This window comes from Pseudomonas sp. LAMO17WK12:I1, from assembly GCF_900177315.1.
GTDB lineage: Bacteria > Pseudomonadota > Gammaproteobacteria > Pseudomonadales > Pseudomonadaceae > Aquipseudomonas > Aquipseudomonas marginalis.
Window position 1 is genome coordinate 110,208 of the sequence record NZ_FWZV01000007.1, and the last position, 113,905, is coordinate 224,112.

Annotated in this window: 106 protein-coding genes and 3 pseudogenes (1 of these 109 running past the window's edge); 54 read left to right on the top strand and 55 right to left on the bottom strand. The window is 62.0% G+C overall.

What is annotated here, in order from left to right; translation table 11 throughout:
* The coding region (locus B9N88_RS14940) for an AlgP family protein (RefSeq protein WP_218191467.1) at positions 1-593 on the bottom strand (593 nt) is incomplete at its 3' end.
* A gap of 192 nt (positions 594-785) precedes the next feature.
* Between B9N88_RS14940 and B9N88_RS14945 the strand changes: the two genes are divergently transcribed.
* Entirely contained in the window at positions 786-1,463 is a 678-nt protein-coding gene (locus B9N88_RS14945; protein ID WP_027608336.1) for an FKBP-type peptidyl-prolyl cis-trans isomerase, read from the top strand.
* Positions 1,464-1,515: 52 nt separating this feature from the next.
* Here the strand turns inward: B9N88_RS14945 and B9N88_RS14950 are convergent, their stop codons facing one another.
* From B9N88_RS14950 to B9N88_RS33285, 8 genes and pseudogenes are all read right to left on the bottom strand, one after another.
* Positions 1,516-1,974, bottom strand: a complete 459-nt coding sequence (locus B9N88_RS14950) for an Rsd/AlgQ family anti-sigma factor (protein WP_027608335.1) — start codon at positions 1,972-1,974, stop codon at positions 1,516-1,518.
* Positions 1,975-2,183: 209 nt separating this feature from the next.
* On the bottom strand, positions 2,184-2,705 hold the full coding sequence (locus tag B9N88_RS14955) for a disulfide bond formation protein B (protein WP_027608334.1): 522 nt from the start codon (positions 2,703-2,705) through the stop codon (positions 2,184-2,186).
* Between the two features lie 236 nt (positions 2,706-2,941).
* Positions 2,942-4,183 carry a heme biosynthesis protein HemY gene (locus B9N88_RS14960; protein WP_027608333.1) on the bottom strand — a complete coding sequence of 414 codons (1,242 nt, stop codon included), beginning with the start codon at positions 4,181-4,183 and terminating at the stop codon, positions 2,942-2,944.
* Between the two features lie 5 nt (positions 4,184-4,188).
* Positions 4,189-5,313: a uroporphyrinogen-III C-methyltransferase gene (locus B9N88_RS32910; RefSeq protein WP_027608332.1), complete on the bottom strand. Its 1,125-nt coding sequence runs from the start codon at positions 5,311-5,313 to the stop codon at positions 4,189-4,191.
* Between the two features lie 18 nt (positions 5,314-5,331).
* Positions 5,332-6,090, bottom strand: a complete 759-nt coding sequence (locus B9N88_RS32915; protein ID WP_027608331.1) for a uroporphyrinogen-III synthase — start codon at positions 6,088-6,090, stop codon at positions 5,332-5,334.
* Positions 6,087-7,028, bottom strand: a complete 942-nt coding sequence (hemC, locus tag B9N88_RS14970) for a hydroxymethylbilane synthase (protein WP_027608330.1) — start codon at positions 7,026-7,028, stop codon at positions 6,087-6,089. Before hemC ends, B9N88_RS32915 begins: the two co-directional genes overlap by 4 nt.
* Before the next feature lie 137 nt (positions 7,029-7,165).
* Positions 7,166-7,912 carry a LytR/AlgR family response regulator transcription factor gene (locus tag B9N88_RS14975; RefSeq protein WP_027608329.1) on the bottom strand — a complete coding sequence of 249 codons (747 nt, stop codon included), beginning with the start codon at positions 7,910-7,912 and terminating at the stop codon, positions 7,166-7,168.
* A pseudogene (locus B9N88_RS33285) lies at positions 7,909-8,025 on the bottom strand (sensor histidine kinase); the annotation flags it as partial. The pseudogene B9N88_RS33285 and the gene B9N88_RS14975, both read right to left, overlap by 4 nt.
* 389 nt (positions 8,026-8,414) lie before the next feature.
* Here B9N88_RS33285 and argH point away from each other — a divergent pair.
* Positions 8,415-9,809, top strand: coding sequence for an argininosuccinate lyase (gene argH, locus B9N88_RS14980; protein WP_027608328.1), 1,395 nt, complete (start codon positions 8,415-8,417; stop codon positions 9,807-9,809).
* A gap of 36 nt (positions 9,810-9,845) precedes the next feature.
* On the opposite strand, the gene B9N88_RS14985 is transcribed toward argH, so the two are convergent.
* Complete coding sequence (locus B9N88_RS14985; RefSeq protein WP_027608327.1) at positions 9,846-10,505, bottom strand: glutathione S-transferase family protein; 660 nt, start codon at positions 10,503-10,505, stop codon at positions 9,846-9,848.
* Between the two features lie 125 nt (positions 10,506-10,630).
* Here B9N88_RS14985 and B9N88_RS14990 point away from each other — a divergent pair, with 125 nt between their 5' ends.
* The 3 genes from B9N88_RS14990 to B9N88_RS15000 all read left to right on the top strand — a co-directional run bounded on the left by B9N88_RS14990 (position 10,631) and on the right by B9N88_RS15000 (position 14,274).
* A complete protein-coding gene (locus B9N88_RS14990) occupies positions 10,631-10,915 on the top strand; it encodes a hypothetical protein (protein WP_027608326.1) in 285 nt (94 codons plus the stop codon).
* Positions 10,916-11,010: 95 nt separating this feature from the next.
* Positions 11,011-11,265, top strand: coding sequence for a TIGR02647 family protein (locus tag B9N88_RS14995; RefSeq protein WP_027608325.1), 255 nt, complete (start codon positions 11,011-11,013; stop codon positions 11,263-11,265).
* A 168-nt stretch (positions 11,266-11,433) separates the two neighbouring features.
* Complete coding sequence (locus B9N88_RS15000; RefSeq protein ID WP_027608324.1) at positions 11,434-14,274, top strand: class I adenylate cyclase; 2,841 nt, start codon at positions 11,434-11,436, stop codon at positions 14,272-14,274.
* Here B9N88_RS15000 and rnk read toward each other — a convergent pair.
* From rnk to cyaY, 3 genes are all read right to left on the bottom strand, one after another.
* Positions 14,271-14,681: a nucleoside diphosphate kinase regulator gene (gene rnk / locus B9N88_RS15005; protein ID WP_043293860.1), complete on the bottom strand. Its 411-nt coding sequence runs from the start codon at positions 14,679-14,681 to the stop codon at positions 14,271-14,273. The genes B9N88_RS15000 and rnk overlap by 4 nt on opposite strands.
* A gap of 131 nt (positions 14,682-14,812) precedes the next feature.
* Positions 14,813-15,031 carry a DUF1289 domain-containing protein gene (locus tag B9N88_RS15010; protein ID WP_027608322.1) on the bottom strand — a complete coding sequence of 73 codons (219 nt, stop codon included), beginning with the start codon at positions 15,029-15,031 and terminating at the stop codon, positions 14,813-14,815.
* Between the two features lie 2 nt (positions 15,032-15,033).
* Positions 15,034-15,366, bottom strand: a complete 333-nt coding sequence (gene cyaY / locus B9N88_RS15015; RefSeq protein WP_027608321.1) for an iron donor protein CyaY — start codon at positions 15,364-15,366, stop codon at positions 15,034-15,036.
* A gap of 238 nt (positions 15,367-15,604) precedes the next feature.
* Between cyaY and B9N88_RS15025 the strand changes: the two genes are divergently transcribed.
* The 6 genes from B9N88_RS15025 to B9N88_RS15050 are packed head-to-tail and all read left to right on the top strand — an operon-like array spanning position 15,605 to position 20,193.
* Positions 15,605-15,775: an LPS translocon maturation chaperone LptM gene (locus B9N88_RS15025; RefSeq protein WP_010207449.1), complete on the top strand. Its 171-nt coding sequence runs from the start codon at positions 15,605-15,607 to the stop codon at positions 15,773-15,775.
* Positions 15,776-15,784: 9 nt separating this feature from the next.
* Positions 15,785-17,032: a diaminopimelate decarboxylase gene (gene lysA, locus B9N88_RS15030; RefSeq protein WP_027608320.1), complete on the top strand. Its 1,248-nt coding sequence runs from the start codon at positions 15,785-15,787 to the stop codon at positions 17,030-17,032.
* A gap of 3 nt (positions 17,033-17,035) precedes the next feature.
* The gene (gene dapF / locus B9N88_RS15035) at positions 17,036-17,866 is read left to right on the top strand and encodes a diaminopimelate epimerase (protein ID WP_027608319.1); all 831 of its coding nucleotides are present in this window, start codon (positions 17,036-17,038) and stop codon (positions 17,864-17,866) included.
* A gap of 13 nt (positions 17,867-17,879) precedes the next feature.
* Positions 17,880-18,599: a DUF484 family protein gene (locus B9N88_RS15040; protein ID WP_027608318.1), complete on the top strand. Its 720-nt coding sequence runs from the start codon at positions 17,880-17,882 to the stop codon at positions 18,597-18,599.
* A 2-nt stretch (positions 18,600-18,601) separates the two neighbouring features.
* A complete protein-coding gene (gene xerC, locus B9N88_RS15045) occupies positions 18,602-19,501 on the top strand; it encodes a tyrosine recombinase XerC (protein ID WP_027608317.1) in 900 nt (299 codons plus the stop codon).
* A complete protein-coding gene (locus tag B9N88_RS15050; RefSeq protein ID WP_027608316.1) occupies positions 19,498-20,193 on the top strand; it encodes an HAD family hydrolase in 696 nt (231 codons plus the stop codon). The genes xerC and B9N88_RS15050 overlap by 4 nt, the downstream gene beginning before the upstream one ends.
* A 195-nt stretch (positions 20,194-20,388) precedes the next feature.
* Here the strand turns inward: B9N88_RS15050 and sutA are convergent, their stop codons facing one another.
* The 4 genes from sutA to glnK all read right to left on the bottom strand — a co-directional run bounded on the left by sutA (position 20,389) and on the right by glnK (position 23,154).
* The gene (sutA, locus tag B9N88_RS15055) at positions 20,389-20,715 is read right to left on the bottom strand and encodes a transcriptional regulator SutA (RefSeq protein ID WP_027608315.1); all 327 of its coding nucleotides are present in this window, start codon (positions 20,713-20,715) and stop codon (positions 20,389-20,391) included.
* A 102-nt stretch (positions 20,716-20,817) separates the two neighbouring features.
* Positions 20,818-21,243 carry a secondary thiamine-phosphate synthase enzyme YjbQ gene (locus tag B9N88_RS15060; RefSeq protein WP_027608314.1) on the bottom strand — a complete coding sequence of 142 codons (426 nt, stop codon included), beginning with the start codon at positions 21,241-21,243 and terminating at the stop codon, positions 20,818-20,820.
* 199 nt (positions 21,244-21,442) lie between these two features.
* Positions 21,443-22,780, bottom strand: coding sequence for an ammonium transporter (locus B9N88_RS15065; protein ID WP_027608313.1), 1,338 nt, complete (start codon positions 22,778-22,780; stop codon positions 21,443-21,445).
* 35 nt (positions 22,781-22,815) lie between these two features.
* Entirely contained in the window at positions 22,816-23,154 is a 339-nt protein-coding gene (glnK, locus tag B9N88_RS15070) for a P-II family nitrogen regulator (RefSeq protein WP_002555808.1), read from the bottom strand.
* Positions 23,155-23,576: 422 nt separating this feature from the next.
* Here glnK and B9N88_RS15075 point away from each other — a divergent pair, with 422 nt between their 5' ends.
* Both B9N88_RS15075 and B9N88_RS15080 read left to right on the top strand, forming a co-directional pair.
* Positions 23,577-23,837 (top strand): accessory factor UbiK family protein, encoded by a 261-nt coding sequence (locus B9N88_RS15075; RefSeq protein ID WP_027608312.1) that lies wholly within the window; start codon positions 23,577-23,579, stop codon positions 23,835-23,837.
* Between the two features lie 214 nt (positions 23,838-24,051).
* Positions 24,052-25,548, top strand: a complete 1,497-nt coding sequence (locus tag B9N88_RS15080; protein WP_027608311.1) for a YifB family Mg chelatase-like AAA ATPase — start codon at positions 24,052-24,054, stop codon at positions 25,546-25,548.
* A gap of 59 nt (positions 25,549-25,607) precedes the next feature.
* Here the strand turns inward: B9N88_RS15080 and B9N88_RS33290 are convergent, their stop codons facing one another.
* From B9N88_RS33290 to B9N88_RS15090, 3 genes and pseudogenes are all read right to left on the bottom strand, one after another.
* A complete protein-coding gene (locus B9N88_RS33290; RefSeq protein WP_371914493.1) occupies positions 25,608-26,468 on the bottom strand; it encodes a methyl-accepting chemotaxis protein in 861 nt (286 codons plus the stop codon).
* Between the two features lie 42 nt (positions 26,469-26,510).
* Positions 26,511-27,584, bottom strand: a pseudogene (locus B9N88_RS33295) (Cache 3/Cache 2 fusion domain-containing protein); the annotation flags it as partial.
* 178 nt (positions 27,585-27,762) lie between these two features.
* Positions 27,763-28,683, bottom strand: coding sequence for a LysR substrate-binding domain-containing protein (locus B9N88_RS15090; RefSeq protein ID WP_027608309.1), 921 nt, complete (start codon positions 28,681-28,683; stop codon positions 27,763-27,765).
* Between the two features lie 152 nt (positions 28,684-28,835).
* Between B9N88_RS15090 and B9N88_RS15095 the strand changes: the two genes are divergently transcribed.
* On the top strand, positions 28,836-30,248 hold the full coding sequence (locus B9N88_RS15095) for a NorM family multidrug efflux MATE transporter (protein WP_027608308.1): 1,413 nt from the start codon (positions 28,836-28,838) through the stop codon (positions 30,246-30,248).
* Here B9N88_RS15095 and B9N88_RS15100 read toward each other — a convergent pair.
* Complete coding sequence (locus B9N88_RS15100) at positions 30,245-31,918, bottom strand: putative bifunctional diguanylate cyclase/phosphodiesterase (RefSeq protein WP_027608307.1); 1,674 nt, start codon at positions 31,916-31,918, stop codon at positions 30,245-30,247. The genes B9N88_RS15095 and B9N88_RS15100 overlap by 4 nt on opposite strands.
* Positions 31,919-32,172: 254 nt before the next feature.
* Between B9N88_RS15100 and rep the strand changes: the two genes are divergently transcribed.
* Positions 32,173-34,182 carry a DNA helicase Rep gene (gene rep / locus B9N88_RS15105; protein ID WP_027608306.1) on the top strand — a complete coding sequence of 670 codons (2,010 nt, stop codon included), beginning with the start codon at positions 32,173-32,175 and terminating at the stop codon, positions 34,180-34,182.
* Between the two features lie 58 nt (positions 34,183-34,240).
* The gene (locus tag B9N88_RS15110) at positions 34,241-34,813 is read left to right on the top strand and encodes a xanthine phosphoribosyltransferase (protein WP_025856334.1); all 573 of its coding nucleotides are present in this window, start codon (positions 34,241-34,243) and stop codon (positions 34,811-34,813) included.
* 70 nt (positions 34,814-34,883) lie between these two features.
* Here B9N88_RS15110 and B9N88_RS15115 read toward each other — a convergent pair whose 3' ends face one another.
* The 6 genes from B9N88_RS15115 to dadA form a co-directional block, all read right to left on the bottom strand.
* Positions 34,884-36,806: an acetyl-CoA hydrolase/transferase C-terminal domain-containing protein gene (locus B9N88_RS15115; RefSeq protein WP_027608305.1), complete on the bottom strand. Its 1,923-nt coding sequence runs from the start codon at positions 36,804-36,806 to the stop codon at positions 34,884-34,886.
* 136 nt (positions 36,807-36,942) lie between these two features.
* Positions 36,943-37,353, bottom strand: coding sequence for a c-type cytochrome (locus tag B9N88_RS15120; protein ID WP_043293857.1), 411 nt, complete (start codon positions 37,351-37,353; stop codon positions 36,943-36,945).
* Between the two features lie 182 nt (positions 37,354-37,535).
* Positions 37,536-38,084, bottom strand: coding sequence for a cupin domain-containing protein (locus B9N88_RS15125; RefSeq protein WP_003176893.1), 549 nt, complete (start codon positions 38,082-38,084; stop codon positions 37,536-37,538).
* A 116-nt stretch (positions 38,085-38,200) separates the two neighbouring features.
* The gene (gene alr / locus B9N88_RS15130; RefSeq protein WP_027608303.1) at positions 38,201-39,274 is read right to left on the bottom strand and encodes an alanine racemase; all 1,074 of its coding nucleotides are present in this window, start codon (positions 39,272-39,274) and stop codon (positions 38,201-38,203) included.
* 79 nt (positions 39,275-39,353) lie between these two features.
* The gene (locus tag B9N88_RS15135; protein ID WP_027608302.1) at positions 39,354-39,707 is read right to left on the bottom strand and encodes a RidA family protein; all 354 of its coding nucleotides are present in this window, start codon (positions 39,705-39,707) and stop codon (positions 39,354-39,356) included.
* Positions 39,679-40,980, bottom strand: a complete 1,302-nt coding sequence (gene dadA, locus B9N88_RS15140; protein WP_027608301.1) for a D-amino acid dehydrogenase — start codon at positions 40,978-40,980, stop codon at positions 39,679-39,681. Before dadA ends, B9N88_RS15135 begins: the two co-directional genes overlap by 29 nt.
* Positions 40,981-41,136: 156 nt before the next feature.
* On the opposite strand from dadA, the gene B9N88_RS15145 reads away from it, so the two are divergent.
* The gene (locus B9N88_RS15145) at positions 41,137-41,625 is read left to right on the top strand and encodes an Lrp/AsnC ligand binding domain-containing protein (RefSeq protein WP_003176896.1); all 489 of its coding nucleotides are present in this window, start codon (positions 41,137-41,139) and stop codon (positions 41,623-41,625) included.
* Here B9N88_RS15145 and B9N88_RS15150 read toward each other — a convergent pair.
* Positions 41,622-41,975, bottom strand: a complete 354-nt coding sequence (locus B9N88_RS15150) for a YkgJ family cysteine cluster protein (protein ID WP_003176897.1) — start codon at positions 41,973-41,975, stop codon at positions 41,622-41,624. The genes B9N88_RS15145 and B9N88_RS15150 overlap by 4 nt on opposite strands.
* Positions 41,976-42,090: 115 nt before the next feature.
* Here B9N88_RS15150 and B9N88_RS15155 point away from each other — a divergent pair, with 115 nt between their 5' ends.
* On the top strand, positions 42,091-43,383 hold the full coding sequence (locus B9N88_RS15155; protein WP_027608300.1) for an NAD(P)/FAD-dependent oxidoreductase: 1,293 nt from the start codon (positions 42,091-42,093) through the stop codon (positions 43,381-43,383).
* Here the strand turns inward: B9N88_RS15155 and B9N88_RS15160 are convergent, their stop codons facing one another.
* Positions 43,384-43,608 carry a DUF1127 domain-containing protein gene (locus B9N88_RS15160; protein ID WP_027608299.1) on the bottom strand — a complete coding sequence of 75 codons (225 nt, stop codon included), beginning with the start codon at positions 43,606-43,608 and terminating at the stop codon, positions 43,384-43,386. It abuts the gene before it with no gap.
* Positions 43,609-43,774: 166 nt separating this feature from the next.
* On the opposite strand from B9N88_RS15160, the gene B9N88_RS15165 reads away from it, so the two are divergent.
* A complete protein-coding gene (locus B9N88_RS15165; protein ID WP_027608298.1) occupies positions 43,775-45,199 on the top strand; it encodes an aminotransferase-like domain-containing protein in 1,425 nt (474 codons plus the stop codon).
* Positions 45,200-45,261: 62 nt separating this feature from the next.
* Positions 45,262-46,824: a phospholipase D family protein gene (locus tag B9N88_RS15170; RefSeq protein ID WP_027608297.1), complete on the top strand. Its 1,563-nt coding sequence runs from the start codon at positions 45,262-45,264 to the stop codon at positions 46,822-46,824.
* A 12-nt stretch (positions 46,825-46,836) separates the two neighbouring features.
* Here the strand turns inward: B9N88_RS15170 and B9N88_RS15175 are convergent, their stop codons facing one another.
* Together B9N88_RS15175 and B9N88_RS15180 are read right to left on the bottom strand one after the other, a co-directional pair.
* Positions 46,837-47,979 (bottom strand): MFS transporter, encoded by a 1,143-nt coding sequence (locus B9N88_RS15175; protein ID WP_027608296.1) that lies wholly within the window; start codon positions 47,977-47,979, stop codon positions 46,837-46,839.
* A gap of 148 nt (positions 47,980-48,127) precedes the next feature.
* Positions 48,128-49,621: an aldehyde dehydrogenase gene (locus B9N88_RS15180; protein ID WP_027608295.1), complete on the bottom strand. Its 1,494-nt coding sequence runs from the start codon at positions 49,619-49,621 to the stop codon at positions 48,128-48,130.
* Positions 49,622-49,851: 230 nt separating this feature from the next.
* Here B9N88_RS15180 and B9N88_RS15185 point away from each other — a divergent pair, with 230 nt between their 5' ends.
* Positions 49,852-50,214 (top strand): cupin domain-containing protein, encoded by a 363-nt coding sequence (locus B9N88_RS15185; RefSeq protein ID WP_027608294.1) that lies wholly within the window; start codon positions 49,852-49,854, stop codon positions 50,212-50,214.
* A gap of 69 nt (positions 50,215-50,283) precedes the next feature.
* Here B9N88_RS15185 and rpmG read toward each other — a convergent pair whose 3' ends face one another.
* Together rpmG and rpmB are read right to left on the bottom strand one after the other, a co-directional pair.
* A complete protein-coding gene (gene rpmG / locus B9N88_RS15190; protein WP_003176906.1) occupies positions 50,284-50,439 on the bottom strand; it encodes a 50S ribosomal protein L33 in 156 nt (51 codons plus the stop codon).
* A gap of 11 nt (positions 50,440-50,450) precedes the next feature.
* Complete coding sequence (gene rpmB / locus B9N88_RS15195; RefSeq protein ID WP_003176907.1) at positions 50,451-50,684, bottom strand: 50S ribosomal protein L28; 234 nt, start codon at positions 50,682-50,684, stop codon at positions 50,451-50,453.
* 458 nt (positions 50,685-51,142) lie between these two features.
* On the opposite strand from rpmB, the gene B9N88_RS15200 reads away from it, so the two are divergent.
* A complete protein-coding gene (locus tag B9N88_RS15200) occupies positions 51,143-52,735 on the top strand; it encodes an ABC transporter substrate-binding protein (protein ID WP_027608293.1) in 1,593 nt (530 codons plus the stop codon).
* Positions 52,736-52,763: 28 nt separating this feature from the next.
* Here B9N88_RS15200 and radC read toward each other — a convergent pair whose 3' ends face one another.
* On the bottom strand, positions 52,764-53,438 hold the full coding sequence (radC, locus tag B9N88_RS15205; protein WP_027608292.1) for a RadC family protein: 675 nt from the start codon (positions 53,436-53,438) through the stop codon (positions 52,764-52,766).
* Between the two features lie 143 nt (positions 53,439-53,581).
* Here radC and coaBC point away from each other — a divergent pair, with 143 nt between their 5' ends.
* The 4 genes and pseudogenes from coaBC to argB all read left to right on the top strand — a co-directional run bounded on the left by coaBC (position 53,582) and on the right by argB (position 57,837).
* Entirely contained in the window at positions 53,582-54,790 is a 1,209-nt protein-coding gene (coaBC, locus tag B9N88_RS15210; RefSeq protein WP_027608291.1) for a bifunctional phosphopantothenoylcysteine decarboxylase/phosphopantothenate--cysteine ligase CoaBC, read from the top strand.
* Between the two features lie 5 nt (positions 54,791-54,795).
* Positions 54,796-55,251, top strand: coding sequence for a dUTP diphosphatase (gene dut / locus B9N88_RS15215; RefSeq protein ID WP_027608290.1), 456 nt, complete (start codon positions 54,796-54,798; stop codon positions 55,249-55,251).
* Between the two features lie 240 nt (positions 55,252-55,491).
* Positions 55,492-56,913, top strand: a pseudogene (locus B9N88_RS15225) (phosphomannomutase/phosphoglucomutase); the annotation flags it as partial.
* An 18-nt stretch (positions 56,914-56,931) separates the two neighbouring features.
* Entirely contained in the window at positions 56,932-57,837 is a 906-nt protein-coding gene (gene argB / locus B9N88_RS15230; RefSeq protein WP_015886532.1) for an acetylglutamate kinase, read from the top strand.
* Positions 57,838-57,899: 62 nt separating this feature from the next.
* Here the strand turns inward: argB and pyrE are convergent, their stop codons facing one another.
* Complete coding sequence (gene pyrE, locus B9N88_RS15235) at positions 57,900-58,547, bottom strand: orotate phosphoribosyltransferase (protein ID WP_027608288.1); 648 nt, start codon at positions 58,545-58,547, stop codon at positions 57,900-57,902.
* An 82-nt stretch (positions 58,548-58,629) separates the two neighbouring features.
* On the opposite strand from pyrE, the gene B9N88_RS15240 reads away from it, so the two are divergent.
* A complete protein-coding gene (locus tag B9N88_RS15240; RefSeq protein ID WP_003195493.1) occupies positions 58,630-59,409 on the top strand; it encodes an exodeoxyribonuclease III in 780 nt (259 codons plus the stop codon).
* 58 nt (positions 59,410-59,467) lie between these two features.
* On the opposite strand, the gene B9N88_RS15245 is transcribed toward B9N88_RS15240, so the two are convergent.
* Together B9N88_RS15245 and rph are read right to left on the bottom strand one after the other, a co-directional pair.
* Positions 59,468-59,836 (bottom strand): DUF4870 domain-containing protein, encoded by a 369-nt coding sequence (locus tag B9N88_RS15245; protein WP_027608287.1) that lies wholly within the window; start codon positions 59,834-59,836, stop codon positions 59,468-59,470.
* A gap of 22 nt (positions 59,837-59,858) precedes the next feature.
* Positions 59,859-60,581, bottom strand: coding sequence for a ribonuclease PH (gene rph, locus B9N88_RS15250; RefSeq protein ID WP_027608286.1), 723 nt, complete (start codon positions 60,579-60,581; stop codon positions 59,859-59,861).
* A gap of 204 nt (positions 60,582-60,785) precedes the next feature.
* Here rph and B9N88_RS15255 point away from each other — a divergent pair, with 204 nt between their 5' ends.
* The 6 genes from B9N88_RS15255 (at position 60,786) to B9N88_RS15280 (ending at position 66,082) form a co-directional block, all read left to right on the top strand.
* The gene (locus B9N88_RS15255; RefSeq protein ID WP_027608285.1) at positions 60,786-61,649 is read left to right on the top strand and encodes a YicC/YloC family endoribonuclease; all 864 of its coding nucleotides are present in this window, start codon (positions 60,786-60,788) and stop codon (positions 61,647-61,649) included.
* 10 nt (positions 61,650-61,659) lie between these two features.
* Positions 61,660-62,280, top strand: coding sequence for a guanylate kinase (gene gmk, locus B9N88_RS15260; RefSeq protein WP_027608284.1), 621 nt, complete (start codon positions 61,660-61,662; stop codon positions 62,278-62,280).
* 167 nt (positions 62,281-62,447) lie between these two features.
* On the top strand, positions 62,448-62,711 hold the full coding sequence (rpoZ, locus tag B9N88_RS15265; RefSeq protein WP_003176920.1) for a DNA-directed RNA polymerase subunit omega: 264 nt from the start codon (positions 62,448-62,450) through the stop codon (positions 62,709-62,711).
* A 60-nt stretch (positions 62,712-62,771) separates the two neighbouring features.
* Entirely contained in the window at positions 62,772-64,877 is a 2,106-nt protein-coding gene (gene spoT, locus B9N88_RS15270; protein WP_005792489.1) for a bifunctional GTP diphosphokinase/guanosine-3',5'-bis pyrophosphate 3'-pyrophosphohydrolase, read from the top strand.
* Positions 64,878-64,901: 24 nt separating this feature from the next.
* The gene (locus B9N88_RS15275) at positions 64,902-65,282 is read left to right on the top strand and encodes a RidA family protein (protein ID WP_003176922.1); all 381 of its coding nucleotides are present in this window, start codon (positions 64,902-64,904) and stop codon (positions 65,280-65,282) included.
* A gap of 56 nt (positions 65,283-65,338) precedes the next feature.
* On the top strand, positions 65,339-66,082 hold the full coding sequence (locus B9N88_RS15280) for a hypothetical protein (RefSeq protein ID WP_027608283.1): 744 nt from the start codon (positions 65,339-65,341) through the stop codon (positions 66,080-66,082).
* A gap of 29 nt (positions 66,083-66,111) precedes the next feature.
* Here the strand turns inward: B9N88_RS15280 and B9N88_RS15285 are convergent, their stop codons facing one another.
* Positions 66,112-66,963, bottom strand: coding sequence for an SDR family oxidoreductase (locus B9N88_RS15285; protein WP_027608282.1), 852 nt, complete (start codon positions 66,961-66,963; stop codon positions 66,112-66,114).
* A gap of 190 nt (positions 66,964-67,153) precedes the next feature.
* On the opposite strand from B9N88_RS15285, the gene exbB reads away from it, so the two are divergent.
* The 6 genes from exbB to B9N88_RS15315 all read left to right on the top strand — a co-directional run bounded on the left by exbB (position 67,154) and on the right by B9N88_RS15315 (position 73,937).
* Positions 67,154-68,134: a tonB-system energizer ExbB gene (gene exbB / locus B9N88_RS15290; protein ID WP_027608281.1), complete on the top strand. Its 981-nt coding sequence runs from the start codon at positions 67,154-67,156 to the stop codon at positions 68,132-68,134.
* Positions 68,135-68,140: 6 nt separating this feature from the next.
* A complete protein-coding gene (gene exbD / locus B9N88_RS15295; protein WP_003195519.1) occupies positions 68,141-68,566 on the top strand; it encodes a TonB system transport protein ExbD in 426 nt (141 codons plus the stop codon).
* Positions 68,563-69,312 (top strand): TonB family protein, encoded by a 750-nt coding sequence (locus B9N88_RS15300; RefSeq protein ID WP_027608280.1) that lies wholly within the window; start codon positions 68,563-68,565, stop codon positions 69,310-69,312. Before exbD ends, B9N88_RS15300 begins: the two co-directional genes overlap by 4 nt.
* 142 nt (positions 69,313-69,454) lie before the next feature.
* Entirely contained in the window at positions 69,455-70,375 is a 921-nt protein-coding gene (locus B9N88_RS15305) for a hydrogen peroxide-inducible genes activator (protein WP_015886540.1), read from the top strand.
* Between the two features lie 8 nt (positions 70,376-70,383).
* The gene (recG, locus tag B9N88_RS15310) at positions 70,384-72,459 is read left to right on the top strand and encodes an ATP-dependent DNA helicase RecG (protein ID WP_027608279.1); all 2,076 of its coding nucleotides are present in this window, start codon (positions 70,384-70,386) and stop codon (positions 72,457-72,459) included.
* 77 nt (positions 72,460-72,536) lie between these two features.
* Complete coding sequence (locus tag B9N88_RS15315) at positions 72,537-73,937, top strand: aminoacyl-tRNA deacylase and HDOD domain-containing protein (protein WP_027608278.1); 1,401 nt, start codon at positions 72,537-72,539, stop codon at positions 73,935-73,937.
* Positions 73,938-73,983: 46 nt separating this feature from the next.
* On the opposite strand, the gene B9N88_RS15320 is transcribed toward B9N88_RS15315, so the two are convergent.
* From B9N88_RS15320 to tagH, 13 genes are all read right to left on the bottom strand, one after another.
* Positions 73,984-74,358 (bottom strand): hypothetical protein, encoded by a 375-nt coding sequence (locus B9N88_RS15320; RefSeq protein ID WP_003195530.1) that lies wholly within the window; start codon positions 74,356-74,358, stop codon positions 73,984-73,986.
* Positions 74,359-74,482: 124 nt separating this feature from the next.
* Positions 74,483-75,409: a type VI secretion system-associated lipoprotein TagQ gene (gene tagQ, locus B9N88_RS15325; RefSeq protein WP_027608277.1), complete on the bottom strand. Its 927-nt coding sequence runs from the start codon at positions 75,407-75,409 to the stop codon at positions 74,483-74,485.
* 84 nt (positions 75,410-75,493) lie between these two features.
* A complete protein-coding gene (locus tag B9N88_RS15330) occupies positions 75,494-77,152 on the bottom strand; it encodes a formylglycine-generating enzyme family protein (RefSeq protein ID WP_227432307.1) in 1,659 nt (552 codons plus the stop codon).
* Positions 77,153-77,195: 43 nt separating this feature from the next.
* On the bottom strand, positions 77,196-78,380 hold the full coding sequence (locus tag B9N88_RS15335; protein ID WP_027608275.1) for an ABC transporter permease: 1,185 nt from the start codon (positions 78,378-78,380) through the stop codon (positions 77,196-77,198).
* A complete protein-coding gene (locus B9N88_RS15340; protein WP_027608274.1) occupies positions 78,380-79,084 on the bottom strand; it encodes an ABC transporter ATP-binding protein in 705 nt (234 codons plus the stop codon). Before B9N88_RS15340 ends, B9N88_RS15335 begins: the two co-directional genes overlap by 1 nt.
* Positions 79,084-82,092: a serine/threonine-protein kinase gene (locus B9N88_RS15345; protein WP_027608273.1), complete on the bottom strand. Its 3,009-nt coding sequence runs from the start codon at positions 82,090-82,092 to the stop codon at positions 79,084-79,086. Before B9N88_RS15345 ends, B9N88_RS15340 begins: the two co-directional genes overlap by 1 nt.
* Entirely contained in the window at positions 82,089-82,808 is a 720-nt protein-coding gene (locus tag B9N88_RS15350; protein ID WP_027608272.1) for a PP2C family protein-serine/threonine phosphatase, read from the bottom strand. The genes B9N88_RS15345 and B9N88_RS15350 overlap by 4 nt, the downstream gene beginning before the upstream one ends.
* Positions 82,809-83,462, bottom strand: coding sequence for a type VI secretion system-associated protein TagF (tagF, locus tag B9N88_RS15355; protein WP_027608271.1), 654 nt, complete (start codon positions 83,460-83,462; stop codon positions 82,809-82,811).
* Complete coding sequence (tssM, locus tag B9N88_RS15360) at positions 83,459-86,959, bottom strand: type VI secretion system membrane subunit TssM (RefSeq protein WP_027608270.1); 3,501 nt, start codon at positions 86,957-86,959, stop codon at positions 83,459-83,461. The genes tagF and tssM overlap by 4 nt, the downstream gene beginning before the upstream one ends.
* Positions 86,956-88,245 carry a DotU family type VI secretion system protein gene (locus tag B9N88_RS15365; RefSeq protein ID WP_027608269.1) on the bottom strand — a complete coding sequence of 430 codons (1,290 nt, stop codon included), beginning with the start codon at positions 88,243-88,245 and terminating at the stop codon, positions 86,956-86,958. The genes tssM and B9N88_RS15365 overlap by 4 nt, the downstream gene beginning before the upstream one ends.
* Before the next feature lie 6 nt (positions 88,246-88,251).
* Complete coding sequence (tssK, locus tag B9N88_RS15370; RefSeq protein WP_027608268.1) at positions 88,252-89,586, bottom strand: type VI secretion system baseplate subunit TssK; 1,335 nt, start codon at positions 89,584-89,586, stop codon at positions 88,252-88,254.
* 19 nt (positions 89,587-89,605) lie between these two features.
* Positions 89,606-90,115 (bottom strand): type VI secretion system lipoprotein TssJ, encoded by a 510-nt coding sequence (gene tssJ, locus B9N88_RS15375; protein WP_027608267.1) that lies wholly within the window; start codon positions 90,113-90,115, stop codon positions 89,606-89,608.
* Positions 90,116-90,172: 57 nt separating this feature from the next.
* Positions 90,173-91,501, bottom strand: coding sequence for a type VI secretion system-associated FHA domain protein TagH (gene tagH / locus B9N88_RS15380; protein ID WP_027608266.1), 1,329 nt, complete (start codon positions 91,499-91,501; stop codon positions 90,173-90,175).
* Between the two features lie 397 nt (positions 91,502-91,898).
* On the opposite strand from tagH, the gene tssA reads away from it, so the two are divergent.
* The 12 genes from tssA to B9N88_RS15440 all read left to right on the top strand — a co-directional run bounded on the left by tssA (position 91,899) and on the right by B9N88_RS15440 (position 109,248).
* Positions 91,899-92,918 (top strand): type VI secretion system protein TssA, encoded by a 1,020-nt coding sequence (gene tssA, locus B9N88_RS15385; protein ID WP_027608265.1) that lies wholly within the window; start codon positions 91,899-91,901, stop codon positions 92,916-92,918.
* Positions 92,919-92,972: 54 nt separating this feature from the next.
* A complete protein-coding gene (tssB, locus tag B9N88_RS15390; protein ID WP_017135823.1) occupies positions 92,973-93,479 on the top strand; it encodes a type VI secretion system contractile sheath small subunit in 507 nt (168 codons plus the stop codon).
* Positions 93,480-93,481: 2 nt separating this feature from the next.
* Positions 93,482-94,978, top strand: a complete 1,497-nt coding sequence (gene tssC, locus B9N88_RS15395) for a type VI secretion system contractile sheath large subunit (protein ID WP_027608264.1) — start codon at positions 93,482-93,484, stop codon at positions 94,976-94,978.
* Between the two features lie 171 nt (positions 94,979-95,149).
* Positions 95,150-95,638, top strand: coding sequence for an Hcp family type VI secretion system effector (locus B9N88_RS15400; protein ID WP_015886558.1), 489 nt, complete (start codon positions 95,150-95,152; stop codon positions 95,636-95,638).
* A gap of 87 nt (positions 95,639-95,725) precedes the next feature.
* On the top strand, positions 95,726-96,241 hold the full coding sequence (tssE, locus tag B9N88_RS15405) for a type VI secretion system baseplate subunit TssE (RefSeq protein ID WP_027608263.1): 516 nt from the start codon (positions 95,726-95,728) through the stop codon (positions 96,239-96,241).
* Positions 96,238-98,097 carry a type VI secretion system baseplate subunit TssF gene (gene tssF, locus B9N88_RS15410; RefSeq protein WP_027608262.1) on the top strand — a complete coding sequence of 620 codons (1,860 nt, stop codon included), beginning with the start codon at positions 96,238-96,240 and terminating at the stop codon, positions 98,095-98,097. The genes tssE and tssF overlap by 4 nt, the downstream gene beginning before the upstream one ends.
* Entirely contained in the window at positions 98,061-99,104 is a 1,044-nt protein-coding gene (gene tssG / locus B9N88_RS15415; protein WP_027608261.1) for a type VI secretion system baseplate subunit TssG, read from the top strand. Before tssF ends, tssG begins: the two co-directional genes overlap by 37 nt.
* A complete protein-coding gene (tssH, locus tag B9N88_RS15420) occupies positions 99,097-101,760 on the top strand; it encodes a type VI secretion system ATPase TssH (RefSeq protein WP_027608260.1) in 2,664 nt (887 codons plus the stop codon). Before tssG ends, tssH begins: the two co-directional genes overlap by 8 nt.
* A 97-nt stretch (positions 101,761-101,857) precedes the next feature.
* On the top strand, positions 101,858-103,798 hold the full coding sequence (locus tag B9N88_RS15425; protein WP_027608259.1) for a type VI secretion system Vgr family protein: 1,941 nt from the start codon (positions 101,858-101,860) through the stop codon (positions 103,796-103,798).
* A gap of 15 nt (positions 103,799-103,813) precedes the next feature.
* The gene (locus B9N88_RS15430) at positions 103,814-104,248 is read left to right on the top strand and encodes a DcrB-related protein (protein WP_027608258.1); all 435 of its coding nucleotides are present in this window, start codon (positions 103,814-103,816) and stop codon (positions 104,246-104,248) included.
* Positions 104,249-104,260: 12 nt separating this feature from the next.
* The gene (locus B9N88_RS15435; RefSeq protein WP_081744495.1) at positions 104,261-108,697 is read left to right on the top strand and encodes an RHS repeat-associated core domain-containing protein; all 4,437 of its coding nucleotides are present in this window, start codon (positions 104,261-104,263) and stop codon (positions 108,695-108,697) included.
* Positions 108,698-108,714: 17 nt separating this feature from the next.
* Positions 108,715-109,248: a hypothetical protein gene (locus B9N88_RS15440; RefSeq protein WP_141156321.1), complete on the top strand. Its 534-nt coding sequence runs from the start codon at positions 108,715-108,717 to the stop codon at positions 109,246-109,248.
* Positions 109,249-109,372: 124 nt separating this feature from the next.
* On the opposite strand, the gene B9N88_RS15445 is transcribed toward B9N88_RS15440, so the two are convergent.
* The 3 genes from B9N88_RS15445 to B9N88_RS15455 form a co-directional block, all read right to left on the bottom strand.
* A complete protein-coding gene (locus tag B9N88_RS15445; protein ID WP_003176958.1) occupies positions 109,373-109,648 on the bottom strand; it encodes an HU family DNA-binding protein in 276 nt (91 codons plus the stop codon).
* 191 nt (positions 109,649-109,839) lie between these two features.
* On the bottom strand, positions 109,840-110,988 hold the full coding sequence (locus B9N88_RS15450; RefSeq protein WP_027608256.1) for an NAD(P)/FAD-dependent oxidoreductase: 1,149 nt from the start codon (positions 110,986-110,988) through the stop codon (positions 109,840-109,842).
* A 36-nt stretch (positions 110,989-111,024) separates the two neighbouring features.
* Positions 111,025-111,192, bottom strand: coding sequence for a rubredoxin (locus B9N88_RS15455; protein ID WP_003213373.1), 168 nt, complete (start codon positions 111,190-111,192; stop codon positions 111,025-111,027).
* 197 nt (positions 111,193-111,389) lie between these two features.
* Between B9N88_RS15455 and B9N88_RS15460 the strand changes: the two genes are divergently transcribed.
* Positions 111,390-111,953 (top strand): chorismate--pyruvate lyase family protein, encoded by a 564-nt coding sequence (locus tag B9N88_RS15460; protein WP_027608255.1) that lies wholly within the window; start codon positions 111,390-111,392, stop codon positions 111,951-111,953.
* Positions 111,953-112,843: a 4-hydroxybenzoate octaprenyltransferase gene (ubiA, locus tag B9N88_RS15465; protein ID WP_027608254.1), complete on the top strand. Its 891-nt coding sequence runs from the start codon at positions 111,953-111,955 to the stop codon at positions 112,841-112,843. Before B9N88_RS15460 ends, ubiA begins: the two co-directional genes overlap by 1 nt.
* 68 nt (positions 112,844-112,911) lie before the next feature.
* Here ubiA and B9N88_RS15470 read toward each other — a convergent pair whose 3' ends face one another.
* Entirely contained in the window at positions 112,912-113,289 is a 378-nt protein-coding gene (locus B9N88_RS15470; protein WP_027608253.1) for a COG4315 family predicted lipoprotein, read from the bottom strand.
* Positions 113,290-113,443: 154 nt separating this feature from the next.
* Here B9N88_RS15470 and phoB point away from each other — a divergent pair, with 154 nt between their 5' ends.
* Positions 113,444-113,905, top strand: the 5' portion of a protein-coding gene (gene phoB, locus B9N88_RS15475) for a phosphate regulon transcriptional regulator PhoB (RefSeq protein WP_003176964.1). Its footprint extends 228 nt past the window's final position; 462 of the gene's 690 nt are visible here — the first part of the coding sequence; it begins with the start codon at positions 113,444-113,446; its stop codon lies beyond the right edge, outside the window.

Consider the following 113,905-nt stretch of genomic DNA (forward strand, 5'->3'; position numbering starts at 1 on the left):
GTTTTAGCAACTGGCTTCGCGGCTGGTTTTGCAGCAGCAGTTTTAGCAGCTGGCTTGGCGGCTGGTTTTGCAGCAGCGGTTTTAGCAACTGGCTTGGCGGCTGGTTTTGCAGCAGCGGTTTTAGCAACTGGCTTGGCGGCTGGTTTTACAGCAGCGGTTTTGGCTGCTGGCTTGGCCGGTGCTTTAGCAGGTGCACGAGCACCCAGCACTTTCGCTACAGCTTCCTTAACACGACCAACACCCTGGGCCAATTTCAGGCTTTCTTGGGCGTCTTTTTTCAGTTGGGAAATGTAGGTGCGGGTTTCAGCTTGACGATCCTTGAGAGCATCCAGCAGGTCTTCGAGTTCTTTTACCGCGTCTTTGGCTTTGGCTTGTGCCTTGGCCTTGCCGGCAGTGGCGGCGTCTTGCAGTTTGGTGCGGGATTTGTGCAGCTTTTCTTGCGCTTTACCGCGTTGTTTTTCCAGCTTGGCGAGCAGTTTTTCTGCATCGGCCAACGCTTGGGAACATGCGCTTTCCAGATGCTCGAGCAAGCTGCCCGACAATTGTTGGAGTAAATGCAACGGGGTATTTACAGGCTTCTGTTTGGCCGACATGGTTTACCTCCTGGCTGACGTGGGTGCGGCTCATACTAGCCCTCTGCTCTTACCGCCGCTAGGGCATGTTGACAGTATCGTTTGCGTTGCGTTGCAACGTGCGAAAATTCTTATCGATATAACGAAAACACGCGGCACTTTTTACGCACTTGCACTGGCATAATCCGTCGCACTTTCGGCAGGAGAATGCCCATGTCGCGTTACCTTTTCCTTGTGCTGGGCCTGGCGATTTCCGCGGCCAATGCGAGCGAGCAATCACCGTCAAAAACCACGCCCCAAGACCAGCACGACCTCGCCTACAGCCTGGGCGCCAGCCTCGGTGAGCGCCTGCGCCAGGAAGTCCCGGACCTGCAGATCCAGGCCTTGATCGACGGCCTCAAGCAAGCCTATCAAGGCAAGCCGCTGGCGTTGGATAACACGCGCATCGAACAGATTCTTGCCGAGCACGAAGCGCAGGCCGAAGCCGACGCCCAAGCGCCTAAAAGTGAAAAGGCGCTCGCCGCCGAGCAGCAGTTTTTAACCAAGGAAAAAGCCGTGAAAGGGGTGCGCGAGTTGGCCGATGGCATCCTGCTCACGGAACTGACACCCGGCACGGGTAACAAGCCTGGCGCGAATGATCAGGTCCAGGTGAACTACGTTGGACGATTGCCCGATGGCACGGTCTTCGATCAGAGCACACAACCCCAGTGGTTTCGCCTGGACAGTGTGATCAGCGGTTGGAGCAGCGCGTTGCAGCAGATGCCGGTCGGGGCCAAATGGCGCCTGGTGATCCCGTCGGCCCAAGCTTATGGAGGTGACGGTGCCGGCGAGCTGATCCCGCCGTATACGCCACTGGTATTCGAGATCGAATTACTCGGCACCCGTCATTGAGCCAATAAAAAACGGTGCGCCATGCGCACCGTTCTTATCTCGCCCGCAAGGGTCAGGCCTGGGGGACAGCTTCTTCCTTATGGGCGTTGTGGAGCACTTCGATCAGGCAATCTTCCAGTTCGAAACGCTCATGGAGCAGGCCACCCAACTCCTTGAATTTCTCAGCAACGCACTGGCCGGCATCACACAGGTCGGTGAACGCCAGCAGTTTCTCAGTGATGACATCGATACGCGGGTAAAGGGTCTCGGCCAGTTCCAGGCCACGCTTATCATCGAAGGCTTCCGCCTCTTTGGTCAGCTGCTCGTAGACACCGAAATGGCCAGCAGACACATAGTCCACCAACACTTCACAGAACTCCTGCAACGGCTTGCGATTCTCAGCCAGGGCCTCGGGCTTGGCGCCGAGAGCATCAAAGGCCCGAACCAGTTCGTGACGTGCCTTCAACCAGCTGTCGATCAGCTTGTGCACCCCACCCCAGCGTTCCTGAGCATTCTGACAACTTTCCAGCATGATGATCTCTCTTCCCTATAGGGGCGCTGCCGCCTGATGCCCGCGCAACACTTCAAGGATAAAACAGCAGCGGGACAAGGCCGCGTCTGACAAACGGTTTCAATAACGCGTGCGGGCCAGATTATGCCCCCATGACTATGGCTTCAAGGTACGCAGGAGAGAAAGTTCATACAAGTGTTTAATCACGTCCTACAAACTGCGGCCTCCGATCAGCGCCTCGCTGAGCGCAACGGACGGCTCAAGAACAGTCGGGAAAATTGCATGACACCGAGGATCAACATGCCCAGGAAGAACAACAGGCTCCACTCGGGAAGGCTCAGGTCAAATAGCGTCCAGCTTATTTCCATACAGTCGACCGTGCCTTCGACCGTCAATTGCAACGCCTGCCACAGCGACAGGTTCTCGAGCATGTGACTGAGACTGGGCCAGCAATCGGCGGCCTGATCCGCTGCGGCATTTTGCAGCAGCACCTGGCGTACGGCGGTGATGGCACCCAGCAACGAACAGACCATGCTCGTAAACCCGTACAAGTAAAAAGTGGAACGCCTGGGGTTGTGGATGGCGGCGACCAGATTGATCAGCGTGAAGGCAGCCAGAAAGGCCCGTTGCATCTGGCACAGGAAACAAGGACGTAACGAGGCACCGAACTCAAGATAGAAGGACGCACCCAACGTCAGCGCACCCGCCATGAACGCAAGGAAAAACAAGGAGCGTGAAGGGGCCAAAGACATGCTTTATCCGCATCGCGAGAGATAGGTCGTTACGTTAGAGGAAAGGCCTGACCCCTTTCAATACGCGCCAGAGCAGACGATTCCGTGAGAACGTAGGGACATCCCGTCAGAGAATGGAAGACTTGAAACGCATGAACGTAGGAGTTTGCTTCAAAGCCCCTCAGGGCCGGCATATGCGCAGCATTGAAGGGCTGGTTATCAGAAATATCTGAGCCAACCCTAGACTTCTTCCTGCATCAAACTCGGGCAGAAACTGGCAGCGGAGACGCCAGCAAGCGGTTATCCAATAAGCCCAGGCCTTCCTGGAACAGCTGGTTGCTGCGCTCGGTGTCGCCCAACTGCGCCAACAGCCGCGCCAGTTCGGCACAGGCCTCGGGATTACGTTGCACCTGCAGGCTGCTTTCCAGGTAATCACGCGCCTTGCCCCACAGGCTGTTTTGCAGGCACAGACGACCCAATGTCAACAACAGGCTGGCATCGCCCGGGTGGTCCTTTAGCCAGCCTTCGGCAAACTTCAATTGCCGGGCAGGGTCACTGCCGCGCAGCAGGCCGTAGAGACGAATCAGGTGGCTGTCGTAGCCGCGCTTGATGGCACCGCGCAACGCCTCCTCCGCCTTGGCATCGGCGCCCAATTGACGCAGTTGCTCGGCATAGGCCAGGACCAGTTGCGGCTCCTGGCGCTGGGCGGAAGTGAGCTGTTGCCAGGCCCGCTCAAGAGACTGCAGGCCGGCTTCGCCCTGCTCTTCGCGCTGGGCCGCCAGGCTCAGGTTCTCGCCCCAGGCACGCCGTTCCAATTCTGCCAATTCGCCGGCGGGCAGCACCTTGTCCTTGCGCAGCTCCGGCAACAGGCGGATCACCGCCGACCAGTCGCCACGCTGCTGGTGCAGACGCTGTAATTGGCGCAGCACCTGCCCGTTGTGGGGATGACGCTCGTGCATGGCCTGCAAGGTGGTAAGGGCGCCATCAGTGTCGCCACGGTCCAATTGCAACTGCGCATGGCTCAAGGCAACCGCCAGCTCGGCCTGGGGCTGACGCTCCAGGGCGCGCTCGAGCAAACCGTCCGACTCTTCATAACGGCCCTGCTCATTCGCCGCCCGGGCCGCGCCCAGGTAGTACAGCAATGGCTGGCGCTCGGCTTCGGCGGCACGGTGCAGGTGACGTTCGGCACTGGCCCAACGGCCTTCGGCGAGGTCCATCTGGCCCTGTTCGATGGCGATCTGCACGCGGCGGCTGCGGTTACGTCGCGACCACGGGTTGACCACGCCACCCGAGGTGGTGACCAGGCTCAGCAATACGCGGATCAAGTAGATGGCCAGGCCGAAGACAAACACCGCCACCACGGTAGCCCATAGGCTCGACTCGTAGTGCAGCACATGAGGATAGGTAATCAACACATAGCCGGTGTGTTTCGAAATGCCCACGGCCAGTGCCAGGGCGATTGCAATCGCCAGCACCAGGATCACATAGAAACGCTTCATCGGCTCTACTCCTGCTTCGCCGACGTGGCCGCCGGCGTGGCAGCCGCCTTGGCTTCGTCGGCAGACAGATGACGACGCTCGAGGTACGCCTGTACCGCAGCCAGGCTCGCCGCCAGGTCCGGTGTCACCACCGAGACCGCCTTGGGCTCAAGCTCGGCGATACGCGCCAGCATCGCCTTGCTCTGCGGGTTGTCCTGGTTGAAGTTGTCCTGCAACACGCTGCGTGCCTCACCCAGGGAGCGGCTGTACACCGCCGATTCACCATTGAGCGCCGCCCATTGCGCTTGCTCCAGAGCCAGGCTGAGGGCCAGGCGTACCTGGTTCAGGCCTTGACCGGCGAGCAGTGGACGAATGTTGTCGTCTGGGTTGAAGTCGATGCGAAAGTACCGGGAAATCTGCTCCCACCACTGGCTCCAGCGGCTGTCCGTATCGGTGCTTGGACGCCCCTGGGATGCGGGCTCGGTCAGTTGGTACTCAGGGGCGATGGCCGCCAGTTGCACGACCTGATCACGCAAGGCCGCCAATTGCAGATACAGCCCGGTGCGATCCGGCTGCTCAGTACTGCGCAACGCGGCAAGGCTCTTGGCCAACTGCTCGCGTGCGGCGTAGGAGCCTGGATCGCTTTGCTCGCGAAGAATCTCGTCGGCGCCCTGGACCAGGGCCTGGGCGCTGTTGATGTCCTGCAAGGCAGACAAGCGCAAACTCGCCAGGCGAATCAGGTGCTCGGCCTCAGCCAGGCGCCAATCCTTGCGGCTGGCACCCAGCACGGTTTCCAGGCGCTGGCTCAAGCGCTGCTGGTCACCCTGCAACTGGGCCACCAGCCGACGGCGCTCCTCAAGCTCATCCGCACCCGGCAGTTGCGCCAGGCGTGCAGCCAGTTGTTGCTGGCTTTGCTTGAGGGCCTGGGATTGGTCATCCAGGGTCTGCACTTGACCCAGTTGGTGCTGGCTGCTGGCTTGCAGGGCACGAACCTGCCAGAGACCCCAACCGCCGGCGGCAACACCCGCAGCGCCAAGCAGCAGGGCGACAACTGCCAGGCCATTGCCGCGGCGCGGCGCGGTGACCGGTGACTCAACCGGCGCATCAAGTGCGGGTTGGGTTTCATCTTTAGGCAAGGCTGTTTCGCTCACGTATCCGTCCTTTGCGTATCAGAGAGTGGGAACGGCATGACTCCGTAACGCCACTAACAAAGCCGCGGCACTCGCGCCGCGACAATCCACAACTTTTTCTGCGCCAGCGGCCCGCGCCATCTCGGCGACTCGCGGGCTGGGCACGAACAACGGCAGCTGCGCCACCTGTGGCCAATCGGATCCGGCCAGGGCCTGCAGGTGCAAAAAACCCTGCCCACTGCTGACCACCAGGCCGTTCAAGCGTTCCAACTGGATGCACCGGGTCAGTACACCGGTGTCGTAGGCCGGAAGGAAACGACGATACAACTCCAGGTAGTCGACACTAGCACCTTGCTCGCGCAAACGCTCAGCCAGCAGCTCCCGCCCCCCCTCGCCGCGCAGGATCAACACCCGCGCACCGGGCCGTGCGATAGCCTCGCGCAACGCAGGCAATTGAAGCAAGGCCTCGCTGTCGTCGCCGGTTTGGGGATAGTGAACGGGAAGGCCATGATCAACCAGGACCTGCGCGGTGGCCGCACCGACGCTGAACCACGGCAGTTGCGGCCAGGCTTGATCCAACTGCTGCACGGCAAGCCGCGCGGCCGGCTTGCTCACCACGATCACCGCACAGTAGCGGCCAAGATCATCGAAGACGGCCTGTTGTTCGGGGGTAACGGGTAACGGCTCGATGTCCAGCAAAGGCAAGCTGCTGCTGAAGATACCGGTTTCGGACAACGCCGCCGCCAGGGCCGCCGATTCCTCGGCAGGCCGTGTCAGCAGCACGCGCCAGTCGGTCACTGCGGGCCGGCCTCGCCGTAGACCTTTTGCAGGATAGCGCCTGCGCCCTTTTCCAGCAGCTCTTCAGCCACCTGGACACCCAGGGCGATGGCGTCACGTTGCGGGCCACGGACTTCGGCAGTCAGCAGAGTGCCCCCATCCGGATCCCCAACCAGGCCACGCAGCCACAGGTTTTCACCTTCGAGCACGGCGTAGCAGGCGATCGGCACCTGGCAGCCACCGTTGAGGTGCTTGTTCAGGGCGCGTTCGGCCGTGACACGCACTTCGGTCTCATGGTGATCCAGGGGTTTGAGCAGCGCGTGGATTTCACTATCGGCGGTACGGCATTCAATGCCCACGGCGCCTTGCCCGCCAGCAGGCAGGCTGTCTTCGACGCTGATGGCCGAGGTGATGCGGTTTTCGAAGCCCAAACGGATCAGGCCGGCCGCGGCGAGGATGATCGCGTCATACTCACCGGCATCCAGCTTGGCCAGGCGGGTGTTGACGTTGCCGCGCAGGAAACGAATCTGCAGGTCCGGACGACGGGTCAACAGCTGTGCCTGGCGACGCAGGCTGGAGGTGCCGACAATGCTGCCCAGAGGCAAGTCATCCAAAGACGCGAAGGTATTGGAAACGAAGGCGTCACGCGGGTCTTCACGTTCACAGATGCAAAACAGGCCCAGGCCTTCGGGGAAATCCATGGGCACGTCTTTCATGGAGTGCACAGCGATGTCGGCTTCGTTTTCCAGCAGCGCGGTTTCCAGTTCCTTGACGAACAGGCCCTTGCCACCGATCTTCGACAGCGGCGAGTCGAGCAGCTTGTCGCCGCGACTGACCATGGGCACCAGGGTCACCTTGAGGCCGGGATGGGCCTGCTCAAGGCGTGCTTTGACGTATTCGGCCTGCCACAAGGCCAGGGCGCTTTTACGGGTGGCGATGCGGATTTCGCGAGAGGACATGGATCAATCCGTACTGAATAGATACGGCAGATAATAACAGCTCAGGCAAATACGCTTTGATTTGAATCAGCAAGTGCGGGGCCTCCCTGGCCACGTCGCACCGGGATAATGAATGCAGGCTTGCCAAAACCCTCGGGCTAAAGCTGCTGCATCATCTTGCGCACGCCAGCGACATGGCGTCGGCTGACGATCAACGCATCCCCATTAAGCCCTTTGAGGAATAACTGAAAGTGCCCGAGGGGCGTGCGCTGCAGGCGCTCGATTCGCTCACGGGCCACCAGCGCGTTCCGGTGGATTCGCACGAAGCGGTCACCGAATTCATCCTCAAGGGCCTTGAGCGGCTCATCGAGCAACACTTCGCCAGCCTCATGCCGCAGGGTCACGTACTTGTGATCGGCAATGAAGTAGACCACCTGGTCCAAGGGGATCAACTCGATGCCTTTGCGTGTGCGGGCGCTGATATGGCTGCGCGGCCCGTTGCCGCTCTGGGCGGCCGGCTGGGTCAGGGCAGCGAGTTGGGCGCGGTTGGGACGTTCGGCTTTCTTCAAGGCCCTGAGCAAGGCCTCGGCAGTCACTGGCTTGACTACGAAGCTGACACCACTGGCTTCCAGTGCCTGCGCGGCAAACTCTTCTTGAGCGGCGCACAGCACCACGGCGGGTGGCGATTCGCGCTCACTCAGGCGAGCAGCAACTTGCAGGCCATCGAGGCCCGGCATGCGGATATCGAGCAACACCACGTCCGGCTTGAGGCTGTCGATCAACGTCAACGCCTCCTCGCCGCTGGTGGCACTCGGCTCAAGGACTGTATAACCCTCGAGTTCACTGACCAAACGGCTCAGTCGCTCGCGGGCTTGGGGTTCGTCATCAACGATCAGGACATTCATATAGCGCTGGATTCCTGCGTGAGTCTCGCACAAGGATAGCGTAGACAGGTGCGGTGACTTGCGTCACAGCGATCCACGCTAAGACTAGCGCGAGCGGCAAAAAGTGCCCTGACAGCGGCACCCATATTTACCCGGACCTGTTCAATAGCGCCCAAGACCTGCTGCCTTCGGGCATCGTCGTAGGGTTTGCTGATACACAATCCGAATACCCCCCTTTTAAATGGATAGTCAGGCTCTGACCGCATTACCCGACTTTGGTGCATTCACACACTATCAGTCCAACTGTAGACGCTCGCCGAGACGATATTGCTCAATCGTCAAATATCGTATCAATAAGCAGCTGCCTCCAGTCTCGTCCCGGACGCGGTCGGCGGCAAGGCACTTAGCCATCCTTTGCACAAATAAAAATGCCGACGACCCGCAGCACCGCCTCCAAGGGCAACCCTGTTATTATCGCCGCCACACTTTCATGCCTCTTAATAAGCAGACCACGAGCGAACCCATGAGCACCGACAAGACCAACCAGTCCTGGGGCGGCCGCTTCAGTGAACCCGTCGACGCCTTCGTCGCCCGTTTCACCGCCTCCGTCACCTTTGACCAGCGCCTGTACCGCCACGACATCATGGGCTCCATTGCCCACGCGACGATGCTGGCCAAGGTCGGCGTGCTGACCGACGCCGAGCGCGACAGCATCATCGATGGCCTGACCACCATCCGCGGTGAGATCGAAGCCGGTACGTTCGACTGGCGTGTCGACCTGGAAGACGTGCACATGAACATCGAGGCCCGTCTCACCGACCGTATCGGTGTGACCGGCAAGAAACTGCACACCGGTCGTAGCCGTAACGACCAGGTAGCCACCGACATCCGCCTGTGGCTGCGCGATGAAATCGACCTGATCCTGGCCGAAATCACCCGCTTGCAGAAAGGCTTGCTGGAGCAGGCCGAGCATGAGGCGGACACCATCATGCCTGGCTTCACCCACCTGCAAACCGCACAACCCGTCACCTTCGGCCACCACCTGCTGGCCTGGTTCGAGATGCTCAGCCGCGACTACGAGCGCCTGGTGGATTGCCGCAAGCGCGCCAACCGCATGCCGCTCGGCAGCGCAGCCCTGGCCGGCACCACCTACCCGATCGACCGCGAGTACACCGCACAACTGCTGGGTTTCGACGCCGTCGGCGGCAATTCCCTGGACGGCGTGTCCGACCGCGACTTCGCCATCGAATTCTGCGCCGCCGCCAGCATCGCGATGATGCACCTGTCGCGTTTCTCCGAAGAGCTGGTGCTGTGGACCAGTGCGCAATTCCAGTTCATCGACCTGCCGGACCGTTTCTGCACCGGCAGCTCGATCATGCCGCAAAAGAAAAACCCCGACGTGCCCGAACTGGTGCGTGGCAAGAGCGGCCGTGTATTCGGCGCACTGATGGGCCTGCTGACCCTGATGAAAGGCCAGCCTTTGGCCTACAACAAGGACAACCAGGAAGACAAGGAACCGTTGTTCGACGCCGCCGACACCCTGCGTGACTCGCTGCGCGCGTTTGCCGACATGATCCCGGCGATCAAGCCCAAGCACGCGATCATGCGTGAAGCGGCCCTGCGCGGTTTCTCCACGGCGACTGACCTGGCGGACTACCTGGTGCGCCGTGGCCTGCCGTTCCGCGACTGTCACGAGATCGTTGGCCATGCGGTGAAATACGGCGTCGACACCGGCAAGGACCTGGCGGAAATGAGCCTGGAAGAGCTGCGCCAGTTCAGTGACCAGATCGAACAGGACGTGTTTGCCGTACTGACCCTGGAAGGTTCGGTGAATGCCCGTAACCACGTGGGCGGTACCGCGCCGGCGCAGGTGAAGGCTGCGGTCGCTCGCGGCCAGGCCCTGCTCGCCAGCCGCTGAAAAATGTGGGAGGGGGCAACCCCCTCCCACATTTGTTCATTTTTTGGCCGCAACCATCGCCATGAACGCCGGCATCGCGGCCTCCCTGTCCGCCGCCACCTTCTGCGCATTAGGCATGGCATGCAGTCGCTCCAGCAACGCTCTGGCCGCCGGCAATTCAGCCAACAGGTCCAGGCCAAACAGCTTCTCGCCCACCGCACAGGCGAGGTTCACGCTGTACATGAAATACAGATCCGCAATCGTAAAGCCCTCCCCCGCCACATAAGGCGCGAACCTGCCGTGACGGCCTAAAGAGCCGATCCCCAGCAGCAACTCAGCCCTGGATTTCGCCTTGATCGCCTCCGGCACCGGCATACCGAAAAACGCCTCGGCAAAACACGCACGGGCGGGTAATTCGATATACAGCTCGATTTCCCTGCACAACGCCAGCACCTGGGCACGCTGGAACGGGTCGGCCGGCAACAGCGACGGGCCTTCCTGGGAGTGCTCGATGTATTCGAGGATCACACTGGTTTCGTTGATAAACCCCTGCTTCACGCCCAGCACCGGCACCTTGCCACGCGGGCTGACCGCCAGGGCCTCAGGGGTTTGCCCGGCATAAAAGGGCACCTCCTCAAAAGCCAGGCCTTTCTCCAGCAGTGCCAGTTTCACCATGTTGTAGTAGTTGCTGACCGAGAATCCGTAAAGCTTGAGCATCGCAAAGCCTCCAGGCCGTGTGCGGGGTTGGCTGCAGGAGTTATAGATCCCCGGGGCCAGCCTGACCAGCAGCATCACCTGCCTGAATGGGGGTAGACTGGCGCCCTTTCCTTGAGGAGCCTGCCATGAGCGAGCCGACCGATATCGACAGCGACGAAGAAGCGTTCACCGAAAACACCTTGATCGAAGCGATCGAAAACCAGATCGAAAGCGACAACCCGCCTGCCGCCAAGGCCACGTTCAATAAACTGACCCTGGTGGGCTATGAACGTGAAGAGATCCTGAATCTCATGGCTCACGTGTTGGCTTTCGAGATCGACGCGATGCTGGATGAGGACCGCGCCTTCAATACCGAATGGTATGAAACAGCGCTGCGGGCACTGCCTGAGCTGCCGCCCGAAAAGGAATAATCCCGGCACACCGCAACACGCTGGACAGTTCGGCAAAGTGCGTTCACCTTATGGCCTGCTAGCCTCTAATAAATTTTAGAAAGTCTGGAGTCCTTATGTCGTATACCCCTGAGTTGGTTGCCGAACTGGAAATCCTTGTACTCTTCCCCTTGGACAGCACCAAGGAAGGTCTGAAAGTCCATCAGACCGCCGCTCCCTCTGCCATCGCCGCTGCCAAGCGTCTCCATGCGAAAGGGCTTATCGACCAACCGGACGGAGGCTACCTGACCAGCCTTGGCCGGGACGCCGCAGAGCAGGCCCAAACCCTGCTGACCATTCTGAGCACCGCCAACACCAAAGAAGCTGCCTGATACCGTATCCCGCCCATGGAGTCCGCCTCTCGCGGATTCCGAGGGCGCTGCTGTGGAATGGCCCGATTTTTGACGCCAAAAACCATTTCCCTCTAAACCTCCTACGCGACTGGCTGTAAACTCCTACATGGCCGCCCGCGTCGGGCCCTGCGAGCCACCGAGTTCGACATGACCCGCACCCATGAAATCCGCCCTGACCTGGACGAAGGCATCGACCGCAAGGTGCTGGCCCAATTGCGTGCGCGCTTCATGGCCCTGAATGAAGGTCGCATGGCTCGTGCCGTCGAAGGGCTGACGCCGCGCCAGCAAAGCGTGCTGACCCTGCTGCCGCTGTTTTTTCACGTCAATCATCCGCTGTTGCCGGGTTATGTATCGGGCAGTACGCCAGCCGGGCTGTCGAATTTCGAGCCCGACGCCCAGGCACTCACGGAAGCCCAGCGTCTGACCCGCTCGTTCTCTTACAAGCCGCGTCCGGTCAATCAACCCAAACCGATCCACGGCCTGTTCCTGATGGGCAGCCTCGGCACCCTCGCCCAGGCCGACCAGAGTGACATGGATGTGTGGGTGTGCCATGCACCCGACCTGGGCGAAAACGAGCTCGCGGAGCTGCGTAAAAAATGCCAACTGCTGGAAGCCTGGGCCCTGGGCATGGGCGCAGAAGCGCACTTCTTCCTGATTGAGCCGACGCGCTTTGTACTCGGCGAGCGCGACACCCAACTCAGCTCCGACGACTGCGGCACGACCCAGCATTACCTGTTGCTGGACGAGTTTTACCGCACAGCCATCTGGCTGGCCGGGCGTACGCCGATCTGGTGGCTGGTGCCGGTGTATGAAGAGGCCCGCTATGCGGAATTCACCCACACGCTGATCTCCAAGCGTTTTATCCGCGCCGATGAAACCCTCGACCTGGGCCACCTGGCGCGCATCCCTCCCGGTGAATTCATCGGTGCCGGGCTGTGGCAACTGTTCAAGGGCATCGAGTCGCCCTACAAGTCGGTGCTCAAGCTGCTATTGACCGAGGTCTACGCCAGCGAGCACCCGAACGTGCACTGTCTGAGCCTGCGCTTCAAGCGCGCGGTGTTCGCCAACCAGATGGACCTGGATGAGCTGGATCCGTACATCGTGGTGTACCGCCGTATCGAGGAATACCTCAAGGCCCGCAACGAACCGGAGCGCCTGGAGCTGGTGCGTCGCGCCCTGTACCTGAAGGTCAATCGCAAGCTCAGCGCCGGTCAGCGCAGCACCAGTTGGCAGCGGCTGTTGCTGGAGCGCCTGGCCCACGAGTGGGGCTGGGACCAACGCCAACTGGCGCTGCTGGACAGCCGCAGCCAGTGGAAAGTGCGTCAGGTGGCCTCCGAGCGCCGTGCCCTGGTCAGCGAGCTGAACTACAGCTATCGCTTCCTGACCCAGTTCGCCCGGACCGAACAGACGGTCAGCCTGATCAACAAGCGCGACCTCAATGTGCTGGGACGGCGCCTGTATGCCGCCTTTGAACGCAAGGCCGGCAAGGTTGAATTCATCAACCCCGGCATCGCCCCGGACCTGGCCGAAGACACCCTGACCCTGGTGCAATCGCCCAACCGCAAGGAGCCCGGCCAGCACCACTGGGGCCTGTACAACGGTAACCTCACGGCCCTGGAATGGGAGCACTTCGCGCCGATCAAGCGCAGTCGCGACCTGTTGGAGATGCTCACCTGGTGCCACCGCAACGGCGTCATCGACAGCAGCACGCGCCTGGCGCTGCACCCCGGCACCAGCGACATGACCGAATTCGAGCTGTTCAACCTGCTGGGCAGCCTGCAGCAGGCTATCGCCCTGCCCCTGGCCAGCGTTGATGAAGCGCGCCTGCTGCGCTCGGCGGTACCCGAGGAAGTGTTGCTGCTGATCAACGTCGGCGTCGACCCGCTCAAGCATCATCGCGACCTGAATATCCTGATGACCACCGAACGCACCGACTCCCTGAGCTATGCCGGTGTGCGCGACAACCTCGTACTGACCCTGGACCAGGTCACGCTCAACAGCTGGAACGAGGTGATGGTCAGCCGCTACGACGGCCCCCATGCGCTGCTCGACTGCCTGCGCGACTACCTCAACCAATTGCCGTCGGATCATCTGCCTCGGCTGCGGGTGCGCTGCTTCTGTCACAACCGCGCGCAGTTCATTGCCCAGCGAGTGGAAGAAATCTTCGACACCGCACAGAACCTGCTGCTGGGTCAGGGCAATCACCGCTACTTGCTCCAGGTACAGCAGCACTATCACGTGATGGAGTTGATGCCCGGCCAAGCCATCCACGTATCACTGGCGACCCAGGATGCGCTGGTCGCCTACCTCAGCGAAGAATTGGCCAGCTACAGCCCGCTGCACCTGGATGCCATGGCCCTGGAAGACCACGACCTGGCGCTGTTGCTGCCCATGGGCATGGCCGATTGCGTGCAGGTGTTCTACCGGGTCAACGAAGGCTTCGCCGAGCTGTATGTGCTGGATGAATTCAACGCGCTCTGGCAGCAACGCTTGCCGTTTCATGATGAACAGAGCCTGTTGGCGCCGCTGCAGCGCTTTTTGCAGTCGATCATCTACCGCCGGGAAGCGCTATCGCCCCTGGACACGCAACAACCGTTGGGTGAGGTGCAAATCTTGTACTACCAACTGCTGCCGTCGGGCACCACGCGCGCGCGCGGTGTCGAGCCGCGGCCGGCCCCACAGAACCCCGCGAACAAACCGTTTTATGACGTGCAGGCGATTATCGGCAAGGCGGCACCGGGCAAGGTGGGCATTACCCTGTATTGCAATCAGCGGGAGTTTTCCGAGCTGGAGTTTGGCGACCAACTGTTTGCGGTGGTCGCCCAGGAAATCGTCGGGCAACGCCGGGAAACCGAGCGCTACCGCTGCTACATCACCGACCTCGACCTGTCGGGGCTGCTCGGTGATGTGCAAAGCCCAAGCAATTTGTACCTGCGCTACAAGGCCGAGCTGGAGCTCGCGCTGAATGAGGCGCTGAGCCAGGTCTAGAGAGGGAAGGCGCCGCCATCCTCGGGCTGACCATCAACACTGAGCAGCTCAAGCTTGAGGGTCTTGCCGCCCGGTGCCGGCCAATCGATGTGCTGGCCTACCTGCAGGCCAAGCAAGGCACTGCCCACCGGGGCCAGGACCGAAATCTTGCCTTCATCGGCATTCGCATCTTTCGGGTAGACCAGGGTCAGGTGGTAGTCCTTGCCGCTGCCTTGCTCACGGCAATGCACGCTGGAGTTCATGGTCACGACCGTTGCAGGCACTTCATCGTGGCCAACCACTTCTTCGGCGCGGTCGAGTTCGGCTTGCAGTGCAATAACGCCCGGCTGCGTCTCGTCCATACGGTCGATCAATTGCTCAAGACGCTGCACATCAAGACGGGTGAGGATGATGGAAGGTGCGGTCATGATTCAGGCAGACTCCTTTTTTCTGCACAAAAAAGCAAAACCCCGCCAGGAAAAGGCGGGGTTCTCACGGGCCTCGATGAGTTGAGGCGTATCCGGACACTACCACAGCACCGTAAATAAACAAGACGGGCTCAAGGCGCGGCCTTGCGTTGCTCGGCCTGGGCCACGATCACTCGGCGCCGCTGATCATCGGCGGAGCGCCATTCGCGGATGTCTTCCACATGGCGGAAGCAGCCGAGGCAGACTTTTTGCTCGTCCAGGCGACACAAACTGATACAAGGTGACGGCACCGCCGGGCTGACATTACTGAACAGCGGCTTGGGCGGGCGTACGGGCGCAGGCTGGGTCACGGTCAGATCTCGTCGAAATCCAGCTCGGCGCCGGTATATTCGTGGACCAGGCGCGCGAGCATCTCGCCCAGCAACTCTTCACTCTTGTCGCACTGCCATTTGCCGCTTTCTTCGTCGTAGTCGAAGTGGACGCCACCGGAGCGCGCCGCCAGCCACAGCTGCCGCAGCGGTTCCTGACGGCTGAAGATCAGTTGCTGGCCGCTCTCGAACTTGACGGTCAACACCCCGGCCGAGTTTTCCAGATCCACGTCCAGGCCGCTGTCGTCGAAAATATCTTCCAGCGCCTGCTGGGTCGCATCCACCAGGTCGTGAAAACGGGCTTCGGTCAAACTCATTGTGGCAACCTCAAAAGTGTCTGGTTTTGCTCAAGCGCCGCACGATACGGGCGAGCCCCGCCGATTGCAAAGGATACCGATTTCAACGCGATTGACGGCGTGAAATATCCTCAACCAGCGTAGTCCGCTTCCCTGCCATCTCGGCAAACCCCCGCCGGACGGGTATTTCAGCGCATAGGCAAGCTGGCGGGTGGTCGGTATACTCGGGCGCAATTAATGCATATTCAAGGATTTCGCCATGAAGCGCCTGATCTCTTCCCTTGCTGCGCTCGTCGCGGTCGCTTGCCTCGTTAGTGCCTGTGGTCAAAAAGGCCCGCTGTACCTGCCCGATGACAGCAAAGACCCGAATGAACAGGCGCAATCGTCGCAAAAGCCCTCCAAAGCGCATAAGCACGACACCTACGAATAAGGGAGCTCCATGGACGCTTTTAACTACCGGGACGGCGAGCTGTTCGCGGAAGGCGTGGCGTTGTCCGCGATTGCCCAGCGCTTTGGGACCCCGACCTACGTGTACTCCCGTGCGCATATCGAAGCCCAATACCGCTCGTTCACCGACCCTCTCGATGGCGTACCGAACCTGGTGTGCTACGCAGTCAAGGCCAACTCCAACCTGGGTGTACTGAATGTCCTGGCGCGCCTGGGCGCCGGTTTCGATATCGTCTCCCGTGGCGAGCTGGAACGGGTCCTGGCCGCCGGCGGCCAGGCTGACAAGATCGTGTTCTCCGGCGTCGGCAAGAGCCGCGAAGACATGCGCCGAGCCCTGGAAGTCGGCGTACATTGCTTCAACGTAGAGTCCACCGACGAGCTGGAACGCCTGCAAGTCGTCGCGGCCGAGATGGGCGTTCGTGCGCCGATCTCACTGCGCGTCAACCCGGACGTCGATGCCGGCACCCACCCATACATTTCCACCGGTCTCAAAGAGAACAAGTTCGGCATCGCCATTGCCGACGCCGAAGACGTGTACATCCGCGCCGCCCAGCTGCCGAACCTGGAAGTGCTGGGTGTCGACTGCCATATCGGCTCGCAACTGACCACACTGCCGCCGTTCCTGGATGCCCTCGACCGCCTTCTGGCATTGATCGACCGCCTGGGCGAATGCGGCATCTACCTGCACCACATCGACCTCGGTGGTGGCGTGGGCGTGCGTTATCGCGATGAAGAGCCACCGGCGATCGCCGACTATATCCAGGCCGTGCGCGAGCGCATCGAAGGCCGCGACCTGACGCTGATGTTCGAGCCGGGCCGTTATATCGTCGCCAATGCCGGCGTGCTGCTGACCCAGGTCGAGTACCTCAAGCACACCGAGCACAAGGATTTCGCCATCGTCGACGCGGCGATGAACGACCTGATCCGCCCGGCGCTGTACCAGGCCTGGATGAATGTCACCGCCGTGACGCCTCGCAACAGCGAAGCACGCGCCTATGACATCGTCGGCCCGATCTGCGAGACCGGCGACTTCCTGGCCAAGGATCGTCAACTGGCCCTGGAAGAAGGCGACCTGCTGGCCGTGCATTCGGCCGGTGCCTACGGGTTTGTCATGAGTTCCAACTACAACACCCGCGGACGTACCGCCGAGGTGCTGGTGGACGGTGATCAAGCGTTTGAAGTGCGTCGCCGCGAGACGGTAGCCGAGTTGTATGCTGGCGAAAGCCTGCTGCCGGAGTAAGCCATGCTGCTGCGTTTTACCAAGATGCACGGGCTGGGCAATGATTTCATGGTCCTCGACCTGGTCAGCCAGCACGCACACATCCTACCCAAGCACGCTAAACAGTGGGGCGACCGGCATACCGGGATCGGCTTCGACCAATTGCTGATCGTCGAGGCGCCAAGCAACCCGGAGGTGGATTTCCGTTATCGGATCTTCAACTCCGACGGCTCCGAAGTGGAACAGTGCGGCAACGGTGCGCGCTGCTTTGCACGCTTTGTGCTGGACAAGCGCCTGACCGCCAAGCGGCAGATTCGCGTCGAGACCAAGAGCGGCGTGATCGAGCTGGATATCCGCAGCGACGGCCAGATCAGCGTCAACATGGGCGCGCCACGCCTGGTGCCGGCGGATATCCCGTTCCAGGCGACCGAGCAGGCCGCCAGCTACCCGCTGGACGTTGACGGCCAGACCGTCGACATCGCTGCCGTGTCCATGGGCAACCCCCATGCGGTGCTACGGGTCAACGACATCAACAATGCCCCCGTGCATGAACTGGGGCCGAAGATCGAACACCACCCGCGTTTTCCGGCGCGGGTCAATGTGGGCTTTTTGCAGGTGATCGACCGTTCCCGTGCGCAATTGCGCGTGTGGGAGCGCGGTGCCGGCGAAACCCAGGCCTGCGGTACCGGTGCTTGCGCCGCTGCCGTGGCCGCGATCAGCCAGGGGTGGATGGATTCGCCCCTGTTGATCGACCTGCCCGGTGGACGCCTGTCCATCGAGTGGGCAGGCCCTGGCCACCCGGTGATGATGACCGGGCCGGCCTCGCGCGTATACGAAGGACAGGTCCGTCTATGAGTGAGCCAAGCCAATGACCGATAAGCCTCAAGTACCCGCACAAGCAACAACCCCGAGCGAAAGTCTGGAGGCCGCTGCCGTCGCGGCGTACCTTGAGGCTAATCCGGACTTCTTCGTCGAACACGAAGAACTGCTCCCGGCCCTGCGCATCCCCCACCAGCGCGGCGACACCGTGTCGTTGGTGGAGCGACAGATGAAGATCCTGCGCGAGCGCAATATCGAAATGCGCCACAAGCTCTCGCACCTGATGGACGTCGCCCGCGACAACGACCGTCTGTTCGAGAAAACCCGCCGCCTGATTCTTACCCTGATGGACGCCACCAGCCTGGAAGAAACGGTCATCGCCGTGGAAGACAGCCTGCGCCAGGACTTCCAGGTGCCGTTTGTCAGCCTGATCCTGTTCAGCGACAACCCGATGCCGGTGGGTCGCTGGGTCAGCGGCGGCGACGCGCAAACCGCGATCGGCGGCCTGCTTTCCGAAGGCAAGACCATCAGCGGCACCCTGCGCGAGCACGAGCTGGACTTCCTGTTCGGCGCCGAACAGCGCAAGCAGATCGGCTCTACCGCCGTCGTCGCCCTCAGCCATCAAGGCCTGCACGGCGTACTGGCCATCGCCAGCCGCGATCCCGCGCACTACAAGAGCTCGGTGGGCACTTTGTTCCTCACCTATATCGCCGAAGTACTGGGCCGCGTCCTACCGCGCCACACCACCGCCCTGCGCGCGGTGCGCTAGCCATGGAACGGCAACTGGACGCTTACTGCGCTCACCTGCGTAACGAGCGCCAGGTGTCACCCCATACCCTGGAGGCTTACCGACGGGACTTGAACAAGGTCCTGGCGTATTGCGAAAAGCAGCAGGTCACCAGCTGGAAGGCCTTGGATATCCAGGGCCTGCGCAGCCTGATCGCACGGCTGCACCAGGCGGGCCAGTCCTCGCGCAGCCTGTCGCGACTGCTGTCGGCGGTGCGTGGCCTGTATCACTACCTCAATCGCGAAGGCCTCTGCGACCACGACCCGGCCAACGGCCTGGCCCCGCCGAAAGGCGAGCGACGCCTGCCCAAGACCCTGGACACCGACCGTGCCCTGCAATTGCTCGATGGCGCCGTGGAGGACGATTTCCTCGCCCATCGCGACCAGGCGATCCTCGAACTGTTCTACTCTTCAGGCCTGCGCCTATCGGAGCTGACAGGCCTGAACCTCGATCAACTGGACCTGGCCGACGGCCTGGTGCAAGTGCTCGGCAAAGGCAGCAAGACTCGGGTGCTGCCGGTGGGCAGGAAAGCCCGCGAAGCCCTGCAACTCTGGCTGCCGCTGCGCGCCCTGGCCAACCCGGTGGACGACGCAGTGTTTATCAGCCAGCAAGGGCGGCGCCTGGGGCCACGCGCCATCCAGATACGGGTCAAGGCTGCCGGCGAGCGCGAGCTGGGGCAGAACCTGCATCCACATATGCTGCGGCACTCATTTGCCAGCCATATGCTGGAATCGTCCCAGGACCTGCGCGCCGTGCAGGAACTGCTTGGCCATTCCGACATCAAGACCACGCAGATCTATACCCATCTGGACTTCCAGCACCTGGCAACGGTCTACGACAGCGCCCATCCACGGGCCAAACGCATCAAGGACGGCGACTCATGAACATCAAGCTGATCACCTTCGACCTGGACGACACGCTCTGGGACAACGTACCCGTCATCATCAGCGCCGAAGCGTCGATGCGCGAATGGCTGGCCACCCATGCCGCCAAGGTGGGCGACCTGCCCCTGGAGCATTTCGCCAGCCTGCGCCAACAAGTGCTGCAACGGCATCCCGAACTCAAACACCGCATCAGTATCCTGCGCCATCGGGTGTTGATACATGCGTTTGAAGAGGCCGGTTATCCACAGCCCGAGGCCACGGAAATGGCCGATGTGTGTTTTGAAGCGTTCATTCACGCCCGCCATCAGCTCACGCCTTTCCCTGAGGCCGAGCCGATGCTGCAAGCGCTGCGCCAGCACTTTCTGCTGGGTGTGATCACCAATGGCAATGCCGATGTGCAGCGTGTTGGCCTGGCGGACTACTTTCACTTTGCGCTACGCGCTGAAGACATTGGCATCGCCAAGCCGGATGCCCGGCTGTTCCACGAAGCGCTGCAGCGCGGCGGAGTAGATGCCAGTGCGGCAGTGCATGTTGGCGACCACCCCGGGGACGACATTGCCGGGGCGCAGCAGGCGGGGCTGCGGGCGGTGTGGTTCAACCCGTCGGGCAAGGTGTGGGAAGGGGATAAACTCCCGGATGCACAGATTCGCAGCCTGACGGAGTTGCCGGCGTTACTTCGCAGCTGGCAGTAACACGGGTGAGAAAAATGTGGGAGGGGGCTTGCTCCCGATAGCGGTGTATCAGTCTCCAGATATATTGACTGACCTACTGTAATCGGGAGCAAGCCCCCTCCCACACTTGATTGGGGGTCACTTGTAGCCGGTTATTACAGGCATGAAAAAACCCGCAGCGACGGCGGGCTTTTTCTTACAAGCAGGTGGCTGACCTTAGATAGGTCGGCTGCCGTACTTGTTATCCGGCTTCTTGGGCGGGTCTGCAACCACATTGGGCTCGACTTCGACCACTTTGCCGCCTTTGGCAAGAAACTCTTCCATCGCACGGGCCAGGGCATCGCGCTCTTTGTTCTTGGCCTCAACGCTCGGCAATTCGTCTACCGAAACAGCAGCCTTGGCTTTGCCCTTGGCCGCTGGAACAGGAGCGTCATCACCACCGTCGTCCTCAGCAACGTCTTCCGCCGCCGCTTCAAGACCTTCTTCGGTGTCGTCTTCGTCACCTACTTCGAGTTCGTCGTTTTCCAGATCATCGTCGCTCATGTTCTACCTCATGACTTGCGAAAAGCAGATTAGTTATAGCCCAGCTTCGCCCTCTGTCGAGGTTGCCGGAAAAAAATCAACATCCACCGGATAACCAGTGGCTTATGCCCCATCACCGTGCAGGGTGGCGAGGACTTTACGAGCACCGCCATGATCACGGTGCTCGCCCAGATAAACACCTTGCCAGGTCCCCATCGCCAAGCGGCCGGCCTTGACCGGCAAACTCAGCTGGCAGCCCAGGAGACTGGCCTTGAAGTGCGCCGGCAGATCATCCGGACCTTCGTCGTTGTGTTCGAACCCGGCGCAGCCTTGCGGCACCAGCGAGTTGAAGAAACGCTCGAAGTCACGACGAACCGCCGGATCGGCATTCTCGTTGACCGTCAACGAGGCCGAGGTGTGCTGCAGCCACAGGTGCAACAGGCCCACGCGGCAGGCCTTCAGCTCAGGCAAGCCGGCAAGCAACTCGTCAGTCACCAGGTGAAAGCCCCGGGGCTTGGCCCGCAGGGTAATCAGGGTCTGTTGCCACATACAGTTCTCCGCCCATCGGCGCGCATTCTAGCGCGCTCTGGGAAAAAACAAAGTGCCGAATACGCCTACGTGCCTGTAAGACATTCGCACGCTGGAAAGTGCATGACAAACTCTGCGCAAAAACCGGCACAGCTTGTTATGACTGACAAACGCCAGGCAAAAAAATGCCCGGCAAGCCGGGCATCTTTTTTTCGCGTACTTACAGGTTGTAGCCGCGTTCGTTGTGTTGCGCCAGGTCGAGGCCGACAGCCTCTTCCTCTTCGGTAACCCGCAGGCCCATGACCGCGTCCAGCACCTTGAGGATGATGAAGGTGACGATGGCGGTATAGATCACGGTGAAGCCGACACCTTTGCACTGGATCCAGACTTGAGCTGCGATGTCAGTCACGGTGCCGAAGCCGCCCAATGCAGGGGCTGCAAACACACCGGTGAGGATCGCACCGACGATACCGCCGATACCGTGCACGCCGAATGCGTCCAGAGAGTCGTCGTAGCCCAGCTTGCGCTTGAGGCTGGTGGCGCAGAAGAAGCAGATCACACCGGCCACCAGGCCGATCACCAGGGCGCCCATCGGACCAACAGTGCCGGCGGCCGGTGTAACGGCGACCAGGCCAGCCACTACACCCGAGGCGATGCCCAGTGCGCTTGGCTTACCGTGAGTGATCCACTCGGCGAACATCCAGCCCAGGGCTGCAGCAGCGGTAGCAATCTGAGTCACCAGCATCGCCATGCCGGCGGTGCCGTTGGCCGCAGCCGCAGAGCCGGCGTTGAAGCCGAACCAGCCGACCCACAGCATGGCCGCACCCACCAGGGTGTAACCCAGGTTGTGAGGCGCCATTGGAGTGGTCGGGAAGCCTTTACGCTTGCCGAGCACGATGCACGCCACCAGGCCAGCGACACCGGCATTGATGTGCACCACGGTGCCGCCGGCGAAGTCCAGCACGCCCCAGTCCCACAGCAGGCCACCGTTGCCGCTCCACACCATGTGGGCGATTGGCGCATAGACCAGAGTGAACCAGATAGCCATGAAGATCAGCATGGCGGAGAACTTCATGCGTTCGGCGAACGCACCGACGATCAGCGCCGGGGTGATGATGGCGAAGGTCATCTGGAAGGTGATGAACACGGCTTCCGGGAACAGCGCAGCCGGCCCGGTGATGCTGGCCGGGGTCACACCCGCCAGGAACGCCTTGCCCATGCCGCCGAAGAAGGAGTTGAAGTTGACCACACCCTGTTCCATACCGGTGGTATCGAACGCGATGCTATAGCCGTAGACAACCCACAGGATGCTGATCAGGCCGGTGATGGCGAAGCACTGCATCATCACCGACAGAATATTTTTGGAGCGCACCATGCCGCCGTAGAACAGCGCCAGGCCTGGAATGGTCATGAACAGCACCAGCGCGGTGGATGTGAGCATCCAGGCGGTGTCACCGGAGTTGAGGACTGGAGCAGCCACTTCGTCTGCCGCCATGGCCAGGCTTGGCATTACGATGGACAACAGGGCTCCGAGCCCTGCGAATTTACGCAGAGTCATATTGTTTTCTCCTGGGGCGTTGGGGGTTTGGCGGCTTAGATTGCGTCGGTATCGGTTTCGCCGGTACGGATGCGAATAGCCTGTTCCAGATTGACCACGAAGATCTTGCCATCACCGATCTTGCCGGTGTTGGCGGCCTTGGTTATCGCCTCGATAACCCGGTCAAGATCCTTGTCGTCAATGGCGACATCAATCTTCACCTTCGGCAGGAAATCGACTACATATTCCGCGCCGCGATACAGCTCGGTGTGACCCTTCTGCCGACCGAAGCCCTTGACCTCAGTAACGGTAATGCCCTGCACGCCGATCTCGGACAACGACTCGCGTACATCGTCCAACTTGAACGGCTTGATGATGGCAGTGACTAGCTTCATGAAAACTCTCTCCCGAATTGGTGGACTTGCCCCAGGAAAACAAACCCGTCTCAAGTCTAAGCGCAGTGCCTGGCTTTGTAACGCATCGTCGCAAGGGCAGTTGCCATTGCGACGCCAGCGAACCACTGGTGACGAAACCTGTACCCCTGATCCGTCGGCGCACTGCATTCGTCACAGCGACTGCATCAGTGCATGGGTCATAATCGTCTAAGCAGAAACCTTGCCAGCTCCGTAAAAATCACTGAAATCAGTCCTTTGCTCACCTAGGCCCACCAACGGGGCCATCCGGCGCCTGCAATGCGCACGAAAACGGTGCATCACCGCCCGGCCTGATGCGCGAAAAGCGTGCGACCCAGGCCGTGAAAAAGACTATAGACGCTGCGTGATACACTGCCCGCCAACAGTTTTCCGGAATATTTCCCATGCTCGCGCCCAAAGACCTCCTCGACGCCCTGAGCGGCCACGCCTCTCGCCTGTTCAGCGGCGACACCCCGCTGCCCCGCAATGAAATCGAAAGCCAGTTCAAGGCCTTGCTGCAAAGCGGTTTCAGCAAGCTCGACCTGGTGAGCCGGGAAGAGTTTGATAGCCAGATGGTAGTTCTCGCCCGCACCCGTGCGCGGCTGGAGAGCCTGGAAGCGAAAGTGGCAGAGCTGGAAGCGCGGTTGACCCCTCCTGCCGAATAAATGCGCTCAGTGTGGGAGGGGGCTTGCTCCCGATGGCGGTGTATCAGCCGGTATCAATGCTGACTGACCCCCCGCTATCGGGAGCAAGCCCCTCCCACATTCGCTCTACCTTTTGCTCTGGATACGTTCTGTAAAACCTCCCCGCCTCGCTCTTCCCTACCTCGTCTACCCTTGAAAAACCGCAGGAAGCGGCCTCCCCTTTCAAGGAACGAGCATGTCCCTCGCCATCGTCCACAGCCGCGCCCAGATCGGCGTCGAAGCCCCTGCCGTCACCGTTGAAGTGCATATGGCCAATGGTCTGCCGTCCCTGACGCTGGTGGGCCTGCCCGAAACCGCGGTCAAGGAAAGCAAGGACCGGGTGCGCAGTGCCATTCTCAACTCTGCGCTGCAATACCCCGCTCGCCGGATCACCCTCAATCTCGCGCCCGCCGACCTGCCCAAGGACGGCGGGCGTTTTGACCTGGCGATTGCCCTGGGGATCCTGGCGGCCAGTGTGCAGGTGCCGGCGTTGACGCTCGATGACGTGGAATGCCTGGGGGAGTTGGCGCTGTCCGGCGAGGTGCGGGCGGTAAAAGGCGTGTTGCCGGCCGCGCTGGCGGCGCGCAAGGCCGGGCGCACCGTGATAGTGCCGCGGGCGAATGCCGAAGAGGCGTGCCTGGCGTCGGGGTTGAAGGTGATTGCGGTGGACCACCTGCTGCAAGTGGTGGCGCACCTGAATGGACATGTGCCGATCGAGCCTTACACGTCCGATGGCCTGCTGTACTTGAACAAGCCCTATCCGGACCTGAGTGAAGTCCAGGGCCAGCTCGCGGCCAAGCGAGCGTTGCTGATCGCGGCAGCGGGGGCGCATAACCTTTTGTTCAGTGGGCCGCCCGGCACCGGCAAGACCCTGCTCGCCAGCCGCCTGCCAGGTTTATTGCCGCCGTTGAGCGAACAGGAGGCGCTGGAGGTTGCCGCGATTCAATCGGTTGTAAGTCTGGCGCCGCTGAGCCATTGGCCCCATCGACCGTTTCGCCAACCGCATCACTCGGCATCCGGCCCGGCACTGGTGGGCGGCGGCTCGAAACCACAGCCGGGAGAAATCACCCTGGCTCATCATGGGGTGCTGTTCCTGGATGAGCTGCCGGAATTTGATCGCAAGGTGTTGGAAGTGCTGCGTGAACCGCTGGAGTCGGGGCATATCGTGATTTCCCGCGCTCGCGACCGAGTGAGTTTCCCGGCGCGCTTCCAACTGGTCGCGGCGATGAACCCCTGCCCTTGCGGTTATATGGGCGAACCCAGCGGGCGCTGTCGTTGTACGCCGGAACAGATTCAGCGGTATCGCAACAAGCTCTCGGGGCCGCTGCTGGACCGGATTGACTTGCACCTGACCGTGGCGAGGGAAACGACGGCACTGAACCCGATCCAACAGGCGGGCGAGGATACCGCCCACGCCTCAGCGCGGGTCGCCCAGGCTCGCGAGCATCAGCAAAAGCGCCAGGGCTGTGCGAATGCCTTTCTTGATCTGCCGGGGCTGCGCGAGCACTGCAAGCTCGCGAAGGTGGATGAAAGCTGGCTGGAAACGGCCTGTGAACGACTGACCCTATCGCTGCGCGCGGCCCATCGACTGCTCAAGGTGGCACGCACGCTGGCGGATCTGGACCAGGTAGAGACCATCACCCGCGACCACCTGAAAGAGGCCCTGCAATACCGCCCGGCGGCGATCACTTAAGCTTGGCGCAAAGCCAAATGTGGGAGCGACAGGCCTCCTACATTGTGTACAGCAGTGGCTCAGCGAAAGCGATCCACCTCATGGCGCAGGCTCGCCGCCAACGTCTCCAGTTCCTTGGCGGTAATCGCCAGGTTGGACACCACTTCGCGTTGCTCACTGTTGGCCAGCGCGATGCTCTGCAGGTTGCTGCTGAGCAGGGTCGCGGTGCTGCTCTGCTCCTGGGTGGCCGTGGTGATGGCCGCGAACTGCTGACCGGCCGAGCGGCTTTGCTCGTCGATACGCGCCAGGGCCGAGGCCACGTCGGCGTTGCGCGACAGGCCTTCCTGCATCAGCGCGTTGCCTTGCTCCATGGTGCTGATGGCGTTGCCGGTTTCCTTCTGGATGCTCTGGATCATGCCGGAAATTTCATCGGTGGCCTCACGGGTACGCGACGCCAGGTTACGTACTTCGTCGGCCACCACGGCAAACCCACGGCCCTGCTCCCCTGCACGGGCGGCTTCAATGGCGGCGTTGAGCGCCAGCAAGTTGGTCTGTTCGGCAATCGAGGTGATCACGCCGACGATCCCGCCGATTTCCTGGGAGCGCTGGCCGAGGGTGTTGATCACCGTGGCCGTGCTGTTCAGGGCGGTGGCAATGTGTTCCAGGGACGACGACGCTTCCTGCATCGAGGTGCGGCCAATGCGGGTCTGCTGGGCGTTTTCCTGGGCCAGGCGTTCGGTATTGCCCATGTTGTCGGCGATATTCAACGACGTCGCGCTGAACTCCTCTACCGCGCCGGCCATGCTGGTGATCTCGCCGGACTGCTGCTCCATGCCCTCATAGGCACCGCCGGACAAACCGGACAAGGCCTGGGCGCGGCTGTTGACCTCTTCGGCTGCGTTACGGATATGGGAGACCATGGTCGACAGCGCTTCGCCCATCTGGTTAAAGCTGCGTGCCAGTTGGCCGATTTCATCATGGCTGGACACGCTCAAGCGTGCGCTCAGATCGCCCGCACCCAGGGCCTCGGCTTGACTCACCAGGTCACTCAGGGGCTGCAACTTGCTGCGCAGCAGCCAGACCGTGGCGCCTACTGCCAGCAACATCGCCAACACACTGCCGATCACCAGGCGGATCCCCACGGCCCAGGTTACCGCGCGGATTTCAGCTTTCGGCATGCTCGCGACCACGGCCCACGGGCCGCCTTCGAACGGTACCGAAACGCTATAGAAGTCTTCGTTCTTGTCGCTCCAGAAGCGGCCTTTGCCGGGGGTCTTGGCCAGGTCCAGCATCACCGGCACCGATTGATCCAACGCCTGCACGCCGGCGGGTGCCACCAGCCAGTGCTTTTGCTCATCCAGCAGTGCAAGGGAGCCGGTCTGGCCAATTCGGAAGCGCTTGAGGTTTTCGAATTGGGCATTCTGCGCATCGGTGTAGTCAAAACCGATGAACAGCACGGCGATAACCTTACCGCCGCTGTCACGCACCGGGCTGTACTGGGTCATGTAGGAACGATCGAACAACACCGCCCTGCCGATGTAGGTCTGCCCACCCACAACGCGCTGGTAGGCCGGGCCCTGACGGTCGAGGACGGTGCCGATGGCGCGGTTGCCATCCTGCTTGGTCAGGGACGTGCTGATACGGATGAAGTCGTCGCCACTGCGCACAAATACGGTGGCCACGCCGCCAGACATTTGCTTGAACTCGTCCACCTCATCAAAGTTGTTGTTCAACACCTCGTTGCCCAGGTACAGGCTGGGCGTCTGAACACCGGCCACGCTCACGGGTTGGTCCACATGCACGCTCAACCCGGCACCGAAACGTTTTTCAAACAGCCCGCTCAAACGCTGGGTGCTCTCGCGCAAGGTGCCGTGGAAGGTATTGAGTTGGTCGGCGAGCAGGCGCGCCTCGCTGGCCAGGTGCTCCTCGCGGGTGTCGAGGTTGGCGGAGTCAAGGGAACGCAAGGCAAACACCGTACTGCCGCTGATAACGACAGCCAGAATCACGGCTAACGCGAGGCCTAACTGGGAGGCAATCCGGGCGCGAGGTTGAGACATGACAGCTCCTGGCCGAGGCCAGGATCATCCTGATCTCATAGCGCTGCTCGGCAAATTATCTGATGGGAAACGTTGGTGCACGATAGTTCCAACACACCTACTTCGGCTGGCCGCAGCAATACTTGAGCGCTTCACAGGGGTATCACGCAAACGGTTGCGAACCAACGCCGCCAAGCATTCAGTCGAGGCGTTCGACCGCAGGCAACACCATCGCCTGCACCTCGCCTTGCAGAAATTCCGCCAGCCGTCGCAAGCGCTCGCCGCCAGGGCGGGTTTTTGGCCAGACCAGGTAGTAATTTTCCCCACTGGCCACCGCCGTCGGCCACGGCAGGCTCAATCGTCCTTGGGCGACGTCCTCGGCCACCATCAGCAAATCGCCCATGGACACGCCATAGCCCCGCGCAGCGGCGATCATGCCCAGCTCCAGGGTGTCGAACACCTGCCCGCCCTTGAGCGACACCTGGGACGACAGCTGCATGCGCGCCAGCCAATTGCGCCAGTCGCGCCGGTCGGGCGTGGGGTGCAGCAATTCGGCGGTGGCCAGGCGCGCGGCGTCCCAAGGCCCATCCTCCAGCAGGTTCGGCGCACCGACAGGAATCAACAGCTCCGGAAACAGGTAACTGGCCTCCCAATCCACTGGAAAACGCCCATCGCTCAGCAGCACCGCACAGTCGAAAGGCTCCTGATTGAAGTCCACCTCGTCCACGCTCATCCAGGCGCTGGTCAGTTGCACCTCATTGCCCGGCTGCAGCGCCCGGAAGCGGCTGAGTCGCGCCAGCAGCCAGCGCATGGTCAATGTGGAGGGGGCCTTCATGCGCAGGATGTCATCTTCGGCATTCAAGGTATGGCAGGCGCGCTCCAGCGCCGCGAACCCTTCGCGCACACCGGGCAACAATAGACGCGCCGCTTCAGTGAGCTGCAAGGTGCGGCCATTGCGCTGGAACAGCCGGCAGGCGAAATGCTCTTCAAGCGTGCGGATATGTCGGCTCACCGCACTTTGGGTGATCGACAACTCCTCGGCCGCGCGGGTGAAAGAACTGTGTCGGGAGGCCGCTTCAAACGCGCGCAAGGCATAAAGAGGAGGAAGACGACGAGACATGAGGAAAGCTCCGACAGCGCAATACTGAAACCCTACCAGAATCAATCAAGCATGAGTTTTAATCATGCAAACGATCGCATTTATCCCTTTGTGCAATGGGCTGAGAGCGCCGAGAATCAACCCTTCCCCAACCCTCTGACTTTTTGAGCGTGATGATCATGCAGCATCCGGCACGTACCGAACTCTGGGCCATTCTGCGGCTGTCAGGGCCGTTGATTGCCTCACAGTTGGCGCACATGCTGATGGTGTTGACCGACACCCTGATGATGGCGCGCCTGAGCCCCGAAGCCCTGGCCGGTGGCGGCCTGGGTGCCGCAAGCTATTCGTTCGTCGCGATTTTCTGCATCGGCGTGATTGCCGCCGTGGGCACCTTGGTTGCGATCCGCCACGGCGCGGGCGATATCGAAGGCGCCACCCGCCTGACCCAGGCCGGGCTGTGGCTGGCCTGGCTGATGGCCCTGGCGGCGGCCCTGCTGCTGTGGAACCTCAAGCCGGTGCTGCTGATGTTCGGCCAGACCGAAACCAACGTGCACTCGGCCGGGCAATTTCTGACCATGCTGCCGTTTGCCCTGCCCGGCTACCTGAGCTTCATGGCCCTGCGCGGTTTTACCAGCGCCATCGGCAAAGCCACTCCGGTGATGGTGATCAGCGTCGGTGGCACGGTGGTCAACTACCTGCTCAACCACGCGCTGATCGAAGGCATGTTCGGCTTGCCCAAGCTCGGCTTGATGGGCATCGGCCTGGTCACGGCGATTGTCGCCAACAGCATGGCGCTGGCGTTGATGTGGTACATCCGCAGCAACCGGGCCTACGCCGCCTACCCGCTGAGTACCGGGCTGCTGCGCCTCAACACCCAATATCTGCGCGAGTTGTGGCGCCTGGGCCTGCCGATCGGCGGCACCTATGCGGTGGAGGTCGGGCTGTTTGCCTTTGCAGCCCTGTGCATGGGCACCATGGGCAGCACGCAGTTGGCAGCGCACCAGATCGCCCTGCAAATCGTATCGGTGGCCTTTATGGTGCCGGCGGGGATGTCCTACGCGGTGACCATGCGCATCGGCCAGCATTATGGCGCCGGGCAGTTGCTGCAGGCACGCATGGCCGGGCGTGTCGGCATAGGCTTTGGCGCGGCGATAATGCTGGGATTCGCGGCGGTGCTGTGGCTGTTTTCCGAGCCGCTCATAGGACTGCTGATCGACCACGACAACCCGGCGTTCCACGACGTGATCGTCCTGGCCGTGAGCCTGCTGGCCGTCGCCGCGTGGTTCGAGCTGTTCGACGGCGTGCAGACCATCGCCATGGGTTGCATTCGCGGGCTCAAGGACGCCAAGACCACGTTCCTGATCGGTGCGGGCTGCTACTGGTTGATTGGCGCACCCTCGGCCTGGCTGATGGCCTTCACGTTGGGCTGGGGGCCAACCGGCGTGTGGTGGGGCCTGGCACTGGGACTGGCCTGCGCCGCGATAAGCCTGACCTGGGCGTTTGAAGCGAAGATGAAGCGGATGATTCGCCGGGAAGGCCCGGCGCCCGAAGCCGACATCGGCTTTCAGGCGGTACAGGCCGACTAGAGCCCCTCGCTCACTCGGGTGTGCTTGCCGTCGCCGAAGGTCAGGTATTCCACCAGCTCCGGCAACGGCAGCGGCTTGCTGATCAGGTAACCCTGGGCCTGGTCGCAGCCGAACAGCCGCAACAGCGCCAGTTGCTCGGGGGTTTCCACACCTTCGGCCACCACTTCCAGATTGAGGTTGTGCGCCAGATTGATCATGGCGTGCACCAGCTTGCGGTTTTCCTCACGCTCTTCCATGCCGCCGACAAAGCTCTTATCGATTTTCAACAACGCAATCGGCAGGCTGTTGAGGTGCACGAACGAAGAAAAACCGGTGCCGAAGTCATCCAGGGAAAACCGCACACCCAGGCGACCAAGGGCGTCCATGGTCTGCTTGACCAGGTCACTGCGGCGCATCACCGCGGTTTCGGTCAGTTCGAACTCCAACCATTGCGCTTCCACGCCGCGCTCGCTGATCAGCCGGCTCAGTGTAGAAAGCAACTGGCTGTCCTGGAACTGGCGAAACGACAGGTTGACCGCCATGTGCAGCGGCGGCAGGCCGCGTTCACGCAGGTCTTGCATGTCACGCAGGGCTCGGGAAATCACCCAGTAACCCAACGGTACAATCAGGCCGCTCTGTTCGGCCAGGGGCACGAATTCACTCGGCGGCAACAGGCCGCGCTCGCCGTGGCGCCAGCGCACCAGGGCTTCCAGGCCGACGATATGCCCGTCGTCGAGGTCGAGGCGCGGCTGGTAGTGCAGCTCCAGCTCATCACGGCGCAAGGCACGGCGCAGCTCGCTTTCCAGGTCGGCCAGGCTGCGCGCGTTGCGGTTGATACGTTCGTTGAAGATATGAAAGGTACAGCCCTGGGTGCTCTTGGCTTGCTGCATGGCGATATGGGCATGCCACATCAGCGGGTCGGCGCCGGCACGGGCGCGGGCATGGGCCACGCCCAGGCTGCAGCCGATCAGCAGGCTTTCGCCATCCACCCAATACGGCTCGGCCATGGCTTCGGTGATGCGCTCGGCCATCCACTCCGCACGCTGGGGCGCGCGGCGCGTATCGATCAGCAGGGCGAATTCGTCGCTGCCCAGGCGCGCCAGTTGATCGCCGGCTTCCAGCTGGCTCTTGAGCCGCGAGACCACTTGCAGGATCAGGCGGTCGCCGGCCTGGTGGCCGAGGGCATCGTTGGCATGGCGGAAATTATCGAGGTCCAGGTGACCGAGGGCCAGGCCGCGACCTTCGTTCTCGGCCAACCGTGCGGCCAGCAGGGTCTGGAAGCCCTGGCGGTTGGCGATGCCGGTGAGCGGGTCCTGCTCGGCCAGGCGTTGCAGGGTGTTTTCCAGCACCCCCCGCTCCCGCACATGGCGCAGGCAACGACGCAACGTGTCGGCGTCCAGCGCATTGCGGATCAGCCAGTCACTGACGCCCAGTGGCGAAACCAACGGCTCCTGTTCCAACAACAACACGCACGGCAAGCTGCAACGGCCAGGGCCGGGTTGCAGGCTGGGCATGGTCAACAGCACTGCGCTGTCGTCGTCATCGAACAGACGACTCACCGAGTCCCAGTTTGGCGCGCTGATCAGCACAGCCCCATCGCCCATCGGCGCCAGGCACTCGCGCAACAACGCTGCCCACTCAGGCGTATCGGCCAGCAGCAGCAAACGCAAGGGTTCGACAGGCGTAGACAAGCTAGCTCCCTAGACTCTGCAAAAATTCGTTGGCGGCGGGCATTATGACGTGCGGCCTGATAATCACCAATGATAGGGGTTATCAAATACGCAGGCTGTAAGCAATTGTCTAAAAACCCCGACATCCTGCGGCAAAGTAGCAAAACCGGCAAATTTAGATCGAGTGGTACGTCACACCGTCGATCCAGGGCAGCAGAATCTTGCCAGCCTGTTAAAATGCCCGCCCTTTTGAACAACGACTCCCTGAATTCCGTATGTCCCGACTCAATCCCCGGCAGCAAGAAGCCGTGAACTACGTCGGCGGCCCTCTATTGGTGCTCGCCGGTGCAGGTTCCGGCAAGACCAGCGTGATCACCCGCAAGATCGCGCACCTGATCCAGAACTGTGGCATCCGCGCCCAGTACATCGTCGCCATGACTTTTACCAACAAGGCCGCGCGGGAAATGAAGGAGCGTGTCGGCACCCTGCTCAAGGGTGGCGAAGGCCGTGGCCTCACGGTATGTACCTTCCACAACCTGGGCCTGAACATCATCCGCAAGGAGCATGTGCGGCTGGGCTACAAGCCGGGCTTCTCGATCTTCGACGAGACCGACGTCAAGGCCCTGATGACCGACATCATGCAGAAGGAATACGCGGGCGACGACGGCGTCGACGAGATCAAGAACATGATCGGCGCCTGGAAAAACGACCTGATCCTGCCGCCAGAAGCCCTGGAAAACGCGCGCAACCCCAAGGAACAGACCGCTGCCATTGTCTACACCCACTACCAGCGCACGCTCAAGGCGTTCAACGCGGTGGACTTCGACGACCTGATCCTGCTGCCGGTAAAGCTGTTCCAGGAACACGCCGACATCCTCGAAAAGTGGCAGAACAAGGTGCGTTACCTGCTGGTGGACGAATACCAGGACACCAACGCCAGCCAATACCTGCTGGTGAAGTTGCTGATCGGTACGCGCAACCAGTTCACCGTGGTGGGCGACGACGACCAGTCGATCTACGCCTGGCGCGGCGCCCGCCCGGAAAACCTGATGCTGCTCAAGGACGACTACCCGTCCCTGAAAGTGGTGATGCTGGAGCAGAACTACCGCTCCACCAGCCGCATCCTGCGTTGCGCCAACGTGCTGATCTCAAACAACCCCCACGAGTTTGAAAAACAACTGTGGAGTGAGATGGGCCACGGCGATGAGATCCGCGTGATCCGCTGCCGCAACGAAGACGCCGAAGCCGAGCGCGTGGCGGTGGAAATCCTCAGCCTGCACCTGCGCACCGACCGCCCCTACAGCGACTTCGCGATCCTGTATCGCGGCAACTACCAGGCCAAGCTGATCGAGCTGAAATTGCAGCACCACCAGGTCCCGTATCGGCTGTCAGGTGGCAACAGCTTTTTCGGACGCCAGGAAGTGAAGGACCTGATGGCCTACTTCCGCCTGATCGTGAACCCGGACGACGACAACGCCTTCCTGCGCGTGATCAACGTGCCGCGCCGCGAGATTGGTTCCACCACCCTGGAAAAGCTCGGCAACTACGCCACCGAACGCAAGATCTCGATGTACGCCGCCACCGACGAAATCGGCCTGGGCGAACACCTGGATACGCGTTTCACCGATCGCCTGTCACGCTTCAAGCGCTTCATGGACAAGGTACGTGAACAGTGCGCCGGCGAAGACCCGATCAGCGCCCTGCGCAGCATGGTCATGGACATCGACTATGAAAACTGGCTGCGCACCAACAGTTCCAGCGACAAGGCCGCGGATTACCGCATGGGTAACGTCTGGTTCCTGATCGAAGCGTTGAAGAACACCCTGGAAAAAGACGAAGACGGCGAAATGACCGTCGAAGACGCCATCGGCAAGCTGGTGCTGCGCGACATGCTCGAGCGCCAGCAGGAAGAGGAAGACGGCGCCGAAGGTGTACAGATGATGACCTTGCATGCGTCCAAGGGCCTGGAATTTCCCTACGTGTTCATCATGGGCATGGAAGAGGAAATCCTCCCGCACCGCTCCAGCATCGAGGCCGACACCATTGAGGAAGAACGGCGCCTGGCCTACGTGGGCATTACCCGCGCACGTCAGACACTGGCCTTCACCTTTGCCGCCAAGCGCAAGCAATACGGCGAAATCATCGATTGTGCCCCCAGCCGTTTCCTGGACGAGCTGCCGCCGGATGACCTGGCCTGGGAAGGCAATGACGACACCCCGACCGAGGTGAAGGCCGTTCGCGGCAACACCGCCCTGGCGGATATACGCGCGATGTTAAAGCGCTAGAATCGACTACTTTTTAATCTACTTTCGGCGCACAACCCGCCATTAGAGGAAGCTTTCCGTGGAAGCACTGCACAAGAAAATTCGCGAAGAAGGCATCGTGCTTTCCGATCAGGTACTCAAGGTCGACGCCTTTCTGAATCACCAGATCGACCCGGCCCTGATGAAACTGATCGGCGACGAATTCGCCGCGCTGTTCAAGGATTCGGGCATCACCAAGATCGTCACCATTGAAGCGTCGGGCATCGCACCGGCGATCATGACGGGCCTGAACCTGGGCGTGCCGGTAATTTTCGCCCGCAAGCAGCAGTCCCTGACCCTGACCGAAAACCTGCTGTCGGCGACGGTGTATTCCTTCACCAAGAAAGTCGAAAGCACCGTGGCGATCTCGCCGCGCCACCTGACCAGCAGCGACCGCGTACTGGTGATCGATGACTTCCTGGCCAACGGCAAGGCATCCCAGGCGCTGATTTCGATCATCAAGCAGGCCGGTGCGACCGTTGCCGGCTTGGGGATTGTGATCGAGAAGTCGTTCCAGGGTGGCCGTGCGGAGTTGGATGCGCAGGGCTATCGGGTTGAGTCGCTGGCGCGGGTGAAGTCGCTTGAAGGTGGCGTCGTCACCTTCATCGAGTAATCGTTGCCTGCACGCGGTTAAACATGTGGGAGGGGGTTTGCCCCCTCCCACATGTTGACCTGTGTTGATTTTAGTGTGCGGTTGCTTGTAAGCCAGCGAGCAATAGGCGCTGATAGAGATCCTCCTTCAACCCCTCCGGCGAATCCAACCCCATCCGCTTCAGATGCTCGGGAAACGCCTGGGGCTCCGGTGCATCCAGCGCTGCCTTGCCCAGCTCCAGAATCTCCGTCAGCTTGAATTTGCTCTTGAGCCAGTTCAAGGCGCGCAACAGATCCCGCTCTTCGTCAGTGAAGTCGCTGCCCAGCGGATATTCCGGGAACAAACGCCGATGCCGCGCCTGGATACCTTGGAGCCGCTCCGGCGTGTTGTCGCCAAAGCGCGGATCCAGCTGGAAATCCTTGGGCAACTTGCCGGCCTTTTGCGCCTGCTCGATCAAGTCGGCCTGGAAGCGTGAGTCGGTGATGTTGAGCAACGCCTCGATCACCTTGGCATCCGTCTGCCCACGCAGGTCGGCAATACCGTATTCCGTGATGACGATGTCCCTCAGGTGGCGGGGAATGGTGCAATGCCCATACTCCCAGACGATATTGGAACTGACCTCACCCGCCGACTCACGCCAACTGCGCAGGATCAGGATTGAGCGCGCGCCCTCCAGCGCATGCCCCTGAGCCACAAAGTTGTATTGCCCGCCTACGCCGCTGAGCACGCGACCATCCTCCAACTGGTCGGCCACGCCTGCGCCCAGCAACGTCACCGTGATCGCGCTGTTGATAAACCGTGCATTCTGGCGCTGCAGGCGCTTGAGTTCTTCCTGGCCGTACAGCTCGTTGATGTAACTGATGCGGGTCATGTTGAATTCCAGGCGCTTGGCGTGGGTCATCTCCTGCAAACGCTGGTAAAAACTGCGCGGCCCGAGGAAGAACCCGCCATGGATCGAAACGCCATCGGGTTGTGCCGCATCATCCAGCAAACCGGCGTTGGCTTGTTCCTGGGTGGCCACATCCGGGTAGACCTTGCGCCGGATAATCCCCGCATCCGCCAGCACCAGCAGGCCGTTGACGAACATTTCGCTGCAACCGTAGAGGCCACGGGCGAAGGGCTCGACACCGCCTTCACGGCTGATCAGCGGGGCCCACTGGTATACATCGATGTCCGTCAGCAGCAGTCGATAGGCTTCGTTGTCCGCTTGGCGCGCCAGCAACGCGGCGGTCAGCGCATCCCCCATGGAACCGATGCCGATCTGCAAGGTGCCGCCGTCGCGCACCAGGGTGCTGGCATGCAAGCCGATGAAATGGTCCTGGAACCCCACCGGCATGTTCGGTGTGGAGAACAGTGTGGTGCTGTCCTTTGCATCGATCAGGTAGTCGAACGCGTCCATGCCCAACTCCGAGTCGCCCGGCATGTAGGGCAACTCGGTGTGAACCTGGCCAACAATCAAGACGGTTTCGCCCGCTTCACGGCGCTTGGCGATCATCGGCAGCAGGTCGAGGGTGATGTCGGGGTTGCAGCTCAGGCTCAGGCGATCCGGGTGTTCGGCGCTGCTCGCGACCAACTGCGCCACCAGGTTCAGGCCGGCGGCGTTGATGTCGCGGGCGGCGTGGCTGTAGTTGCTGCTGACGTAGTCCTGCTGGGCCGACGTGCTGTGGAGCAGACTACCGGGCTGCATGAAGAACTGCTGCACATGGATATTCTTCGGCAGGCTGTCTGAGTGCAGCGCGGCGAGAAACTCCAACTCTGGGTAATCACCAAACACCCGCTCGATAAAGGGTTCGAGGAAACGCTTCTGCAACCCATCGCCCAAGGTGGGGCGGCCCAGGCTCAGCGCGGTGTAGATCGTCAGCGCCCGCTCCGGCAGCTTGGCGATACGCCGGTACAGTGCATTGGCAAACAGGTTGGGCTTGCCCAGCCCCAGGGGCATGCCCATGTGGATATGCGCCGGTAGCCGCGCGAGTACATCGTCAACTGCTTGCTCGATTGAACACAACTGCACCATCCGACCCTCCTGAACATTCCATGATTAGGGGTTGGACAGAGAATGGCGGGTCTTTGCTGCAAAGAACAGCCTCGAAACACACATCACACCCACAAAAAAGCCGCTCGTAAGCGGCATTTTTGACGAAGATCGACGGTTACAGACCGGACATCTTCTTGATCGCGCCCTTCAGGTCATCATCCGAGCAATCCGCACAGGTGCCTTTTGGCGGCATGGCGTTGATACCGGTGATGGCCTTGGCCAGGATGCCATCAAGGCCGCCCTGGTGGTCGGCGCGTTCTTTCCAGGCGGCGGTGTCGCCGATTTTCGGCGCGCCCAGCAGCCCGGTACCGTGGCATGCGTTGCAGTGCTTGGCGATGATGTCGTCGGGCGTCTTCGCAGCGCCCCCGCCCGCAGCTACCGCCACTTCCATGCCCTTGCACTCCTGGCCCTGGACGCACACCTGGCCAACCGGCTCCAGGCGCTTGGCAATGTCATCGTTGGTCGCAGCTTGAGCGCTGACAGCCCATAGGGCCAGTACGGTTGCTGGTGCAGCCAGCATTTTCATAATTAGATTCACGCGTTCACCCTCAATGGTGGCTATTCACGCCTGCGGCCACGGTTTCGCAGGCGGCGAAAGTATAACGGTTAGCCCGTCCGGCCGAAACAACCCTATTAAACAAAGGGAGATTAGACCTCGCGGAATACAGCTGCGGGAGCCTCTGCAACGCTGGCAGGACGCCTCTTTTGTTAAAAGTTCGCGGGTGTGGCTGCGCTGATTAGTCGCGCCGGCACATCGAACGGATTACGGAAACGATGGGGCTTGGTGCTTTCAAAGTAGTAGCTATCGCCGGCTTCGAGCACAAAAGTTTCAAGACCGACCACCAACTCCAAACGGCCTTCCACCAGAATCCCGGTTTCCTCGCCCTCGTGGGTGAGCATTTCTTCGCCTGTATCGGCGCCAGGCGGGTAGATTTCATTGAGGAACGCAATTGCCCGGCTCGGGTGCGCACGGCCCACCAGCTTCATGGTGACGGCGCCATCAGAGATGTCGATCAGCTCATTGGCTTTATAGACGATCTGCGTCGGTATTTCCTGGAGGATCTCCTCGGAAAAGAACTCGACCATGGACATGGGGATGCCGCCCAGCACCTTGCGCAAGGAACTGATCGAGGGGCTGACGCTGTTTTTTTCGATCATCGAAATGGTGCTGTTGGTGACACCCGCGCGCTTGGCGAGCTCACGCTGGGAAAGACCCTTCAGCTTACGGATGGATTGCAGTCGTTCGCCGACGTCCAATGCGGGAGCCTCCTAGGATTCAGGCGTTGTTGTAATTGAGCGTTATCATGGCGACAGCGTTCAGTATTTACAACACTTGGGCCTAAATCCCAGGGCGCTGTGTTCGTTCCTGACGGTCAAGCGCCGGAATAGAGCCTTGGCACACGACGCAGGTTGCAGAATATCTGGTACGGGATGGTCTCGGCGGCGGCGGCGACGTCACTGGCGAGGATATTTTTGCCCCACAACTCCACCGTAGAACCAAGACCCGCATCCGGGACGTCTGTCAGGTCGATGCACAGCATGTCCATGGACACGCGACCCAGCAATTGGCTGCGCTGCCCCGCCACCAGCACCGGCGTGCCGGTGGGCGCATGGCGCGGGTAGCCGTCGGCATAGCCCATGGCAACCACGCCGATACGCATCGGTTTGGGCGTGATGAACCGGGCGCCGTAGCCCACCGGCTCGCCGGCTGGCAGTTCACGCACACAGATCACTTTCGATTCCAGGGTCATCACCGGCTGCAAACGCGCGGCCAAGGCCTGGTCCTCACCAAACGGTGTGGCGCCATACAGCATGATGCCCGGGCGTACCCAGTCGCTGGATACGCTCGGCCAACCCAGCACCGACGGCGAGTTGCGCAGGCTGACCTCAGCCACCAGGCCCTGGCGCGCCGCATCGAATACCGCCACTTGCTCGTTGCTGCTGACGCAATCGAGTTCATCGGCGCGGGCAAAATGGCTCATCAACACAATCTTTGCGACTTTGCCGCTGGCCAGCAGGCGCTGGTAAGCCTCGTGGTAATCCTTGGGGTGCAGGCCAACGCGGTGCATCCCCGAATCGAGCTTGAGCCAGATGGTCAGCGGCGCGCTCAACCGGGCCTGTTCGATGGCCTCCAGTTGCCACAGCGAATGCACCACGCACCAGAAATCATGCTCGACGATCAGCGGCAACTCGTCGGCTTCGAAAAAACCTTCGAGCAGCAGCACTGGCGCGCGAATACCCGCGGCGCGCAGCTCCAGCGCCTCCTCGATGCACGCCACGGCAAACCCGTCGGCCTCGGCTTCCAGCGCCTGGGCAACGCGTACGGCACCATGGCCGTAGGCGTCGGCCTTGACTACGGCGAGGGCCTTGGCCCCCGTGACTTCACGGGCCAATTGGTAGTTGTGGCGCAGGGCTTGGAGGTCGATCAGGGCACGGGCAGGACGCATGGCGGCAGGCTTCTAGGCGGCAAAGTGAAGAAAAACCGGCGCCGACCAACAGCGTCAGCACCGGGAGAGGGATCGTTGTTTAAGGCAGCGCGGCCACAACGGACAGCTCTACCAGGATTTCCGGTTCGCACAGCTTGGCCTCAACCGTGGCGCGGGCCGGGGCGACGCCTTTGGGCAGCCACTTGTCCCACACCGCGTTCATGCCGGCGAAATCGGCGTCGATGTCTTTCAGGTAGATCGTCACCGACAACAGCTTGGTTTTGTCGGTGCCGGCCAAGTCCAGCAAACGCTCGATATTGGCCAGGGTTTCACGGGTCTGCTGTTCAATCCCGGCGCTCATGTCGTCACCGACTTGCCCGGCCAGATACACGGTACCGCTGTGAACGACGACCTGGCTCATGCGCTCATTGGTGAGCTGGCGCTGGATTGACATGTTTTGCGGACTCCTGGTGGTTGCCATAACGGGAAATATCGAGACCTTCGGCGCTGATCTGCGGCGTTTTCTTCGCCATCAGGTCGGCCAACAGGCGACCGGAGCCGCACGCCATGGTCCAACCGAGGGTGCCATGGCCGGTGTTGAGGAACAGGTTCTTGAACGGCGTGGCACCGACAATCGGCGTGCCGTCGGGTGTGGTCGGGCGCAGGCCGGTCCAGAACGTGGCTTCGGCCAGATCGCCGCCTTGAGGATAAAGGTCGTTGACGATCATCTCCAGGGTTTCACGCCGACGCGGGTTAAGCGACAGGTCAAAACCGGCTATTTCAGCCATGCCGCCGACGCGGATGCGGTTGTCGAAACGGGTGATGGCGACCTTGTAGGTCTCGTCGAGAATGGTCGACGTCGGCGCCATCGCCGAGTTGGTAATCGGCACCGTCAGCGAGTAGCCCTTGAGCGGGTACACCGGCGCCTTGATCCCCAGCGGCTTGAGCAGCTTCGGCGAGTAGCTGCCGAGGGCCAGCACGTAGCGGTCGGCGGTCTCCAGCTTGCCGTCGATCCATACGCCGTTGATGCGGTCGCCGGCGTAGTCGAGGCGCTGGATGTCCTGTTCGAAGCGAAAATCCACACCCAACTGCTTGCACATGTCGGCCAGGCGGGTAGTGAACATCTGGCAGTCGCCGGTCTGGTCGTTGGGCAGGCGCAGGGCACCGGCGAGGATATCGGTGACGCTGGCCAGGGCCGGCTCAACACGGGCGATACCGGCGCGGTCGAGCAGTTCGAACGGCACGCCGGACTCTTTCAACACGGCGATGTCCTTGGCGGCGCCATCCAACTGGGCCTGGGTACGGAACAACTGGGTAGTCCCGAGGCTGCGGCCTTCGTAGGCGATGCCGGTTTCAGCACGCAGCTCATCAAGGCAGTCACGGCTGTACTCGGACAGGCGCACCATGCGCTCCTTGTTCACCGCATAACGGCTGGCGGTGCAGTTGCGCAGCATCTGCGCCATCCACAGGTATTGGTCAATATCCGCCGTGGCCTTGATCGCCAACGGCGCGTGGCGTTGCAGCAACCACTTGATGGCCTTGAGGGGCACGCCCGGCGCGGCCCATGGCGAAGCGTAGCCTGGGGACACCTGGCCGGCGTTGGCGAAACTGGTTTCCATGGCAGCAGCGGGCTGACGGTCGACCACAACCACTTCAAAGCCGGCCCGCGCCAAATAGTAGGCACTGGTCACCCCAATGACACCGCTACCCAAGACCAGAACGCGCATTTTTATACCCTCATCGCGGGCTTGGCCGCTGACGTGTGTTATTCGAGCAATGATGGGCGCAGTATAAAAAGCAATCGCCAGTGCATTTCACTATATAAATGCCTATATTTGGCGACAATTCTCGGCAAAAACCCTTTTGACAGAGGCGTATCCCCTATGCGTACCAACACCCAGACCAAGCGGGAGCTGGACAAGATCGACCGCAACATCCTGCGCATCCTGCAAACCGACGGGCGAATTTCGTTCACCGAGCTGGGGGAAAAGGTCGGGCTGTCCACCACGCCGTGTACAGAGCGGGTGCGGCGGCTGGAGCGCGAGGGGATCATCATGGGTTACAACGCGCGGCTCAATCCCCAGCATTTGAAGGGAAGTTTGCTGGTATTTGTCGAGATCAGCCTCGATTACAAATCCGGCGACACCTTTGAGGAGTTCCGCCGCGCCGTGCTGAAACTGCCCCATGTGCTGGAATGCCACCTGGTCTCGGGGGACTTCGACTATCTGGTGAAAGCGCGGATTTCCGAGATGGCCTCGTACCGCAAATTGCTCGGCGACATCCTGCTCAAGTTGCCCCATGTGCGGGAATCGAAGAGCTATATCGTGATGGAAGAGGTCAAGGAGAGCCTCAACCTGCCTATTCCCGATTAAACCAGCACCTGCCGGGTGCTCGCCATGTATTCATGGATCTGCTTTTCCACCCGTGGATGAATCAGCTCTACGGGCCCCCGCCCATTGGGGCATGGCAAGGTCTTCGTGGTGCCGAACAGCCGACAGATCAGCGGCCGCTCGTCATACACGGTGCAGCCGTTGGGGCCCAGGTGCACACAGTTCAGCTCGTCCATCGCGGCGTCCTGCTCGGCAGCGGTCTTGCGTGGCAGGCGCGACATTTCCTCGGGCGAAGTGGTGACCGGCCCACAGCAGTCGTGGCAGCCGGGGACGCACTCGAACGAAGGAATCTGACGGCGCAGCGCGCTGATTTTCTGACTGTTGCAACTCATCGAAACAGGTACCGAACGGCGAATAGAGGTGGATTCTGAAGCAAAACGCCCTGCGCAGACAGCTTCGTCCGACCGCTGTATCCTGCGTCAAATTTTCCAAACAGGGATGCTCCCCATGACTGCCAGCGCCCGGCACACCGCTTCCTACTACGCCGCCAGCAGCGTACCGCAACCCGATTACCCGGCGCTGACGGGCGAAGTGAGCACCGATGTGTGCGTGATCGGCGGCGGCTTCTCCGGGCTCAACACGGCCCTGGAGCTGGCTGAGCGCGGCTTCAGCGTGGTGCTGCTGGAGGCGCGCAAGATCGCCTGGGGTGCCAGCGGGCGCAATGGCGGCCAGTTGATTCGCGGCGTCGGTCATGGCCTGGAGCAGTTCACCAACGTGATCGGCACCGATGGCGTGCGCCAGATGAAGCGGATGGGCCTGGAAGCCGTGGAGATCGTGCGTGAACGTGTCGAACGCTACCAGATCCCCTGCGACCTGACCTGGGGCTACTGCGACCTGGCCAACAAGCCTCGCGACCTGCAAGGCCTTGCCGAAGACGCCGAAGAACTGCGCAGCCTGGGCTATCGCCACGAAGTGCGCCTGCTGCAGGCGAGCGACATGGGCAGCGTCATCGGCTCCGACCGCTATGTGGGCGGCATGATCGACATGGGGTCCGGCCACCTGCATCCATTGAACCTGGCTCTCGGCGAAGCCGCCGCCGCGCAGCAATGGGGTGTGCAGTTGTTCGAACAGTCGCAAGTTACGCGCATCGACTACGGCCCCGAGGTCAAGGTGCACACCGCCCACGGCACTGTGCGCGCCAAGACCCTGGTCCTGGCTTGCAATGCCTACCTCAATGGACTGAATCCGCAGTTGAGCGGCAAGGTGCTGCCCGCCGGCAGCTACATCATCGCCACCGAACCGTTGAGCCAGGCCCAAGCCGCCAACCTGCTACCGCAGAACATGGCCGTGTGTGACCAGCGCGTGACGGTGGATTACTTCCGGCTGTCCGCCGACCGTCGCCTGTTATTCGGCGGCGCCTGCCACTACTCCGGACGCGACCCCAAGGACATCGGCGCCTACATGCGGCCAAAGATGCTGCAGGTGTTCCCACAGCTGGCCGACGTGAAGATCGATTACCAATGGGGCGGCATGATCGGCATCGGCGCCAACCGCCTGCCGCAGATCGGCCGCCTGGCGGACCAGCCCAACGTGTATTACGCCCAGGCCTACGCAGGCCACGGCCTCAACGCCACGCACCTGGCGGGCAAGCTGCTGGCCGAAGCCATCAGTGGCCAGCAGCAGGGACGTTTCGACCTGTTCGCCCAGGTGCCGCATATCACCTTCCCCGGCGGCAAGCACCTGCGCTCGCCGCTGCTGGCCTTGGGAATGCTCTGGCACCGCCTCAAAGAGCTGGTCTGATCAATCGCGCCAGAAGGGTTTCAGGCCTTCCTGGCGGGCTTGCTCCGAGGTCAATCCAACATCGCGCAATTGCTCGCGAGTCAAGTGCAGCAAGGCCTTGCGCGTATGGCGGCGGTGCCAGAACAGGCTCCAGCGGCTGATCTCGCGCGGCGATATCGCCCGCTCTTGTCCAGCCTGCAATTCCTGACTGTGTAACGTCAGCCGCACATCACTCATGCCGTTCATTTTGCTGCCCCTCATTTGCCTGTTGCCATGAGTGACTAGAATGGGCGAGCAGGCAAAACCATTACAGATTCAACCAACCTTTATTAAATCCATACAGACACTGCCTGTACGCGGCTGAATCCTGTATTTTCCCCCTATCTGTACTGGTCCCCTGGGAGCGACCGCCATGACGCTTTACGTCAACCTCGCCGAATTGCTGGGCACACGCATCGAACAGGGGTTCTATCGCCCTGGCGATCGACTGCCGTCCGTACGTGCCTTGAGCGTGGAGCACGGGGTCAGCCTGAGCACCGTGCAGCAGGCGTATCGACTGCTGGAAGACAATGGCCTGGCGATGCCCAAGCCCAAGTCCGGCTACTTTGTACCGGTAGGTCGGGAGTTGCCGGCGCTGCCGGAGGTCGGCCGCCCGGCCCAGCGCCCGGTGGAAATATCGCAGTGGGACCAGGTACTGGAATTGATTCGCGCAGTCCCGCGCAAAGACGTCATACAGATGGGTCGCGGCATGCCGGATGTATTGTCACCCACCCTCAAGCCCCTTCTGCGCAGCCTGGCGCGTGTCAGCCGGCGCCAGGATCTGCCGGGGCTGTATTACGACAATATCCTCGGCTGTATGGAACTGCGCGAGCAAATCGCCCGGCTGTCATTGGATTCCGGCTGCCAACTGACGGCCGAGGACATCGTGATTACCACCGGCTGCCATGAGGCGCTGTCCGCCAGCATCCACGCCATCTGCGAACCAGGCGATATCGTTGCGGTGGACTCGCCCAGTTTCCACGGGGCCATGCAGACCCTCAAGGGTTTGGGCATGAAAGCCCTGGAAATCCCCACCGACCCGATCACCGGCATCAGCCTCGAAGCCCTGGAACTGGCGCTGGAACAGTGGCCGATCAAGGTCATCCAGCTGACCCCCAACTGCAATAACCCCCTGGGCTACATCATGCCGGAAGCGCGCAAACGCGCATTGCTGACCCTGGCCCAGCGCTTTGACGTGGCGATCATCGAAGACGATGTGTATGGCGAACTGGCCTACAGCTACCCACGCCCGCGTACCATCAAATCCTTCGACGAAGACGGTCGTGTGCTGCTGTGCAGTTCGTTCTCCAAGACCCTGGCGCCAGGCCTGCGCATTGGCTGGGTGGCTCCGGGCCGGAACCTGGAGCGGGTACTGCACATGAAGTACATCAGCACCGGCTCCACCGCCACCCAGCCGCAGATTGCAATTGCCGAGTTTCTCAAAGGGGGGCATTTCGAACCGCATTTGCGACGAATGCGCACGCAATACCAGCGTAATCGCGACCTGATGCTCGACTGGGTCAGCCGCTACTTCCCGGCCGGCACCCGCGCCAGCCGCCCCCAAGGCAGTTTCATGCTGTGGGTAGAGCTGCCGGAAGGTTTCGACACCCTCAAGCTCAACCGCGCGCTGGTGGAACAAGGCGTACAGGTGGCTGTGGGAAGCATCTTTTCCGCGTCGGGCAAGTACCGTAACTGCCTGCGCATGAACTACGCTGCCAAGCCCACCGCCCAGATTGAAGAGGCCGTGCGCAAAGTCGGCGCTGCCGCGATGAAGATGCTGGCCGAAACGGTGGACTGACCTTTCGCGAGAAATCGCCGTCATATGTCGACAACCGCCCTGACCTGGACACGACTCCCTTGATGATTCGACGGCTTTTACCGTTTTTCCTGCTGGGAGCCCTGGCCCTGAGCGGCTGCGCCACGGTGAGTACCCCGCGCATACCCAGCGACGCCCTGCCGGCCGCCCAGTCGTCGTTCGGCCGCTCGATCCAGGCCCAGGCCGCGCCTTACCAGGGCCGTTCAGGTTTTCGCCTGCTGCCCAACAGCAGCGAAGCCTTCATGGCCCGCGCCGAGCTGATCCGCAATGCCCAGACCAGCCTTGACCTGCAGTACTACATCGTCCACGACGGCATCAGCACGCGCATGCTGGTGGATGAACTGCTCAAGGCCGCCGACCGTGGCGTGCGCGTGCGCATCCTGCTGGATGACACCACCAGCGACGGCCTCGACCAGATCATCGCCACCCTCGCCGCCCACCCCAAGATCGAGATTCGCCTGTTCAACCCCCTGCACCTGGGGCGCAGCACCGGTGTGACGCGCGCCATGGGCCGCCTGTTCAACCTGTCGCTGCAACACCGGCGCATGCACAACAAGCTGTGGCTGGCGGACAACAGCGTGGCCATCGTCGGTGGGCGCAACCTGGGGGATGAGTATTTCGACGCCGAGCCCAACCTGAACTTCACCGACATCGACATGCTCAGCGTCGGGCCGGTGGCCGAGCAACTCGGGCACAGTTTCGATCAGTACTGGAACAGCGCCCTGAGCAAACCCATTGATGATTTTGTCTCCAATACGCCTTCCAAAGGTGACCTGGCCGCCGCGCGCCTGGGCCTGGAGGCGTCGCTGGCCGAATCGCGCCAGCAGAAGCACGCGCTGTACGCGCGCCTGCGCACCTACCAGACCCAGCCGCGCATGGACATCTGGCGCCGCGAACTGATCTGGGCCTGGAACCAGGCGTTGTGGGACGCACCCAGCAAGGTGCTGTCCAAGGCCGACCCGGACCCGCACCTGCTGCTGACCACGCAACTGGCCCCGGAACTGGAAGGCGTCAACCATGAACTGATGATGATCTCGGCGTACTTCGTGCCGGGACAGCCCGGCCTGGTGTACCTGACGGGGCGCGCCGACGCGGGCGTATCGGTGAGCTTGTTGACCAACTCCCTCGAAGCCACCGACGTGCCTGCCGTACATGGCGGCTACGCACCGTACCGCAAGGCGCTGCTGGAGCATGGGGTAAAACTCTACGAGCTGCGCCGCCAACCGGGTGACGGCGGCAGCGGCCCGCACCTGTTTCGTCGAGGCACGTTCCGCGGCTCGGACTCGAGCCTGCACAGCAAGGCGATGATCTTTGATCGGCAAAAATCGTTTGTCGGCTCCTTCAATTTCGACCCGCGCTCCGTGCTGTGGAACACCGAGGTCGGCGTGCTGGTGGACAGTCCCGAGCTGGCGGAACACGTACGCAATCTCGCCCTGCAAGGCATGGCGCCGGCCCTGAGCTACGAGGCGAAACTGCAGGACGGCAACGTGGTATGGGTGACCGAGGACAACGGCCAACTGCACACCCTGACCCGTGAGCCGGGCAGTTGGTGGCGACGGTTCAATGCCTGGTTCGCCACCTCGGTCGGCCTGGAGCGCATGCTCTAGGAACAGCGAGGATCAAGCGGGCTGAGCAGCACCAAACGCGCCTTGGCGCAGCAACAGCACCACCAAACCCAAGGCCCCGGCCGCCATCAGCCACGGCAGCGCGTGCCCGCTGATCCATTGGCTGCCGGCGCCGGCCACCAGCGGGCCGATCAGGCAACCGATGCCCCACAACTGCGCGATGTGGGCATTGGCACGCACCAGCGCATCGTCACGATAACGCTCGCCGATCAGAATCAGCGACAACGTGAACAACCCGCCGGCACTGGCGCCGAACAGCACCCATATTGGCCAGATCAGCAGCGTGTGCATCAGCAACGGAACCGCCAGGCTCGATGCCAGCAACAGCAGTGCGCAACTCAAAAACAGCGTGCGTCGTGGCAGGTAATCCGCCAGCGCACCGATGGGCAGTTGCAGCAGCGCGTCACCGACCACCACCGTGCTGACCATCGCCAGGGCAATTTCGGCAGTGAAGCCCTGTTGCAGGCAATACACCGGCAGCAGCGTCAGGATCATCGCCTCAAACGCGGCGAACAGCGCCACCGCCCAGGCAATCGCCGGCAGGCTCAGGCAGAAGCGCCACAGGTCCGCGAAGGTCACGCTGAACGATTCGGCACTGGGCGCACCAGAGCGACCCAGCAATGCCAACGGAGCCACCACCAGCAGGCCAACGCCGACCCAGAAACCATAGTCATGGTCGGTACCGATCAGGCCCAGCAGCAACGGGCCCGAGAGCTGGCTCAAGGCATAACTGCAGCCATACAGCGCCACCAGCCGGCCACGCCACTGCTCCACCACCAACTGGTTGATCCAGCTTTCACCGAGGATAAACACGATGGTCAGGATCACCCCGATCATCAGGCGCAACACCAGCCATATCGGGTAGCTGGGCAGAATGGCCAGCAAACCGATGGACACCGCGCCAGCCCACAGGCACAGACGCATGAGATTCGCGGTGCCGAGCCAGGCGGCCAGACGGCTGGAGACCTTGGCGCCGAGCAATACGCCAAAGGCCGGCATGGCGGCCATTACGCCAATCGCGAAACTGCCGTAGCCCCAGCCCTCCAGGCGCAGGGAGACCAGCGGCATGCTGACGCCCAGGGCCAGGCCGACACTGAGTACCGAGGCCAGGACGGCGAAATAGGTCGCCCAACGCATTGCCACGCTCCTGTGGATAATCATGGGTTCACACAAAACAGTGTGGGAGGGGGCTTGCTCCCGATTGCGGTGGATCAGTGAGCACTGTTAGTGCCTGACACACTGCTATCGGGGGCAAGCCCCCTCCCACATTTGCCTGCGGTGTTGCTTAGAGCTTGATCCAGGTCGCCTTCAGCTCGGTGTACTTGTCGAACGCATGCAGCGACTTGTCGCGACCATTACCCGACTGCTTGAAGCCGCCAAACGGTGCGGTCATGTCGCCGCCGTCGTATTGGTTGACCCACACGCTGCCGGCACGCAGGGCCTTGGCGGTGAGGTGCGCCTTGGAAATGTCCGACGTCCACACCGCAGCGGCGAGGCCGTATTGGGTGTCGTTGGCGATCTTGATCGCTTCCTCGGCGCCGTCAAAGGTGATCACCGACAGCACTGGGCCGAAGATTTCTTCCTGGGCGATTCTCATGGCGTTGGTTACACCGTCGAAAATCGTCGGCTCGACGTAGGTGCCGCCCGTCTCTTCCAGGATGCGCTTGCCACCCGCCACCAACTTGGCGCCGTCAGTGTGGCCGGCTTCGATGTACGACAGCACGGTGTTCATCTGCTGGGTGTCCACCAGGGCACCGACGTTGGTCGCCGGGTCCAGCGGGTTGCCGGGTTTCCAGCCCTTGAGGGCCTCTATCACCAGCGGCAGGAAGGTGTCCTTGATCGAACGTTCCACCAGCAGGCGCGAACCGGCAGTGCAGACTTCACCCTGGTTGAAGGCGATGGCGCTGGCAGCGGATTCGGCGGCGGCTTGCAGGTTCGGAGCATCGGCAAAAACGATGTTCGGGCTCTTGCCGCCGGCCTCCAGCCAGACGCGCTTCATGTTCGACTCACCGGAGCGAATCAACAGTTGCTTGGCGATCTTGGTCGAACCGGTGAACACCAGTGTGTCGACGTCCATGTGCAGCGCCAGCGCATTGCCGACGGTGTGGCCGTAGCCCGGCAGCACGTTGAACACGCCTTTCGGAATACCGGCTTCAACGGCCAGGGCCGCGATGCGGATGGCGGTGAGCGGGGATTTTTCGGACGGTTTGAGGATCACCGAGTTACCGGTGGACAGCGCCGGGCCGAGTTTCCAGCAGGCCATCATCAGCGGGAAGTTCCACGGCACGATGGCACCCACCACGCCGACCGGCTCGCGGGTCACCAGACCCAACTGATCGTGCGGGGTGGCTGCGACTTCGTCGTAGATCTTGTCGATTGCCTCGCCGCTCCAGCTCAGGGCATTTGCCGCGCCGGGTACGTCAATGTTCAGGGAGTCACTGATCGGCTTGCCCATGTCCAGGGTTTCGAGCAGCGCCAGTTCTTCGGCATTGGCCTTGAGCAGCGCGGCGAAACGGATCATGGTGGCTTTGCGTTTGGCCGGCGCCAGGCGCGACCAGACACCGGAATTGAAGGTGGCGCGGGCGTTTTCTACGGCGCGCTGGGCGTCGGCGGCGTCACAACTGGCAACACTGGTCAGCAGGCGACCATCGACCGGGCTGATGCATTCGAAGGTGTCACCGGAAACAGCGGCGGTGTATTCGCCATTGATGTAGGCGCGGCCTTCGATCTTCAGATCCTTGGCGCGTTGTTCCCAGTCGGCACGGGTCAGGGTGGTCATGCGAGTGTCCTCCTCTTATTGAATACAAGGGCCAGGCGATGTCCCCCGGCAGCCTCAAAGAATGCTTGCCCGCCAGCCAGCTGTTCGGCTCAAAGGCAGCTGCCACCCTAAACCAGCGGCCAGGGATGTTTCAATATATTTGACATAACCGCGGTAAACGCCCTTGCGATGTTCATTTTAATAAACATAGACTTTGGGCTCTCCAACCGCAGGCCAGACGGGACACGCACATGAGCATCCAGGACATCGTCGATTTCAGCCAGGCCAACACCGCCCCAGACCGCTACCGCCCTGCCGCGGAAAAAATCCTCAAGGGCGATCCCGAACAAACGGTGTACAACCATTACAACAGCCCGTGCGGCCAGATGAACGCCGGGGTCTGGGAAGGAGAGGTCGGGCAGTGGCAGGTCAACTACAGCGAGCATGAGTATTGCGAGATCGTGCAGGGCGTCTCTGTATTGCGCGACGCCGAGGGCAATGCGAAGACCTTGCGTGCCGGCGACCGCTTCGTGATCCCCGCCGGCTTCAGCGGCACCTGGGAAGTGCTGGAGCCGTGCCGCAAGATCTATGTGGTGTTCGAGCAGAAGGCCTGATCAACAAACGCCAGGCAAAAAAAAGCCCGTATCGTGAGATACGGGCTTTTTCACAAGGAGGAAAATCAATTACTTGATTTTGCCTTCTTTGTAGATCACGTGCTTGCGAACGCGCGGGTCGAACATTTTCTTTTCGAGCTTGTCCGGGGTAGTACGCTTGTTCTTGTCGGTAGTGTAGAAGTGACCAGTACCGGCGCTAGAGATCATTCGAATCAATTCACGCATGATAGAGCTCCTTAGATCTTGCCAGCGGCGCGGATTTCGGCCAGCACGACAGTGATGCCACGCTTGTCGATAATACGCATGCCTTTGGCAGATACACGCAGGCGAACAAAACGTTTCTCTTCTTCAACCCAGAAGCGGTGATGCTGCAGGTTCGGCAGGAAACGACGACGGGTTTTGTTATTTGCGTGGGAAATGTTATTCCCAGTCACCGGACCCTTACCGGTAACTTGACAGACTCTCGACATGCCTCAGCCCTCTAAAACCACATGCCCAACCCGGCATGGGTTGGCCGCTTAATCTCTCAGTCATTTGGCGCCAGGCGCCACGTTTCTTTAGGGTCTTACCGGCTACACCTACAAGCGAAGGAACCGGGCCCCTAGAAAAGAGCGCTGCTTTATACCAGAAAGACCCATGTGCAACAACAGCCCGTGTATTTTTACCGGCGTAAATCTCGGCGACAGACGCCCGAACCGTTGCCAGGAGGGGCCGCTGTAACAGCCGACCGCTCGTCGCACAGAATGATTTACAGCGCTCGCGCGCGCAGTAAGGCGCACAGCGAAACGCGCTGGGGTGCCATCAAAACAGTATTTGAAGCAAAAGCACAGGCAAAAATGGGCTAGTCATTTATCAACCAGACCACTACGGTAGGGCTTTTCCAGACTGCACTCGCAGATGGGCCTTCGATCTGCAAAGGAAACCGAACATGCGCCTCGCTGCCCTACCGCTATTGCTAGCCCCTCTATTTATCGCGCCGCTGGCCTCTGCCGCCAGCACCTTGAGCGTCTGCACCGAGGCCAGCCCCGAAGGGTTCGATGTGGTGCAATACAACTCGCTGACCACCACCAACGCCTCAGCCGATGTGCTGATGAATCGCCTGGTGGACTACGACGCAGCCAGCGGCAAACTGGTACCCAGCCTGGCGGACAGCTGGGACGTCTCGCCGGATGGCCTGACCTATACCTTCAAGCTGCACCCGGACGTGAAATTCCATCGCACCGAGTATTTCACCCCAAGCCGCACCCTGACCGCCGAAGACGTGCGCTTCAGCTTCGAACGCATGCTCGACCCGGCCAATCCGTGGCACAAGATCGCCCAGAGCGGCTTCCCCCACGCCCAGTCCCTGCAATTGCCAACGCTGGTCAAGAAGATCGATGCCCTCGACCCGCTGACCGTGCGCTTTACCCTCGATCACGCCGACTCCACCTTCCTCGCGGCCCTGAGCATGGGCTTTGCCTCGATCTATCCGGCGGAATACGCCGACAAACTGCTCAAGGCCGGCACGCCGGAGAAGCTCAACAGCCAGCCGATCGGCACCGGGCCGTTCATCTTCAGCCGTTTCCAGAAAGATGCCGTGGTGCGCTACAAGGCCAACCCAGACTATTTCGCCGGCAAACCGGCTGTGGATAACTTGATCTTCGCAATTACTCCGGACGCCAACGTACGCCTGCAGAAACTGCACCGCAACGAATGCCAGATCGCCCTGTCGCCCAAGCCCCTGGATGTGGGCGAGGCCGAAAAGGACCCCGCACTCAAGGTAGAAAAAACCGCAGCGTTCATGACCGCGTTCGTGGCCATCAACAGCCAGCACCCGCCCCTGGACAAGCCCGAGGTGCGCCAGGCCATCAACCTGGCCTTCGACAAGGGCAGCTACCTCAAGGCGGTGTTTGAAGGCACCGCCGAAGCCGCCAACGGCCCGTACCCGCCCAATACCTGGAGCTACGCCAAAGACTTGCCGGGTTATCCACAGGACCTCGCCAAGGCCAAGGCCTTGCTGGACCGTGCCGGCCTCAAGGACGGCTTCAAGACCACCCTCTGGACGCGCCCCACCGGCAGCCTGCTGAACCCTAACCCGAACCTCGGCGCGCAACTGCTGCAGGCGGACCTGGCCAAGGTGGGCATCCAGGCCGAGATCCGCGTGATCGAATGGGGCGAGCTGATTCGCCGCGCCAAAGCGGGTGAACACGACCTGCTGTTCATGGGCTGGGCCGGTGACAACGGCGACCCGGATAACTTCCTGACCCCACAGTTTTCCTGCGCGGCGGTTAAATCCGGCACCAACTTCGCCCGCTACTGTGATCCGGCGCTGGACAAGCTGATCAGCGCCGGCAAGACCACCAGCGAACAAGGTGTACGCAGCAAGCTGTACCAGCAGGCCCAGGCGCAGATCCAGCAACAGGCGCTGTGGTTGCCGCTGGCGCACCCGACGGCGTTCGCCCTGGCGCGCAAGAACGTCGAGGGCTACCAGGTGAGCCCCTTCGGGCGCCAGGATTTCTCGAGGGTCAGCGTCAAGCCCTGAGAACCAGGCCCGCCCCCAGGGGGCGGGCTTACATCCACCCATATTCCGCCATCGACAACGGATCACCGTCCCCCACGATGACGTGATCGAGTACCCGCACATCCACCACTTCCAAGGCCTTTTGCAGCAGCTTGGTCAATTTTCGATCAGCCGCGCTGGGCTCCACGCTCCCGGAAGGATGGTTGTGACACAGAATCAACGCCGCTGCGTTATAGGCCAGGGCGCGCTTGACCACTTGCCGCGGGTAGACCACGGCAGCGTCGATGGTCCCCTCGGACAACACTTCGAACCCCAGCACCCGATGCTTTGAATCGAGAAACAGACAGCCGAAAACTTCATGGGGCTCATGGCGCAACAGCGACTTGAGGTAATTGCGCACGGCCACCGGGCTTTCCAGCACCGAATCGCTGCGCAGGCGCTCGGCCATATGGCGCCGGGACATTTCCAGTACCGCCTGCAACTGCGCAAACTTCGCCGGCCCCAAGCCCAACTGCTGGCTGAACACCGCCTGGCTGGCTTCCAGCAGCGGGCGCAAACCGCCAAATTGCGCCAGCAGATGGCGCGCCAGGTCCACCGCGCTCCTGCCGGTTACGCCGGTGCGCAGGAAGATCGCCAGCAATTCAGCATCGGACAGACTCGCAGCACCCCACTCCAAAAGCTTCTCTCGCGGCCGCTCTGCCGCCGGCCAATCACGAATACTCATTCCACCTCCCTGTGCATGTGCGCCGCTGTTGCGGGGCGGGCGCTGTGTTATCGTAGGCCCTCTTTTTTGCGTGCGATTTCACCTGGGGAGGGGGCATCGCAGGCGTCACTGAACTGGCTTCACTGAACTGGAAAGGCAAACCAATGCAGCGTCTGTATCGGAAACGCATCGTTCTCGGCGTCGGCGGCGGCATTGCCGCCTACAAGAGCGCAGAGCTGGTCCGCAGGCTTCTCGACCAGGGCGCCGAAGTGCGCGTGGTCATGACCCGCGGCGGCAGTGAGTTCATTACTCCGCTGACCATGCAGGCCCTGTCCGGACACCCGGTTCACCTGGACCTGCTGGACCCGGCAGCCGAAGCCGCCATGGGTCATATCGAACTGGCCAAATGGGCCGACCTGGTACTGATCGCCCCTGCCACCGCCGACCTGATCGCGCGCCTGGCGCAAGGCATCGCCGATGACCTGCTGACCACCCTGGTACTGGCCACCGACGCCACCGTCGCCATCGCCCCGGCCATGAACCAGGCCATGTGGCGTGACCCGGCGACCCAGGCCAACACCCAGCTCCTGCAAAGCCGTGGCCTCAAGGTGTTCGGCCCGGCCTCCGGCAGCCAGGCCTGCGGCGATGTCGGCATGGGCCGCATGCTCGAGGCCACCGACCTGGCATTGTGCGCCGCCGAATGCTTCCAGCACCTGGCCCTGACCGGCCGGCACGTGCTGATTACGGCAGGCCCGACCCAGGAAAACATCGACCCGGTACGCTACATCACCAACCATAGCTCAGGAAAAATGGGCTTTGCCTTGGCGGAAGCCGCGGTCGAGGCAGGCGCACGCGTTACCCTGATCACCGGTCCGGTGCACTTGCCGACTCCCGATCGCGTCACGCGAATCGACGTAGTCAGCGCCCGGGACATGCTGGCCGCCTGTGAGGCCGCCATTCCCTGTGACCTGTTTATCGCTTCGGCAGCGGTTGCAGACTACCGCCCGGAAGTCGTCGCCCCGCAAAAGCTCAAGAAAGACCCTACGAGCGGCGACGGTCTGCTCCTGCAAATGGTGCGCAACCCGGACATCCTGGCCACCATTGCCACGCGTCCGGACCGCCCGTTCAGTGTCGGCTTTGCCGCCGAGACCGAGCACCTGCTCGACTACGCCGCACGCAAACTGAAAGACAAAAACCTCGACCTGATCGTTGCCAATGATGTCGCCAACCCGAGCATCGGCTTCAACAGCGAGGAAAACGCCTGCAGCGTGATCGACCGCGAGCTGCACGCCACTCTTTTCGCCCAGACCAGCAAAGGCAAGATTGCCCGCCAACTGATCTCTTTTATCGCCCAACGGCTGAACCAGGTTTAATTTCCATGCACGCTTTGCAAGCCAAGATCCTCGACCCCCGCATCGGCACCGAATTCCCGCTGCCGGCCTACGCCACCCCAGGTTCCGCCGGCCTGGACCTGCGCGCCATGCTCAAGCAAGACACCGTCCTTGAACCGGGCCAGACCGTCCTGATTCCCACCGGCCTGTCGATCTACGTCGGCGACCCGGGCCTGGCCGCGCTGATCCTGCCGCGCTCCGGCCTGGGCCACAAACACGGTATCGTGCTGGGTAACCTGGTAGGCCTGATCGACTCGGACTACCAAGGCGAGTTGATGGTGTCGTGCTGGAATCGTGGCCAGACGGCGTTCAACATCGCTGTCGGCGAGCGCATTGCCCAGCTTGTACTGGTGCCGGTGGTGCAGGCGCACTTCGAACTGGTGCAGGATTTTGACGAAACCCAACGCGGCGCAGGTGGCTTTGGGCATTCCGGCAGTCACTGACTACGCTGAACCTGGCCGGGCACCTTTGCCCGGCTCGATGCCCCCGCAAGGCTTTTCAGGATGAAGAATGCGCGGACTTTATCAGCGAGATTTCCCATTTGAAATCAATGCATTACGCAGAAATAAAGACAGGGGCCAAGCTCCGATGGCACTTTTGCACCACGAACTCTCTGCCGAAAACACCGTCATACCCTTCAGTTTGAGCCTGCCGGTCAGCCACATTAAGGCCAGCCTTGCCCCCTTGAGATGGAGTTTCCCCCCGCGATGAGTACCGCAGCCCGAGTAGCCCCGACATTCCCCGACAGCATCTTTCGCGCCTATGACATTCGTGGCGTAGTCCCCAAGACCCTGACCGCCGAAACCGCCTACTGGATTGGCCGCGCCATTGGTTCCCAGAGCCTGGCCCAGGACGAGCCGAACGTCTCGGTCGGTCGTGACGGTCGCCTGTCCGGTCCGGAACTGGTGGAACAACTGATCCAGGGCCTGGCCGACAGCGGCTGCCATGTCAGCGATGTGGGCCTGGTGCCCACTCCCGCGCTGTACTACGCCGCCAATGTACTGGCCGGCAAATCCGGGGTAATGCTGACCGGCAGCCATAACCCGTCGGACTACAACGGCTTCAAGATCGTCATCGCCGGCGACACCCTGGCCAACGAACAGATCCAGGCCCTGCACACCCGCCTGAAGACCAACGACCTGACCAGCGGCAAAGGCAGCATCACCAAAGTTGACATCCTGCAGCGCTACTCTGATGAAATCACCGGCGACGTCAAACTCGCACGCCGCCTCAAAGTGGTGGTGGACTGCGGCAACGGCGCGGCCGGCGTAATCGCCCCGCAGCTGCTCGAAGCCCTGAACTGCGAAGTGATCCCGCTGTTCTGCGAGGTCGATGGCAACTTCCCCAACCACCACCCGGACCCAGGCAAACCGGAAAACCTGGTGGACCTGATCGCCAAGGTCAAGGAAACCGGTGCTGACGTCGGGCTGGCCTTTGACGGCGACGGCGACCGCGTAGGCGTGGTGACCGAAACCGGCGAGATCGTATTCCCGGACCGCCTGCTGATGCTGTTCGCCCGCGATGTGGTGGCGCGCAACCCGGGTGCCGAGATCATTTTCGACGTGAAGTGCACCCGCCGCCTCACCCCGTTGATCAAGGAATATGGCGGCCGTCCGCTAATGTGGAAGACCGGTCACTCGTTGATCAAAAAGAAAATGAAGGAAACCGGCGCACTGTTGGCCGGCGAAATGAGCGGCCACGTGTTCTTCAAGGAGCGCTGGTTCGGGTTTGACGACGGCATTTACAGCGCCGCCCGTCTGCTGGAGATCCTCAGCAAGGAAAAATCCACCGCCGAAGAGCTGTTTCAGACCTTCCCGAATGATATTTCTACGCCAGAGATCAATATCCATGTGACCGAGGAGAGCAAATTCAGCATCATTGACGCACTGCACGATGCGCAATGGGGCGAAGGCGCCCACCTGACCACCATTGATGGTGTGCGAGTCGATTACGCCAAGGGCTGGGGCCTGGTTCGCGCATCCAACACCACACCGGTGCTGGTGCTGCGTTTCGAGGCGGATACCGAGGCTGAGTTGCAGCGCATCAAGGACGTGTTCCACGCCCAGTTGAAACGTGTTGCCCCTGATCTCCAATTACCGTTCTGATTTTTACCGGAGCCCTGAATGACCCTCGAACGCGAAGCCGCTGCCAACACCGCCAAGGTCCTGTCCGAAGCGTTGCCTTACATTCGACGCTACGTCGGCAAGACGCTGGTGATCAAGTACGGCGGCAATGCCATGGAAAGCGACGAGCTGAAAACCGGCTTTGCCCGCGACATCGTGTTGATGAAAGCCGTGGGGATCAACCCCGTGGTGGTCCACGGCGGCGGCCCGCAGATCGGCGACCTGCTCAAGCGCTTGTCGATCGAGAGTCACTTCATCGATGGCATGCGCGTCACTGACGCGCAGACCATGGACGTGGTGGAGATGGTCCTCGGCGGCCAGGTGAACAAAGACATCGTCAACCTGATCAACCGCCACGGCGGCAGCGCCATTGGCCTGACCGGCAAGGACGCCGAGCTGATCCGCGCGAAAAAACTGACCGTTACCCGTCAGACGCCGGAAATGACCCAGCCGGAAATCATCGATATCGGCCAGGTAGGCGAAGTGATCGGCATCAACACCGACCTGCTGAACCTGCTGGTCAAGGGCGACTTCATCCCGGTGATCGCGCCGATCGGCGTGGGTGCCAACGGTGAGTCCTACAACATCAACGCCGACCTGGTGGCGGGTAAGGTGGCCGAAGCATTGAAGGCTGAAAAGCTGATGCTGCTGACCAACATTGCCGGCCTGATGGACAAGGAAGGCAAGGTGCTGACCGGTTTGACCACTCAACAAGTGGACGAACTGATCGCCGACGGCACCATCTACGGCGGCATGCTGCCGAAGATCCGTTGCGCGCTGGAAGCGGTGCAAGGCGGCGTCGGCAGCTCGCTGATCCTGGATGGCCGGGTGCCGAATGCAATCTTGCTGGAAATCTTCACCGATACGGGTGTGGGCACGCTGATCAGTAATCGCAAGCGCCCTTAAAACGCTGAAAACAAAAAGCCCCGCTCAACCTGGTTGAGCGGGGCTTTTTTATGGTTCGGCGATTACTGAACGCCGAACTGCTCGCGATACGCCTTAACTGCCGGCAAGTGCTGCTTGAGCTGCGGATCGTCTTCCAGGAACTGCAACACCTGGTTCAGCGACACGATGCTGACCACTGGAATACCGAAATCACGCTCCACTTCCTGGATCGCCGACAACTCACCGTTGCCACGCTCCTGGCGGTTCAGCGCGATCAGCACACCGGCGGCCTTGGCGCCGTCCTGGGACGCGATGATCTGCATCACCTCACGGATAGCCGTACCGGCCGTGATCACGTCATCGATGATCAATACATCGCCGGTAAGCGGCGCGCCCACCAGGCTGCCGCCTTCGCCATGGGCCTTGGCTTCCTTGCGGTTGAAGCACCATGGCAGATCGCGCCCATGATGTTCCGCCAGGGCCACGGCCGTTGCAGCCGCCAGGGGGATGCCCTTGTAGGCCGGGCCAAACAGCACGTCGAAGGAAATACCGCTTTCAACGATGGCTGCCGCGTAGAAACGCCCCAGCTGAGCCAGGGCCGAACCCGAGTTGAACAAGCCGGCATTGAAGAAATACGGGCTGGTGCGCCCGGACTTGAGGGTGAACTCACCGAAGCGCAAAACCCCGCGATCGATGGCAAAACGAATGAAATCGCGTTGATACGCCTGCATGAAAAAAGCCTCAGATACCACGGATTTAGCTAATTAGGTAGACGGCGTGTATCATACACGCACGCGATTTTTGGGGCCATTTATGCGGATCATCAGTGTGAACGTTAATGGTATTCAGGCTGCAGTCGAGCGTGGTTTGCTCAGTTGGCTGCAAGCTCAGAATGCCGACGTCATCTGCCTGCAGGACACCCGCGCCTCCGCCTTTGAACTGGACGACCCAGCCTTCCAACTGGATGGCTACTTCCTTTATGCCTGCGATGCCGAAGTGCCCACCCAAGGTGGCGTGGCTTTGTACTCGCGGTTGCAACCCAAGGCGGTCATCAGCGGCCTCGGCTTCGAGACAGCCGACCGCTACGGGCGCTACCTGCAAGCCGATTTCGACAAGGTCAGCATCGCGACCTTGCTGCTTCCTTCGGGGCAGAACGGCGATGAAGACTTGAACCAGAAGTTCAAGCTAATGGACGATTTCGCCCGTTACCTGGATAAACAGCGACGCAAACGTCGCGAGTACATTTACTGTGGCTCGCTGTACGTGGCGCAACAGAAGCTGGATATCAAGAACTGGCGTGACAGCCAGCAATCCCCGGGCTTCCTGGCGCCGGAACGGGCCTGGATGGACGAGATTGTCGGCAACATGGGCTATGTGGATGCGCTGCGCGAAGTCAGCCGCGAAGGCGACCAGTACAGCTGGTGGCCAGACAATGAACAGGCTGAGATGCTCAACCTGGGCTGGCGCTTCGACTACCAGTTGCTGACCCCGGGTCTGCGCCGGTTCGTGCGCAGTGCACGCCTGCCGCGCCAGCCGCGCTTCTCGCAGCACGCGCCGCTGATCGTGGACTACGACTGGACACTGACCATCTAGGGTCTTTATCCAGGCACAAAAAAACCGACATCGCTGTCGGTTTTTTTGTGGGTGTTGATTATTTGACCAGGCGCCAGGTCAAGGGATAGCGATAGGCGATCCCTTTGTTGGCTTTGATTGCGCCGATGATCGTCAGCACCACGCTTGCGATGACCAGGGCCGTCATCAGGAAAAACCCAATGACCGCGAAGGCCAGCACGATGCAAATGATCCAGGCGATGGCTACGGTGATCTGGAAATTCAGTGCCTCCTTGCCCTGGTCGTCAATGAACGGATCCACTTCTTTTTTCATCTGCCACAGGATCAGCGGCCCCACGACGCTGCCGAAGGGGAATACAAACCCCAGGAACGCAGCAAGATGGCACAACATTGCCCCCTGACGCACCTCGTAGGAAGGCGTAGGCACCGGCATTTGGCTGTCATTCATGGCGCTTCTCCTTGAGGCGTACTCAGTCAGCCAGTGCGGCGTTCTGCAGTTCGAAGATCTCAGTCATGCCTTTCTGGGCCAGGGCCAGCATGGCGTTCAGCTCGGCCGGCTGGAATGGCGCACCTTCGGCGGTGCCCTGCACTTCGATGAAACCACCGGTGCTGGTCATCACTACGTTCAGGTCGGTCTCGGCAGCCGAGTCTTCCAGGTAGTCCAGGTCCAGCACCGGCTCGCCCTGGTACATGCCCACCGATACGGCGGCGATCATCTGCTTCAGTGGGTCGCCGCCTTTCAGGCCGCCGCGCTTCTTGATGACTTTAAGCGCATCGACCAGCGCCACCATGGCGCCGGTGATGGACGCGGTGCGCGTACCGCCATCGGCCTGGATCACGTCACAGTCGACGTAGAGGGTCACGTCGCCCAGCTTGGTCATATCCAGGGCCGCGCGCAGGGAGCGCCCGATCAGGCGCTGGATTTCCAGGGTACGGCCGCCTTGCTTGCCACGGCTGGCTTCACGCTGGTTACGCTCGCCGGTGGCGCGTGGCAGCATGCCATATTCGGCGGTCAGCCAACCCTGGCCCTGGCCCTTGAGGAAGCGCGGCACGCCATTTTCAACGCTGACGGTGCAGATAACCTTGGTATCGCCAAACTCGACCAGTACGGATCCCTCGGCGTGTTTGGTGTAGTTGCGGGTGATGCGGATCGAGCGGAGCTGATCGGCAACGCGACCACTTGGACGTTTCATAGGGGGTACCTGTACTGAGGACGAAAAACTGCCGAGCATTATAGAGCCGCGAGCCGATTCGGGGCACTGCTAAAAATCTGCTTACGAATGCCCAGGGTTTGGGCGCGCCCGCCCCACTGCGCTACAATCCCGCGCCTTCGCAGCCTGTCGGCTTCAATTTACCCATCAGCCCGCTTTCGCGGGACTGCATCGCGAGGTACCTCCATGGTGCACAGCATGACCGCCTTTGCCCGCGTCGAAAAAGCCGGCGCCCAAGGCACCCTGAGCTGGGAACTGCGCTCGGTCAACAGCCGCTACCTGGAGCCGCACCTGCGCCTGCCGGAATCCTTCCGCGACCTCGAAGGCGCCGTGCGTGAGGCACTGCGCCAGGGCATCTCCCGCGGCAAGCTGGAATGCACCCTGCGTTTTACCGAAGAAACCACCGGCAAGCCGCTGCAGGTAGACCGCGAGCGCGCTGCGCAACTGGTCGCCGCGGCCGAAACCGTCGCCGGCCTGATCAAGCAGCCCGCCGCACTGAACCCTCTGGAAGTGTTGGCCTGGCCCGGCGTGCTGGTGGCCGACGCCTCCGATCCGCAAGCCCTCAATGCCGAAGCCCTCGCCCTGTTCACCCAGGGATTGAAGGAACTCAAGGCTGGCCGCGAGCGTGAAGGCGCCGAACTGGCCCGACTGATCAACGAGCGCCTGGCGTCGATCGAAGCAGACGTGGTCACCTTGCGCGAGCTGGTACCGCAGATGCTCGCCACCCAACGCCAGAAGGTCCTCGACCGCTTCACCGACATGAAGGCCGACCTCGACCCCGTGCGCCTGGAGCAGGAAATGGTGCTGCTCGCGCAGAAGAGCGATGTCGCCGAAGAACTGGATCGCCTGAGCACCCACATCCTCGAAGTGCGCCGCGTGCTCAAGTCCGGCGGCGCCGCTGGTCGGCGCCTGGACTTCCTGATGCAGGAACTCAACCGCGAAGCCAATACACTGGGCTCCAAGGCTTTCGATCCGCGCAGCACCACGGCGGCGGTCAACCTCAAGGTGTTGATCGAGCAGATGCGCGAACAAGTACAGAATATTGAGTAAGGCAACCTCCATGACCCATAGCACCGGCACCCTGTACATCATTTCCGCCCCTTCGGGCGCGGGCAAGAGCAGCCTGGTCAAGGCCCTGACCGACGCTGACGAGCAGATTCGCATCTCGATCTCCCACACCACCCGCGCCATGCGTCCGGGCGAGGTGAACGGCGTGCACTATCACTTCGTCGAGCGCACCGAGTTCGTCAAGATGATCGAGCATGGCGACTTCCTCGAGCGCGCCGAGGTGTTCGGCAACCTCTACGGCACCTCGCAGAGCCACCTGCAGCAGACCCTGGACGAAGGCCACGACCTGATCCTGGAAATCGACTGGCAGGGTGCCGAGCAAGTGCGCCAGCTGATGCCCAAGGCACGCTCGATCTTTATCCTGCCGCCGTCGCTCGAAGCCTTGCACCAGCGCCTGACCAACCGTGGCCAGGACAGCGACGAGATCATCGAAGGCCGCATGCGGGAAGCTGTCAGCGAAATGAGCCACTATGTCGACTACGACTACCTGATCATTAACGACGATTTTTCCCACGCGCTGGATGACCTGAAGGCGATTTTCCGCGCCAATCAGCTCCAGCAAAAGCGTCAACAGCAGCGTTTCGGCAAATTACTCGCCGAACTGCTCGGCTGATTGGCCCTTCCCAAAACCGCTGCAAGGGCTTTACATTGGCGCTTGCAGCGGTTTTGCGAGGGTCTGCGAAAAATCAGCGCTTCCCTAAACGCTGGTGATTTTTTAAACTGCTCAGTCCGCTCGCCCAACCGGGCAGCGCGCATCTTGCATTCGCTCCGAGGAATACCATGGCCCGCGTAACCGTTGAAGACTGCCTAGAACACGTGGATAACCGCTTTGAGCTGGTCATGCTCTCTACCAAGCGTGCCCGTCAACTGGCCACTGGCGGCAAAGAGCCTCTGGTCCAGTGGGAAAACGACAAGCCTACCGTTGTAGCCCTGCGTGAAATCGCTGAAGGCCTGATGAGCTACGAGTTCATCGCCAACGCTGAAATCGTTGAAGACGAACCGCTGTTTGCAGCGTTCGAGGACGAGTCCAACGAGGCCGTCTAAGCCTATGCCTGGTCGACGTAGCACGGCGCGGGGTCACAGCCTTCGGCAGGAGTTCACACTTTGCCGAGCATAGACGCCCTCGCCGATCGCTTATCGGCCTACCTCGGCCCCGACCAGGTCAACCTGGTCCGCCGAGCGTATTTCTACGCCGAACAAGCCCACGACGGCCAACGCCGCCGAAGCGGTGAGGCGTATGTCACCCATCCCCTTGCGGTGGCAAATATCCTGGCCGACATGCACATGGACCATCAGAGCCTGATGGCCGCGATGCTGCATGACGTGATCGAAGACACCGGCATTGCCAAGGAAGCGCTCAGTGCGCAATTTGGCGAAACCGTGGCCGAACTGGTCGACGGGGTCAGCAAACTGACCCAGATGAACTTCGAGACCAAGGCCGAAGCCCAGGCGGAAAACTTCCAGAAAATGGCCATGGCCATGGCCCGGGACATCCGGGTGATCCTGGTCAAGCTGGCCGACCGGCTGCACAACATGCGCACGCTGGAAGTGCTGTCCGGCGAAAAACGCCGGCGCATCGCCAAGGAAACCCTGGAAATCTACGCGCCCATCGCCAACCGGCTGGGCATGCACGCCATTCGTATCGAGTTCGAAGACCTCGGCTTCAAGGCCATGCACCCGATGCGTTCGGCGCGCATCTACCAGGCCGTCAAGCGCGCCCGGGGCAACCGCAAGGAAATCGTCAACAAGATCGAAGAATCCCTGAGCCATTGCCTGGCGATCGACGAGATCGAGGGCGAGGTCAGCGGCCGGCAGAAGCATATCTACGGCATCTACAAGAAGATGCGCGGCAAGCGCCGGGCCTTCAACGAGATCATGGACGTGTACGCGTTCCGCATCATCGTGGACAAGGTCGATACCTGCTATCGCGTCCTCGGTGCGGTACATAATTTGTACAAACCCCTGCCGGGGCGCTTCAAGGACTACATCGCCATTCCCAAGGCCAACGGCTATCAATCGCTGCATACCACGCTGTTCGGTATGCACGGGGTGCCGATCGAGATCCAGATCCGCACCCGGGAAATGGAAGAGATGGCCAACAACGGCATCGCCGCCCATTGGCTGTACAAATCCAGCGGCGACGAGCAGCCCAAAGGCACCCATGCCCGCGCCCGCCAATGGGTCAAGGGCGTGCTGGAAATGCAGCAACGTGCCGGCAACTCCCTGGAATTCATCGAAAGCGTGAAGATCGACCTGTTCCCGGACGAGGTCTACGTGTTCACGCCCAAAGGCCGGATCATGGAGCTGCCCAAAGGCTCCACTGCGGTCGACTTTGCCTACGCGGTACACACCGACGTCGGCAACAGCTGCATTGCCTGCCGGATCAACCGGCGCCTGGCCCCGCTGTCGGAACCGCTGCAAAGCGGCTCCACTGTGGAGATCGTCAGCGCACCGGGCGCGCGCCCGAACCCGGCGTGGCTGAACTTCGTGGTTACCGGCAAGGCGCGCACACACATCCGCCACGCACTGAAACTGCAGCGCCGCTCCGAGTCCATCAGCCTGGGCGAGCGCCTGCTGAACAAAGTGCTCAACGGTTTCGACAGCGCCTTGGACAAGATTGCCCAGGAGCGCGTGCAAGCGATGCTCCACGAGTATCGCCAGGAAACCATCGAGGACCTGCTGGAAGATATCGGCCTGGGCAACCGCATGGCCTACGTGGTCGCCCGCCGCCTGCTGGGTGAAGGCGAACAACTGCCAAGCCCGGAAGGCCCGCTGGCGATTCGCGGCACCGAGGGCCTGGTGCTCAGCTATGCCAAATGCTGCACGCCGATCCCTGGCGACCCGATTGTCGGCCACCTGTCGGCCGGCAAGGGCATGGTCGTTCACCTCGACAACTGCCGCAACATCACCGAGATCCGCCACAACCCGGAAAAATGCATCCAACTCTCGTGGGCCAAGGATGTCACCGGCGAATTCAACGTCGAACTGCGCGTGGAGCTGGAACACCAGCGCGGCCTGATCGCCCTGCTGGCCAGCAGCGTCAACGCGGCCGACGGCAATATCGAGAAAATCAGCATGGACGAGCGCGATGGTCGCATCAGCGTGGTCCAGCTGGTGGTCAGCGTGCATGACCGCGTGCATCTGGCCCGCGTGATCAAGAAACTGCGCGCCTTGACCGGTGTGATCCGCATCACCCGCATGCGTGCGTAGCCCATCCATTACAAGGAGTCATTCATGACCAAGACCGTTATCACCAGCGACAAGGCCCCAGCCGCCATCGGTACTTACTCCCAGGCCATCAAGGCGGGCAACACCGTCTACATGTCCGGCCAGATTCCGCTGGACCCAAAGACCATGGAACTGGTGGAAGGCTTCGAAGCCCAGACCGTACAGGTCTTCGAAAACCTCAAGTCCGTGGCCGAAGCTGCCGGCGGCTCGTTCAAGGACATCGTCAAGCTGAACATCTTCCTCACCGACCTGAGCCACTTCGCCAAGGTCAACGAGATCATGGGCAAGTACTTCGAACAACCTTACCCAGCCCGTGCCGCCATTGGTGTGGCCGCCCTGCCAAAGGGCGCGCAGGTTGAGATGGACGCAATTCTGGTCATCGAGTAAAACACCCGGCGCAGCCTCCACAGGCTGCGCCGACTTCGTTTTAAAAGGATTTCATGATGCGCAAAGCGCTTGTAGCCTCTTCGTTGCTCGCCCTGTTGCTCGGCGGCTGCGCCAGCAACCCTGCCAACCAGGATGTGAGCGGCACCTGGATCAACCAGGTCGCCATCGATGCGGCAGCCAAGGGCGGCCCTTTGCGTGAAGCGCTGCAAAGCTATGGCCCGAACCTCGAGTGGGAGGTCAACCCCAAGGCTTCGCAGGCACGTTACTACAACGGTTTTGAAGTCGCCGAAGGCAAGTTGCTCGGCGAACAGTCCGGTGCCTGGAGCGTCGACTTCTACGGCAGCTCCGCCACTGAACTCAAGCGCAAAGGCAGGCAACTGCTGCAAGTGGCCAACGATAACGAGCCCGAGCAGCTCTTCGCCCGCGCCAAGGAACCTGCACCGGAAGGCGCGCCGCTGGGTGCCAACTTCGAACGTGCCCTGTACGCAGCCTATATGGGCGGCGACTGGAAGATCACCGACGGCTTCGGCAACGGTGCCACTGTCCAGTTCCAGCCTGACGGCAAGGTCGCCGGTCTGCCCAATGTTGATCGGTACTCTCTGTGCCTGGCCGGTGACTGTGCCTCCATGAGCGGCGGCTACGACAGCATGTGGCTGCAGCTCAACGGCGTGGGCAACCCGTGGATCTTCATGCGCAAAGGCAAGCAGCTGGAGATCTTCCAGGCGATCAACACCGCACAGGCGGACGAAGTGCCCCAGTTCACTCCCGGGCCGCGTCAATGGCTGCTTGAAAAGCAATAGCAGTCATCACCCACATTTTTAACCGCATTTCAGCCTTTAAGAATGGCTGCGTACCCTTCGCGGTAGCTCGCATACGTGGGCGTCCACCCCAGCGCCTTTATCCGGGCATTGCTGCATTGCTTGCTGCCCGCACGCCGCACACTCGCGTCCTCGGACCGCTCAGTGACGCCCAGGTAGTCACGCAGCCAGGCCACCACCTCGGCCAAGGGCGCCGGTGCGTCATCGACGCCGATATAGACCTTATCCAGCGAACCGCCCTGCTCCACGTGGCGGAGCAAAAATGCCAGCAAGCCCGCCGCATCATCGGCGTGTATACGGTTGCCATATAAAGGTGGATCAAGCGCTACACGGTACCCCTGGCGCACCTGGGTCAGCAGCCATTCGCGACCAGGACCGTAAATGCCGGTCAACCGCACGACGCTCGCAGGAATGCCACTGTTAAGTGCCACCTGCTCGGCCTCCAGCATGACTTGCCCGGAATAACCCTTGGCCTGGGTTTCGGAGGTTTCGTCGACCCACTCGCCATTCTGCTGCCCGTATACGCTGCTGCTGGATACAAACAGCAGATGCTTGGGCTCCTGGCCATAATCCTTCAGCCACTCCAGCACGTGCTGCAGACCTTGCACGTAAGCGGCGCGATAACCGGCCTCATCGTGGTCGGTGGCGGCGGCGCAGTACACCAGGTAATCCACCCCGCCGATCGGCCAGGTGTCAGGGCAATCCTTGTTGAACAGGTCGCCGGCAATGCCGATCACCCCCTCGGGCAGGCGCGAAATATCGCGCCGCAGGCCATGAACCTCCCATTCCGAGGCCAGCAATTGGCTAGCCAGCCGACTACCCACATCGCCACATCCGGCAATCACAACAGAAGGCACAGACATCATAAAACTCCGTTCTTAAAGGTCTAGATTAGCCCTCGCAGCAGACCGGCGGCCAGAAAAAGGGCAAATAAAGTTACTGTATTACTTCTGTTAACAAGAATTACTTGCAATAATAACCGCCCATTTGTCCTCGACCCCTTTTGGGTCTGGAAGGACGATCACTCATTTTCTTCTCTCAGGTCCGGCCAGCATGACACGTAATACAACCCCCGCTTCGCCAACCACGCTTCACAGCCCATCCCGCGCCTGGCGTGCGATTGCTGCGATGCTGTTCAGCGTACTGCTGGCGCCGACCGCCGCATTCGCTGATGCCACCGCCCCGGCTACCCCGGCCGCCGCCGAGCACAATGCTGCGGCTCCAACCGCACCCGCTGCTGCCCCCGCGGCCACCGACCCGGCCCAGGCTGCATCCCCAGCCGCCGCCGACGAAACCGGTGTCGTGCTGGAAGAAGACAACACCCTGGGCATGGCCCACGACCTGTCGCCATGGGGTATGTACCAGAATGCTGACGTGGTGGTGAAAGCCGTGATGATCGGCCTGGCCATCGCGTCGATCATTACCTGGACCATCTGGATCGCCAAAGGCTTCGAGCTGCTGGGTGCCAAGCGCCGTCTGCGCGCTGAAATCGTCCACCTGAAGAAAGCCACCACCCTCAAGGAAGCCAGCGAAAGCGCGACCAAGAAAGGCACCCTGGCAAACACCCTGGTGCACGACGCACTGGAAGAAATGCGCCTGTCGGCCAACACCCGTGAAAAAGAAGGCATCAAGGAGCGCGTGGCGTTCCGCCTGGAACGCCTGGTTGCAGCCTGCGGCCGTAACATGAGCAGCGGCACCGGCGTGCTGGCGACCATCGGCTCCACCGCGCCGTTCGTCGGCCTGTTCGGTACCGTCTGGGGCATCATGAACAGCTTCATCGGCATCGCCAAAACCCAGACCACCAACCTCGCCGTCGTCGCCCCCGGCATCGCCGAAGCCCTGCTGGCAACCGCCCTGGGCCTGGTCGCCGCGATTCCTGCGGTAGTGATCTACAACGTCTTCGCCCGTTCGATTGCCGGCTACAAGGCCCAGGTATCGGATGCGTCGGCAGAAGTCCTGCTGCTGGTCAGCCGCGACCTCGATCACCTGCCTACCGAGCGCAGCTCGCAACCGCACATGGTGAAAGTGGGGTAATCGGCCATGGGCCTGCATTTGAATCAAGGCGACGACGAACTCGTCGAGAACCACGAAATCAACGTCACGCCGTTTATCGACGTGATGCTCGTGCTGCTGATCATCTTCATGGTGGCCGCTCCATTGGCCACCGTGGACATCAAGGTTGACCTGCCCGCCTCCAGCGCCAAGCCTGCGCCGCGGCCGGAGAAACCGATCTTCCTCAGCGTCAAGGCGGACCAACGCCTGTTCCTGGGCGAAGAAGAAGTCAAGGCCGAAACCCTGGGGCCGGTGCTCGATGCCAAGACCCAAGGCAAGAAGGACACGACGATCTTCTTCCAGGCCGACAAAGGCGTGGACTACGGCGACCTGATGAGCGTGATGGATGCCCTGCGGGCAGCCGGCTACCTCAAGGTAGGCCTGGTCGGACTTGAGACGGCAGCCAAGAAATGATCACGACGCGCCACAAACTGACGCGTTATGGCACCAGCCTCGCCGTCGTGCTGGGCGTGCATGCCGTCGCGATTGCCATCGCGCTCCACTGGTCAGCGCCGCGCACGGTGCAGTTGCCGCCAGCGGCCATGGTCATCGACCTGGCCCCGATGCCTGCACCGCCGCCGCCGGCGCCGCCGAAAGTGGTAACGCCGCCGCAACCGCCTGCACCGGTGGAAGAGCTGCCCCTGCCGAAACTGGCCGAGGCGCCCAAGCCAACGATCCAGGTGCCCAAGCCGGTCAAGCCCAAGCCTAAACCGCAGCCGCCCAAGCCGGTGGAGAAAAAGATCGAGCCGCCCAAGGAGAAACCCTCCGAGGACCCGCCGAGCGACGCTCCGCCCACCAAGGCACCGGCTGAAAAATCGGCCCAGCCCGTACCTGGCCCGTCGCCGCAACAGATCGCCGCCAAAGCGTCCTGGGAAGGCACCCTGCTGGCACACTTGCAGAAGTACAAGAAGTACCCGCCAGGTGCCCAGGCCCGTGGCAAGGAAGGCCTGAACCGCCTGAAGTTCGTGGTGGATGGCGACGGTAACGTGCTGTCCTACGAGTTGGTGGGGCGTTCCGGCAACGCCGACCTGGACCGCGCCACCCTGGACATGATCCGTCGTGCCCAGCCGCTGCCCAAGCCGCCGGCCGACATGCTCAAGGGCGGCAGCATCGAGATCGTTGCACCGTTCGTGTACAACATCGAAAAACGTCGTCGCTGAAAATGATGGTGGCGAGGGACACCCCTCGCCACTCTCAGCAAAATCCCGCGCATTCCCCGCTCAATCCCCAGCAAAGTTCTGATAACGTGCGTCTATCGATTGCAGCCGGTATGCTTGGCCCGCAACCTCATGGACGCCCGCTATGACTCTTACAGAATTACGCTACATCGTTACCCTCGCCCAAGAGCAGCACTTTGGCCACGCGGCCGAACGCTGCCACGTCAGCCAGCCGACGCTGTCGGTGGGCGTGAAAAAGCTTGAAGACGAACTCGGTGTGCTGATTTTCGAGCGCAGCAAAAGCGCCGTGCGCCTCACCCCAGTGGGCGAAGGCATCGTTGCCCAGGCCCAGAAGGTGCTGGAACAGGCGCAAAGCATTCGTGAACTGGCCCAGGCCGGTAAGAACCAGCTGACTGCACCGCTGAAAGTCGGCGCCATCTATACCGTCGGCCCGTACCTGTTCCCGCACCTGATCCCGCAACTGCACCGCGTCGCGCCGCAGATGCCGCTGTATATCGAAGAAAACTTCACCCACGTGCTGCGCGACAAACTGCGCAACGGCGAGCTGGACGCGATCATCATCGCCCTGCCGTTCAACGAAGCGGATGTGTTGACCCTGCCGCTCTACGACGAGCCGTTCTACGTGCTGATGCCCGCCTCCCATCCGTGGACGCAAAAAGACACCATCGACGCCGGCCTGCTCAACGACAAGAGCCTGCTGTTGCTCGGCGAAGGCCACTGCTTCCGCGACCAGGTGCTGGAAGCCTGCCCGACCCTGACCAAAGGCAACGACGGCGCCAAGCACACCACCGTGGAATCCAGCTCCCTGGAAACCATCCGGCATATGGTCGCTTCCGGCCTGGGTATCTCGATCCTGCCGCTGTCGGCAGTGGACAGCCATCACTACGCCCCCGGCGTGATCGAAGTGCGTCCACTGACGCCGCCGGTGCCGTTCCGTACCGTGGCGATTGCCTGGCGCGCCAGCTTCCCACGGCCCAAAGCCATTGAGATCCTCGCCGACTCGATCCGCCTGTGTTCGGTGGCCAAGCCGCCTGCTGCGAGCTAAGTAAACGTATGACTGAGCTGTCGCAGGTGTCGGTGACGGCACTCAAGGGTGTCGGCGAGGCCATGGCCGAGAAGCTGGCCAAGGTCGGCCTGGAAAACCTCCAGGACGTGCTGTTCCACCTGCCCCTGCGCTATCAGGACCGCACTCGCGTGGTGCCCATCGGCCAACTGCGTCCCGGGCAGGATGCCGTGGTCGAAGGCACCGTCAGCGGCGCCGATGTGGTGATGGGCAAGCGCCGCAGTCTGGTGGTGCGCCTGCAGGATGGCACCGGCGGCCTGAGCCTGCGTTTCTACCATTTCAGTAACGCACAGAAGGAAGGCCTCAAGCGCGGCACCCGCGTGCGCTGCTACGGCGAAGCGCGCCCCGGCGCCTCGGGCCTGGAGATCTACCACCCGGAATACCGTGCCATTACCGGTGACGAACCGCCGCCGGTGGACACCACCCTCACGCCGATCTACCCGCTCACCGAAGGCCTGACCCAACAGCGCCTGCGCCAATTGTGCATGCAGACCCTGGGCATGCTTGGCCCGCAGAGCCTGCCCGACTGGCTGCCCCTGGAACTGGCCCGCGACTACCAACTGGCGCCACTGGCCGATGCGATCCGCTACCTGCATCACCCCCCTGCGGACGCCGATGTCGACGAACTGGCCCTGGGTCATCACTGGGCCCAGCACCGCCTGGCCTTCGAGGAGCTGCTGACTCACCAACTGTCCCAGCAACGCCTGCGCGAAAGCATGCGCTCCCTGCGTGCGCCGGCCATGCCCAAGGCCACGCGCCTGCCTGCGCAATACCTGGCCAACCTCGGCTTTGCGCCGACCGGTGCCCAGCAGCGCGTGGGCAATGAAATCGCCTACGACCTCAGCCAGCACGAGCCGATGCTGCGCCTGATCCAGGGCGACGTGGGCGCGGGCAAGACCGTGGTCGCCGCCCTCGCCGCCCTGCAAGCCCTGGAAGCCGGTTACCAGGTGGCGCTGATGGCGCCCACCGAGATCCTCGCCGAGCAGCACTTCATCACGTTCAAGCGCTGGCTCGAGCCCCTGGGCCTGGAAGTCGCGTGGCTGGCCGGCAAGCTCAAGGGCAAGACGCGCGCGGCCGCGCTGGAACAGATCGCCGCCGGTGCACCGATGGTGGTGGGCACCCATGCGCTGTTCCAGGACGAAGTGCAGTTCAAGAACCTGGCTCTGGTGATTATCGACGAACAGCACCGCTTCGGCGTGCAACAGCGCCTGGCCCTGCGCCAGAAAGGCGTGGGCGGGCGCATGAACCCGCACCAGTTGATCATGACCGCCACCCCGATCCCGCGCACCCTGGCCATGAGCGCCTACGCCGACCTCGACACTTCGATCCTCGACGAACTGCCCCCCGGCCGCACACCGGTCAACACCGTGCTGGTCACCGACACCCGGCGCGTCGAAGTGATCGAGCGTGTGCGCGGCGCCTGCGCCGAAGGCCGCCAGGCGTACTGGGTGTGCACACTGATCGAAGAGTCCGAGGAGCTGACCTGCCAGGCCGCCGAGACCACCTATGAAGACCTCACCAGCGCCCTGGGGGAACTCAAGGTCGGGCTGATCCACGGGCGCATGAAGCCTGCGGAAAAGGCCGCGGTGATGGCTGAATTCAAGGCCGGTAACCTGCAGCTGCTGGTCGCTACCACCGTGATTGAAGTGGGCGTGGACGTGCCCAACGCCAGCCTGATGATCATCGAAAACCCCGAGCGCCTGGGCCTGGCGCAATTGCACCAATTGCGCGGCCGTGTTGGCCGAGGCAGTGCCGCCAGCCACTGCGTGCTGCTCTACCACCCGCCGTTGTCGCAGATCGGCCGCCAACGCCTGGGCATCATGCGCGAGACCAACGACGGTTTTGTCATCGCCGAAAAAGACCTTGAACTGCGCGGCCCCGGCGAAATGCTCGGCACCCGCCAGACCGGCCTGCTGCAGTTCAAGGTCGCCGACCTGATGCGCGACGCCGACCTGCTGCCCGCCGTGCGCGATGCAGCGCAGGCATTGCTGGAGCGCTGGCCGGATCACGTCAGCCCGCTGCTGGATCGCTGGCTGCGCCATGGGCAGCAATACGGCCAAGTGTGACGCCTGCCTCACTTATCCGACCTACAGGTGTATCAAGCTGGTTATACTTCGGTGACTGTAAGAAATTGGATCAGGCCATGTCAGAAGTTGCCCACGCCACAGCCCCATTGACCGCCCCGCCGGTCATTCGGGCTTTGCTCGCAAAACTCGCCATCAGCTACACGGAAGTCACCGAACATCCGGGCCTGAATCCTGCGCAAAAAGTCCAGGCCGTCTTGCTGGAAGACGCGGTGGGCGCCCTGATGGTGCTGTTCCCGCAGAACCAGTTGCTGGACCTCAACCGCCTCACCGAACTCACGGGTCGCCGCCTTACAGCCGTGTCGCCTGACCGCGTCGCGCGCATGCTGGGCAAGCACGACCTGAGCCTGCTGCCGGGCCTGCCGGCACTCACCAGTTCGCCGTGCCTGTACGAAGGCAGCCTGCTCGACGAACCGAGCCTGCTGGTGCATTCAGGTGAAGCCGGGCTGCTGCTGGAAATCGCCAGCGACGCGTTCAAGACCATGCTCACCAAGGCCAGCGCCGCCCAGTTCGGTGAACCGCTGAGCAACATCCGCCCGAACCTCGACCGCCCCAATGATGACCGTGAGGAAATCACCCAGGCGATGCAGGCGTTTACCGCCCGCCGCATCCAGCAACGCCTGGAAGCGACCATCGAGATTCCACCGCTGGCCGACACCGCCCAGAAGATCATCAAGCTGCGCGTCGACCCCAATGCCACCATCGACGACATCACCGGCGTGGTTGAAACCGACCCGGCCCTGGCCGCCCAAGTGGTGAGCTGGGCTGCGTCGCCGTACTACGCATCGCCGGGCAAGATCCGCTCGGTGGAAGACGCCATCGTGCGCGTGCTGGGTTTTGACCTGGTGATCAACCTCGCCTTGGGCCTCGCCCTGGGCAAGACCTTGAGCCTGCCCAAGGACCACCCGCACCAGGCCACACCGTACTGGCACCAGTCCATCTACACCGCCGCCGTGATCGAAGGCCTGACCCGCGCCATGCCCCGCGCCCAGCGCCCGGAAGCCGGCCTGACCTACCTCGCCGGCCTGCTGCACAACTTCGGCTACCTGTTGCTGGCCCATGTGTTCCCGCCGCACTTCTCGCTGATCTGCCGCCACCTGGAGGTCAACCCGCACCTGTGCCACAGCTATGTGGAGCAACACTTGCTGGGCATCAGCCGCGAGCAGATCGGCGCCTGGCTGATGCGCTACTGGGACATGCCGGACGAGCTGTCCACTGCCCTGCGTTTCCAGCACGACCCGACCTACGATGGGCAATACGCCGAATACCCGAACCTGGTGTGCCTGGCCGTGCGCCTGCTGCGCAGCCGGGGGATTGGGTCCGGGCCGGACGAGACCATCCCGGACGAACTGCTTGAGCGTTTGGGCTTGAGCCGTGACAAAGCGGATGAAGTCGTGGCCAAGGTGCTGGATGCCGAGGTGCTGCTGCGCGAATTGGCCTCGCAGTTCAGCCAGGGCTGAATCTGGCGCCTGTCAGATAGCTATCCAACTCGGTCGACCTGAAAGCCTACTTCTTTTTCTTCGGCTTCAAATACTTGGTCAACCCCTGGAACCAGATCACCAGCGCCGGGTTGCCCTTGATCTGGATCGACTTGTCCTGAATCCCCGTCATGAACGCCAGTTGCTTGTTCTTCGCCTGCATCGTGGCGAAGCCGTAGGCCGCATCCTTGAACGCAATGGCAAACGCCGGCGCCGGGTGGACACCCGAGCGACTGGTGATGCGCTGGTCCTTGACGATGAAGTGACGGGCAACCTTGCCGTCGAGGGTCTGCAACTGGAACGCGAGGTCTTTGTCACCCAGCTGTTGCTGGAAGGCAGGATTGGTGCGGCTGGCTTTGCCCATCATCAGGCCCAGCACCCACAGGAGAAGACGAAATTTCATGCACACGGCCTCGGTGTAATTATTGAGTGGCCGCAGCAGTTTAACCAATTGCAAAAAGAACGCTACCGATCTTGCGCATTAGCGGAAGATCGGCTGGCGTTTGACGCTTATAGCAGCATGTTACTTAAACGTTAGGGCAAGGCACCGGAGCCCAGTCGACCAGGTTAGGATCGCGGCAAGTGCCTTCGATCTGCGCTTTACCAGCGCTGGCGACCTTCTTGCTTTCATCCTGCTTGGTCTGGGCGGTCTGGAAGGTTTTCTCGGTGCTCACGGCTTCTGTTGGTACGGTTGGAAGCGGTGGCTTTTTCGGTGGCTTGGTGCCGGTACCTTTCTTCTTGCCCGGCGTCACAACGGGCGTTACATCGGCCTTGGCCACGGTGACCACGTCGGCACGCTGTACGCCGACCTGCTGCAGGTCTTTCTCGTAGGCCTGGGTGTAGTTGTTCAGGTCTTCGGCGGCTTTGCCGTTGACCGCCACGATCAGGTCATTGGATTCCTTCAGGCCCGAGACGATTTCCGCCAGGCGCTTGCGGCCTTCGGTGTCGTTGACGGTCTTGGCTTTGCGATCCGCCACCAACTTGGTGAATGCGCTCTGGTAGCACTGCTGGGACGCCCTGGCGTACGCGGTGCTGCGGTCGATGTCGGAGGCGCTTTTGTTCACGTCAGCCGCATACGAGGCAATGCGCTGGTTGTCATCGGCGATCTGCTTCTGACGCTCGGTGTAGTAACCCGCTGCGCCGCCGGCCAGGGCCCCGCCCGCTGCACCGATGGCGGCGTTACGGCCACGTTTTTCCTTGTCGCCGGTCAGGGCGCCGAGCAGGGCACCGCCGGCCGCGCCGATGGCCGCACCGGTCACCACCGACTTGGTCATGTTCGAATCGGTGGCGCGCAAGTGCTGCACCGGCTCGTAGCAGTTGGGGTAGTACTCGACCTTGGTGCTCGACGCGACCTTGGAGGCCGGCGACGTGGCGCAGCCGGTCAGCACAGTGCTGAAGCCGGCCGCGATCAGCAGCAAGTGACGCTTGGAAACCGCCTTACGGGAAAAAAGCATAGGTTGTGTTCTCTTCTAAGTTTGACTTGCCCAGCACGGCCACTGCCGCCTGAGTCCCTTCCAAGCTCGCCATACAGCCAGCGATCAGCGCTGACCGCTCGCTGCGAGCAATTCCTTCAAGATCGTCGCCGGGTCGGCCCGCTGTTGCTTGCGGTAGTTGCCGACATGGCGAACGAACAGTGTTGCGCGCGTCACCAGGCTCTTGCCGAGCACGGGCTTGCGATCCAACTCTTCCTTGATCCGTTGAAACTGCGCCTGGATCACCGCATCGGTGTAACGCGTGCCGGTGGCCAGGTTGTCGATATAGATCGCCACCGCGCCATCGAGGGCGCTGCGTCCGTTTTCGATGGCCGTGGCAAACAGTGCCGCGCTGGCCTCTTCCTTGTTGTCCAGGGCCTGCTGGCGACTCTTCTGCAGGTTGGCCAGGCGGATGTTGTAGTTGCTGATGGTCTCGGCCACCAGCGCGGCCGACTGAATCAGGTTGCCCGCCGCTTCTTCGCGTTGCTGGGCGATCAGCGAGACATTGCGCTTGAGTTCTTCATTGACCAGCCCGAGTTCGGCCTGCAGCTTGGGGTCGACGCTGGCGGCGATGATGCTGTCCAGGCGCTTGGTCGGGTCCTGGGCGTCATCGATGGCGTCGGTCAGCGAGGCCAGGCGGCCCTCTTTCTGCCACTGCGCAAACAACTCCTTGTAACGCGAGCGCGGCGCCGACAACGCACCGATTGCCACGCGAAAACCCGTGGTCTCGTTGCTCTGCTCGGTGCCGTCGGCGGCGAACAGCGGGTATTCGCGGCGCATGCCGGTAAACAGCGTGCCCTCGCCTTCGAGGTAGTTGCCGCCCTTGACCACAAAGCCGCCGTAGGTGCCCTGGCGACGACCGGCGTGCACCAGCTGGAAGGACTCCTGGACCATTTCCGCGGCGTTGCCGATCACGTCGAACATGCCGATGGGGTTGGGCAGCTTGGTACCGATAGGCATCAGGCGTGCGGCCTGGCCAGTACCGCCGGCGACCTGGTTGAACACCGCGTAATCACCCAGCGGGCCATCGCTGTCGCTGCCTTCAACGCGGCGTGGAAACAGGCGCCCTTCCAAGTCCTGGCGGCTCACCGCCTGGCCACCGCGTGCGGCGAACTCCCACTCCACTTCAGTGGGCAGGCGCACGAAACCCAGGCCGCCGTCTTCCGCCGACGACCCACGACCGCTCACCGGCAGCAAATCGCGGTGGTATTTCATCAGCCAGGCGCTGTACACCGCCGAAAAGCGCTCGGCCTCAAAGCGCGACAGCTTCACCTTGGGCAAACGCCCGGCCATGCCGGTGGGCGCATCGCACGCCGGTGCCGGTTCGCCACTGGCCAGGGATTGCGCCTGGGCCATCACCTGGGCGTACTGGCGGGCGGTCACTTCGTACTTGCCGATGAAGTACAGCATGGGCTTGAGCGGGGTCTTGGCGTCGGTCTTCGGCATCAACGGCGCAATGACTTTGCTCCAGTCTTTCGGCAAGTCCTTGAGGGTGAACTGGCCGTTGATAAAGTCGCGGCGGTAGCCGGAGATAAATGACTGCTGGTAACCCGCCTCGCCTTCGGCGAAGGGGTAGCCGAGGCTGATCTCGCGGTCATCCAAGGTCCCTTGGGCCAGCACATAGGCGTAGCGGAACACCATAGTGCCTTCGCACGGCAGCGGCAGGCTGACGTCGTCGGGCAACGGCTTGGGGTTGTCGAGCTTGTCGCTCGCTTCATCGGCCATGGCCAGCGAGGCCAGGCTCAGCGCCACAACGGCGCCCAGTAACTTATACATCTCTGATTCCTTCAGAAGCCTGGATACGCGCCACTCGCCAACCACCACAGGCTGCCGCCACGGCGCTGACGCCAAGGACTGCAACCAGGGCCAGGCCATAGTGACGCGCCAGCAGGTGGCTGGCGTGTTCGCCCGGCACCTGCACGAATAACTTGTTCAACGCCGCCTCGGCCAGGCCATACAGCCCAACGCTGAGTAAAGCGGCAAACCCTGCGCTGTACAGCGCCTGCAGCACCACAAACAACAACAGCGCGCCGGTGGAAAACCCCAACAGGCGCAACACCGACAATTCCCGGCGCTTGCGCGCCACAGCGGCCAACACCCCGGCGAAGATCGCCGCAAACGCGCCCGCCAAGGCCAACCCGGCGATGATCCAGAAGACGATCGACAGGTTGCGGCTCAGCGACTGCACCTGGGCGATCGTCTGTGCCTGGGTCGATACCAACAGATTCTGCCCGGCGAAAAATACCCGCAGCGGCTCCACATCGGCCAGGCTGCGCGCATACAAGCGAAACGCCGGATACACCCGCTGCTCGCTCACACCCACCTCATCACCGGCCCAGCCCAACGCCGGTACCGCACGGCCATCGCGGTAATCTTCCGCCGCTTCCAGCAATCTCAAATCGGCAAACAACCCATCCCGGGCGAAGGCTTCCAGCGGCAGCACCGCCAGTACCTGCAAGCGCGTGCGCTGGGCTTCTACACGCCCCGCCACTTGCCGCGCAAAGCTGGTCTCCAGCCAATCCCCAGGCCGCGCCGCAAGCTTCTCGGCAGCGGTGTGGCTCAGCACGATCCGGTCCAGGCCCCTGGGCATCGGCAGGCCGTTGAGCAGCGGATCACCCGCAGCGGTCGGCAGCATTTCCAGGGTCAGCGTGCCCACCTGCGCCGTCGCCGCAATCTGCCGCGTGCGCGGTAAGGCGAACGCCACATCGCTGCGCTGGCCAAGCTGTTCGACAAATGCGCTGCTGAATCGACCACCGCCCAGCGGAATAATTTCACGAGTGGCCGGATCGGTCTCCAAACGTTCGGTCAAACTGCTAACCAGTCCAAATTTCAGGCCGAACAACACCAGCAACGGCGCGATCACCGCCACCAGCGCCAACACCGAACAGGCCGACAGCCAGGCATCGTTGCGGTAATCCTGCCAGGCCAGGGACGCCACCAGAGGGATGCGCATCAGCACGCCTCCCCAAGGGTCGCGGTGACGCCGCCATCGGTATCGCGACGGCAACTGATGCGCCGCACCTGCAAGCCACTGGCACGGGCCAAGGGTTCGTCATGGGTGGCGATCACACAGGCGGCGCGGTGCTCGCGGGCCTGGGCCAGCAGGGCCTGCATCACGCGCTCGGCGTTCAGCGGATCAAGGGACGCCGTCGGCTCATCGGCCAGCACCAGTTGCGGTGCATGGGCCAGGGCGCGGGCGCAGCTCACACGTTGGCGCTGGCCCACCGACAACGCGGCCGGCTTCTTGGCCAACTGGTCGCTGATCTCCAGCTGTTCCGCCAGGCGCGTCACGCTGCCGTCGTCTTTCAACCCCAGCAGTTGCCGGGACAGCGCGATATTGCTGCGCACATCCAGAAAGCCCAGCAGCCCGCCGGTTTGCAGCACATAGCCCAAGTGCTGGCTGCGCAGCGCGGCCAGGGTGGATTGCTGATCGGCGCGCCACAGTCCACCAATGTCCTGCCGGTTGAATTCGAACCGGCCCACCTGATCCGGCGCCAGTACCAGCGCCAACAGATCCAGCAAGGTGCTCTTGCCGCACCCGCTCGGCCCGACAATCGCCAATTGCTCGCCGGCACGCAGGTGCAGCGCCGGGATCACCAGGCTGTAACGCTGGCTGCCGACACCCCGGCTCTTGTGCACCGCGCTCAGGTTCAGCATTACGGCAGCGTCGACAACGGCACGCGGTACAACGCATCGCCCGGCTCGGCATCGCCGAAACGGACCCAGTTGGCCACGTCATTGTGGAAGGTTTCGTAGAGGCGGATTTTCGAATCCAGCTCGTCGATAAAGTCTTCCTGCTCGGCCACGCTCAACGACAACCACAGGTCCTGGGTCATGTTCAGCGACTTGCTGCGGTACGGCAGGCCTTCAAGGTATTCGCCGAGAATGCCGCCGTCGGCCAGGTTGCCGCCCTTGCGCAGGGCTTGGGGGTCGCGGCTCATATAGGCCGAGGCGCTGGCGATTTCCTGGAAGAAATCCTTGGGCGAGGTCTGGGTCTTGCGCGCCGCATCGACGATCAGTTTCAGCGACTGTTGCAGGTCATTGAGCTGCAGCTTGGTCAGCATCACGCACACCTGGAACGCCGGCAGCGCGGGGTTGGTCAGGTCGCGGTCGGCGGTCCAGGCACTGACCAGCTGCGGCGCCTGGCTGGCGTTCCGGCGCCCGAGGAAGTCCATGTGCATGGCATAGCCGACCGCTGCGGATTTGTCCGCCAGGCTCGGCGCGGCACTCAGCAGCGGCACCGCTTGCGGCGTATTGCTGCGCACCTGGTGCACGAGGTTGGCGAACACACTGCCGATCTCGTCGACACGCTCGCCCAGCTTGCGCACATCGCCACCCGGCACGGGCGTGTACAGGTCGCCGATCTGCGGGTTGGCGTCGGCGGTGAGGATGCGATATTGGCTCTCGGCGCCGGCGTGGGTTTTCTTGCCCGCGTCGGTGCGCAGGTGCAGCGCGTAGATCTTGATCTGCTTGCCCAGTGCGGCCTGGCGCACTTCGGCTTCGTTCATCTGGGTGGCGGCAAACGGGTCGTTCTTGCGCAGCGCGCCCGCATCGGTGACCAGCAGGATGATACGACCGCCGTAGCCGGACCAGTCCATGCCGTCCACGGCCTGCATCACCCCGGCAAACGCGTCCTCGTTGAAGGAGTGGCTGGACACGGTAGACGCCTTGACCTGGCGCGCCATGTCGAGGAAGCGTTGCGGGTCACGACCCTGGTCGAGGCTGATCAGGGTCTTGGCCACGTATTCCAGGCCTGGGGTTTTCTTGATGCTGCTCCGGAAACCGACCATGCCGAAGCTGACACTGTCCAGCTCGCCACGCTCGGCGATACGGGTTTGCAACTCGTGCACCACGTCGCGGATCTGGTCGATGTAGGGCTGCATGGAGACCGTGGTGTCCACCACCAGCACCACGGCAGTGCGGAAGGCGTCGGCATTGGCGTTGATCACCGGGGTCGATGGTTTGGCCGCAGCGTTGCTGCCCGGGTCGATGGAGGCGACGTTAAGCAACTGCACCGGCTGGCCGTTTTCGTCGAAGCTCTCCTTGGCGTCGAAGATCGGCAACAGGTAGAACTGGTTCTGCGGCACCGCGCTGGCGGCCGGCTCCAGGGCCAGGACCTGGCCGTTGTCGTCGCTGTTCTTCTGCGCCTTGGCCAGCACGCCTTTGGCGGCGGCTGGATCAGCGAGCAACTTTTCCACTTCGCCGGATTGGCGCAGGAACATCACCGGCGCCCGGCCGGAGCGTTCGGTGAACTTGAGCACGAGGCTTTGCTTCCAGTCGCTGACCTGGGCGGCCGGCAACCAGCCGTCGCTGCGGCCATCGGTGGCGGCACCGACGCGCACCCACGGGCTGCCGTCGACGTCTTTGCGCTGGTACACATACAGCACGGAGAACGCCGGCAGGGCCTTGCCCGGCGCGCCGCCGGCGTCATCCGACAGCTTGGCGCCGGGCTTGCTGAGGACGCGCTGGAACAGGGTCTTCTTGCCGGCCATCAATAACGGCCGTTGGCCGCCGTCCACTTCGGCGGCCGTAGTGGGCGTTGCCGGGGGCACGTCGGCGACCGCCGTCGGTGGCTTGGCCTGAGGCACGACGGCAGCCGGCGGCTTGGCCGGTTCATCACTGCCGCTCAACCACCAGTAACTGCCGCCACCAATGGCCAATGCGACGGCCACCGCCACGGCGGCCAGTGCCAGCACCGGCCCACGGCGCTGCTCGGACACGGCCTTGTGCTGGGTCGGCGTTACCACCGGCTGGCGTACCGGTTGCGCCTGGGGCCTGTCGGTCGGGATGTCGATGGTGACCGGGGTCATGCCCGCCAGATCAAAACTCAGCGGGATCGGCAACGGCCGCACCAGCGTGGCCTCCGGCGACTCCGCAGGCAGGTTATCCAGCGCCTGCAGCAGCGCCGCCGCATCCGGGAAACGCTCCGCCGGGTCCTTGGCCAACAGCTTGCGCAGCACGCCCTGATAGCGGCCGTGGTGCACCGGCAATTCCGGCAAGGGTTCGGTCAGGTGCGCCAGCGCGGTGGACAGCGCATCGTTGCCGTTGTACGGCAGCTTGCCGACGAGGATTTCATACAGCACCACGCCCAGCGCGTAGAGGTCGGCACGGCCATCGATCTCCTGGCCCCGCGCCTGCTCCGGGCTCATGTAGCTCGGCGTGCCCACGGCAAAGCCGGCCTGGGTGAATTGGGTGCGGTCGTCCAGGGACTTGGCGATACCGAAGTCCGACAGCACCGCCGTGCCATCGGCGCGGAACAGGATGTTTGCCGGCTTGACGTCGCGGTGCACCAGCCCCTGGGCATGGGCATAGCCCAGCGCCGAGGCGATCTGGCGGATCAGCGTAATGCCCTGCTCCGGCGTCAGGCCGGCGGCGATGCGCTCCTTGAGCGTGCCGTTGGGCAGGTATTCCATGGCCATGTAGTACAGCTCACCGACATTGCCGATGTCATGGATGGTCACCGTGTGCGGGTGGGACAGCCGCGCGAGGGTCTTGCCCTCGCGCAGGAAACGTTCGCAGAAGCTCGGGTCGGCCGCCAGTGCCGCCGCCATCACCTTCAACGCCACCTTGCGCTCCAGGGAACGCTGGGTCGCCAGGTACACGCTGGCCATGGCGCCTTCGCCGATCTCGCCGTCGATGTCATAGCCCGGAATCACAATGTTCATGCCGATACCTTCACGACGATGGCGGTGATGTTGTCCGGCGCGCCACGGTTGAGCCCCAGGTGCACCAGGCTGCGCACGATTTCATCCGGCGCGTCGTGGCTGAGCACTTCGCGGATCTCATGGTCTTCGACGGTCTTGTTCAGGCCATCGCTGCACAGCAGGTAGCTGTCGCCGGGGGCGATCAGCAGGTCGACCACCGCCAGTTCCAGCTGGGCTTCCACGCCAATGGCGCGGGTGACGATGTTGGCGCGCGGGTGCACGCGGGCATCGGCTTCGCTGAGCAGGCCGCTGTCCTGCAGGTCCTGGACGTAGCTGTGATCGCGAGAGATGCCTTCGAGCACGCCGTCGCGCAGGCGGTACAGGCGACTGTCGCCGGCCCACAGGCACACACCGCGCAAGCCGCGCGCGGCGAGCACCACCACCGTGCTGCCCATCATGGTCACGCCACGGTTGGCGGTTTCTTCACGCACGGCGGCGTTGATGCGGGTCAGGTCATTGCGCAGGGCTGCCGAGTACTCGTCGAGGGAACGGCCCATCGGCACGCTGCGCAGGCTGTCGACGATCAGGCTGCTGACATAATCCCCCGCCGCGTGCCCGCCCATGCCGTCGGCCACCACCCACAGGCGGTTTTCCGGCAGGTCCAGGCATGCGTCTTCGTTGACCTGGCGAACCATGCCCACATGGCTTTTGCTCGCGGATTTGTACGTCGACCCCATCTACACCACACCTTCTTGTCCGAGCAGAAACTGCGCAAAATCGCCGGCGGCAGGCAGGCCCTGACACCGCAATAAACCAGGGGAAATCGTCTGCGAACCACGCCCCCACCACAGGCTCGCACCGTCGCAGGCCTGTTCGGCGAGCGCGGTCATGCGCTGGTGCGGCACGCTGGCCGCCACGCGCTGCAGGCCGGCGAAACGGCTGTCCACCGCACGCGGCTCGGTCGCCGGTAAGCCCAGGTCGTCGAGGCCAGCGTTGAAGCGTTCAAACGTCGCGCCGGCATCCAGGGTGCTGAGCAACAGCTCTTCGGCCTGCTCGAACCAGCTGTCCGGCCCGCCCACCAGGGACGCCGGGTTGATGTCGTGATCGAGCAAGGCGACCACCGCCAGCGGGAAATAGCGCCCGACCCGGTCAATGCTCGGCATCACCACGCCCGCCGCCGCGTCCGGCCCGCACACGCCGGGCGCCAGCACAAAGCGCCACAGAGGGCTGACCAGGTACGCATTGAGCCAGTCGGCGCCGAGGCTGTTCTGGCTGGCGAGCAACCCCGCCGCCAGCCAACTGTCCCACGGGCCGATAAAGCTCTGGGGCAAGGCACGGCTGACGAAGTCTCCGCGACTGGCCAGCTTGCCGTAGAAACCCAGCGTCGTCATAGCCGCTCCGGCAGGCTGAAGCCACTGAGCACGCGGCTCTTGAACGGGTTGAAGGCGCTGTTGGCGCGCAACTCGTAGGCGATGCTCGCACCGTCGACCCGCAGGCGCAGGTTGAAGCGGTCCGGCGAATTGCCGGCGGTGAGGTCCGACTGTTCCAGCAGGCGGAACCAGGCCCACGGCCCGTCCAGGGTCACGCCCGAGCGGCCACTGGCCGACGGCGGCATGATCGAGATACGCACCACGCCAATGCTGCCGGGGTTCGGCCACTGCATCGCCACCGGGCGGCTCGGGCCGTGGTCGTAGCTCAATTGCTGGCCGTCGAGGTCGAGCAGGAACTGGGTGATGGTCGGGTCCATCGACACCGGCTTGAGTTCGAAACGTACGATCGGTTGGGTGCCACCGGAGCGGAAAAATGCATCGCGGATCGTCGCCGCGCGCTGGAAGGTTTGCAACACGCCCGGCGCAATCCCCAGCTTCTGTGCCGCGCCCGGCTGCCAGCGCCAGGTCTGTGCCGAGGTGTCCACGTACGGCTGCAGGTATTTGCGGAAGTAGTTGTCCATCACCCCGCCCACGCCGAAGAACTGGCCGAAGTCATCCAGGGTCGCATCCCGCGTGCTGCCCGGCGACATCGGGTAACGGCCGGCCAGGGACTGACGGTACACATTGACCACTTCGCTGACCCACGCCGCGTTCAGTTGGTTACGCACGCCACCCATCATGCTGTTGGTGGTGGAGTTGACCACCGACTTGACCATGCCCTGCACCAGCGGCGGTTGGCGCTCGGCGTTCAGGCTGACCCGTGTGGCCGCAGCCGCGGCCTGGTTCTTCGCCTCGCCAAGCAAGGCATCGCCGCTGGCCCCGACCATGGCGCTGACCTGCACATACAGCGCGTTCATGTCCGACAACAGACCGTCGATGGCCGCCGGTTCACCTTCGTTCTTGCTGACGATGCTGTTGAGTTCGGCAAAGTGCGCGGTCACCGGATCATCCGCTGCAGCCGGCGCATTGGCCGTCGGTTGCTCCTGGCCGAGCAGGCTGCCGAGGCGCTCCTTGAGCTTGTCGACGCCACCTTCCACCGGCACGCCTTTGGCGGCCAATTGGCGCTCTTCGGCTTGCAGATCGGTTTCCCTGGCCACGGCCACCAGCAGTTTTTTCAGCGGTGAACTCGGCCCGGAAATCACCCGCAGCACATCGGCCGCCTGGGCCACGCTGGTGATCGGCACAAAGTCGATATCGGCGAGCAGCGCATCCCACTGGCGCTGATAGTCCTGGAAATACAGGCGACGCACATCGGCGGCCAGGCTGACCACGTTCTGCTGATCGGCCTGCTCATGGCCCAGCACCCATTGTTCTTCGGCCAGGGTGCCGGTCTGGTTCAGGCTGCTGAGCAAAAACGCCTGGCGATAACCCTTGGCGGTGAAAAAGCCACTCAACGGCTCGCCCAACGGCTTGCCGCTTTTACGGCTGAACACCAGCGCAGCGTCACGGCCAGCGGCTTCGTTGATACGGAAGTCCGGGATGCCTTCGGGCAGTTTCTGGCGCTTGACCCGGTCGTAGACACGCTGGGCCACCGGCAGTTGTTGCAACTGGCGACGCAGATCGTCGATCAAGCGCGGGTCAAGGCGCGCATTCGGCGGATGGCGCTCGAACAGCGCCTGCAAGTGCCCGCTCAACGCCTGGCGCTGATCGGCCGGCAGGTCGCGCGGCAGGTTGCGGTCCCAGTCGAGGGCGATCCAGGCCTTGATGAAGTCCGGGTCGTAATGCTCGCTGTCGGCGAGCATCAGGTAGGCCTTGAGGCCTTCGTAGAGGAAGTCGGAGTTGCCGCCGCCGTGCAGTTGCTCCTCGATGCGCGTCACCAGGCGCGGCGCAAACACGGCGATCAACAGCTTGCGATAGACGCTGGCGGACTCGGCTTCGAGCATATCGCCCTGATACAGCCCCAGGCCTTCGGACCAGCTCGGCGAATCCCCCGCGAGGTTCTTCACCGCATTGAGCAGCGGCAGCACCGCGAGCACTTCACGCTGTGCCGGGCTGAGGTTCTGGACGGTCTGGCCCAGTGGCGCGACCTTCTGGTCGACCTGGGCGATATACGCCTGGTTGGCGCGATAACTCACCCACCACAGGCTGCTGACCACGATCACCAAGGCCACGGTGGCCGCGAGTACACCGCGTGCGATCCACGTGCGCCGACGCTCGACTTTCGGATTAACGCCCACCAGGCCACGTTCGGCAAAGGCTACGGCGGTGAAGAGTTTTTCGATGAAGTAACTGCGCCCGGTGCCGCTCTGGCGCGCCAGGTGCTGGCGGTCCAGGTTCATGCTCTGGGCCATGGCGCCGATCAGGCGATCGATCGGGCTGCCTTCCTGGGTGCCGCTGGTGAAGTACACGCCGCGCAGCAATACGCGTTCTTCAAAGGCATTGGGCTTGAACACGCCTTCGAGGAAGCTTTGCAGGCAGTCCTTCAATGCGCCGAACTGCTGCGGGAAACCGTAGATCAGGTCGCGCCGCGCCGGGTCGCGCTCCTGTTGCAGGCGCTCCACCAGGCGTTCGTTGAGGCGCTGCTCGAGGCCGGCGAATTCGCTTTGCAGGTGCGCCAGGGGGCTGTCGCTGTTCTTGCCGTCGTCCAGGGCAAAGGTCATGCCCCAGACCTGGGCGCGTTCTTCCTTGCTCAGGTTGTCGAAGAACTCCATGAAGCCCGGCACCAGGTCGAGCTTGGTCAGCATCAGGTAGATCGGGAAACGCACGCCCAATTGGGTGTACAGCTCCTGGATACGCAGGCGGATCGCCGCCGCATGGGCCGCGCGCTCGGCATCGGTGCCCAGCAGCAGGTCCGACAGGCTGATGGCGATAAAGGCGCCATCGATGGGCCGGCGCGAGCGCTGCTTTTTCAGCAGGTCGAGAAAGCCCAGCCAGGCGGCTTTGTCCACCGTCGAATTGCTGTCCTGGGTGGTGTAGCGGCCGGCGGTGTCGAGCAATACCGCCTGGTCGGTAAACCACCAGTCGCAGTTGCGCGTACCGCCGACACCGCGCACCGCCCCGGCACCCAACTGGGCCGCCAGCGGAAAGTGCAGCCCGGAGTTGACCAGCGCCGTGGTCTTGCCCGAACCCGGCGGGCCGATGATCACGTACCACGGCAGCTCATAAAGGTTGCGACGTTCGTCGCCACCGAGCTTGGCCTTTTTCAGCAGCGCCAGGGCTTCGTCCATGCGCTGGCGCAGGGTGGTGAGTTCTTCGGCGGTGGCCACGCTGTTGGGGTCGGCCGGGGTTTCGGCCGCCAGGCTGCGCATCACTTCGGCCGCCTGGCGCCGCGCCTGGATGATGCGGAACACGCGGTAGGCGATCCACACCGCAAACACCAGGATGATCAGCGCCCAACGGCGCCCTTCCGGCACCAGCACGTCGAGCAACGGCCCCACAAACCAGATGATCAGGCTCAGGGCGATCAGGCCCAGCACGGGGATCACCCAGCGAATCATGAAACTGAAAAACGCCTTCACTCGACGCCCTCCGCCAATACGGTGATTTCAACCCGACGATTGCGGGCACGGCCTTCGGCAGTTGCGTTGGTCGCCAACGGCTCGGTGTCGCTGCGGCCCTCGGCACTGAAGCGATCAGCCTGGCCGGTCTTGGCCGCGAGGATTTCCAATACCGACTTGGCCCGCGCTTCGGACAATGCCCAGTTGGACGGGAAACGCAGCGTAGCAATCGGGCGGTTGTCGCTGTGCCCGGTGACGCGCACCTGGCCCTTGACCTTGCGGATGGCGTCGGCGATGCGCAGCATCAGCGGCTGGTAGTCATCGACGATGCTGGAACTGGCGGACGCAAACAGCTCATCGCCACGAATGGTGACCACGGAGCGGTCGACCTTGTCTTCCACCGCGACGCGACCGGCCTTGATGTCTTCCGCCAGGAAGCCGGCCAGACGCGGACGCTCGATCACTTTGGGCTGTGCCACCGGACGGTCGATGGCCTGCACCGGGATCTCGCCCAGGGCATGGATGTTCTTGAACACCGGCTCGGCCTGCGCCGCCAGCAGCAGGCGCAAGGTGAACAGCAAGGCCAGCAACAACGCCAGGCCGATCGCCACGGCGATCCAGGGCGGCATGAACTGCGCCAGCCGATCACGCGCGACGGTGACGCCACGCCAATGGGGCGACAGTTCGCGCTCGTGGTCACCGCGAGCACTGCGAATCGCCGCCGCCGTGCGCTCACGCAAGGCTTCCAACTGGCTGCGACCGTCGTTCATCACGCGGTAACGGCCTTCGAACCCCAGGCACATGCACAGGTACAACAGCTCCAGCAGGTACAGGCGCTCCCGTGGACTTTGCAGGCAGTGGTCGAGTAACTGGAAGACTTTTTCGCCCCCCCAGGCCTCGTTGTGCACGGTGATCAACAGGCTCTGCTTGCCCCAATCGCTGGTGCTGCCCCACGGCGTGCTCAACACCGCCTCATCGAGGGCGGTGCACAGCGCGTAGCGCGCCAGCAGCACCTCGTTGCGGGCCACGCCAGCGGCTTCGGCGCGTTCTTCGAACTGGCGCAGGTACGCCAGCAACTGCGCGCGCAGGCTGGCCGGCGCCGGGTGCGCGATGGTGTTGCGCAGGCGCGTCAACAGCGCCAACAGCGGGCCGGCGGCGCTTTCCAGCGGGTTCAGGCCCTGGCTTTTGCCGGTGAGAATCGGCGCGGCCGGCATCGACAGCGGGGCCGGTTCGGCACGCGCGGGTTCCGGCGCACGGCCACCCGGGCGCGGCATGAACTGGGTGCGGTCGTCATCATTGGGATGCATCGCGGATTATCCTCGGATCGCCCAGAAGGCCAGGTTCAAGCCCGGGAACTGCCCGGCGATATGGAAGGCAAAACCACCGGAATTGCCCAGTTGCTGCCAATGCTCGCTGCCACGGTCCAGTTCGTAATACGTCGAGCCTGCGTGGTACGGCAGTTGGCGCGGCGCCACTGGCAACGGCAGCAAGGTGATACCCGGCAGTTGCAGGTTGACCAGGTCGCGGATGTGCTCCACCGATCCGACCTTGCTCTGCTGGCCGAAGCGCGCACGCAGGGTTTCGCCGGGCACATCGGCACGGACCACGAGGATGAAGCTGGCGCTGTCGAGCAAGGTTTTGTCGGCCAGCATGGCCACGTGGACGCCGTAGGCTTTCTCGACAATCGGGATCGGCGTGGCCTTGCTGTCGATCAGCATCGACAGGGCTTCGCGCAGGGCCGCCATGACCGGGGCGAAGCTCAGGGCCAGGTCGTCGTGCTGGTATTGCGGGTATTCCTGGGGACGACGGCTCGAGGTGGAAAAGGTCGAAAACTCACCGGCCAGACTGACCAGTGCGCTGAAAAAGCGCTCCGGGTGCAGTGGGCTCAACTGGCTGAAATGCTGGATCAGCGGCTGGGCGCGGTTGACCAGTTGCAGCAGCATGAAGTCGGCGATCTCCGACGCACCGCCGGCCCCCGAGGCAACCACGCGGCCCGCCAGGGCTTCGCCGCGCTGGTGCAGCAGGCCCAGCAGTTCGCTGCGAAACGCGCTCAACGGCTTGCTCGCGGCCACGTCCAGCACGGGCGGGATGTAGCTGTCGTCGAGGACCAGCGCACGGTCGGCGCGTTTTTCCTTGATGCGCACCAGGCCCACGGCGGCGTAGTCACTGATGCCATCCTGGGCGGTCAGCAAGCGCAGGGCCCGGGAACCCACGGCCACCGGCGCGCGGTTTTCGAACGGTGCGTTGTCATCGCGCACTTCGCGCACCTGGCTCACGTAGCGCGCGGCTTCCAGGGGTTCGCCTTCATCCACGGTGTCGCGGGCCCCCGCACGCTTGAGTGGCAAGGCCAGGTAGACCAGGCCATCGCGCAGGTTGTCGTCGATGTTCAGCGGGCTGGGCGCCAGGTCATCCTGGGGAATGTTGAACGGCGTGCCGTCGGGCAACAGGCCGCGCGCCGAGACGATGGCCAGCTTGCCCTGGGCCAGCAGGCCCTGGTCGATCAGCAATTCGGAAAACCCCCAGGCGCCGGCGGACAACGGGCGGCTACGGGCGTCGATCAGGTTTTCCAGGTAACGGTCATGCTGCTGGAAGTGCTGCGTTCCGATGAACATGCCTTCCGACCAGACCACGCGATTGTTCCAGGACATGGGGAGCTCCGATTGCTTCTTATTGGGCAGGGCTGGATGGGGTGACCACGACGTCGGCGCGCACGGCACGCACATCGAGGCTGATCTGGTATTCGGTGTATTGGCGCGCCGGCACGTTGATCACCGTGCGCCATTGCGCGCGGTCCAACTCGCGATAACCCACCAGCAAGCCGATCTGGCGCGTGGAGGGGTCGAGGTCGCGCTGGATGCTCAGTTGCTGGCCGGGTTGCACCATGACTTCGTCCTGGTCCAGCAGGTCCAGGCCGAGGGTCGATTGCGCACGGTCGGCCAGGGCGAAGTAATCGGAGCGGGCGAAGGTGGCGGCGTTCTTCAGTTCGAAAATGCGCACCCGCACCGGCGCGGCCTGGCCGTTGGCGCCGGGGTTAAGCCCGGCAATGGCGTGGAAGTGCAGCTCGACGGCGGCGGTGTCCACTTCAGCCTCAGCAGCCGTTTCGGGTTTGACCGCATCCTTGCTACACGCGGTCAGCAGCAGCGCGGTGGCGACTGCGAGTAAAAACCTGGGAATCATCCTGCGTCCTCAATGACGTACTTAGCTATCCGTTAATCCATAGGTTGCGGCGCGGTTTTACCGACGCTGTCGCGCGCTGTGTTCTTCGTAGGCCCGACTGAATTCACGGCCGAACAGGTCCTGGAAATCTTCCTGGGCCTCGCGGGAAATATTGCTGTAGAGCTCGGTGAACTGCTGCCAGTACTGGGCCTGGCGCGAGCCGGCGAACAGGTTCGACAGCCCGCCGGGCTTGCCCATGCGCTCTTCCAGTTGCGCCGGTTCAAAGCGCGTGAGCAGGTGCTTGATCGCTGCTTCCACCCCGGCCATCACCGCCAGTTGGTGGGCGCGCAGGTCATCAAAACTGTCGCGCACGGCAATGTCCGGCGCCATAAACGCCTGGTTGCCGTGGCGAAGCAAAAGCAGTAACGCTTCGTCGGCATTCGGTGCGAATTTCAACGGATTGTTTTCGGCAGGCTGGATCATGGTCTGCTGCATGCGGAACTCACCCTTGAGGCTGGCGCGGGCACGCAATACGTCGATCAGGCCTTCGACCATCAGGCGGTAGCTGCGGCCGATGTTTTCCATCTGCGCCTCCGCCTGGGCCTTGTCCAGGCGCAACTGGTCCAGGCCGGCACCGCGCAGGAAGGCTTGCAAGAGATCGGGCTGCCGGGTGTCGGCTACAGGGGGCGCTGGCTCGACCACGGGTGGCGGCTGGATGATCGGTGCGGGTGGCGGTGGCGGAGGCGCACTGGCCAACGGTGCCGGCGTGTCGCCAAACAGGTCCCAGTCTTCGGGAATCACCGAGCCCGAGACCACAGGCGTCTCGACCACGGGTACCGCCACCGGGGTCGGCGGGCGGAAGTCGTGTTGTTCGCTGGGAACATGGTCGGCCACGGTGGGCGGCGGCACGGTGGTGGGGCTGAGGAAGTCGAACAGGTCCGGCAGCGTGTCCATCGACGAAGCGCCCTGGAATTGCGGGGCAATCACCGGCGTCGGCGCGGGCTTGTTCGCCACGGCGCCCATCAGGGCCTCAAAGCTGTTCGGCGAATCACCGGCGAACGGCTGGCTGTCGATGGCCTGCATGTTGAAGTCGATCCGCGCCTGGATCTCGTAATCGCCGATGCGGATCAGCTCGCCATCCTGCAACAGCTCGCTGTTACCCCTGCGCAAACGGATGCCGGCGTTAACCAACTCCACACCGTTTGTACTGTTATCGGTTAAATAATAACGACCATCTTTGTATTGAATAACGCAGTGCTGCGAAGACACCAGGCGCTCGGGATCAGGCAATACCCAGTCATTATCCGAGCTACGGCCGATAGCCATCGAGCCCTGGTTCATGGACTTTTCCGAGCATTGCCCGGGGGTAATCTTGTGATAACTAGTGATAGTCAAACACAGCGACATCTTGCCTCCTTGCTGATACTTCGCGCGCAGTCGACCCCAGGGACAGCGACGCCCGGGAGATCCCCATCAGGTCGTGCAATCGACCGTTCAAAACCTGCTGATGCCAGCATGATCGCTGATCTTAACTGGGCTCCATGACAAAAATCCTATGCCGGTGCGTCGTTCGACCCACCAGTCGCACAGGTTGTTAAGCACCGCACATCTGTCACAGAGGGCGAATAGCTTACCTTGACAAGGCATAAGTACTACACCAAAAATGCACAACTTCTTGAATACCAGTGATGGCACATTAGTGGCATCTTGCTTATATGACCAAGAAAACATGCAAAGTTCCTTGTGCAACTAATGCATGCATTGCCCGCCATCTAACAACGGGCCGATAGGGAGATCAATTTCAGTGGATGTGCCGTTGCTGCTCACCGCCGTTTCCGCCAGTTCGCCCTGTGGCGAAGACATGGAATATGACGCGGATTTTCTCCAGCTGGAGCGTGATGCCAAGGGCCAACCCGAGCGCAGCATGGGCGATTCGATCCTGCCCGCCGAGCCGCCGGAATGGCGCAGCATCCAGCAGCAGAGCCTCGACTTGCTGCAGCGCAGCAAAGACCTGCGCATCACCCATTTCCTGTTGCAAAGCTCCCTCGCCCTCCAGGGTGCGGCCGGGCTGGCTGAAGTCCTCACATTGATCAATGCGCTGCTGCGCGAATACTGGGCCGACCTGCACCCGCGCCTGGATGCCGACGACGATAACGACCCCACCGTACGCATCAACGCCCTCTCCGGCCTGACCAGCGATGCGACCATTCGTCTGCTGCGCGAAAGCATCCTCACGCGCTCGCGCACCTTCGGCCCTGTGAGCCTGCGCGCCGCGCTGAATGCCAGCGGCCTGATGAGTTTCCCCGACGAACAGCTCGGCGCCCAGCAGCTCAACGCCGCGTTCCTCGACAGCGACCCCGAACACCTGCAAGCCACCCGCGACGCCTTGAGCGCCGCACGCGCCGCCTGCGAAGCCATCGAGCAGCAGGTCAGCGACCAGGTGGGTTCCGCCCAAGGCGTGGACCTCAGCCTGTTGAAGCAACCGCTCAAGCAGGCGCTGCAGGTGCTCAACCAGTTTGTTCCGAACAGCGCTGCCAGCAGCGAACCCGAGGCCGTCAGTGACGACAATGCCCCCTCGGTGGACTTCGCCGCTGCCCCCGCCGCACCTCGCCCCAGCGGCGACATCAGCAACCGTGATGACGTGCTGCGCAGCCTCGACAAGATCCTTGCGTATTACACCCGGCACGAGCCTTCGAGCCCGTTGCCGGTGTTGCTGAACCGGGCCAAGCATCTTGTGCACGCCGACTTCGCGGCCATCGTGCGCAATCTGATTCCCGATGGGATGTCCCAATTTGAAAACCTGCGCGGCCCGGACGGCGAGTAAGCCACTCGACTGCGCAGTAACAACACCGTCGCTCAAGCGACCAGGAGCAGCAACGTGGCGAAGCAAAGTTCTCAGAAATTCATCGCGCGCAACCGCGCGCCTCGAGTGCAGATCGAGTACGACGTCGAGCTCTACGGCGCCGAGAAAAAGGTCCAGCTGCCCTTCGTGATGGGTGTGATGGCCGACCTCGCCGGCAAGCCTGCCGAGCCTCTGGCGCCGGTGGCCGACCGCAAGTTCCTTGAAGTGGACGTCGACAACTTCGACTCGCGCCTCAAGGCCATGCAGCCGCGCGTGGCATTCCACGTACCCAACGAGCTGACCGGCGAAGGCAACCTGAGCCTGGACATCACCTTCGAAAGCATGGACGACTTTAGCCCGGCCGCCGTGGCCCGCAAGGTCGACTCGCTCAAGCAACTGCTCGAAGCCCGCACCCAGCTGGCCAACCTGCTGACCTACATGGACGGCAAGACTGGCGCTGAAGAAATCATCATGAAGGCGATCAAGGACCCGGCACTGCTCCAGGCACTTGCCAGTGCGCCTAAGCCTGCAGGGGACCAGTAATCATGACTGACAATACCGCCCGCGAAGGCACCCAGAGCCTGGGTGCAACCGAGGAAACCAGCGAGTTCGCATCCTTGTTGATGCAGGAATTCAAGCCCAAGACCGAGCGTGCCCGCGAAGCCGTGGAAACCGCCGTGCGCACCCTGGCCGAACAGGCCCTGGCGCAAACCGACCTGGTGTCCAACGACGCGATCAAATCGATCGAATCGATCATCGCCGCCATCGACGCCAAGCTCACCGCCCAGGTCAACCAGATCATCCACCACCAGGATTTCCAGCAGCTGGAAAGCGCCTGGCGTGGCCTGCACTACCTGGTCAATAACACCGAGAGCGATGAGCAGCTGAAGATTCGCGTGCTCAACATCTCCAAGCCGGACCTGCACAAGACCCTGAAGAAATTCAAGGGCACCGCGTGGGACCAGAGCCCGCTCTTCAAGAAGATGTACGAAGAAGAATACGGCCAGTTCGGCGGCGAACCCTATGGTTGCCTGGTGGGCGACTACTACTTCGACCAGTCGCCACCGGACGTGGAACTGCTGGGCGAGCTGTCGAAAGTCTGCGCCGCCATGCACGCCCCGTTCATTGCTGCGGCATCGCCGACCGTGATGGGCATGGGCTCGTGGCAGGAACTGTCGAACCCGCGCGATCTGACCAAGATCTTCACCACCCCGGAATACGCCGGCTGGCGCTCGCTGCGTGAATCGGAAGACTCGCGCTACATCGGCCTGACCATGCCGCGCTTCCTGGCGCGCCTGCCCTATGGTGCCAAAACCGACCCGGTGGAAGCCTTCGCCTTCGAAGAAAACACCGACGGCGCCGACAGCTCCAAGTACACCTGGGCCAACGCCGCCTACGCGATGGCGGTGAACATCAACCGTTCGTTCAAGCACTACGGCTGGTGCTCGCGCATCCGTGGCGTGGAGTCCGGCGGTGAAGTGGAAAACCTGCCGGCCCACACGTTCCCGACCGATGACGGTGGCGTGGACATGAAGTGCCCGACCGAAATCGCCATCAGCGACCGCCGTGAAGCGGAACTGGCGAAGAACGGTTTCATGCCGCTGCTGCACAAGAAAAACACCGACTTCGCCGCGTTCATCGGCGCCCAGTCGTTGCAGAAGCCGGCCGAATACGACGACCCCGACGCCACCGCCAACGCCAACCTGGCCGCGCGTCTGCCGTACCTGTTCGCCACTTGCCGTTTCGCGCACTACTTGAAGTGCATCGTGCGCGACAAGATCGGTTCCTTCAAAGAGAAGGACGAGATGCAGCGCTGGTTGCAGGACTGGATCCTCAACTACGTCGACGGTGACCCGGCGCACTCCACCGAGACCACCAAGGCCCAGCACCCGTTGGCCGCCGCCGAGGTGATCGTGGAAGACGTCGAGGGCAACCCGGGGTACTACAACTCCAAGTTCTACCTGCGCCCGCACTACCAGCTCGAAGGGCTGACCGTGTCGTTGCGCCTGGTATCGAAGCTGCCTTCGGCGAAAAGCGCCTAACCCACGGATGAGCTGGCTCTTCTGTGGGAGGGGGCTTGCCCCCGATAGCATCACTGGGGTGTGACTGACACACCGAGGTGCCTGCATCGGGGGCAAGCCCCCTACCACACAAAAGCACTGCCCATTTGGAGTCACTCAAATTCAGTGGCAAGAGCCACACAGGGAGAAAACATGGCTGTTGATATTTTCATCAAGATCGGCGACATCAAGGGCGAGTCCATGGACAAGGCCCACAAGGACGAAATCGACGTGCTGAACTGGAGCTGGGGCATGGCCCAGTCCGGCAACATGCACGTTGGCGGTGGCGGCGGCGCGGGCAAGGTGAACATCCAGGACCTGTCGCTGACCAAGTACGTCGACAAGGCCTCGCCGAACCTGATGATGCACTGCGCCAGCGGCAAACACATCGACAAGGTCAAGCTGACCGTGCGTAAGGCCGGTGGCGAAAGCCAGGTCGAGTACATGGTGATCAACCTGGAAGAAGTGCTGGTAACGTCCCTGAGCACCGGCGGTTCGGGCGGCGATGACCGCCTGACTGAAAACGTCACCCTGAACTTCGCCCAAGTGATGGTCGACTACCAGCCGCAGAAAGCCGACGGCACCAAAGACGGCGGCGCGATCAAGTTTGGCTGGAACATCCGTTCCAACACCAAGCGCTGATAGCACTGATAGCGCTTGTGGCTGTGGCTTTACGCCACGGCCACAAGCCTTTTGTCCCTCTCGCAACCCGTCCGTGGAGCTGCTTTGGTGGTAACTGAAATCGCTTCCCGCGACCGTCTGCAACCGTCCCTGCTGGACCGGTTGACCGACGACGACCCAACCAATCCCAAGGAAAGCGCCGATAAACGCGTGCTGTCCCTGACCCAATTGAAAGCCTCGGTGCTGCGCGACCTGGCGTGGCTGCTCAATACCACGTCGTTGCTCGATGCCGATGCCACGCTGCACACACAGGCCGGTACCTCGGTGGTCAATTACGGCCTGCCGGCGCTGGCCGGCAACAGCGTTTCCAGCGTCGACATCAAGGCCCTGGAAGCCCTGATCTACCAGGCGATTGCCACCTTTGAACCGCGCATCCTGCGCCATACCCTGCGGGTGAAGGCCCGCGTCGGCCATGGCGAGATGAATCACAACGCCCTGAGTTTCGAGATCGAAGGCGACCTGTGGGCGCAGCCGGTGCCCTTGCGCCTGTTGCTGCAAACCGACCTCGACCTGGAATCCGGCCATGTGCGCGTGGTGAATGCCGACCAGCGGAGGCGCCCATGAACCCGCGCCTGCTGGAGCTGTACAACCAGGAACTGCACCACGTGCGCGAAAGCGCGGCGGAGTTCGCCAAGGAATACCCGAAGATCGCCAGTCGGCTGACCCTGTCCGGTATGGACTGCGCCGACCCGTACGTCGAACGCCTGCTTGAGGGCTTTGCCTACCTCACTGCCCGCGTACAGCTCAAACTCGACGCCGAGTACCCGACCTTCACCCACAACCTCCTGGAAATCGCCTACCCGCACTACCTGGCGCCGACGCCATCGATGACCGTGGTGCAATTGCACACCGACCCCGATGAAGGCTCCCTGGCCAGCGGCTTTCCGCTGCCGCGCGACACCGTATTGCGCGCCGCCCTGGGCCGCGAAACCCAGACCTGCTGTGAGTACCGCACCGCGCACCCGGTGACGTTGTGGCCGTTGCAGGTCAGCAGCGCCGAGTACTTCGGCAACCCCGCCGCCGTGCTCGGGCGCCTGGCCGCCAGTGAGCCGAAAGCCAAGGCCGGCTTGCGCCTGACCCTGCGTACCGGCGCCGAATTGCCGTTCAACAGCCTCGACCTGGACAACCTGCCGCTGTACCTCAGCGGTGCCGACGAGCAGCCGTTCCGCCTTTACGAACAACTGCTGGGCAACGCCTGCGCGGTGTTTGCGCGCAAGCCCGGTGGCGATTGGGTCGAGCGCCTGCCCCAGGACGCGCTGCGCTCGCGGGGTTTCGACGATGCCGATGCGGCCATGCCGGTGGTCGCGCGGGCCTTCCAGGGCTATCGCCTGTTGCAGGAATACTTCGCCCTGCCCCACCGTTTCCTGTTCGTCGAATTCGCCGAACTGAGCCGCGCGGTCAAGCGTTGCGACGGCCAGGAGCTGGAGCTGATCGTGCTGTTCGACCGTCACGAGCCAAGCCTGGAAGGCAGCGTCGGCGCGGCGCAGTTCCTGCCGTTCTGCACCCCGGCGATCAACCTGTTCCCCAAGCGCGTGGACCGCATCCACTTGTCCGACCGGGTCAACGAGCACCACGTGATCGCCGACCGCACGCGGCCGATGGATTTCGAGATTCATTCGTTGAGCGGCATCACCGGCCATGGCACCGGACCAGAGCAGCCCTTTTTGCCGTTCTATGCGGTCCGCGACCCATCCCGTTACGGCCGCGACCAGGCGTACTACACCGTGCGCCGCGAGCCGCGGGTGCTGTCCAGCGACCAACGCCGCAACGGCCCGCGCTCCACCTATGTGGGCAGCGAAACCTTTGTCAGTCTGGTCGACAGCCGCCAGGCGCCGTATCGCCATGACCTGCGCCAACTCGGCGTGACCGCGCTGTGCACCAACCGCGACCTGCCGTTGTTCATGAGCGTGGGCAACGGCAAGACCGACTTCACCCTGGCCGACAGCGCGCCGGTGTTATCCGTGCGTTGCGTCGCCGGGCCCAGCCGCCCACGCGCCAGCCATGCCCATGACGCCAAGGCCTGGCGCCTGATCAGCCAGCTGTCGCTCAACTATTTGTCCCTGAGCGAGCAAGGCCAGGGCGCGGCGGCATTGCGCGAATTGCTGCGCCTGTATGGCGACAGCAATGACGCGGCCCTGCAATTGCAGATCGAAGGCTTGCGCGACGTCAGCAGCAAGGCCGTTACCCGGCGCCTGCCGATGCCCGGCCCGATTGTGTTTGGCCGCGGCCTGGAAATTACCTTGGAGTTCGATGAAAACGCGTTTCGCGGCACCGGCGTGTTCCTGCTCGGTGCGGTGCTGGAACGCTTCCTGGCACGCTACGTGTCGATCAACAGTTTTACCGAGACGGTGATCCGTACCACCGAACGCGGCGAGATCATGCGATGGAAAGCCAAGCCCGGGCGTCGTCCGACCCTGTGAGTACGTTGGATGCGATGCATCAGGAGCCCTGGGAATACGATTTCTTCCAGGCGTTGCGGCGTATCGAGTGCGAATCGCCCGAGCTGCCGCGCCTGGGCCATTCCCTGCGCCTGGCGGATGACCCGTTGCGTCTGGGGCAACAGGCCGATTGCACCTTCGCCCCGGCCACCCTGGCCTCGGTCGATCCCGGTGGCGACGGCAAACCGGCGCGGCTGGAACAGTTCTTCTTCGGCCTGGGTGGCCCCAACGGCCCGTTGCCGCTGCATATCACCGAGTACGTACGCGAGCGCCAGCGCAACAACGCCGACAGCACCAGCAAGCAGTTCCTGGATGTCTTCCACCACCGCCTGCTGAGCCTGTTTTACCGGGCCTGGGCCGAGGCGCGGCCGACGGTCAGCCACGACCGCCCGGACGATGACTACTGGTCCGCACGCCTCGCTGCCTTGAGTGGCCGGGGCATGCCGAGCCTGCTTAACCAAGGATTGATTCCGGACACGGCGAAGCTGCACTACAGCGGCCACCTGTCGGCACAAACCCGCTACCCGGACGGTTTGAAGGCGATCCTCGGCGAGTATTTCGGCCTGCCGGTGGAGATCGAAGAATACGTCGGCCAATGGCTGGAACTGCCCGAACGCAGCCGCGTGGGCGTGAGCGCCCACCAGCTGGGGGTGGACTTCTGCCTGGGCAGCCACGTGTGGGACCGCCAGCATAAATTCCGCATCCGCCTGGGCCCGCTCAAGTTGGACGACTACATGGGCATGCTGCCCGGCAGCCAGCCGTTCAACGAGCTGGTGGCGTGGGTGGCCGAGTACCTGGGCCATGAATTGGACTGGGACTTGAACCTGGTTCTGCAACAACCCGAAGTACCGGCGCTGCAACTCAATGGCCAGTTCCGCCTGGGCTTCAACACCTGGCTCGGCTGCCCTGCGGTTGATGCCAACGACCTAATCCTGGCCCGGCATTACGCCGATCAAGCCACCACCTCAAGGAATCCAGAGCATGGGTGAAATCAGTCGCGCCGCACTGTTCGGCAAACTCAACAGCGTGGCCTACAAGGCCATCGAAGCCGCCACCGTGTTCTGCAAGCTGCGGGGCAACCCGTACGTGGAACTGGCCCACTGGTTCCACCAGTTGCTGCAACTGCAGGACTCGGACCTGCACCGCATCATCCGCCAGTTCAACGTCGAGCCGGCGCGCCTGGCCCGAGACCTCACCGAAGCCCTGGACCGCCTGCCGCGTGGCTCGACGTCGATCACTGACTTGTCTTCCCATGTTGAAGAGGCGGTGGAGCGCGGCTGGGTGTACGGCAGCCTGATGTTCGGCGAAAGCCAGGTGCGCACCGGCTACCTGGTGCTGGGCATCCTCAAGACGCCAAGCCTGCGCCATGCGCTGCTGGGCTTGTCCTCGGAGTTCGACAAGATCAAGGCCGAAGCCCTGAGCGAGCGGTTTGACGAATACGTCGGTGATTCGCCGGAAAACGCTTTGACTGCCAGCGACGGCTTCAATGCCGGCGCCGTGCCGGGCGAGGCCAGCGGCGCCATGGCACCGAGTGCGATGGGCAAGCAGGAAGCCCTCAAGCGCTTCACCGTTGACCTCACCGAACAAGCGCGCAGCGGCAAGCTCGATCCGATCGTGGGCCGTGACGAAGAGATCCGCCAATTGGTGGACATCCTCATGCGCCGCCGCCAGAACAACCCGATCCTCACCGGTGAAGCCGGTGTGGGCAAGACCGCCGTGGTCGAAGGTTTTGCCCTGCGCATCGTCGCCGGTGACGTGCCGCCCGCACTCAAGGATGTGGAACTACGCAGCCTCGACGTGGGCCTGCTGCAAGCCGGCGCGAGCATGAAAGGCGAGTTCGAACAGCGCCTGCGCCAGGTCATCGAAGACGTCCAGGCCTCGCCCAAGCCGATCATCCTGTTTATCGACGAAGCCCACACCCTGGTGGGTGCCGGTGGCGCTGCCGGTACCGGCGACGCGGCCAACCTGCTCAAGCCCGCCCTGGCCCGTGGCACCCTGCGTACCGTGGCTGCGACGACCTGGGCCGAGTACAAGAAGCACATCGAGAAAGACCCGGCCCTGACCCGCCGCTTCCAGGTGGTACAAGTGGCCGAGCCGTCGGAAGACAAGGCGCTGTTGATGATGCGCGGCGTGGCCTCGACCATGGAAAAGCACCACCAGGTGCAGATCCTCGACGAAGCCCTGGAAGCCTCGGTGAAACTGTCCCACCGCTACATCCCGGCGCGCCAGCTGCCGGACAAATCCGTGAGCCTGCTGGACACCGCCTGCGCCCGCGTCGCCATCAGCCTGCACGCGGTGCCGGCCGAAGTGGACGACAGCCGCCGCCGCATCGAAGCCCTGGAAACCGAGCTGCAAATCATCGCCCGCGAGCATGCCATCGGCATTGCCATTGGTGCGCGCCAGAGCAACAGCGAAGCCCTGTTAAGCGCCGAGCGTGAGCGCCTGGCGACCCTGGAAAGCCGCTGGGCCGAAGAGAAAGCCCTGGTGGATGAGCTGCTCGCCACTCGTGCAACCCTGCGCGAAAAGGCCGGCGTCGTGGACAGCGGCAACGATGAATTGCGTGCGCAACTGGTCGACCTGCAACAGCGCCTCACCGCGCTGCAAGGCGAAACCCCGTTGATCCTGCCGACCGTGGATTACCAGGCCGTGGCTTCGGTGGTCGCCGACTGGACCGGTATCCCGGTGGGCCGCATGGCCCGCAACGAACTGGAAACCGTGCTCAACCTCGACCAGCACCTGAAAAAACGCATCATCGGCCAGGACCACGCCCTGCAGATGATCGCCAAGCGCATCCAGACCTCCCGCGCCGGCCTCGACAACCCGAGCAAGCCGATTGGCGTGTTCATGCTGGCCGGCACCTCCGGCGTGGGCAAGACCGAAACCGCCCTGGCCCTGGCCGAAGCCATGTACGGCGGCGAGCAGAACGTGATCACCATCAACATGAGCGAGTTCCAGGAAGCCCACACGGTGTCCACCCTCAAGGGCGCGCCACCGGGCTATATCGGCTACGGCGAAGGCGGCGTGCTGACCGAAGCGGTGCGGCGCAAGCCCTACAGCGTGGTGCTGCTGGACGAGGTGGAAAAAGCCCACCCGGACGTGCATGAAATCTTCTTCCAGGTGTTCGACAAGGGCGTGATGGAAGACGGCGAAGGCCGGGTGATCGACTTCAAGAACACCCTGATCCTGTTGACCACCAACGCCGGTACCGAGCTGATCTCCCAGGTCTGCAAGGACCCGGCGAACATCCCCGAGCCGGAAGAAATCGCCAAGGCCCTGCGCCAGCCACTGCTGGAGATCTTCCCGCCCGCCCTGCTCGGCCGCCTGGTGACGATCCCGTACTACCCGCTGAGCGACGAGATGCTCAAGGCGATCACCCGCCTGCAACTCAACCGCATCAAGAAGCGCGTGGAGACGACCCACAAGGTCGCCTTCGACTACGACGACGCGGTGGTCGACCTGATCGTCTCGCGCTGCACCGAGACCGAAAGCGGCGGGCGCATGATCGACACCATCCTCACCAACAGCCTGCTGCCGGACATGAGCCGTGAATTCCTCACGCGCATGCTCGAAGGCAAGGCATTGGCGGGTGTGCGCATCAGCAGCCGGGATAACGAGCTGCATTATGACTTCAGCGACGCCGAATAACGACTGTTGGAATGCAATGCAAATGTGGGAGGGGGCTTGCCCCCTCCCACATTTCGAACCGGTTCCGTCAGTTATTTAGTCATTTACAGGTTAACCGATGCTATTCAACCAAGCCTCACGCCTGGCCAAGATCACCAGCCCCCTCGGGCCGGATGTGCTGCTGCTCAATGAAATGGGCGGCGGCGAAGAGCTGGGCCGCCTGTTCACCTATGAGCTGCAACTGACGTCCCTGGACGCCAACATCGACCTCAACCAGTTGCTCGGCAAGCCCATGAGCGTCGGTCTGCAACTGGCGGACGGTGGTGAGCGGCACTTCCACGGCATCGTCGCGCGCTGCAGCCAGAACATCGACCAGGGCCAGTTCGCCAGTTACCAGGTGACGCTGCGCCCGTGGTTCTGGCTGCTGACTCGCACCTCGGACTGCCGGATTTTCCAGAACCTGAGCATCCCGCAGATCATCAAGCAGGTGTTCCGCGACCTGGGGTTTTCCGACTTCGAAGACGCCCTGAGCCGGCCGTACCGCGAGTGGGAATACTGCGTGCAGTACCGCGAGACCAGCTTCGATTTCGTCAGCCGCCTGATGGAACAGGAAGGCATCTACTACTTCTTCCGCCATGAACAGGACCGCCATGTGCTGGTGCTGGCCGACGCCTATGGCGCCCACACCACGGTGCCGGGCTATGCGTCGATCCCGTATTACCCCAAGGACGAGCAGCAGCGCGAACGCGACCACATGCACAACTGGCACCTGGCGCAGGAGGTTCAGCCGGGCTCGCTGGAGCTCAACGACTACGACTTCCAGCGCCCCAGCGCCAGCATCGACGTGCGTTCGGCCATGCCGCGCCCGCACACCGCCGGCGACTATCCGCTGTACGACTACCCCGGTACCTACGTGCAAAGCGCCGACGGCGAACACTACGCGCGCACCCGCATCGAAGCCCTGCAAACCCTGCATGAACAGGTCGAGTTCGCCGGCAATGCCCGTGGCCTGGGTTCCGGCCACCTGTTCAGCCTCACCGGCTTCAGCCGCCAGGACCAGAACCGCGAATACCTGATCGTCGGCTGCCGCTACTACATCGTCCAGGAAAGCCTGGAAAGCGGCGGTGGTTCGGGTTCGGCGCAGTTCGAAAGCAGCCTGAGCTGCATCGACGCCCAGCAAAGCTTCCGCCCGCTGGCCACCACCCACCGCCCCATCGTCAAAGGCCCGCAGACAGCATTGGTGGTTGGCCCCAAAGGCGAGGAAATCTGGACCGACCAGTACGGCCGCGTGAAGGTGCACTTTTACTGGGACCGCCACGACCAATCCAACGAAAACAGCTCGTGCTGGATCCGCGTGTCGCAATCCTGGGCCGGCAAGAACTGGGGCTCGATGCAGATTCCACGGATCGGCCAGGAAGTGATTGTGAGCTTTCTGGAAGGTGATCCTGACCGGCCGATCATTACGGGGCGGGTGTACAACGCCGAGCAGACGGTGCCCTACGACCTGCCGGAGAACGCGACCCAGAGCGGCATGAAGAGTCGCTCCAGCAAAGGCGGCACGCCGGCCAACTTCAATGAAATCCGCATGGAGGATAAGAAGGGGTTGGAGCAGTTGTATATCCATGCCGAGCGTAATCAGGACATTGTGGTGGAGGTGGATGAAAGTCATTCCGTCGGGCACGACCGCAATAAAAGTATCGGCCATAACGAGACGGTGACCATCGGCAACAACCGCCTGCGCATCGTCAAGCAGGAAGACATCCTCTCGGTGGGCCAGAGAAAGACCGACAGCATCAGCCAGAGCTATGTCATCGAAGTGGGCGAAAACCTGCGCCTGGTCTGCGGTGAAAGCATCCTGGAGCTCAACGCCAGTGGGCAGATCAACCTGACCGGCGTGCAAATCAGCTTCTACGCCAGCGGCGATGCCGAGTTCAATACCGGCGGCGTGCTGCACCTGAACAACGGCGGCGGCCCTGGCGCCACGCCCGACGGCCAGGGCCAGAAAGGCGCCATCGACGCCAATATCAAAGCCGCCTTCCCCGCGCCTAAAAGCTCCTGACGAGACCCGTTTGCCATGACGTACCGAATCAACGAATTCCAGTTCCAATTGCCCGCCAGTGAGTTGCAGGACGCGACGATCAATATCCTCAAGTTCCCGGAGTTGGGCACATCCCTGATCGTCAGCCGCAGCCTGTTGGCTGACGGCGAAACCCTGCACAGCAACTTCAACGACCAGCTCCAGCGCCTGGAAAAACAGGTGCAGGATTTACGCTATCAACCGGGTGTGGACGTGCGTTTGGGCGCCGCGCAGGAGGTGGAAGGCATCGAGCTGCGCAGCCAATTCAACAAGGGCAATGACAAGGTATTTCAGTACCAGCTGGCCTTGGTGATACCGGGCACGCGCAAGATGATCGCCTTGAGTTATGTGAAGGCGGAGAAGCTTGGGGATGCCGAGGCGGCGCATTGGGCGTTGATTAAAAATTCGCTGTCGTTCGACGCTATTTCCTGATGAGTTGCTTGTATGTCTGACGCGTTATGGGCTGCCCGGATGGGCGATGCGCTGACCCACACCTCCATGATGGCCGACATTCTTGGCGGTGTGCTGGAGGTGGCGGCCAACGTGGCGATCACTGCTCTGGCGACTGCTGCGGTGGCGGCGGCGATTGGTGTGACGGTCGCTACTGCCGGCATTGGTGGCTGCATCCTCGGCGCGGTAGTCGGCATTGTCGTCGGCATGGCCATGAGCAAGACGGGGGCCGACAAGGGCCTCAGTAAAATGTGCGAGAGTTTCGCCAACGCGCTGTTTCCTCCGGTGGTGGAAGCCACGATTGCGGTAGGCTCGGCCGACACTTTCGTCAATAGCATCCCCGCTGCGCGTGCGGCAGGCTCCATTCCCTCGCATGTGGCGCCCGCAGGCACGGAGCTTGAACTCCCGCCGCCGGAACCCGACACCGCGCCACAAGCCGAGCCTGGCTTCCTGGATATGGCCGAGGGCTTCTTCTCGCAGCTATGGCGGCCGACCGTCGCCACGCCCGCGCCTGGTGTCGTTCCAGCCCTCACCGATATGGTCCTGTGCGCCCGTCATCCGCCGATGCCCCCGCAACTTCTGGCGGAGGGTTCCGACAAAGTCACCATCAACGGCCAGCCCGCCGTGCGCAGTGGTGACCGCAGCATGTGCGACGCGACGGTAGTGTCCTCGGGCCTGATCTCGCCGAATGTCACGATTGGCGGCGGTACGGTGGTGGTACAGGAGATTCGCAGCGGGAAAACCCCAGGCGTTGGGTTGGCGATTGAAGTGCTGATGATGCTCAAGGGAGCGAAGGGCAAGACGCTGAGCGACCTGCCTTGCATGTTGCTTAGCGGAGTCACGTCCTATGCGGTCAGCCAGGCTATGGGGGCAGCGGCAAATGCAACGATGGGCTCGCCCAATCCGGTACATGCGGCGACGGGAGCAAAGGTGCTGGGCGGTAATACCGAAATGGATTTCGTACTGCCAGGGATACTGCCGATCACTTGGCAACGCTTTTACAACAGCCGGGATAAACGTCGCAACGGGATGTTTGGCGCAGGATGGAGCGTTTCGTATGAGGTCTGCATCGAAATCTTGCCTCACCCAGATGGCGGCGAAGACCTGGTCTACACCGACGAACAGGCACGACGCATCCATCTGGGGGCTATGCCGCTGGGTACTGCGATGTTCAGTGCCGGCGAGGGCTTGAGCATTCGACGTCACCGTAACGGGCAGGTGCTGATCGAGAGTGAAGACGGGCTGTACCGCCTGTTCGACAGCGCCCCTGGAGACTCGGCATTTCTGCGCCTGAGTCAATTGGGCGACCGCAATGACAACCGGATTTATCTTGATTATGACGAGCGAGGTCAACTGGTTCGACTGCGAGATACCTTTGACTTGATACAGATTGAACTGACGCGCGAACGTAATCGTGTCTGTCAGATTGTCCGCGTGTACCCCGACCACCGGCGAGAACCCCTTGCCCTTTATAGCTTCGATGCAGCCGGTGATCTGGCGCACGTCAGCGATGCTACCGGCCAGACTCAAAGACGTTTCGCTTATGACAGCAGCCAGCGAATGGTCGAACACCAGTTGCCCACAGGGTTGCGTTGTTTCTATGAGTGGGCGTTGATTGACCAGATGGAGTGGAGGGTTATCCGGCATTGGACGGATGAAGGGGACGAGTACAGATTTGAATATGACCTGCAAGCGGGCATTACTCGGATCACCGACAGCCTGCAGCGTGTCAGCACCCGGTTGTGGAATAGCCAACATCAAATTGTCTCTTACACCGACAACTTGGGCCAGACGTGGCTGTTTGAGTGGAATGACGAGCGTCAGTTACTCAGTGCAACCGATCCGAAAGGGGGGCGATATGCGTTCAGCTATGACGATTCGGGAAACCTGATTGGCGAACACGACCCCTTGGGACGCAGTGACTCTACCGTGTGGCTGCCGCATTGGGCGCTGCCTCGATTTCAAATTGATGCGGCGGGCAATAGTTGGACGTATCAATACGACTCACGCGGAAACTGCATCCGAGAAACTGACCCATTGGGCTATAGCACGCAGTACCGTTATGACGCTCATGGGCAGATCGTAGAAATCATTGATGCCGCGGGCAAAAGCAAACGAATGCGCTGGAATCAATTCGGCCAGCTCATTGAGTACATTGACTGCTCGGGCTACCCGACACGGTTCAGCTATGACGAACGTGGCTTTTTGCAGACGATTACCGATGCGCTGGGAGAACGCTCCCATTTCAGTGTTGATGCCAAAGGACGGCTGCTAACCAGCCAATCACCCGACGGGCAGATGGACTATTTTCAGCGCAATGCAAACGGGCAATTGGTCAGCCACACCAACGCTGCCGGCCATACCACGCACTATCGACGCAACCGTCGCGGGCAGGTGTCACAGCGCACAGATGCCCACGGTCGTACGGTCGAGTTTGGCTACGATGCCTTCGGGAGGCTGCAGGCGCTGACCAATGAAAATGGCGAACGTTATCTGTTTACCTGGGACGCCGGTGACCGGCTTGAGAAACAGCAGGATCTCGACGGCAGTGCCAAGTACTACGCCTACGATGCGCTGGATAACTTGGCCAGCGTGGAATCTGTGCCCGCACTTTATGGCACAGGGCTTTCAGTTGTACCGCCCACCAGGGCTAAACCTATTGTTCACCGGCTGGAGCGGGATGCAATCGGGCGCCTGACAGCTAAAGTTACCGACGATGGCCGGACCGAATACGTTTATGACGTACTCAACCAATTGCTCGCAGTGACGTTTACAGATCACCAAGGCAATTCGCAAGCGCTGGGCTTTTCGTATGATGCACTCGGCCAACTTCTGGAGGAGGCCAGCCCAGCTGGGAGTTTGCGCCATCATTACGATGAGTTGGGTAACCTGACACAAACCCAATTGCCCGACGGACGCTGGTTAAATCGATTGTTCTACGGCAGTGGCCACCTCCATCAAATCAACTTAGACGGCGTCATCATCAGTGACTTTGAGCGCGACCGCTTGCATCGCGAAGTCATGCGTACCCAGGGGCAGATCAGTACTTACTTGGGGTATGACCGCAGTGGCAGGTTAAGGTCTCGTCAACGCAGATACACGCAACAGGCGTCGCTGTTGCCCAGTGCAGAGCAAAGCAACTTCGAATACGACCTCGCAAACAACCTGGTCGTAAAGCGAGATCAACACGCCAAGGGACAGCGCCACCAGCTTCTGCATTACGACGCTACGGGGCGGATTATTGCCAGCCAGGGCGATATCCAAGGACAAGCAGAAATATTTGCTTATGACGCGGCGGCAAATCTGCTGGATGGGTCGCAACAAGGAGCGGGCCTGGTCGTACACAACAAATTAATCACTTATCAAGACAAGCGCTTCCGTTACGACGGATTTGGCCGGGTGATCGAAAAAAGAAGCAGCCAACGCGGTCTCCAGAGCTTCAGATACGACGCTGAGCATCGCCTGATTGAAGTTCGAAATCACGGTACTGCTGGGGACTCCGTGATTTGCATGAAGTATGACCCTTTGGGCAGGCGTCAGGAAAAATGTGAGTGGCGCAATGGGTTTCAGACAAACAAAACCACGTTCGTATGGGACGGTTTAAAACTACTCGAGGAGCAACATAACAGTCAGAAAAGCTTATACCTGTATGCCACCAGCGGATACGAGCCTTTGGCACGTGTCGATGGGCGCGGTCACCAGCAAAAAATCAGGTATTACCATAACGACGTTAATGGATCGCCCCTACAACTGACTGAAGCGGACGGAAGCCCTGTCTGGGAGGCCACTTATAAAGTCTGGGGCAATACCCTCCAAGAAGTGCAAGAACCGTATTACATCGAAGGGCAAAACCTGAGATACCAAGGCCAGTACCTCGATAGAGAAACCGGTCTGCACTACAACACGTTCCGCTTTTACGACCCTGATGTAGGGCGGTTTACCACCCGGGACCCTATCGGGCTGGCAGGCGGACTCAATCTTTACCAGTACGCGCCCAATCCGATTGGCTGGATCGACCCGCTGGGATTAAGTTGCTCCCTCAGTGCCAAGGCTCGAAAAATACATGACGTGGCGAGAGATCCGTTCGCCAAACGGAATTCAACCGTCGCCATCGCGGAGGTCACGATCAATGGAAAAACTACACATTACGTGGCTGGCAGCGGCGGCACACTCTCCCCCGCGCAAAGAAAACTCGCCGCTGAAATGGGTATACCACCTGAAAACATATTGTCAGGCACGAAGGTACGAAGCAGTAATGCGGACCCGACACAGGCGAAACTGGAAAACCATGCTGAACGGGTTATCATCAGAAACCTGCCAGAAGGTGCAAAAGTCGAAAAATGGGGCGTGTCGTGGGGTGGTAAACAAACCAACGCATCCTGTTCAAATTGCCAGCCTCATGTGGATGCTTCCGGCGGCATTTTCGATTAAAAACTTACAGGACAATCATGATGTTTAATATCGTCGACGAGATAGACAACTATCAGGCCTTCATTCAGAACAGCCTTAAAAAATTGTCCGATAAGCAAACTATTTTTTTATCGGCCTGGTGTGTCAATGGCTTATTCAGCTTGCCAAATACCCTGGCTGTTATTCAGCAAAAACTGGGTATCAGCGACAGCAAAGAAACTATTGTTGATTCTATTCTTCAAGGCAACATCTCGTCCTATCAGCACAAACTTCAACACCTGCTGGACACAATGGATGAGTATGCTGCCAACTATGAGGAACCCGAGGCACACGAAACCTATTCGTTGGCGGGTTTCAATTCTGCACTTAACAGCGCAACCGACACGGAGAACCTTGCCTACGCCCTTGAGGTGATCATTAATCTGATTGATCACTACGCGCAAACAGAAGATGACCCCGTCTGGGAGCGTACGCTAAAGGAAGAATTCGACGCTCAGCACTCGATCATTAACGATCTGCTGAAAAACAGACCGGTCACTATCACCAGCCACCATCACTTTTTGATTAGTTAAGATAAAGATAAAAAACAGGGGTTGGCTGCCCCACCACACAATATCCGTCCACAAAAAAAGGGCACCCGACCCAGTCGGCGTGCCCATTTTCCTACCTCCCCGCCCCCTGTCGAGACGGCACTGCTTACGCGTTAACGGTGTCTTTAAGCGACTTGCCCGGCTTGAACGCAACGGTGTTGCTCGCCTTGATCTTCACAGGCTCACCGGTTTGCGGGTTTTTGCCGGTGCGGGCGCCACGGTGGCGTTGCAGGAAGGTGCCGAAGCCCACCAGGGTGACGCTGTCCTTGCGGTGCAGGGCGCCGGTGATTTCTTCGAGAACGGCATTGAGGACGCGGTTGGCCTGTTCTTTGGTGAGATCCGCTTTTTCAGCGATGGCGGCTGCGAGTTCTGGTTTACGCATATGTGAAGCCTCTTTGACGGTTTTTTGTTGTTATGTCCGTGCTGCTCGTCTGTGGAGCAGCGCCCAAAGCGCCGCAGGCTCTACTCTGCGGCAGACGGGAGTGAGGATGGCATGCCCTCGCACGCTCCGCCAGTCTCGCGGCGACCTTTCTCGGGGGAAAAACGTGCTTATTCCGACAGAACGACCGGTATTTACGCCAGCAACGGCGGAAGTTCTTTGTTGAGGGCAAGTTTTTCCATCACGGCGCTGCCGGTCAGCGCGTAACCCAGCAGGCGGCCGCTGGCGTCGCGGCACAGGGCCTTGATGTCGGCGCCCTGGCCTTCGACGCTCCACACCCCTTCGGTGCCCCGTGGCGGTGGCGAAACCACCAGCGGGCAGACCGGGGTTTTCACGGTGACCGGCATCGGGCCATAGCTGACGGCCGTGGCATTGCCGGCCAGGGTCTGGGCCAGGGCACGGGCGCAGCTCATCAGCGGCATGACGTACAGCAGGTTGAGGCCATCGACCTCGGCGCAGTCGCCCAGGGCGTAGATATTGGCGTGGGAGGTCTTGAGGTGGCGGTCCACCATGATCCCACGGTTGGTCTGCAGACCGGCGGCGGCGGCCAGGTCGACACGCGGGCGCAGGCCGATGGCCGAGACCACCAGGTCGCAGTGCACCACTTCACCGTCCGACAGGTGCGCTTCGAGGCCGTCAGCGCTGCGTTGCAGGCGGTTGAGCACCGGGCCCAGGTGGAAACGCGCGCCCAGCCCTTCCAAGCCGGCCTGTACCGCTGCGGCCGCCGCCGGGTGCAGCAGGGTCGGCATGACTTGCTCGCACGGCGCCACCAGGTCGATTTCATAACCGCCGAGGATCAGGTCGTTGGCGAATTCACAGCCGATCAGGCCGGCGCCGAGCAGCAGCACGCGGCGCTTGCCGGCCGCGGCGGCGCGAAAGCGGGCGTAATCTTCGAGGTCATTGATCGGGAAAACCAGCTCAGCCGCATCGCCTTCGACCGGTACCCGCACGGTTTCTGCGCCCCAGGCCAGGACCAGATCACGATAAGCCACCGCTTCTTCACCGATCCACAGGCGCTTGTGGCCGGGGTCGATGCCGCTGACACGGGTGTGGGTGCGCACTTCGGCCTTGAGTTGCTCGGCCATGGCGCCGGGTTCGGCCATGCTCAGGCCATCGGCTTCCTTGTTCTTGCCAAAGCCGGTGGAGAGCATGGGCTTGGAGTAGGAGCGCCCGTCATCCGCGGTGATCAGCAGCAATGGGGTCTCGCTGTCGAGCTTGCGAAACTCCCGGGCCACGTTGTAACCGGCCAATCCTGTGCCGATGATCACGACAGGTGTGTTCATTCCGTTCTCCTTGTAGTACGTCTCTGAAACTGAAAATTAGCCGATTTCGATCATTTCGAAATCCATTTTGCCGACGCCGCAGTCCGGGCACAGCCAGTCTTCCGGTACGTCCTGCCACAGGGTGCCCGGAGCGATACCATCATCCGGCCAGCCGTCTTTTTCGTCATAGATCAGGCCGCAGACTACACATTGCCACTTCTTCATTTACTTGCTTCCTCAGGGTCCAGGCAGGTTGGCCGGCGGTCGATGGATCCAGCGTTGCCGCGCGGCTCAGGGCGTTTTGTACTGATCGGGGCCGACAGATGCAAGCTTGATCGACGCAAGGCGCCGGGACGGCCCGGCAAAAGATCAGGACGCCATGGTAAGCTCGCCGCCTCTTTTGCCGCCAATACTGACGCACCGTGCCGCACTCAATCGCCCTTCCCGATGCTTGCCAATGGTTGACCCAGAGCCTCCTGAGCCCTGCGCCCGCGCCCTTGACCCTGAACTGGCTGTTCGACGAAGGCTCGCTGACCCGCCGGCTGACGTGGCTGTCCCACGATGGCTTCAGCGTGACGCCGCTGTTCGAAGGCTGGCAGCCGCTGCGCGATGATGAATGCGCGGCGCTGCACATGCCACCGGCCAGTATCGGTTGGGTGCGCGAGGTGTATTTGCGCGGGCATGGCCAACCCTGGGTGTTCGCCCGCAGTGTGGCGGCGCGCAGTGCGCTGCAGGGCGACGGCTTGCAGATGGACGAATTGGGCAGCCGTTCCCTCGGCGAATTGCTGTTTTGCGACCGCGCGTTCACCCGCCAGGCCATCGAGGTGTGCCATTACCCTCGCCAATGGCTGCCCACCACGGACCAGGCCGACGAGCTGTGGGCGCGCCGCTCACGCTTCGATCGCGGGCCGCTGAGCGTGCTGGTGGCGGAAGTCTTCCTGCCGGCTTTCTGGCACGCGCTGCATGACCATCCGGAGAACTGCTGATGTATCAACGTCTGCTCAAATCCTTGAACCGCCTGCACCCCAGGGCCTGGGATTTCATTCAGTTGACCCGCATGGACAAGCCCATCGGCATCTACCTGCTGCTGTGGCCGACGCTGTGGGCGTTGGGGATCGCCGGCAAGGGCTCGCCGTCCCTGGCCAACATCGTGATTTTTGTGCTGGGCGTGACGCTGACTCGCGCTGCCGGTTGTGTCATCAATGACTGGGCGGACCGCAAAGTCGATGGCCACGTGAAACGCACCGCGCAACGCCCGCTGGCCAGCGGCAGGATCAGTTCGAAAGAGGCCTTGGTGTTCTTTGCGGTACTGATGCTGATCAGCTTCCTGCTGGTGCTGCTGACCAACGCCACCACCATCTGGTTATCGCTGGGCGGCCTGGCACTGGCGGTCAGCTACCCGTTCATGAAGCGCTACACCTATTACCCCCAGGTGGTGTTGGGCGCGGCGTTTTCCTGGGGCATGCCGATGGCGTTCACCGCCGAAACCGGCCACCTGCCCGCTACCGCCTGGCTGCTCTATATAGCCAACCTGCTGTGGACAGTGGCCTACGACACCTATTACGCGATGACCGACCGCGACGACGACTTGAAGATCGGTGTCAAGTCCACCGCCATTCTGTTCGGCGATGCCGACCGTGTGATCATCCTGACCCTGCAAGGCCTGGCGCTGCTGTGCCTGTTGCTGGCCGGCTCACGGTTTGAGCTGGGGGGGTGGTTCCACCTGGGCCTGCTGGCGGCGGCAGGCTGCTTTGCCTGGGAGTTCTGGTACACCCGCGACCGGGACCGGATGAAATGCTTCAAGGCGTTTTTGCACAACCACTGGGCCGGGTTGGCGATTTTTGTCGGGATTGTGGCGGATTACGCGTTTCGCTGAGGTTTTTGCAGTGCCTGGTCGGGCCTCATCGGGGGCAAGCCCCCGATGGTTTCAGCAACGCCGCGAAATCAGGGCTTGATCACATGCCATGCCCCACCCTTGCCATCACCGCTCTTGTCGCCGGCCTTGTGGTCATCCTTGTAGGTGTAGACAGGTTTGCCTTTGTAGGCCCATTGACTGGTCTGGTCATCACGGGTGATCACGGTCCAATCGCCCATTGATTTGTCGGTAGACTCCGCTTTCAGCGGCGGCCAGTTGGTCGCGCACTGGTCCTTGCACACTGACTTGCCATCGGCGTCCTTGTCGAAGGTGTAAAGGGTCTTCCCGCTGTGATCCACTAACAGACCGTTCTGGGTCATCGCCGGCTCCGCCGCGAATGCCAGTGTCGGCAGCGTCAACGCCGCCGTGACCAGCAGGGCCTTCCAGGAAAAAGTACTGTGAGTCATCGGAACCTTCCTTTTGTGGTTGTCAGGATTCGGACCCAAAGCGTAGTCCAGAGTGTCCCGAATTGCCCGAGCGACTAAATTACTGTCACACGACTGCAATAATTCCGTTATCTAATGCGGCGCAAGACAGTTAAATGACAAGAGGATTTTAGGCATGGTTGGCAGGAGCATTCTGATTGTTGACGACGAAGCGCCCATCCGCGAGATGATCGCCGTTGCGTTGGAAATGGCCGGCTATGACTGCCTGGAGGCGGAGAACTCCCAGCAGGCCCATGCCATTATCGTCGACCGCAAGCCGGACCTGATCCTGCTGGACTGGATGCTGCCCGGCACCTCCGGCATCGAACTGGCCCGCCGCCTCAAGCGCGATGAGCTGACCGGGGATATCCCGATCATCATGCTCACCGCCAAGGGCGAAGAGGACAACAAGATCCAGGGCCTGGAAGTCGGCGCCGATGACTACATCACCAAGCCGTTTTCCCCACGGGAACTGGTGGCGCGCCTGAAAGCCGTGCTGCGCCGTGCCGGCCCGACCGATGGCGAAGCGCCTATCGAAGTCGGTGGCCTGCTGCTGGACCCGATCAGCCACCGCGTGACCATCGACGGCAAGCCGGCC

What these genes read in the sequence shown, in the direction of transcription:
- B9N88_RS15285 (WP_027608282.1), bottom strand. Translation starts at nt 66,963, where the DNA reads ATGTCTGTGCCTTCTGTTGTGATTGCCGGATGTGGCGATGTGGGTAGT.
- B9N88_RS15430 (WP_027608258.1), top strand. Translation starts at nt 103,814, where the DNA reads ATGACGTACCGAATCAACGAATTCCAGTTCCAATTGCCCGCCAGTGAG.
- tssH (WP_027608260.1), top strand. Translation starts at nt 99,097, where the DNA reads ATGGGTGAAATCAGTCGCGCCGCACTGTTCGGCAAACTCAACAGCGTG.
- B9N88_RS15425 (WP_027608259.1), top strand. Translation starts at nt 101,858, where the DNA reads ATGCTATTCAACCAAGCCTCACGCCTGGCCAAGATCACCAGCCCCCTC.
- B9N88_RS15280 (WP_027608283.1), top strand. Translation starts at nt 65,339, where the DNA reads ATGCGCAAAGCGCTTGTAGCCTCTTCGTTGCTCGCCCTGTTGCTCGGC.
- tagH (WP_027608266.1), bottom strand. Translation starts at nt 91,501, where the DNA reads ATGTCGCTGTGTTTGACTATCACTAGTTATCACAAGATTACCCCCGGG.
- tagQ (WP_027608277.1), bottom strand. Translation starts at nt 75,409, where the DNA reads ATGCTTTTTTCCCGTAAGGCGGTTTCCAAGCGTCACTTGCTGCTGATC.
- coaBC (WP_027608291.1), top strand. Translation starts at nt 53,582, where the DNA reads ATGCAGCGTCTGTATCGGAAACGCATCGTTCTCGGCGTCGGCGGCGGC.
- B9N88_RS15275 (WP_003176922.1), top strand. Translation starts at nt 64,902, where the DNA reads ATGACCAAGACCGTTATCACCAGCGACAAGGCCCCAGCCGCCATCGGT.
- hemC (WP_027608330.1), bottom strand. Translation starts at nt 7,028, where the DNA reads ATGTCCTCTCGCGAAATCCGCATCGCCACCCGTAAAAGCGCCCTGGCC.
- B9N88_RS15445 (WP_003176958.1), bottom strand. Translation starts at nt 109,648, where the DNA reads ATGCGTAAACCAGAACTCGCAGCCGCCATCGCTGAAAAAGCGGATCTC.
- glnK (WP_002555808.1), bottom strand. Translation starts at nt 23,154, where the DNA reads ATGAAGCTAGTCACTGCCATCATCAAGCCGTTCAAGTTGGACGATGTA.
- B9N88_RS15080 (WP_027608311.1), top strand. Translation starts at nt 24,052, where the DNA reads ATGTCCCTCGCCATCGTCCACAGCCGCGCCCAGATCGGCGTCGAAGCC.
- B9N88_RS15180 (WP_027608295.1), bottom strand. Translation starts at nt 49,621, where the DNA reads ATGACCACCCTGACCCGTGCCGACTGGGAACAACGCGCCAAGGATCTG.
- B9N88_RS15170 (WP_027608297.1), top strand. Translation starts at nt 45,262, where the DNA reads ATGATTCGACGGCTTTTACCGTTTTTCCTGCTGGGAGCCCTGGCCCTG.
- tssG (WP_027608261.1), top strand. Translation starts at nt 98,061, where the DNA reads ATGGAAAGCCAAGCCCGGGCGTCGTCCGACCCTGTGAGTACGTTGGAT.
- B9N88_RS15200 (WP_027608293.1), top strand. Translation starts at nt 51,143, where the DNA reads ATGCGCCTCGCTGCCCTACCGCTATTGCTAGCCCCTCTATTTATCGCG.
- B9N88_RS15090 (WP_027608309.1), bottom strand. Translation starts at nt 28,683, where the DNA reads ATGTCTCGTCGTCTTCCTCCTCTTTATGCCTTGCGCGCGTTTGAAGCG.
- B9N88_RS15120 (WP_043293857.1), bottom strand. Translation starts at nt 37,353, where the DNA reads ATGAAAATGCTGGCTGCACCAGCAACCGTACTGGCCCTATGGGCTGTC.
- B9N88_RS14960 (WP_027608333.1), bottom strand. Translation starts at nt 4,183, where the DNA reads ATGAAGCGTTTCTATGTGATCCTGGTGCTGGCGATTGCAATCGCCCTG.
- B9N88_RS15435 (WP_081744495.1), top strand. Translation starts at nt 104,261, where the DNA reads ATGTCTGACGCGTTATGGGCTGCCCGGATGGGCGATGCGCTGACCCAC.
- cyaY (WP_027608321.1), bottom strand. Translation starts at nt 15,366, where the DNA reads ATGAGTTTGACCGAAGCCCGTTTTCACGACCTGGTGGATGCGACCCAG.
- B9N88_RS15185 (WP_027608294.1), top strand. Translation starts at nt 49,852, where the DNA reads ATGAGCATCCAGGACATCGTCGATTTCAGCCAGGCCAACACCGCCCCA.
- B9N88_RS15315 (WP_027608278.1), top strand. Translation starts at nt 72,537, where the DNA reads ATGTCAGAAGTTGCCCACGCCACAGCCCCATTGACCGCCCCGCCGGTC.
- ubiA (WP_027608254.1), top strand. Translation starts at nt 111,953, where the DNA reads ATGTATCAACGTCTGCTCAAATCCTTGAACCGCCTGCACCCCAGGGCC.
- B9N88_RS14975 (WP_027608329.1), bottom strand. Translation starts at nt 7,912, where the DNA reads ATGAATGTCCTGATCGTTGATGACGAACCCCAAGCCCGCGAGCGACTG.
- rpmG (WP_003176906.1), bottom strand. Translation starts at nt 50,439, where the DNA reads ATGCGTGAATTGATTCGAATGATCTCTAGCGCCGGTACTGGTCACTTC.
- B9N88_RS15075 (WP_027608312.1), top strand. Translation starts at nt 23,577, where the DNA reads ATGCTCGCGCCCAAAGACCTCCTCGACGCCCTGAGCGGCCACGCCTCT.
- B9N88_RS15350 (WP_027608272.1), bottom strand. Translation starts at nt 82,808, where the DNA reads ATGGGGTCGACGTACAAATCCGCGAGCAAAAGCCATGTGGGCATGGTT.
- B9N88_RS15050 (WP_027608316.1), top strand. Translation starts at nt 19,498, where the DNA reads ATGAACATCAAGCTGATCACCTTCGACCTGGACGACACGCTCTGGGAC.
- B9N88_RS14995 (WP_027608325.1), top strand. Translation starts at nt 11,011, where the DNA reads ATGTCGTATACCCCTGAGTTGGTTGCCGAACTGGAAATCCTTGTACTC.
- tssJ (WP_027608267.1), bottom strand. Translation starts at nt 90,115, where the DNA reads ATGATTCCCAGGTTTTTACTCGCAGTCGCCACCGCGCTGCTGCTGACC.
- B9N88_RS15040 (WP_027608318.1), top strand. Translation starts at nt 17,880, where the DNA reads ATGACCGATAAGCCTCAAGTACCCGCACAAGCAACAACCCCGAGCGAA.
- B9N88_RS15400 (WP_015886558.1), top strand. Translation starts at nt 95,150, where the DNA reads ATGGCTGTTGATATTTTCATCAAGATCGGCGACATCAAGGGCGAGTCC.
- rpmB (WP_003176907.1), bottom strand. Translation starts at nt 50,684, where the DNA reads ATGTCGAGAGTCTGTCAAGTTACCGGTAAGGGTCCGGTGACTGGGAAT.
- B9N88_RS15335 (WP_027608275.1), bottom strand. Translation starts at nt 78,380, where the DNA reads ATGCGCATCCCTCTGGTGGCGTCCCTGGCCTGGCAGGATTACCGCAAC.
- B9N88_RS15025 (WP_010207449.1), top strand. Translation starts at nt 15,605, where the DNA reads ATGAAGCGCCTGATCTCTTCCCTTGCTGCGCTCGTCGCGGTCGCTTGC.
- B9N88_RS15305 (WP_015886540.1), top strand. Translation starts at nt 69,455, where the DNA reads ATGACTCTTACAGAATTACGCTACATCGTTACCCTCGCCCAAGAGCAG.
- B9N88_RS15135 (WP_027608302.1), bottom strand. Translation starts at nt 39,707, where the DNA reads ATGTCAATCCAGCGCCAGCTCACCAATGAGCGCATGAGCCAGGTCGTC.
- B9N88_RS15365 (WP_027608269.1), bottom strand. Translation starts at nt 88,245, where the DNA reads ATGCATCCCAATGATGACGACCGCACCCAGTTCATGCCGCGCCCGGGT.
- rnk (WP_043293860.1), bottom strand. Translation starts at nt 14,681, where the DNA reads ATGACCGCACCTTCCATCATCCTCACCCGTCTTGATGTGCAGCGTCTT.
- rep (WP_027608306.1), top strand. Translation starts at nt 32,173, where the DNA reads ATGTCCCGACTCAATCCCCGGCAGCAAGAAGCCGTGAACTACGTCGGC.
- B9N88_RS15095 (WP_027608308.1), top strand. Translation starts at nt 28,836, where the DNA reads ATGATCATGCAGCATCCGGCACGTACCGAACTCTGGGCCATTCTGCGG.
- B9N88_RS15160 (WP_027608299.1), bottom strand. Translation starts at nt 43,608, where the DNA reads ATGAACGGCATGAGTGATGTGCGGCTGACGTTACACAGTCAGGAATTG.
- dapF (WP_027608319.1), top strand. Translation starts at nt 17,036, where the DNA reads ATGCTGCTGCGTTTTACCAAGATGCACGGGCTGGGCAATGATTTCATG.
- B9N88_RS15255 (WP_027608285.1), top strand. Translation starts at nt 60,786, where the DNA reads ATGGTGCACAGCATGACCGCCTTTGCCCGCGTCGAAAAAGCCGGCGCC.
- B9N88_RS15165 (WP_027608298.1), top strand. Translation starts at nt 43,775, where the DNA reads ATGACGCTTTACGTCAACCTCGCCGAATTGCTGGGCACACGCATCGAA.
- pyrE (WP_027608288.1), bottom strand. Translation starts at nt 58,547, where the DNA reads ATGCAGGCGTATCAACGCGATTTCATTCGTTTTGCCATCGATCGCGGG.
- B9N88_RS15145 (WP_003176896.1), top strand. Translation starts at nt 41,137, where the DNA reads ATGCGTACCAACACCCAGACCAAGCGGGAGCTGGACAAGATCGACCGC.
- exbD (WP_003195519.1), top strand. Translation starts at nt 68,141, where the DNA reads ATGGGCCTGCATTTGAATCAAGGCGACGACGAACTCGTCGAGAACCAC.
- tssC (WP_027608264.1), top strand. Translation starts at nt 93,482, where the DNA reads ATGACTGACAATACCGCCCGCGAAGGCACCCAGAGCCTGGGTGCAACC.
- tssK (WP_027608268.1), bottom strand. Translation starts at nt 89,586, where the DNA reads ATGTCCTGGAACAATCGCGTGGTCTGGTCGGAAGGCATGTTCATCGGA.
- B9N88_RS15470 (WP_027608253.1), bottom strand. Translation starts at nt 113,289, where the DNA reads ATGACTCACAGTACTTTTTCCTGGAAGGCCCTGCTGGTCACGGCGGCG.
- recG (WP_027608279.1), top strand. Translation starts at nt 70,384, where the DNA reads ATGACTGAGCTGTCGCAGGTGTCGGTGACGGCACTCAAGGGTGTCGGC.
- B9N88_RS15330 (WP_227432307.1), bottom strand. Translation starts at nt 77,152, where the DNA reads ATGGCCGATGAAGCGAGCGACAAGCTCGACAACCCCAAGCCGTTGCCC.
- dadA (WP_027608301.1), bottom strand. Translation starts at nt 40,980, where the DNA reads ATGCGCGTTCTGGTCTTGGGTAGCGGTGTCATTGGGGTGACCAGTGCC.
- B9N88_RS15450 (WP_027608256.1), bottom strand. Translation starts at nt 110,988, where the DNA reads ATGAACACACCTGTCGTGATCATCGGCACAGGATTGGCCGGTTACAAC.
- argB (WP_015886532.1), top strand. Translation starts at nt 56,932, where the DNA reads ATGACCCTCGAACGCGAAGCCGCTGCCAACACCGCCAAGGTCCTGTCC.
- tssF (WP_027608262.1), top strand. Translation starts at nt 96,238, where the DNA reads ATGAACCCGCGCCTGCTGGAGCTGTACAACCAGGAACTGCACCACGTG.
- rpoZ (WP_003176920.1), top strand. Translation starts at nt 62,448, where the DNA reads ATGGCCCGCGTAACCGTTGAAGACTGCCTAGAACACGTGGATAACCGC.
- xerC (WP_027608317.1), top strand. Translation starts at nt 18,602, where the DNA reads ATGGAACGGCAACTGGACGCTTACTGCGCTCACCTGCGTAACGAGCGC.
- alr (WP_027608303.1), bottom strand. Translation starts at nt 39,274, where the DNA reads ATGCGTCCTGCCCGTGCCCTGATCGACCTCCAAGCCCTGCGCCACAAC.
- B9N88_RS14950 (WP_027608335.1), bottom strand. Translation starts at nt 1,974, where the DNA reads ATGCTGGAAAGTTGTCAGAATGCTCAGGAACGCTGGGGTGGGGTGCAC.
- B9N88_RS14945 (WP_027608336.1), top strand. Translation starts at nt 786, where the DNA reads ATGTCGCGTTACCTTTTCCTTGTGCTGGGCCTGGCGATTTCCGCGGCC.
- B9N88_RS15175 (WP_027608296.1), bottom strand. Translation starts at nt 47,979, where the DNA reads ATGCGTTGGGCGACCTATTTCGCCGTCCTGGCCTCGGTACTCAGTGTC.
- B9N88_RS15320 (WP_003195530.1), bottom strand. Translation starts at nt 74,358, where the DNA reads ATGAAATTTCGTCTTCTCCTGTGGGTGCTGGGCCTGATGATGGGCAAA.
- B9N88_RS15440 (WP_141156321.1), top strand. Translation starts at nt 108,715, where the DNA reads ATGATGTTTAATATCGTCGACGAGATAGACAACTATCAGGCCTTCATT.
- B9N88_RS15245 (WP_027608287.1), bottom strand. Translation starts at nt 59,836, where the DNA reads ATGAATGACAGCCAAATGCCGGTGCCTACGCCTTCCTACGAGGTGCGT.
- B9N88_RS15060 (WP_027608314.1), bottom strand. Translation starts at nt 21,243, where the DNA reads ATGTGGCAACAGACCCTGATTACCCTGCGGGCCAAGCCCCGGGGCTTT.
- rph (WP_027608286.1), bottom strand. Translation starts at nt 60,581, where the DNA reads ATGAAACGTCCAAGTGGTCGCGTTGCCGATCAGCTCCGCTCGATCCGC.
- B9N88_RS33290 (WP_371914493.1), bottom strand. Translation starts at nt 26,468, where the DNA reads ATGGGCGAAGCGCTGTCGACCATGGTCTCCCATATCCGTAACGCAGCC.
- lysA (WP_027608320.1), top strand. Translation starts at nt 15,785, where the DNA reads ATGGACGCTTTTAACTACCGGGACGGCGAGCTGTTCGCGGAAGGCGTG.
- B9N88_RS14990 (WP_027608326.1), top strand. Translation starts at nt 10,631, where the DNA reads ATGAGCGAGCCGACCGATATCGACAGCGACGAAGAAGCGTTCACCGAA.
- radC (WP_027608292.1), bottom strand. Translation starts at nt 53,438, where the DNA reads ATGAGTATTCGTGATTGGCCGGCGGCAGAGCGGCCGCGAGAGAAGCTT.
- B9N88_RS15340 (WP_027608274.1), bottom strand. Translation starts at nt 79,084, where the DNA reads ATGCTGAACCTGAGCGCGGTGCACAAGAGCCGGGGTGTCGGCAGCCAG.
- B9N88_RS14955 (WP_027608334.1), bottom strand. Translation starts at nt 2,705, where the DNA reads ATGTCTTTGGCCCCTTCACGCTCCTTGTTTTTCCTTGCGTTCATGGCG.
- gmk (WP_027608284.1), top strand. Translation starts at nt 61,660, where the DNA reads ATGACCCATAGCACCGGCACCCTGTACATCATTTCCGCCCCTTCGGGC.
- B9N88_RS15345 (WP_027608273.1), bottom strand. Translation starts at nt 82,092, where the DNA reads ATGAACATTGTGATTCCGGGCTATGACATCGACGGCGAGATCGGCGAA.
- tagF (WP_027608271.1), bottom strand. Translation starts at nt 83,462, where the DNA reads ATGACGACGCTGGGTTTCTACGGCAAGCTGGCCAGTCGCGGAGACTTC.
- B9N88_RS15240 (WP_003195493.1), top strand. Translation starts at nt 58,630, where the DNA reads ATGCGGATCATCAGTGTGAACGTTAATGGTATTCAGGCTGCAGTCGAG.
- argH (WP_027608328.1), top strand. Translation starts at nt 8,415, where the DNA reads ATGAGCACCGACAAGACCAACCAGTCCTGGGGCGGCCGCTTCAGTGAA.
- B9N88_RS15455 (WP_003213373.1), bottom strand. Translation starts at nt 111,192, where the DNA reads ATGAAGAAGTGGCAATGTGTAGTCTGCGGCCTGATCTATGACGAAAAA.
- B9N88_RS15065 (WP_027608313.1), bottom strand. Translation starts at nt 22,780, where the DNA reads ATGACTCTGCGTAAATTCGCAGGGCTCGGAGCCCTGTTGTCCATCGTA.
- B9N88_RS15155 (WP_027608300.1), top strand. Translation starts at nt 42,091, where the DNA reads ATGACTGCCAGCGCCCGGCACACCGCTTCCTACTACGCCGCCAGCAGC.
- B9N88_RS15300 (WP_027608280.1), top strand. Translation starts at nt 68,563, where the DNA reads ATGATCACGACGCGCCACAAACTGACGCGTTATGGCACCAGCCTCGCC.
- sutA (WP_027608315.1), bottom strand. Translation starts at nt 20,715, where the DNA reads ATGAGCGACGATGATCTGGAAAACGACGAACTCGAAGTAGGTGACGAA.
- exbB (WP_027608281.1), top strand. Translation starts at nt 67,154, where the DNA reads ATGACACGTAATACAACCCCCGCTTCGCCAACCACGCTTCACAGCCCA.
- dut (WP_027608290.1), top strand. Translation starts at nt 54,796, where the DNA reads ATGCACGCTTTGCAAGCCAAGATCCTCGACCCCCGCATCGGCACCGAA.
- B9N88_RS15115 (WP_027608305.1), bottom strand. Translation starts at nt 36,806, where the DNA reads ATGGTGCAGTTGTGTTCAATCGAGCAAGCAGTTGACGATGTACTCGCG.
- B9N88_RS15000 (WP_027608324.1), top strand. Translation starts at nt 11,434, where the DNA reads ATGACCCGCACCCATGAAATCCGCCCTGACCTGGACGAAGGCATCGAC.
- B9N88_RS15150 (WP_003176897.1), bottom strand. Translation starts at nt 41,975, where the DNA reads ATGAGTTGCAACAGTCAGAAAATCAGCGCGCTGCGCCGTCAGATTCCT.
- B9N88_RS14985 (WP_027608327.1), bottom strand. Translation starts at nt 10,505, where the DNA reads ATGCTCAAGCTTTACGGATTCTCGGTCAGCAACTACTACAACATGGTG.